The organism is Vreelandella jeotgali Hwa (genome assembly GCF_000334215.1).
In the GTDB taxonomy this organism is placed as follows: Bacteria; Pseudomonadota; Gammaproteobacteria; order Pseudomonadales; family Halomonadaceae; genus Vreelandella; species Vreelandella jeotgali.
Genome location: NZ_AMQY01000001.1, coordinates 1 through 115,026 on the forward strand (window position 1 = coordinate 1; position 115,026 = coordinate 115,026).

A 115,026-nucleotide genomic window follows, 5' to 3' on the forward strand; every position below is an offset into this window, starting at 1 on the left:
CCCCCACGACCGGGCAGATTCCCATGCGTTACTCACCCGTCCGCCGCTCGACGCCCACCCGAAGGTGTCGTTTCCGCTCGACTTGCATGTGTTAGGCCTGCCGCCAGCGTTCAATCTGAGCCATGATCAAACTCTTCAGTTTACAATCATATAGTGCATAAGCTGCACCAAACCTGGCTCAAGGTTTCAAACGTATCTCAAACGGATTCCATGCCTGCTGAAAACAGCAGCACACCGAATCCTGACGAGTCGCTTGCCTTGATATTGGGTGATTTGTCACCCACGCCGGCAAGCGCCCACATGAATTACCTGATCAACTTGTTAAAGAGCGTCTCGCGGGCCGTGTCGGCTGCGAGGAGGGCGTATTCTACACCCCTTGATGTTCCTGTCAACGACGATGCCGAAATAAAACCAAACCAAGACATCGCGTAACCGACTGACAGACAAGGCCTTTTCGGGCCCTGCACCGCCGGCAACGCGGGGCATCGCCGGCAGCGAAGGGTCATAGTAAAGCCTGAACGGGGATTTGGCAAGGGAAGACCTGCCTATTAACGGCCCGGCCTCAGCTTACGCCAAACAGCCTGGGCCGGCCCCGACACCACATAAGCACCGAAAAGCAGCAACAGCATGGCCGAAGGCTCAACGGATATCATCACGAAGCCCAGCACGACCGCCAGCAGGACAACAAAAGGCACGGGCTTTTTGAAATCAATATCCTTGAAGCTGTAGTAGCGGATATTGCTCACCATCAGAATACCGGAGGCCGCCACGACGCACAGCATCAGCAGCTTGAAACCGATTTCATTGGCATCAAAGCTGTTGAATGTCCAGACACTTGCGGCAATCAGGGCAGCGGCAGAAGGGCTGGGGAGACCGATGAACCACCTTTTGTCCACACTGCCAATCTGCACGTTGAAGCGCGCCAGGCGCAAGGCCGCACAGGCCACATACAGAAACGCCACAACCCAGCCGGTCTTGCCGATATCCTGCAGAATCCAGGTAAATGCGACCAGCGCCGGCGCCATGCCGAAGGAAAGCATATCGGCCAGGCTGTCGTACTCGGCGCCAAACTCGCTTTGCGTATTGGTCATGCGCGCGACGCGCCCATCCAAGCCATCAAGGACCATGGCAATGAAAATCGCAATGGCCGCTGCCGAAAAATCGCCGTTGATGCCTGCTACCACGGCAAAAAAGCCGGAGAAAAGCGCTGATGTGGTAAACAGGTTGGGCAGCAGGTAGATGCCTTTCCGGCGAACGGTTTCACCCCCTTCCATGGACTCCTCGATCACATCGGTTTCGCGCATGAAGGTAGCGGCCAGGTCTTCCTGGCGATGGCTATCTGCATCCGCACCCTGCGTCTCAGATGCCGAAGAGGGCGCGGCATCACGAGTATCCTGCGTCATAGCTCATATCCTGATGAATCGTGAAGGGCTTTCAGGTCGAAAGCGGTCTTCAACTGACATTAAACGGCCTGTTACTCCGCCTCATTTTACATGGTGGCAGCATGTCCTCCACCAGGCGCGTCTTACTGACGCTCATTACATACAAAAAAGGCGCGCCCGGCCAACAGCCGGGCGCGCCTCTGCTCAACGCGCCGAAGCGACGTTGTCTGTGGCAGGCGATGCCGCTCTGCCTAGTTTTTCTCTTTATCAACCAGCTGGTTAGCCGCAATCCAGGGCATCATGCCGCGCAGCCGGGCACCAACCTTTTCCATCTCGTGCTCGGCATTGAGACGACGACGCGCGGTCATGGACGGATAGTTGGTTTCACCTTCGTTAATAAACATTTTGGCATATTCACCGGTCTGAATATCCTTCAGCGCACTGCGCATGGCCGCCCGGGACTGCTCGTTGATAATCTTCGGGCCGGTCACGTATTCGCCATACTCCGCGTTATTGGAGATGGAGTAGTTCATGTTGGCCACGCCGCCTTCATACATCAGGTCAACGATCAGCTTGAGCTCGTGGAGGCATTCGAAATAAGCCATTTCCGGCGCGTAACCCGCTTCGGTCAGCGTCTCGAAACCGGCCCTTACCAGCTCAACGGTGCCGCCGCAAAGCACAGCCTGCTCGCCGAACAGATCCGTCTCGGTTTCATCCTGGAAGGTGGTTTCGATAATACCGCTACGACCACCGCCGATACCGGCGGCATAGGACAATGACAGCTCCTTGGCATTACCCGATGCGTCCTGATGGATAGCCACCAGATCAGGAATACCGCCGCCACGGACAAACTCACTGCGTACGGTATGGCCCGGTGCCTTGGGCGCAATCATGACCACGTCCAGATCCTTGCGCGCTTCGATCTGGTTATAGTGGACGTTGAAACCGTGGGCAAAGGCCAGCGTTGCGCCTTCCTTCAGATGGGGAGCCATCTCGTTTTCGTAGATGGCTTTCTGGTTTTCGTCGGGCGCCAGCATCATCACAACATCGGCCGTCTTGCACGCCTCGGCGACGGTGGCCACCTTGAGCCCGGCGGCTTCAGCCTTGGCAGCGGATGCAGAGCCTTCACGCAACGCGACGGTCACATCCACCCCGGACTCTTTCAGGTTGTTGGCGTGGGCATGGCCCTGAGACCCATAGCCGACGATAGCCACTTTCCTGGATTGAACAAGAGAAAGGTCACAGTCTTTATCGTAAAAAACGCGCATGATTGAGCACTCCAGCAGACATCAAGTAAGGCAATGGCTCCTTGAATAACAGACAGGACATTGCCGCCGTTACCAGCAGCCCCGGCATCCAGGCGCGGGGCATGAGATGGCCATGACTCTACGCCATCGTGACTATTGCGTAAAACGCTATATTTGCAATATAACATTGCAAATATTGCAACATGAGGCCGCCAATGGACTTCCGCCTGTTTCACTACTTTCTGACACTCGCCGATACGCTGCACTATGGTCGCGCCAGCGAACGCTGCCACGTCAGCTCTTCAACGCTGAGTCGCGCCATCCGACAACTGGAAGACACACTCGCTACCACGCTGTTCGAGCGCGATAATCGTCACGTCACCCTCACTCGGCAAGGCCTTCAGTTTCAGCGCTATGCCCGCGATGCGCTGGAGCAGTGGGATAGCATCAAACGCACTCTCGCCGATGACACGGCACGCCTGACCGGCTCCATCAGCATCTACTGCTCTGTTACCGCCAGCTATAGTTTCCTCTACACGCTGCTCAGTGACTTTCGCCTCTGCTATCCCGGCATCGAATTCAGGCTTCACACCGGCGACCCGGCCAACGCCATGACCCGTGTATTATCCGGTGACGATGACATGGCCATCACGCCCAGGCCGCGCACGCCCCCGCCGACGCTGGCCTTCAAGTCACTGACCCGCTCGCCGCTTCTTTTTATCGCTCCGGATGAGCCACCGGCGTGGCTTCCTGCGGCCCCCGAAAGCTCGACTGCCGATCAGTGGCGCGATGTGCCCATGATCCTGTCCGAGGCCGGCCTGTCGCGGGAATACGCGGATACCTGGTTCAAGGCGCTGGGCATATCGCCGCGGATTTATGCACAAGTCGCTGGCCACGAAGCCATTGTCAGCATGGTCGGGCTGGGGTTCGGTATTGGAGTAGTGCCAAGGATTGTGCTGGACAACAGCCCGCTGGCCGATCGCGTTCGGGTACTCCACGTCAAGCCTGAGCTGCCCCACTACGATGTCGGCCTCTGTGTTCTCAATCGGCGCCTGAAACGGCCGCGACTCCAGGCACTGTGGAATGCCGTCAGCGAACACCGACCGCGGAATACATGAAACACACATACAAAAACGGCAGGCGTATTGCCTGCCGATGCTCATGATGCGCTTGCGTGCATCCTGCTAACTGTCGGGGTTTTGGCCTGACGTGACTTCTTTTGCGTCAGCCTGCTGGCGGCGAGGGCGCACGTATAGCACCAGGGCGTGATCGACAAGCTCAAAGCCGTTTTCTTCTGCGATTTCCTGTTGCCGGCGTTCGATAACGTCATCGACAAATTCAATGATTTCGCCGCTGTCCAGACACACCATGTGGTCATGGTGTTCTTCCTGGGTCATCTCGAACACCGCGTGTCCACCGTCGAAATTATGACGGATGACAAGACCCGCCGACTCGAATTGAGTCAACACACGATAAACGGTGGCCAGGCCAACGTCTTCGCCGGCATCAATCAGCGTCTTGTAAACCTCTTCAGCGCTGAGATGATGCTGTCCCGAAGCATTTTCGAGAATCTGCAGGATTTTCACCCGCGGCAGGGTCACTTTCAGCCCGGCTTTACGCAATTCATGATTCTGATCGGCCATCGTCACTCTTCGCAGTAACAGGTTAGGTCGGGTATGATCGACCGAAACCACGATAGTGAAGAACAGGCGCAAATGCAAAAACTGACGAGAATCATCGCCCTCTCCGTAACCCTGACCGCCGTAGGCGGCTGCAGCACTTTGGGGGTATACAAACGCGACATTCCTCAGGGCAACCTGATCACCCAGGATATGGTCGAGCAGCTGCATCTCGGCATGGCCAAACAGCAGGTCAACCGGGTTATGGGCACCCCGTTGCTGGAAGCTCCCTTTGATGATCGCGAATGGGACTACGTCTTCCGGCTGGACAAGGCCTACGGCGGCGTTGAAACCCGACGGGTAACACTCACCTTCAACGATCGCGGGCAGCTGACCGATATCGAGAAAGAAGGCGATATCGACGAAGAGCTGCCGCTGGATGTCAACAATACGCCCGGCGCCAGCGAAGGCAACGATCCGATCCAGGCAGGTCCTGCACAGAACCCGCGGGCACCTACGCCCGATGCCGGCCCGGCGAGCACCCCCGGCAATCGACGGTGACTGCTCCCCGCCCTGAGCGCTGCTGCGCCACGGGCGGGGCTTCCCACGTCAACGGCTGCTACCGGCAATGTGCCGGCTTTACGCGAGCCTCAATGGGCAGAGACGGACAGCCCTGCCGTCTTTAACTGCACAATGCCCTGATGTTTGATATTCAGCGCTGCGTTGATGTCTCGATCATGGCGTGTATGACAGGCGGGGCACGCCCACGACCGGATGTTTAGCAGCATGGTGTCGCTTTTGTGTTGGCACACATGGCAGGTTTTGGAACCGGGGAACCATTGATCAAGTTTGACCAGGTGCTTGCCCTTTTCCTCGGCCTTGTATGCCAACTTTTCGATCAAGGCATGCCAGGACGCATCGCCAATGTGTCTGGCGAGCCTGGCATTTTTCATCATGTTCTTGACTTTCAGCGTCTCGACGATCACCGCTTGGTTATCGTCAACGATCTGTCGGGACAGTTTGTGCTGGAAGTCCTTGCGGGCATTAACGACCCGCTCGTGTGCCCTGGCCACAAGCAGGCGGGCTTTGGCCCGATTCGCACTGCCTTTCTGCTTGCGCGACAGCGCCTGTTGTTTGCGCTTGAGGTTCCGCTGCGCCTGCTTGAGGAAACGCGGATTGGCGATCTTGTGACCGTTCGAGTCGATGGCGAGGTGCGACAAGCCCATGTCGAGGCCGACAACGCCGGCTGCATCGACGGCCTTGAGCGGGGCCGGTGCTGCCTGTTCGGTTTCAAACAGCAGCGCGGCGTAATGCTTGCCGGTGACGGTGCGCGACAGCGTGATGCTCTTGAGCTTGCCGTCCATCGGGCGGTGAATACGCGCCTTGATGGCTTTAATCTTCGGCACCCTGATCCAGTTGTCGCCGCTGTTAACGCCGACGCAGTGGTAACTCGACTGCCGACCCCGCTTGCTTTTGAAACGCGGATAACCGGCTTTTTGTTTGGGGTCGAAAAAGCGCTGAAACGCCTGGTCGAGATGAAGGCACGCCTGCTGGAGCGCTATCGAATCCGACTCTGTCAGCCAGCCGTATTTACGCGATTTTTTGGCCACCGGCAGCAGCTTCTTGATGTCGTGCCTGGCGTTCAACGACTGGCCGTGACGCTTGTAGCGATGGGACATGATGCGAAGGCCGGCATTGTACACAAAGCGCACCGATCCGAACTGGCGATTGAGCCAATCGGCCTGCTCAGCGGTGGGGTAGATGCGTACTTTAACGGCTTTCAACATCACAACGCTCGGCATGACTGCATATACATTCAGTATAGATGGCACTACCGGGTAACGCAACCCCGTAGCAGTGCTGTTGCACTGCCCGCTTATATCCCCGCCCGCATTGGGCGAGGGTTTACGCGGCTTTTTGCTAACCGCCTCGTTGACGCCGAGCGCGGTGTCGCCTGGCATCCTTGGGATCAATGATGAGCGGCCGATAAACTTCCACCCGGTCGCCATCCTGCAGCCGGTAACCCTGCGGATGGCGCAGGACCTTGCCAAATATCCCCAGCTCCAGCTGCTGGAACAGGCTCGCGGGCAGCTCCGGAAACAGGCTCGGCAGATCGGCCTGGGCAACCGCTTGCGTTGCCGTGGTGTCGGACGCCACCTCCAGCCTGGCCAACTGCTGCTTGTTCGGCATCGCCATGGCCACTTCCACAATCAACGCATCACTCCTTGTTTGTGAATGACTCTCGCTGCGGTCTGTGCTGACCTTATGCGGTTAACGGCCGTAAAGCTCGTCGGCACGACGGGTGAAGGAGTCGACCAGCTGGCCCGCGATCTGCTGAAACAGCTTGCCAAACGCCATGCTCAACAGCCGGTTGGCAAACTCGAACTCCATCTCCAGACTGACCCGGCAGGTAGTGTCATCCACGGGAATGAACTGCCAGCGCCCCTTGAGGCGCTTGAACGGCCCCTTGACCAGCGACATTTCGATGCGCTCGGGCGTATAAAGGTCATTGTGCGTGGTAATCGTCTGCTCGACCCCGGCACGACCCAGTGTCATTTCGCCCACCAGGTGAACCTCATCGCGCTCGACCAGACGCGCCCGCCGACAGCCGGGTAAAAACTGCGGGTATTGCTCAAAGTCGTTCACCAGCTCGAACATTTGCTGGGGAGTATGCCGCACCAGGGCGGAACGATTCACGGTTGGCATTGACCTCTCCGCTGACTTCACAGTGCTCAAGGCGTATTATCGGGACAATTTCACCGAAATGGTATCACGCCTCTTCGCTCCGCGAAGAAGCCACCGACAGATCAATGACGAGGTGACATGGCCGCAAAGAAGGGAAAGACCAAAAAGGGGCCGGGCAACAACGTTATTGCCCAGAATAGAAAAGCGCGTTTTGAATATCACATCAACGAGACGTTCGAAGCCGGACTCGCGCTGGCCGGCTGGGAGATCAAAAGCCTGCGTGCCGGCAAGGCCCAACTCACCGACACCTATATTCTGGTGCGCCGTGGCGAAGCCTGGCTGCTGGGCAGCCACATCATGCCGCTCAACACCGCCAGCACCCATGAAATTGCCGACCCCACGCGCACCCGCAAGCTACTGCTACACCGTAAGGAAATCGCCAAGATATTTTCCAAAACCCAGGACAAGGGGCATACCTGTGTACCGTTAAAGCTGTACTGGAAACGCAATCTGGTCAAGTGTGAGCTGGCGCTGGTGACGGGCAAGAAACAGCACGACAAGCGCGCCACCGAAAAGGACCGCGACTGGCAGCGGCAAAAAGGCCGCATTATGCGGGAACAAAACAAGGGCTAGCTGGTCAATGAGGAGTGAGCACGTTACACTGCTCGAACGCTAAGGGGGCGACATGGTCTCGACGCCGGTGACAACCCCTGCGGTGCATGCCGAGAGCGTGATGTATCTCGTAAATCCAACATCACGAAAAATAGTCGCAAACGACGAAAACTACGCTCAGGGCGCGCTGGCAGCGTAAAAACTGCTAGCTTCTTGTCCGGCTCCAAAGCCATGTGCCTGTTCATGGCGGCGGAGATACGAGCTAAAAGTGACAGGACCGCAGTCGGCGGCGTCTTCACGTCGACTGTTAAATCGAAGAAGGCTCGCGTGACTGAATCCTGATCGTCGGAGTTAGCCGCGTTAAAACAAAAGACGTCATCTAAGCATGTAGAGCCAATGGGCGAGTGCTGGCGGACGCGGGTTCAATTCCCGCCGCCTCCACCAACATCAGGTTTCAGGAAGCACCAAAACGTTCCACAAACCGCATGAACAGGGGCCTCCGGGCCCCTTTCTTGTGTCTGGACGTCCCAAAATGATTCTTGACACCCCACCTGCCTGGGGGCATAAATGGGGGCATAACGTCGAGATCAATATGCTGATGCCCCCAAATGGAAGTAAAAGGCACAAAGCCCAGAACCACGGGCTTAACGCCCATGCGCTTTGTGCCAAGACCTGCTTTCCCTTGGGGGCATAAGCCAAAATTCGCCCCAAGGTGCCCCCAATGAGTCGCCAAATTAATAAGCTAACGGCTACGGCCATCAAGGCAGCCAAGCCCCAGGAAAAAATCTACAGGATGCCCGACGGTGGTGGCCTATACTTGGAGGTAGCTAAAACCGGCAGCAAGTACTGGCGCATGAAGTATCGCTACGGCGGTAAGGAAAAGCGTCTGTCTATCGGCGTATATCCAAACGTATCGCTGGCATCGGCACGCGAAGTCCGCGACGATGCAAAACGCCAGCTCGCTGAAGATATAGACCCCAGCACGGCCAAGCGCATTGCTCACCAGCAAGGTGTAGATGCATCAGCCAACACTTTTGGCGCTGTTGGCATGGAATGGCTTGAGCAGGTTCATCAGCACGATGTGGTGCCCGCACATTACATGCGCAACAAACGCCGGCTGGAACGTGACGCTTTTCCGATTATCGGCAAGCGCCCGCTGGCCAAGATCACGCCGCCCGAACTGCTGGATTGCCTGCGTCGCATCGAAGCACGCGGCCACATTGAGACTGCCCATCGCGTAAAAACATTGTGCGGCCAAATATTCCGATACGGCATTGCCACAGGACGAGCGGAGCGTGACCCAACTCCAGACTTGCGTGATGCTCTCCGATCAAGCAATACGCGGCATCATGCTGCGATTACTGATCCAGAAGAAGTCGCTGTCCTGTTACGCGCCATAGAAGGCTACGGTGGCCAACCTGCGACCATTGCCGCTCTCAAAATAGCGCCGCTGGTTTTCACTCGGCCGGGGGAATTACGGCAGGCGAAATGGGCTGACTTTGATCTGGAAAAAGAAACCTGGTCTTTCCATGTGAGCAAAACAGGGCAGCCTCTTATCGTGCCCCTCCCAACGCAGGCAGTAAAAATCCTACGAGACCTTCACGGCCTCACCGGGCGTTCAGAATTTGTTTTTCCCGGGGCACGTAGCGATCAGCGCCCAATGAGCAACGCTACGCTGAAAGCCGCATTAGATAGAATGGGGTTCAAGGGCGAGATGACCGCCCACGGCTTTCGCGCCATGGCACGTACTATCTTAGCCGAGCAGCTAAATTTTCCAGAGCACATTATTGAGCAGCAGCTGGCGCATACCGTGAAAGACGCTAACGGACGCGCCTACAACCGTACCAAATATCTCGATCAGCGGCGGGAGATGCTGCAGGCCTGGGCTGATTATTTGGAGAACTTAGTAGACCCATCATCGGCCTAAATTTTGAGGCCCGCATAATTATTTAGCACTTCAGAGTCCTTCCTCTGCATTCATGGCGCGGGGCATACCCAAGCCTCGACTCGCCTAGCTGCAGCTTCACGGCCGGCGCGCTCGGCTTTTTACGCCGGGGTCTCGCTACCCTTGTGGCCCAGCAGATCCTGGGCTTCCAACGTCTCACCAAATAGCACGCGGTTAACCAGCTCCGCATACTGCGTCTCGAAGAGTTTTTCCATGCGTAGCGTGCTTTGCGCCGCTGTGTGAGTGAGATCCCAACAGCCGACCGCCTGCCCTGCTAGCCGCACCGCTTCGTGGCTCCAGCGTTGCTCTGCCGACCGATGCGCGTTCTGCGTCGCCTCGCGCCATGTCGTGGCTACGTCAGCATGCCCGCATCCGCCGCCGTTGGCGCCAGCATGGCGACCAACACCAGGATCATAGGAGGCTATGTGCTGCCTTGGCGCTTGAGATTACTTATGGTGCGCTCCGGCGTCGTCTACGTCGGCAGCACTACCCAGCGCGCCAGCTCCCACCGGCTCAGCTTCAACAAATCCGCTGTCGGAAATGCGCTGCTGAATGTCCGCGGAAAAAGGCTTCCAGCCGGGTAAAAATCTGGCGAAAGTTTCTGTAGCCGCGTCAGCTGACATACAGCCATCGGGCCCCGACATGGCGCCGCCAGCTAATGACGCTGCGCCTGGTAGCACGGCCTCATCTGCTGAAGGTCTAATGGCAGGTTCCGGCTCATTGACGTTTGAAACCACTGCTCACGCGAGCCTATATGAAGCAGATTTGGCGTTTTCCCAAGCGTTTTTCGAGCCCTTCATAGCGTTGCGGTTCCAGTCAAATTGAAAAAATTTTTATGCAGTAGGGCAAAAAATCTCAGCGCGCCCCTTATTAACTGATGTATGCCGAGAAACATCCATCTATTAGGAGGTCACATGGCCCTACTGCGACAGCCCGAAGTTCTGCAAAAATGCGCGCTTAGCCGTTCGGGACTCTACCGGCTCATGGAGGCGGGGGATTTTCCTCCGCCTGTCAGCATCGGCACGCGTAGCAAAGCGTGGGTGGAGCAAGAAGTTGATGAATGGATCGATAGCCTGGTTCGTCAGCGGAATGCCGAGAGCTAAAAAGGTATGCCACAGGCGGTCCGCTCAGGATCAAGGACCGCCTGTGGCAGTTGTAAGATTCCGGTTGATCAGCTGGCCAAATTCACTATGCCACTACATATTGAGCATCATGGATCAGGCAAAATACGTTCACAAAAACCTAAGGAGCATCTGGAAGATCAGCAAATCCCTCAGCCACCACCTGCGCTAATTCAGATGCCAGGCCAGCCTCCACTATCACCGGAAACTCTTTCGTCAATTTTCCACTCACTCGGCCATGCTGGCGTATCGACCTGATTATTCGATCGATGTGATGATCAGGGCCTTCTACCCAATCCTTGACCGCCTCCCGCGTGCGATACCATGCCTGCTGCAAGGCTGCTTGATGGCGCATCTCGTGTTCCAGAGTGTGGCGAATGATTGCAAACAGGTATTCCGATTGCTCAGTCAGGTCCGGGTAGCGCCAGAACGGCGCCGCTTCGTCATAGGCATCAAAAACAAAGTCCGATTCAATACCATCTCCATACAACACACGCTCATGGCTGAAGTTGGCCGAATCACGGCAAGCCGACATCAATGACCTGGAGTAGCGCTCAAGTATTTGGTCATACTCGGCGCGCCTTACCGCTGAAGAAGTTATCGCCGCTGAGACCGGCAAAATGAAGGGTTCAGGCATCACCCCATCATGGCGAAGGGTGTCATTCACCAGAAAACGGGAGATTCGACCATTGCCATCGGCCAGCGGGTGAATAAATACAAATCCAAAACTTGCCACAGCAGCGCGCACCACTGCATCTTGCGCATCAGTGTGTGCCAGAAAATGCTGCAGCCCTTTCAGCATGCCTGGCAACCACTCCCAGTGGGGGCAAACGTAATGTACGATCGGGCCATACTCAATCGAGCTACTTCCGACGAAAACCGGAGACTGCCGCAAGCCCGTCCGAACCGTCGTAGTACCCAGAATCGCCGACTGAAACTCCTTAAGAGCACTTTCACTGAGGGGCGATTCCAAACGCCCACAATAACGCTCAATGGCAGAGGCGAACCGGCGTATGCGATCCTGGTGTTGCCCTTCGTGCTCAATCACAAAACTGGCACGACTCTCTTTAATGGTGAGCCACACAGCGCTGCGACGAATGATATCTGGCCCGAACTCAACCTCCATCGCTGCGAGTCTATCAGCGATGGCGTACTGGCCGGCTTCCAGCAATGGTGCTGTACGTCGAACAAGGGGGCAGTACTCAGGACTCCCCGGCAGGTTGTTATTAATCCGCCAACGACGGTTGCGATGCACACCGGTGACCGCAGTAACGTAAAACCCGGGATCCAGGGCATCACAATAGTTACCGTCAACACCCTCAACTAACAGGGTCTTACCGGTCAGCCACTCGTAAAAAAAACCAGCACGCCGGGCATACCGACCTGTAGGTTCAGAACATATCCATTCCGCAAGCACCTCTGGTGGTACAAGCGCAAACAATCTTGCCAGAAACTCCAGCGCTACTCCTTCATGCTTCAACGCAAACGTTAGGTGCGCGCTAAGCAAAGGTTGAGGGCGCATAGCTTCCGGATAAAATTCCTCGCGACGTCCAGCTTGTTGATGAGTCTGGCGCCTGCGCCCGATACAGCTTTCCACGGGGAGCGGCTGGATGGTTTGCACCTTGTAATGTGCCGCCAGCCAAGAATAACCGATTTCATTACCTGTTATAGTGCTCAAAATGATTATTGCGCCTTAGAAACGATTGGAACCCCGGCATATCTGACAAAAACGATTCTAGTAGATCCTGAAGAAAAAATCCCGGCACTCCACCACTTGTGTCATCGCAAGGCCCAACACTGCAAGTGAACAGCAGGGGATGTATCCAATAGCGCGTAATTAATCATGCGGCACCCAAAACCTGTGGGGTCCCTGATGATCAAGTGAGTGATAGAAGTTATCCTCTGCTGATAGCAAGAGAGCTTCTACAGCAGTTCATCCGGGAGCAGAGACATGGACATCAAGCTGCATAAACAAGCCACGACGACACCGAAGATCCGTGCCGAAATCCAGGCAGCGCCCGCCAGCATCAGTGATAGCGAGTTGGCGCGCCAGTACGGTGTTGGCGATTCGACGATACGCCGTTGGCGGTACCGAGATGATGTTCATGACCGGTCCCATACACGGCACAACCTCCTGACGACGCTAACGACCGAGCAGGAGGAAGTACTGATCGCTGCTCGTACCTTCCTGCGTCTCGGCCTCGATGACTTGCTGGTAGTGGCACGTGAGTTCCTCAATCCACGGCTGTCGCGCTCCGGTCTTCACCGCATGCTCAAGCGACGCGAGGTAGCCACGCTTACTGAGCTGGCACGGCAGGATACGGGGGAGGATGAGAAGCCTCGGCACAAGCCGTTCAAGGACTATGAGCCAGGCTATGTGCACATCGATATCAAGCACCTGCCCCAGATGCCTGACGAGCAGCAGAAGCGCTACTTGTACGTGGCTATCGACCGAGCTACGCGATGGGTGTATCTGGAGATCAGAAACAGCCAGTCTGCCGGAGATGCGCGAGCGTTCATGAAGCAAGTGGAAGACAAGGCCCCCTTCACCATACGGACGGTTCTGACGGACAATGGCAAATCGTTCACCGATCGTTTCACACGGGCCGGTGAGCGCAAGCCCAGCGGTCGCCATGCCTTCGATCAGGAGTGCCAGGCCCACGGTATCGAACACCGCTTGATCAAGCCGGGGCGCCCACAAACAAACGGTATGGTAGAACGCTTCAACGGTCGTATCAGCGATGTTCTGGCGACTCGACGTTATACCTCAGGCGAAGACCTGGAGCAGACGCTCAAACGCTATGCGTGGCTGTACAATCATCATATCTCGCAGAAAGCGCTGCACCATCAATCGCCGATTACCGCGATGAAGGAATGGCAGAGCCAGTGTCCTGAGTTATTTACCAAACGAGTCGTTAATCACACGGGACCTGACAGTTACACGACATAATTTGTCGCATCTGTAGCGTGTAATGGCGTTATCGGCACAGGTAAGCCGCAGGCCTAGCAATAAAAGTACTTCTGATATAAAGATGGATACCCCTCTTTCTTGCGTGGTCGAAAATCATCGTATAACACTTTTATATCAAGGATTTACCATGCCCATCCGCCCTACGCCATTTATCGTCTACTGCCCTCGCTGCCGCTGGCAGAAACGGGTGGCGCCGCGTAGCGATGTGATGCTGCCAGGTGATATGCCAGAGCGCTGCCCCAAGTGCGATAGCAACGCGCTGGAACACCAGCAGGCCAGCGGGCTGCTTGGCCGCCTGCTGGGGCGTTAATGTCACTATGCGACCTGATCTGTCGCATTAGCCATGCATGATGCAGCCATGTCACTCTTTTGGAGGCACTCGGACATGGCTGACACCGCTTTTTCACCGGATACGCTCTCTTTTGTCGAGCCCTGTCTATCTGAGAAAACTCAACAGGAACTATCGAAATGGCGCGAGGATCGCACGCTTTGGCACGATCACTTCCCGGTAATAGCAGAGCTTGCTGAGTGCTTAACGCTTACGCCACTGGAAAACGGCCAGGGATTTACCACGAGCACTGACGGCCGCCACTTGTTCTTTTGCCCAGTCTACAGCGCGACGCTAACCGATGAGGATCGCCGGTTTTTACAGTTGCATCTGCTTTGGCATTGCTTGGCCGGACACCTGACGGCACCGCTGGTTGATAATCCTCATTGCTGGCACCTGGCCTGCGACCATGAGGTCAATGCCATGTTACTGGCGCTTGATATGGAGCTGCCGCCCAGCGCGGTGCTGTTTCCCGTCTGCTATGGTCAAAGCGCCGCGCAAGTATACCGCTGGCTGGCCAACCACCCCATGCCCTACGCGGAAACACCATCGGATATCCATCCGGCGGGGCTCTGGGCCTACCTTGATGCTGTCAACATTGCCCCGGCGATAGTCAGTCTGTGGCAGCATCGAGCACATTTGCTGGCTCAAAACACATCGGCCATGCCAGCGATGATAACCCGCTTTTTTACTTCGCGGTAAAGTAAAATCATTCACTAATGTATGCCCACTTCCCGCCGCTAACCGATAGGGAGTATAGTGGCATAGTGAATTTGGCCAGCTGGTTTTGAGTGTATGATCACTCACAGAGAAAAAATCAGGTGGACAGAATGACCAGGAAAAGAAATTTTGACCCGGAGTTTCGTCTGGAAGCAGCGCAACAGGTGGTTGATCAGGACTACCGTTCAGGTAAATCATAGCGATGAAGTTGGCCTCATTCCGGTAGCCTTGTGCGCTTGATCGCCCCCCCCCTGTAACAAGCCATTCATATCTTCCAGCCGAGCGTTGTTGGTCAGGCCTGATCAATATGTCCCCGCCAGCCCAGTCGTGTCAGCGGACCTGATGGAGGAGGATGTGAGGGCTCCGTGATGGGTGCCATCACGGTGATTTAATGGTCAGTCAGAAAGCCCATGGCTAAAAGGGGCTAAAATCGCCCTCATACAAGCCCCGGAATCAGTCCAGGAAGCCGACAACGCCTTCATCGTCAATTGCTTCGTGCACTGCGTCCAGGGCAGCCTGGTCAGTGGGAAATCGGTCATCCCATACGTGCGAGGTGCCGTCCTCATTGATAACTTCCAAAACCCAGGCGACCTCTTCTTCGAGGCGGTATATATCCACCTGCAGGGTATGACCATCGCGTGTGATGGTTTGCCCCAAGGGGCTCTGAATCAGTTCAGGTTCGATACTCATGATCATGTCTCTTGATTAGCGGCGCCGAGAATAATATTGACGCAGCAGTGGATGTTGCAGTTGAGCCTTACCTGGTGAGGCTCGGCTACTCCACCCCCAGCGCCTTCACCACGGCGTCCACCGGCTCCGAGTAAAAGCTGGTCTGAAACTTGGTGAACAGCTCGGCCGGAATCGTGGCGATGTCTGCGGCGCTGGCCATGGGCAAAGTGACGCGCTTGCCGCCGGCGTCAAACGCGACCTGCAGGCATTCCGCCAGGTTGTCGACCTTCTTGAGGTTGCCGCCCAGGCTCATGTCGCCGAGAACGACCATCTGACTTTGCGTGGGCTTGCCCAGCAGCGCCGAAGAAAACGCCACCAGGCTTGCCAACGACAATTCGCGCAGCGTGCCGGTGTTTTGCAGATCGACCACGTGCAGGTGGAAGTCATGCTCCAGCACTTTGCGCGAGCCGCTGATGCGCCCGGCGTTGGCCTTGAAATAGTCGAACGCCAATTTGACCTGTTCCTTGGCCTCCATGGAGCTGCCCAGGCCTGACATGGCGAGCTTGCCGCTGCCGGCGGTGACCTGCATTTCGATGCGGTACACCCCGGGCATGCCTTTCTCGCTGAGCCCGATGGTATGTATCACGCCGGGGTTGCCCAACCCATCGGGAATCAGTCCGCCGCCGCCTTGCTCCTTAACCGAGACAAAGTGCTCTTCCAGGGTGTCCTTGTCGATGTAGCTAAAGTGAACGTCGTAAAACTCCATGCCGCCGATCTTTTTCAGCTGCTCCTTGATGCGGCGGCGTACCTGCAGGGCATACTCCAGGCAATCGCGCACATCGTCTTTTTGGTACTCACCGTGCGGAAACAGCAGCTTGAGCAGCCCGGATACCGTCTTGCGCACGGCAATCACGTCGCGCTGGTTGAGGTTGTCGCCCAGGCGGAAGTAGACATCAATGGCATCGGCAAAGCTGCGGCGGCGCATCTCGCGGAAGTATTCGGCCAGGTAGTCGACGATGAACCCGTAGCGCTGGGTGAAAAACGACGGCCGCATCTTGGGGATTTCCCAGCCGGGAATATAAGCATGAAAGCGGTCAAAGAACGCGGCGTCGATCATCGCCTCGGGGAACGGCGTCAGCAGGTGGCTGGTTTTGACCAGCGACTCCACGCTCTGGTTGATGTTGCCGACAAACACCATGGATGCCGACGCTTCCATCTGCTCTCGGCCCCGGGCGAAAGACCCTGACGCCATGTAATCTTTCATGATCTGCACGCCGTCGTTGTCCTTGAACGAGATACCCGCCACCTCGTCAAAGGCCACCAGATCCCACATGCCTACCAGGCCAATGCGCCGCGTGCTCATGTTATAGAACAGGTTGGCCACCGTGCTTTGGCCGCCGGAGACCAGAATGCTGTTGGGCGAACATTCCTTATAGATATGGCTCTTGCCGGTCCCGCGCGGACCCAGCTCGCAGACGTTGTAGTTGTTCTCGACAAACGGAATCATCCGCGCCAGCAGGTGCCACTGGACTTCGGCATCCAACTCCGCTGGCTCCATGCCGATAGCGCGCATCAGCCCCTCGCGCCACTGCTGAGTGGTAAAGGCGCGACGCCCGTCAAAAAGCTCATCCATGTTCATGTGCGGCATCTGGATGGGCTTGAGCTGGCTCACGCCAAACGGTGAGCCATTCTGCCCTTCTTCATGGTAATAGCTCAGGGTGGCTATCACCCAGATACCGCCGACCAGCAGCTTTTCGTGCTCCTTGACGATGCCCGCAGAAATCTCGGCGTCCTTGATGCCCAGGTTACCGAAGGCGGCCTCGTAGCGGTCCTTTTTATCGTTCAGGCGCACTGCGACCCGGTCGATGACTTTATAGCTGCCGCGCTCACGCACCAGCGACTTGATCTTCTCGGCTTCGTCAGGGCGCACGTAGTTATCGGCGAGGATTTGCTTGACGTTGTCCAGCCCCTGGTCAATCACCTCAGGATCGTCAGACGCGCAGTACATGCCAAGCAGATACTCCAGCACATATACCGGCACGTTGGCGCCTTCCTTGACCCGCTGGGTCAGATCCTTGCGCACCACCCGGCCGGCAAAATGGCTGTTGAGCAGCGCATCGAGGTCGCTCTCCTGATCGGCGGGTAAAGCTGCCTCCGCCTGCGGTTCATGGTCGGTACCCAACGTCACGCTACATTCTCCATCATACTGTCCATGCTCTACCTGTTCCCCGAGGTTGCCCTCCTGGATGCCTCCATACGCTCGCTACAGGGTATCAGCACCGGGCAATGGCTGCGCTTGGCCGTCGACTCAAAAGAAGTCATCGGTAAACGCCAAGTCAATCACCACACGGTAACGCTCCAGCTCGGTGCCCAGGTCCTTGTCACGCAGCACCAGAAAATAGTCGCGCTGGCGGTCAAAATCGGTGCCCGAAAGCGACAGACGCGCGGCTTTCATCCGCTCATTCATGTTGTCGCTGGTACTATCAAAGGTCAGCGTTTCCTCACTGGAGACCATTTCATTGTCCGCAAAAATCGCCACGGCCAGCGTGATGGGTTTCAGCTGCTCGTTGACGGCTTCGGTCTGCAACAGCTCAAAGCGCTGAATGTTGTTGACCATTTTCAGCGATGCCTTGGGCGAAATCACATCGACTTTGCGGCGGGTACGCTTCTCGACTTTTTCACCGCGTAGCTGCTTGACGGTCAGCACCGGCACGGCGATTTCCTGAGGCATGATGCCGCCGTGAACAAACCGCGCGCCGCCGACGAAGTGAAAACGATGCGCACCCTTGGGAATCCAGAATTCGGTCGCACAGGAAGTACCCGCTGTCTGTTGAGTGCGGCCATGCCATACGCTGGGGTTATCCGGTAAATTCGCGCCCAATACGTAGCGCTTTTTGCTCTTGAACGTGCCGCTGGGCTTTTCATTCAGGCAAGTCCGGTCGCTGTCGTCCAGCGTGCTGCGCTGAAACAGGAAACCGTGGTCGGCCGTGACCAGCACGGTGCTGGTATTGAAGTGCATCAGCACCTTGCGCGTCAGCGAGTCCAGCTCTTCAATGGCGTCCTCCACGGCGGCAAAGGTCTCGCTCTCGGTGCTGGCGGTGTCCCCCCGAGCATCGATGACGTTGTGGTAGACGTAGACCAGTTGAATCCCCTTGAGCGCTTCGCGGCCCTGATCCCGAGACCAGCCCTTGAGCTTCTCGGCGGTGACCGCGAGGGCCTGCCCACCCACGGCCTCATTCAAGCGTTGGCTGCGGTTGTCGGTGCCCTGGCTCGATTTGCCATCCACCAGCACGCTATCGCTACCCGGCTGATATTCAAGCTCACGGTGAGGCAGCAAGGAAGCCATCCCCAACGTAGTGTAGCTGGGCACCACGCCTAGCTGGGTGCTCAAGGTGGCTTTGCTATAGCGCTTGGCGTTGATACGCTCGCGCAGCTCTTCGGCAGCTTCATAGCGGAAGGCATCGCTGATGATCACCACCAGCCGCTTATTACGGTGGGCGTCCAAGTGCGGGCTGACGGTATCGCGGTAAAAGTGCTGCTGGTGGGGAATACGCGGCAGCTTCCAGTCGCGCAGCCGGTCTTCGGCGTCGATGCGCTCGCTCCAGTTACGAGTCAGCTGGCCCAAAAACCACGTCTCATAACAATGCTCCACGGCGTCATCAAGCGGCTTGAGCAGCTCTACGCCGGCGCTGTCAGACGCCACGGCGTAGTGGCGATAAGCGGTATCAAAGCGGTACAGCTCATCGCAATACGCCTGATACAGCGCCTCGACGCTTGAATAATGAAACCCATCAGCATGCTTTTGGCGCAGCGAAAACAGCTCAATAGCGGCGGTCAGTGCGGCGTACAGCTGACGATAGAACTGGCGGCGCTCGTCGTTTTTATGCCGCGATGCCCAATAGCCGTCCAGCCGCTTGGCGATAACGTCACGAAACGTCTCCAGCGCACGCCCGTCTGCGTTTGGGATCGCCTGGCAAAGCTCCACGATAAGCCGCTTTTCAACCGCCTCAAACGTGGCGACGTCGGCCAACTGCTCCAGCGGCACCTCACGGATCTTGTCTTCTATCCGTAGCGCCTCGGCCACCCAGCCGGAGATCACATCGAACGCCGGATAAAAGCGCGAGCTATCCCGCCAGCGCGAGAGTAGCGCCCGCGACGTCGCCCGAGCATTCACCGAGGCAATGGCATGGCGTTGTGCCCAGTCGGGAATATCCGCAATGCTCTCGCAGTAGCCGGTGGTCAGCAGGCGCAGCATCAGCGGGCCAAATGCCAACGTGGCCTCGCCGGAAAGCTCAGCGTCGCTTGCCGGGTAGCCCACCTCCAGCTGCAGCGCCCGCACCAGGCTCGGCACCAGTCCGTATTTGGCCATCGCGTCCAATGAAGACGGATTATTCTCAAGCCCGGCGTCTTCCTTCACCGCCTCGTCGGCCAGGTGAAACAGCAGCGTCGCCACGTCTGCCGTGGGCGCGCCCACGACCGCCGCACACATAACGAGATCCACCCCGTCCTCATCCAGCTCCGGTGTCACCAGCCGCTTGAGCGCGGCGAAGCGGCTTTTGGCATTCAAAAACACCTTGCGCTGCGCCAGATGCTCGCGCAGTGCGTGTCGCGCAAGGCCCAGCTCGTTGAACATCAGTGACGTAGGCTCAGCATCGAAGCGGCCGGCATACAGCTTGATATCAAGCAGCCAATCATTCTCCGGCGCCGGCTCGGCATAGGGGAAGTACAACAGCGTGGGCACATCCGGCTCGTCCAGCTCCAGGCGAAGCTTCACGCCGAAGGTAGACTGACCCTCCATATTGAGTACCTGCACCCCGTCCAGCGCGAGTTCGTCCAGAGCATCAACAAAGCTCTCGGCGGCGTCGTACCAGAAAACCAGGCGGTGGCCTTCCGAAAAAAAGACTTTTTGGAGCCCCTCCTGGAGTTGGTCAGGCTTCATATACGCCACCTTGTCGACAGATCATGATGGATGAAAGTAGTGATATATATATGGATCGCCATCACCATTCGCTCACAGCGCCTCATAGTAATCACGGATCATTTTTGCCATCAGCTCCCGTCGTGCCTCCAGAAAATCCTGATAGTTACTCGCGGTAACATCATGAATAAAATCAGGAATTGCGTTGTCCCGGAGGTTTTCTTCCAGGTCAGCCTGAACGGTAATTTCGCCTATTTTCAGCCCACCCGAGTCAATTTGCTCGGCCACCCAAGCCATATATTCCTGTGGAGGATGATCCTTGATAGCGATATTGATGGGCGTTTCCGTGAGAGCCAGGTTGGCAATCTGGTTGTAATCTCCCTGCTTGGGAAAGCCGTTCTTGATCAAGTAGTTCTTCGGCACAATATGGTGCATATCACCGTGCCCCTCGATCATCTGAGCGACGCTGACCGACTTGGACAAAAAGCCGCGCCCGCCGTTATTGACTCGTGCCGCAAGGTAAATCTGAAAAGCCGGGCTACGCTTGCTTGGCGATACCAGCTGCTGATGCAGTGCGACGTCCCAAAACCCGTCGCCCAACTCTGAGGATTCGATAACACGCAAATAGTCTGCTGCACCCTGTTCGCTGATACGGCGCAGGTCCATTTCCCAGGTGGACTCAAAACTGCCCACGGCACGGCCCGTCAACAGCGTCATCACGAACCAGCGCTTAACGATTTTCGCCCGTTCTCCCTCGTTCAGCTGATCATCATCGCGCAGGCGCAAATACAGTGCGTAGGCAAAGTTCAGCGCGTTTTTTGAGCCGATCATACTGGCATCGATAAAGCCTGCCGATTTGATCATCATCACAAAGCGCTCCAGGTGTGTCTTGCGTACCAGCTGATCCAGTGCGCTGGAAAACCGGGCATACGCATCAGGAATGCGGCTCTCATCGATCTTGCGGGTTTCCGGGTCAAGGCCGGATAGCTCACTGACAATCGCGCTCGCCTTGCCCCGACTGAAGCCTACCAGCCCGGCAATCCGGATAACGTCGGTATATTCGGGCTGAAAAAGCTCATCAGACTGATTCTTGAGCCACTGAATTTTGGCCAGATGCTCCGAATCGGCAAATTCCTTATCGTTGTCACTGATGTCATCAAAGGCATGGCCGGAAACGCTGAGATGGCAAAAGTAGTCGATCAGTTTACGAAGATTGCGCCCTTCATCGCCGTAAGTGGCAATCTTGCTCATCACAAAGTCAGCGCTGGAAAGCGGCACCCCCTTGGCGTTAATGCGCACAAAGATCTCGGCCACGGTCTCCACGTCCAGGTCATCATTCAGGGAAATAACCCCAACCTGGGCATGTTCAATATTCGCTAGCTTGCCGACCGCCGCTTCAACCTGCCCCTCGTCTGCGTCAGGGTTTTTCTCGAAATAACGGCGCAAAAACGTGAGCTGGCTCGTGCCGGCAAAAATCTCGCTGATATCGTGGATCCACTGACTGCTGTTTCTGATCGCGGGCGTCAGCGTGGCAAATTCTTCGGTTAACGGATTGAAGGAGACGACAATGCGCTTTTTCTGGTAGCGCTTTCCAACCACCGGCTGCCCGGCAATAGCGGCTCGCAAAGCGGTTACACGCTGCTGGCCATCGATCAAAATCTGCTGATGCGCGGCAACTTCACCCCCTTTCAGCTTGGCGCCCACTGACTGCCAGGTAATCAGATAACCAACCGGATAGCCTTTGTACAAAGAGTCCATCAGGTCACGCACCTGAGACGTCTTCCAGACAAAGGGGCGCTGCAGCTCCGGGATTGCAATTTTGTCGCTGCGGACATCGGCCAGCACCTGGCTGACGGCGGTTTGCTTTACTTCGTACTTTGCCATTTCATCACTGCTTATTTTTGAAACTCTAACTCCACCGCCGACTCATCGCCGCAGTGGATGAAAAACCGCCCCTTGGCGGTACCTGAAGCCGTCAGCTCAAACCAGCCGCGGCCGGATTTGATATCGCCGTCATCGTTGCTCGACCAGGAAAAGTCAACGCGCTGGCCATCGTCTGACAGGCGGTAGTCCAGCTGGCCTTCGACGGCCCCAAACATGAAAAAGCCCAGTCCATCTTTATCAAAAAGGAAGTGGCCAGGTTGGATCAGGTCGACAAAGTCCTGATCCCACTCCTCCATCCAGGTGATGCGCCAGTAACCAGTGCTAAAACTCATGGCTGATCCTTGATGCTGGTAGGCTCGGAAATGGACGATGCATATTGTTTGATCATGCCGGCTTTACCCCCGCCACCTGCTTCACTTCGGCCAGCAGGTCTCCAAACTTGCCGTAGTTGACCTTTACCCCGTCGTCGAGGTCGAGGGTGATGCGTTGGTCGGCGTAGTGGCGCAGCTTCTCGTCGAAGGTGGTGAGCTCGGCCTGCTGTTTATACAGCTTATTGAGCTCGCGTTCGATGCGTTTGGCGTCGGCGGCGGAGGCGCTGTCGTCCTTGTCCTGCTCCAGCTTTTGCACGTAGCCGGCGAGGCGGTCGGTGAGCGGGATGACGTAGTCGGTGCGCATCTGCGCCAGGGTGCTTTCGTCGTAGCGGTGCAGGTACACCAGGCACTCGAAGGCTTTTTGCTTGCCGGAGGAAAACAGCCAGTAAATCGGGCGCTTTTTGTAGGTGCGCATGTGGTCCTTGAAGAACTGGGCGCTTAGGTAGCGACGAATGGTTTCCAGCGCGGCCTCGCCCTTCTTGGGTTTGATCGCGTGCAGGCAGAGGCTCGCGGCGACGAAGTCGAGGTTCTCTTGAAGGTGTTCCTCGCCCCAGACGATGCGCACTAAGTCGCGGAAGCGGTTAGTGGCGTCGTCGGTAAACCATTCCTGATCGGTGAGCGGGATAATGGCGTTATCATCCGGCGCGAAGCGCGGCTCGGGAATCTGCTGCAGATAGTCGCGGACGGTCTCGCCCTGGCTGGCAAGAATTAGACCGGGCTTGTCCAGCGAGTAGCGGCCCATCATGCAGCCGATGGCGTAGCTCACCAGCTCCTTGAGCGTGTCGCACTGCTGCAGCGTCGCCAGCTCTTCTTCGCTGCGGTTGCCGCCGTAGCGGTAATATGGATTGCTTGTGAGGGTGATTTCTTCTAATGGAACTTTGGGTGTTATTTCATCTTGAAGATCATACTCCTTATTAAACAAGGAGTTGTTTTCTTCTTCAAGATCCATTGCCTTACGCACAGCACTTACTCGACCATACAGCATGGATTGATACGCACTTATCAAATGCTTATCTTTTTCAGCAAAGCCTATTAAACCAAACGACTCAAAACCCCAAGAAGTCTCGAAAGAATCCCAGTCTTTCTTTGCTATACACACAAGCTCTTTAACTGCATTAGATATTATATATGCGCCCTCCATCTTGCAAAAAGGCAGACACGAAATATTTCCTGATTGAACATGTAAGGTTGGGTTGAGAGCATTAAGAGACAAAGATACAACTTTAGAAGCAAGGAAGCCAAGACTCAACAATTCGTCATCTTCGTTTTGTGGAAAAAGGGCTGGGCCACTTGCATCAAAAATAAATCCCTCCGGGTATATTCTAACGCCAAGTTGACTAAAGCTAGTTACATCAGTCCATCCAATCATTTTTTTAAAATAAAAATCTTCTGATCGAACTGAAGCCTTCCTTGTTGACTTTATCGCGCTACCGCTATCTTTCCAAAAAACAACCCAATTGTGATTGCCATACCATTTTCTAAATTCTCCGCCTTTATTATATGGAACCCAAAACTCTTTTCCAATTTTTTTATAATCAACCTCTGTCCATAACCTAACAAACTTATCATTATTAGCTGTTGTCATCCCTCCGCGAACGGGCATTGCTTCTCCAAGAAGCTTAGATGTATTAAATTTCTCTACAATATTTTTATTTAACCAATACGCCACCGGACTCCCCGGAATCTTCTTAAAATCATCCGACTTAGCTTCGTAGAACCAGCCGCAGTCGCGGTTCTGGATGGTTTCCTGCAGCGCGCTAATCTTCTCGGCTTCGGACTTCCCTTCCACCAGACGCAGGTAGGCCCCCTGATAATCCGGCTTGGCGATTTTTTCCATGACAAACGCCGTGGCAGAGACCACTTCGCCGCTGATGCTGTCGAATGCCCTGCCGCCAAGGTGCGCCATAGTGATGATGGTGGTGTTGTCCAGCAGCCAGTCGCGCAGCTTTTCGTAGCTGGACAAAAACATCCACGACTGCATATTGATCTGGGCGTTATAGCCCTGCGGGGCCAGCAAACTGAAAGCATGCTCCATAAAAATAGCAAGCAGGTCTGACTTGCTGTTGGGGTAGGCTTTTTTGGCGTAATCCTTCAGCGCCTTGTTCATGCCTTTGCTGCCCATATACGGCGGATTGGCCACCACGGCGTCATAGCGCTGGGCCAGTACCCAGGCCTGATGAACGATAGGCAGTAGCCGGCCGGCGGCGGCTTTCTGCATAGTGTCGCCGCTGTCGATAAGCTCGGCCAGCTCCTGGCGCAGGGTGCTGAGCGGGGCTTCCAGCTCGCTCGGCACTTCAATCAGCGAGCCGAAGGTTTTGGCCTCATGAAAACGCTCGATCAGGTCGGCAATGGCCTTGTAGGTACCGTCGTTACTCGAAAGCTCTTGCTGCTCGCTCTCGAACAGGCTTTGGGACTGCCCTTGGTGCCAGTCGCCGGTGAGGTTGAGATCGCGCCATAGCTCGTTGGCGTTCAGGTACTGGGTGCTCTGCACCGCCATCACGTTTAGGCTGGCTTTCCCGCCCCCCATGCGGCTGAAGATGCGGCGGTCGTCTTCGCGGGCTTTCATCATCAGGGTAAAGCCGGCGAGCTGGGCGGCGCGGTCATCGATATCCAGCCCGAACAGGTTGTTCTGCAAAATCAGCCGGGGGATGTCTCGAGTGCGGTAGCCGCGCTCTTCGTAAATCGCCTTCAGCACGTTGTAGGCTTCGACCAGAATATGGCCGGAGCCCATGGCCGGGTCCAGCACCTTGAGCGCCTCGGGGTCGAGGTTGGCCGGGATGAGGGCATCGAGCTCGGCCTGCACCTCGGGCTCCTGCTCGGCGGGCTCGATGTAGTACGGCATCTGGCCCTTGAGGGACGAGCCGGGGTAGGTCTGCAGCCACTGGCGGCCCAGCGAGTTCTGCACCAGATACTGGACGATCCAGTCGGGGGTGAACAGCTGGGTCGCCGCGGGGATGTCTTCGCTTTTGACTACCTTGCCGATCACGTCGTCTTTCTTGTCGGCGATGTAGAACTGATACAGCCAGCCGATGACCTCGACGTCGGCCCAGTCTTCCTCGGGGATGGCGTCCACCAGTTCGCGCAGCAGCGAGTCGGTCTTGGTCAGGTTACGGGGTAGCAGCAGCTCGCTGGCGTCATCCAGCGGCTCAAACAGGAACGGCATGGCCGTGTGCAGTGCGCGGCACTGGGCCAACAGCAGCTCACGGTAGAGGGTTTCGTCCTGGGTGCCGTCGAGCTTGAGCTCGCGCACGCGGGCAGCGTCGAGCCCCGGCAGATCCACCTCCAGGCAGTCGTCCAGCAGCTGAAAGCCGCCCTCGCGATCAGGGTGCGACAGCACCCGCCGGCCGTGGTCGAGGTAGCCCTTCAGCTCCATAAAGCGGATGGCGCACAAGCGGTTGAACCAGCTGTAAGCGGCCTGCTCCATCGCCTGGGTAAAGCCCTGCTGCGCTACCCGGCGGGCCAGCGCATCGCGGGGGCCTTGTGCGGCTTTGGGCAGGCTTAGGGTCTGGCCGTCCGGCAGGGTGATAATCAGCACATCGCCGCGCACCTTGGCCTCGGCAATATGCCCCTCGCCCTGCGCGCCCGGGGTAATGCCGTAAAGCGCGGCCTGGCGGGTCATGGCGTTGATAAAATCGACCCGTGCCCGGGGCGCGTATTGTTTGATGTTGGCGGTGTTCATGGCTGAAATCCTGATGATGCAGACTGCCGGTTACCCGACAGAACCGACGAAATAGATGTACATCAAGCGCGGCGCGCTGCTTGCTTAAGCGACGATGTAGTGACTATAATTGCGGAAAATGGACTGGGAGAACCCGGTCGGCGTCTGGGCCTCGTTGAGTATCAACGGGGCCCTTCGCTTATCCGGGGGAAGCGTTTTAACCCCCACTGCTCATAGCCCACACCGGTATGGTGCCTGCCGCCTTGGCAGTAAAACTTCGGCTTGAGCGTTTCAAACGCGCGATTAGGCTGTTCTGGCCTCATGATGTGCAGCCCAACAGGGCGTGCCACCAGATCCGCCAACTGTAAACCTGCCGAGTTGGCCTTCTTGTCGGCGAAACGAATGTTGAAATTGAAGGTTTGATTCAGACGATTCTTTCCGTCGCAGATACGGCGAAACTCAAGCTCCAGCTCGTCATCTTCTTTTCTGCCACGCTTTTCTACGACGACGTGTGTCAGCCTATCTTCCTGCCCTTTCTCGACCAGAAGCTGGTAGAGGCTTTCCAGACAAAACCCGAGCGCAAGGTGGTAAGGATTTTCTGATTCCTTCTGCTGCTGGGTGAGGCGATTTTTTTCGATGACGCAGCTGGCCAAAATAAAGCGGCTGGTATCGATGATGCCGGTTAATTCACCCAGGAACGCCTGCTTTTGCTCGCGGTTGCGGAACAACGTGAAATCGCCTTTCTCCTTGCGAATCTCGTGCTCATGCAGAATGACGAGGTCGTGGCCAAAATGGCGGAATTTGAATTTCTGCAGCTCGGACACCACCACGTCGCTGTAGTAGCGCTTATGAAAAATACAAAATGCCAAAACAAATACGGGGTAATTGGGGTCCAGTGACTGCAAGCCGTGATCGCCGCTTTCATCCACATAAACGATGTAGTCACTGAACTGTTCCACAGGGTCTCTCCTGTCATGCTTTTCTGAGAATTTCCTGATATTACCGCAAACGAATGCGCTTATCCGCCCGAATGGCGTCGTCCAACTCTTTTCTCAGCGCTTCCAGAAAGGCATCCACTTCCTGCTGGCTTTCCAGATACACGCCTTCGTGGCTGTGACTTAACACGTCGCTGACGCTGACGCTGGTAACCGGCTTGGGTGCGGCAACGGCGGCAGGCTCGCGCACTTCACCAACACCTGTGGCTGGGCCGCTTCGTGCTCTCGCGGCGGTGCCATGCTTGTGCTGGCTTGTGCTGTCTGCCTGGGAGTTGGTATTGCCCGCTGCGCTGTTGTCGCTTTTGCTGCTGCCTGCCTGTTGGCTTGCCGTGCGCTGGCGTTCCGCCTCGGCCTGCTGCTCACGGTAGAGCTCACCAAGGCTTTCCTGCTCGCGGTCATCTGCGGTTTCACTTTGCAGCATGTAGATCTGCGCGATATTGGGCGTGGCGTCGATATCCTGCTTGAGCAGCTGCAGCGGGCGCAGCAGACGGTTGCTCAGATCCGGCGTACCGATGCCGCTTTTATCTATTTCGGCGCTCACGCGGGCAATGCGCTTGTCGATAAGCCCTGCGGCGTTCTCGCGCTTCTGCGCCAGCAGCTGCGTGTTGGTTTGATCAACGGTGTGAATCAGCCCGGCGACGTTCTGCAGCATGCCGTAGGGCGCGTCGGAGGTGTAGATGCGATCCAGCTCGGCCAGCGCTGCCTGGGCCTCGGACTCTTTCTCCAGCGCCGTACGGTTGGGCGCGAAGCGGTTCAGCGCCTGCTGTAGCTGGTTCCATATAGTGAGCTGTTTGGTAAAAAACTCGTGGAGGTCGCGATAGTCCTCTTCAAGGTCGAGCAGGTCATCCTTTTGCTTGTTCACCGCCTTGAAGAAATCGAAGCTGTCGTCGATGCGCAGCAGGCGTTCGACCTCCTTGAGGGTGCTGTCGATAACAGTACGCCCCGGAAAGTGGCTCACCTCTGTCTTGCTGCGGTAGGCCTCCAGATCCTTTTTCCAGGCGCTAAACTGTTCGATATAGAAGGCATACAGCTCGGCCTCGCCGGTGGGCCCGAGCCTGGCGAACAGATCCTTGGTGAGGTTGCGGACCTCGCGCAGTACAGCGTCATCGGTCCGGCGTTTCTTATGGATTCTGACGCCACTGCGCTGACGGCTGTTGTTGAGCAGCTCGAACGCTTCCTTGCCGCCAAGCGTTGAGCCCGAGGTATGAAACGTGAGCCGACCCGCAGCGTACAGTCGACCCAACACCAGCAGGGTTTCGTCTGTCGGCCAGCCAAAGGGCCGATTACTAAAACGCTCCAACAGCGGGTTGAGCGGTACCGGCTCGCTGCCGTGCAGGCCGATGTACTGCTCGACTTCACGCACCGCCTGGGGGTTACCCTCTTCGCCGTCCAGATCGATAGCCTGCACCCCGATATCGTCGGCGGTCATGATCGCCAGCAGCTCGCGCATGGGCTCCGGCGTCAGTACCGCCAGGTAGCCCAGCTTGCTGTAAGTATTTTCCAGCAGATACTCGCAGGCGTCGTCCAGGCGGCTGGCGAGATGGCTGCCTTTCAGTTCCAGCTTCTGGCCCAGGGCATAAACGTCAGCGTCCAGCAGCATGTCTTCCAGCCGTACCAGCAGATGCTTGCGACGCTCCTGATTTTCTCGCCCACGGTCAGCCAGAATGCGCTCAATGCTGTTGTCTCCCGAGGCAGTATTCAGGCGAATAAACTTCTCGGTCTTGATGTAGGTGCGCAGATCGTCAAAAAAGGCCTTGCTGTCGCCCAGTCGGATCAACACCTGGCCACCGTCTTCCCCGCTACGGTGGAGGCAACCGGTCTCACCGCTGTGTACCGAGTAGCGATGACCGTAGTCGATATCCAGCGGCGATACGACCTCAACGCGCAGCTGGCCTTGCAGGCGGCCGTCAATGGTATGACCGTCCAAATAGCGGCCAATGCTGTAGTCGGTCCTGTTCAGCGGATAGCGATACTTGTTGCGGTCACGCAGGCGATCCCGATAAATCATGTCCGCCAGCAGCTTGTTCTCGTCGCTGCCGGTAATCTCGGTGGCCTTGATCTGGCGCGTGATGTCGCGCTCTTCGTTGGTGAGGAACAGAAACTCCTCACCGTTGCGGGTCACCAGGCTTTCCTTTTCCAGCCGCGCCAGCGTCCCGTCCAGGCGTTCACGAATCGCCAGGCGATCGTCGTCAATGCGGGTGATGGAAAGCGTCACCAGGTTGTCGAGGGTGCCCTTGACCAGATCCACGTAGCGGATCATGAACAAGGTGCGCAGAATCTCCACGTCGCCTTCATCCAGCGCCACGTTATCGCTGGCCTGGTTGATGGTGCGCTTGACGGCGGTATCCAGAAAACCTTCCACGGCACGGTAGAAACTGTGCATGGGCACCAGCGTGCCGATGGGCCGGTCGCTGACGGCCTTGGCCGCCATCTGAAAGGCGTCCAGCATGGAGCGTTCGCCGTACGCCAGGTGCGCGCCGGTGGCCCCTACCTTGCGGATTTCTTCAAATACCTTCTGTACCAGCTGGAAGTGGTACGGCACGAACGGGTAATTGGCGATGAAGCTGTCTTCATCTTCCAAGTTTTTGAGCGTTGGGCCGGAGCGGTCGAAGGTGAGCTGATTGCGTAGAATGGTGCCCTGGTCATCGTATACCCGCGCCAGCTCGTCAGCGGCTTCGGGGGTCTTGGGCAGCAGGCGCTTGCGGATCACTTCGTCAGAGTTGGAGCTGGACAGTGACAGCCGCGTCTTGAAACGTCCGGCGATCTTGGAAAAATCGTTGGCCTTGGCCGCGGTCATATCACCCAGGACGGCGTCCATGTCGGCCTGAGAGGTCACCACGATCCAGGCACGACCGCCGCAGATGGTGCCGAGATTTTCGGTCAGGGTTTGCAGCGTCAACATCAGACGCGTATCGCTGCCGATGAACTGCCCGACCTCATCGACCATGAAGACCATTCGCCGTCCAGCGGGCTGGGCGTCCAGGTACTCCTTTACCCAGCGGCAAAAGCTCTCGACCGACACACTAAAGGCGTCTTCGGACTCCTCAAACCACTTGTGCGCGGCTTCCGGCGACATGTCGAGCGCCTGGCTTAGCGCCCATTCGGTATCGTCCTGGTTGAACTGATAGCCGTCACGCTCGGCTTCCCAGACCGATCCGCTGGCCGCCTGAAAGGCTTCACGGAAGCGCTCCAGGGCACCGCGCTGAGCGAGGTGACGCTCCATGTGGGCGATATGCGGGTGATCACCGCTGAACCCCTGGTACTCGTTGAAGACGCGCAGAAAGACGCCAAGAATCGGGTTGCCGTCGTCGTTGGAGCCGGCCTTGCTGTCAATGTTGAACAGGATGACGTCGGCCGGCTGCCGCACCGCTTTGGCCACATCAGCACGGATCGTCGCATCCTGGAGCTTGTGCTCATCAAAGAAATCGGCCGCGCGGCGTTGATTACCCACGTCGTCTTCGGCCTCGACGTTGGCCAGCAGATACGACAGCGCCTTGAGGAAGTGCGACTTGCCCGAACCGAAGAAGCCCGAGATCCACACGCCAACACGGTTGGCAATGGACGGATCGTCCAGCGGCGTGGCGTAGGATTCAAAAAACGCGCGGAAGTGGGTTTCCAGCTCGTTGGTGACGACGTACTCGTCAAGCTCCTGGTACACCGTTTCACGATCGTTCTGATCGGCCTTGACCACACCGTTGATGGAACGGTGCAGTGGCTTGAGAAAAAGATCCTGAATCTGCATGGACATGTCGGTTCCTTCCTGGAGGCAAGAAATCAGTGCAGCAATGCCAGGCTCCGTGCCTCTGCACAAGGCAAGGCGATACGGGAGCGATGTGGCCATACCTGCTGGAGATGAAAACGTCTGACGACCTTTCAGGACGTTTTCATGGCACCAACTGAAAGGCACGATAATAAGGGTTGCTGGTTACCCGGTTGAACAGGGTCAGCTGCTGACCGTCGTACCCGCCGGGATAAAAGATGACCAGCGGCTTGTGCCCGAGCCTGCTGTGCAGGGCGTTGAGCAGGCTGTGGGCACGCAGCATCGGCCAGACGTTGCCAACGCCGGATATCAGCACCATATCAGGATCATCCGACAGGGCATGTCGTATCAGGTAGGGAGCCAGCTTATCCATGTGCAGCGGGCCGCGCAGCGCCTTGAGCAGGGCGGCATCTCCCTTGGCCTGTTGCATGGCAATGGCCTTGTCCAGAAAGCCGCGCTCGCTCAGGTAATCACGCAGAAGCGCCAGCAGATTGACGTGATCCACCTGGAGCTCCGCATGCTGGCGCGTCAACAAGCCTTTGAGAAAGGTCAGATACTCGCGGACCTGAAGCTCTTGTTCCGGCTGATAATCGAAGATCCAGAAGCCGATTTCGTTGCCCAGACCCTGGCCAGACAGAAACGTATCGCTGGTGATCTTTTCCGGTATCCGGTTGAGCCGCTCCTGCAGCTGGGCATCTATCTGATACGGGGCGGTATGGTCTGATGAGGTCAATGGCTTCTTCCTGACATGGCGGGCATTGCTCTTTATTGCGAGCACACGACGGCCCTATCCCTGATACGACGCATCAACGCCTAGCGTGGGCGCAAGGCCAACAGACAGCGGCGGATTCTATCCAGGTGATGATGCTCAAGCAGCGTCAGCACATCATCGCGAACGATCAGCGGCTGTATTTGGCGATGATGATTGTCGGCGATCAAACCGACTTCGTATAGCATGCGAAACGCCACTTGCCTTATCTTTTTTCGCGTGGAGGCTGACCAACGAGCGATCGCCGGATCCCGCGAGCTCCGCTCCTCGAGAAACTCTTCCCACTGCCAGGGCTTAAGCGTTTCGGCTTGAACCACAAACGCATCGGCGACGACAACTTCCAGAAACTCCAACAGTAGCCGGTTGCGCACCAGCGCCGCACAAAAGGCCAGTTGGGTAGCGAATTGTTCGTCACCATCGCACAACGCCCGCCAAAATGGAGAAGGCAATCGCGCCAGGCGTTGACGGATGGCTTGCGCCACGCGCCTGGCCGTGGCCGGCCGCGTTTTTTGCAGGCAGTTATCGTCGATAATGGCCGCCTTCCAGGCGGCATCGTCAACGTCGGCCAGCAGCAGCTCTGCCACAATACGGCTTTCGCGCACCATCAGCGGACCGCCGGTGAGATCAGAGTCGTAGTCACACGTTGAAGAGTGTAAAGGCATAAGCTTGCCGATAATATCCGGTTATATAGAGCGCAGAATGATGTCAGCCGCCATTCAGGCGGCCTCATTTCAACCGCAATGCGACGCAGACTACCTGCTCAGGCAGACGGCACCAAACCAAGCCGGACAAAGATTCTCCTCGCCCGTATTCTGCCCTTAGTCATCATTACGCTGACGAATCAGATTATCGATCCATTCCTCGACTTCGTGTTTTACCCAGGCTTTGCTGCGCTTTCCGATGCTGACTGGTCGTGGGAAATCCCCCGCCTCCATGAGCCGGTAGAGCGCCGAACGGCTCAATGAACATTTTTTGAGCACCTCGGGCAGTCTCAGTAGGGCCATGTGACCTCCTAATAGATGGATGTTTCTCGGCATACATCAGTTAATAAGGGGCACGCTGAGATTTTTGCCCTATTGCATAAATTTTTTTCAGCACGCGTTATGCGACCGGGAGTAAAAAAGCCTTTAATCCGTCAGCCGCAGCGCCACCAGGCGCTCAAAAAAATCCCGGGAAAACGCCACGTCAGTCTGGTGGGTGCTCGCGGTGGAATGGCCGGAAAACGTCAATGACACGTCCGATGAATCAAGCGTGGTTCCCGGCCCTTCAGCAGATGATGTCGCGTTGTCAGGCGGTGTATCCGGCGACGCCATGCCGGGTGCCGATGTGTTCGTCCCCTGCTGTGAGTCGGACGGCGTGTCGGCGGTGACCCTGGCCAGATCCTCGGGCAGATCATCGCTCAACCGGCGCGCATGATGACGCAGCAACGGCTCATTGAGCCCGTACCAGTAGCAGGTCGTGTCGTGTTGATGGGTGCGTCGGATAATCCGCCCCAGCACCTGCCGAAAAAATGTTTCGGTGCGGATGTGGCTGAGATAGCAGCAGACATGCAGCCGCGGAATATCCACGCCCTCACTGACCATGCCGACCGAGACAATCCACGGTTTGGTGCCCTCACGAAAACGCTGCAGTTTTGCGTGAGCGTTCGGTTCACGGCTGGTGACCAGGCAAACGTCATGCCCCCGTTCCTCCAGTTGCTGGGCAATCCCTTCGGCGTGCTGGATGTCGGCCGCCACCACCAGGCCGGCGGCGTCCGGGTGCTGTTGGCGCACCGCGGCCAGGCGCTGGCATCCCAGCGTCAGCAACCTGTCGATCAGGGCATCATCATGCACCAGGCGCGCGTAGTGAACGGCCGGGTGTCTCAACAGGCCCGGGATATGGGAGAAGCGATGGGTTTCCGGCCGGCCGGTTTTCAGATGAACCCCCTTCAGCGTGATGGAGCGATTATCGACCAGCTCCACCTGGGGGTAGCGGCAGACGCCATCGGCGATGGCATCACGCAGTGTATAAACGAAGTCCGGCTGCAGCTCGTGTTGCTCTGGCGGGGTTGAGGATGTCGCGTTCTTTTTTTCGTGGCGGCTATCATCCACTTCCAGATAGCGCAACAACGGCATGCAACTCCCGTCGCTACGCCACGGGGTACCGGAAAGCGCTACGGTATAAAGCACATGCCGTTCCAGTGCCATCAGCGCCCTGCCCCACTCATTGCCGGCGGCCGGATTTCCCTCATGACCGGCAGCATGGTGGCTTTCATCCCAGATCAGAAGAATGCGTGCCTGCTGTCCCAGGCGCATGAGGTCGTTCAGGCGATTTTTCAGGGCATGGTAGGTAAAGCCGGCGCCCGAGGCGCCCAGCTGGCCATTCATGCTGAGATCGGTGACCTCTTCGAGCGATGCCACCGCGCTGCTGACGACAGCGCGGGTCGGTCCCAGGTAGAGGACATAATCAATCACATCCTGCTCCAGCAGAACGTTGGCCAGAGACGCGGCAAAATACATCTTGCCGGCGCCCGGCGTGGCCTGGCACAGAAAGTGCGGTGTTTGCGGCGACAGTGTTTGCAGTGCCTGCTGCAGGCACTCGGTCTGCCAGCGCCGAAGGGGCGGCAGGTCAAACGCTGTGGCCTGGTCAAGTTGCTGGCTCATGCTTCGCCCTCCTCACGGTCTTCATCCGCCAGGGTGCGACGCAGCTTGATATTCGCGTCCAGCTGGCCCTTCAACCGGCTGCCCTGGGCGATGGCCGCTTCCATCATCGGAGTAATCCAACCTGATGCCCGGGGAAACCGAGCCAATAGCTGCCGGTAATATTCGGACTCCCCCATGACGGTTTCCATCTCCGTTCGCAGGGTATGTCGCTCCCATTCCAGGTGAGCCTGCAGCTCGCCATCCGTTATGGCTGGCTGATCGGAAGACGCGCTCGGTGTTTCGGGGGACGCCTCGGGTACATCCGACACTGGCGATGGTTGCTGAGAGGCAGGCGGGTTGTCGTCGGCCTTGAGTGCAGGCACTGTCTCCTTGCCCGCGTGACCATCCTCGGTCGCAGGCGGGTCAGCCGGCCCGTTATCGATGTTCAGGCGAAAGACTTTCCGGCATTTTCCCAGCACATCGACCTGTTCGAGAAGGCCCTGTTTCTCCAGGGTCCTCAGGCGGTCACGTACGCGGTAGCGCAGCATATCCGGCTTGAACCCCTTGACCCCGGACTGCTGGAGCAGGAGATCACGCAGCGAAATAATGGTGAATGTCGTCCTTGAGCGAGCGTGATCCACCAGGAGATTGTCGAGTGCTTCAGCAATCATGCGGTCAGATGGATCGCTCATACGGCTTTTCTGAACGGGCAGGGTATTGGCGAGATCAACGCTCGGGCTCATGACGTCACCTCCTGATGCCGGGAGATGACGTTTGCCGTCCGGGACAGAGCGTTGGCCTTACGCATATGCGCGTTATAGCGGCGGAAGCGCACTTTCAGGCTGCTGTTGGATTGCAGCGCGGCGATGGCCATGGCGCGGTGGGCAGCGGCTCGTGCGCTGTTCTTGTTACGATGGTGGGGTGCGGTCAAATGGACCATGGGTAGGACTCCTTTTGCTTGGAGCCGTCCCCGCTGTCGCCAAACAGGCTGGGGGCGGCCGTACGCAGGTTGGCGAACCGGTGCAAAAGGTAACCGGCAGACCCGGAGGTCTCCCACGCACGACCGCCATAGACATGGCAGGCAGTAAAAAAGCGCCTACACATGGAAGCGGCGCTTGTGCGCCTTTTGCTTTCCGGGTCGCCAAACCCGATCGAGCAATTTGGCTCGATGACCTGACGCTAGCAAGGCTCCACACTTCTGTAAAGTCTTAGGCTGCAGGGCAATCGCATGAGTAGAATGATTATCAATTAATTCATGGTGAATGCAGACTCTGAGTGCAACACCTCATTGAATCGTTGAGGGACGCTTGTGACGCTTATCTATCAGTTCGCCCATCATTTCAATCGGACATTTGAAATCAAAGCGTTTGCGCGGACGCATGTTCAGCTCGAAGGCAATGGCATCAACGCCTGCGTAACGCCAAGGAAGGCCATTATTCTGCCCAAAAGCTCGCCGTGAAGACTCTACCTCTCACCACCGGGATAAGCGGCCTACAAGCCCCGAGAAAGGGGCTTTTCCGTGGATTTTGCCGTTATGTGATAAACTATTGGTCACTGCACAGGAGTCCGCATGGCCAGCCCGCATCACGATACCGGATACAAGGAGCTCTTCAGCCACCCCGAGTTGGTGGAGCAACTGATCGACGGCTTTGCGCCGAGCGAGATTGCCGCGCTGATGGATTTCTCCACGCTTGAGCAGCACAACGGCCACTACATCACGCCGCTCTACGAAGAGAAGATCGAGGATGTGGTCTGGTCGGTGGATGCGACGTGGGAAGGTGTCACCCAGCGGGTCTATCTGTATATCCTGCTGGAGTTTCAGTCCACGGTGGATCAGCGCATGCCGCTGCGGATGATGCACTACGTCGCCAGCTTCCATGATCACCTGATCAAAAACGGCGTCACCACGGCAAAAAAAGGGCTTCCGCCGGTATTCCCCGTCGTGCTCTATAACGGCAACCAGCCCTGGACGGCGGTGGAAGACGTCTATCAGATGGTACGCCCGAAGCCACCGGGCTTTTTACGCGTTTACCAGCCACATTTGCGCTATTATCTGGTAGAAGAACGTAGCTATAGCGACGAAGATTTGGCTGAACGCAACTCCCCGCTAAGTGGCGTATTCGGGGTGGAAAACGCCAAGTCAGGCTACGAGGCGCTACAAAGCGCCGTTGATCGGATGCTGGCGAGTATTCAGGCGCACCCGCACAAGGAACGCATGGACGAAATCATCACCCGCTGGTTCAAGCGACATTTGAAATGGCTGGGTACCGACGTCGGCGCGGATGAGCTGAGCAGTTTGATGGAGGATCGAGATATGTTGGCAGACAATCTGGAAAGCTGGGCCAAGCGAGAGCGTCAGGAAGGCGTTAATGAAGGCGTGCAGCAGGGTCGAATTGATAGCCTGCGAAGCTTGATTATCCTCAAGTTTAATGACGTGCCGGAATGGGCTGAGCAACGCATTACCGCCGCCAGTAATGATCAGCTCAAAAAATGGATAGAAAACACCCTGAAGGCGGAGAGTCTGGAAGCCGTGTTCAACGACTGATTGGCCCTCTTTAAGCGATCTATAACAAGCCATGTCCCTTGAGTGAACTGACCCCATAAAGTTGGACGGTTCATTTAGCTGGCACCCAAGGCCTGAGTCCTGTACTGCACAGGGCTCAGGCCTTTTAGCGTCAACTTAATGCGTTCGTGATTATAGTAGTGGATGTAGTGGTCGAGTCCTCGCTGCAGTTGCTCAAGCGTCTCGAAACCGATTCAGATAAAAGTACTCGGCCTTGAGGGTGCCAAAAAAGCTCTCCATCGCTGCATTGTCCAGGCAGTTGCCTTTACGTGACATGCTTTGAATCAGGGATCGCTCCTTCAGCAAGCGCCGGTAAGCCGGGTGCTGATAATGCCAGCCTTGATCGGAGTGCAGCTGCGGCTTGTCCGCTGGCTCCAACCGAGTCAACGCCTTGTGCATCATATCGATCACCAGGGAGAGCACGGGGCGCTTGCCGGTCTGGTAGGCCACGATTTCGCCGTTATAGAGATCCATGACCGGCGATAGATAGAGCTTCTGGCCGTTGACGCTGAACTCCGTGATATCGGTGACCCACTTCTGGTTCGGACGTTGTGCCTGGAACTGACGATCGAGCAGATTGGGCGCGATTCGTCCTGCGCTTCCTCGATAGGATCGGTATCGTTTTCGGCGTACCAGTGACCTCAGGCCCAGACTCTTCATCAGTCGCTGCACGGTCTTGTGGTTGACTGTCTCGCCCGCCTGTTTCAAGGCCGCGGTGATGCGACGGTAACCGTAACGCCCCGATGGTGGTCGTAGATTTGGCGTATACGCGTTTTCAGAGCCGCGTATTTGTCACCGGTGTTCTGGGCCTTGCGTTGATAGTAAAACGTGCTGCGCGAGAGACCGGCCGCTCGCAGCAGCAAGGCGAGGGTGTGCTCATGCCTTAATCCCTGGACGACTTGCGCTTTTTGCCTCGCGCCACGTCCTGCTCTGCCTGGATCAAGGCATCGAGCTTTTTAGATAGGCGTTCTCGGCACGCAGGTAGGCGAGTTCTTTCAGCAACGCCTCTTGAGAGCGCTCTTTATCAGGTAGGGGCGGTGAAGGAGGCTTCTTTGACATCGGGCGGCGTCCTTTGCGCTGAGGTTCCAGGGCAGTCAGACCCCCACTATGGTACTGACGCTCCCATCTGCCAATAGCGCTGCGCTCACGGATATCGAACAGGGCCGCAGCCTGGCGTTGTGACAAGCCATCCCGCCACATTCGCTCAAGCACCTCCCGCTTGAAGGCCGCACTGTGGTGACTGTACTTCTTGCGCAGGCCCGACACGCCATGCTGTCGATAGGTTGCCAGCCATTGCCGGATGGTGGACACATCCACGCCATACTGGCGAGCCACTTCCCCCTGGCTGATGTCCTCGCGTAAACACTGCTGAATAACCCGCAGCTTGAAGCTCTCGTCATATTTCGCCATCAAAAACACCCCGAAGGTTGGATGATGTCCAACTTTCGGGGTGCAGTTCAGAGTGGGGCATGGCTTTTTTATGCCAGTAGAGCTGGTTTGAAGCTCTTTTTCAATGTGGTTCCTATGTGTCGAGTCCCGTGTGATTGACCACCCGCTTGGTCAATAACTCAGGACATTTGACCTGCCATTCCTTCATCGCTGCGATGGACGACTGGTGGTGCAGCGCCTTCTGCGAGATATGGTGATTGTACAGCCAAGCGTAGCGCTTGAGTGTCTGTTCCAGATCCTCGCCTGAAACATAGCACCGGGTCGAAAGCACGTCGCTGATTCGGCCGTTGAAGCGCTCTACCATTAAGCCGCTATTCCAGAACACCTGGGCTGAGCGTTCGTTATCTGTTTTGAGGGGGTAATCGCCAAGCTGAAATTTTCATCGATGAGGCCCAGCTGTGGGAATGGAATAAAGTTGGTAACAAAAAGGCTCTTTAGCTCGCATTTTACGGCACCAGGCCACATATAAAAATAAATAAAGTTGGTAACTTTCACGGTAGCCTTCAGAAACCTGACCAATTTCCATCGCAATAAAGTTGGTAACTCTCCCCATAATGTCAGGACGTTAGCTGGCACAGGTCGGTCGACCAGAGGGCGCTAGTTCTCGCGGAGTTCTCCATCACGCGCCCAGCGCTGGTAGGTACGGACGGTAATGCCCAACTCACGGCAGACCGCTTCCAGGCGAACCCCCTGGGCGCGGGCTTCGTCAGCCAGCACTATGGCGCGGCGGCGATCTGGGGTGCTGATCATGTGTCCTTGTCTCCTCAGATCGCCTTCGCCTTTTTTCGCAGAGCCAACAGTGCAGTAATTTTGGCCAGGGCGTCGTTCTTGCGGCCAGCTCCTTCCTCAACGCCTTGATCCGCTTGCGCGGTAGCTTGCCGCCGCTCGAGCTGTTCGGGATAGAGGCCGCAATGTTGACAATATTCGGCCGATCCCCTGCACGTTCATCGCGGCGGTCTCGACCACAGCACTGAACTTGTCCCGAGAGGTCCAGCCATAGGCCCCCTTACCTAACGAGCGACCTTTGGCACGGACCTCCTTGCGCCAGGCGTAGAGATGCCCTGCGAGATGGCTTCCTTACGCTCTGCGGGATAACACATATTGATCACCTCTAAATTCGATCAGATGACAACTACGCTGACGAATAGAGAGCCTGACACAAAATCATTCCGAAGGGCCGGAAAGGCGCTTGGAACTCGACCAAGTGCTCGCCGTGGGGCAAAAGCCAAGCTACTAAATCTTTATTGAAAAATAAAATATAAATGATTATCATTAACTCTCAGATTGCGATATGGAAGACCATGTCTACACAACGGCTTTGAGACCACCCGACCTCCCCGGTTCAACACAAGAGGAACCTTCCAGAATGCTTTACTCCGATCACCCTGCGACCAAGCGGCTGCTGCCTGTCGCCCTTTGCTCTGTTTTGCCCGGCATGGCCGTCGCGCAATCTGCCTCGACAAACCAGACGCAGGCCACCGACGAACTGTCGCCGATGGTGGTGACCGCCACCCGCAACAAGAGCCAAGCCGGCGAGACGCCCCAGAAGGTCACCATCATCACCCGCGAGGAGATCGAGCAGCAGCTGGCCATCACCAACGATCCCGGCCAGGTGCTCAGCAACCTGATCCCGTCCTACTCGCCGAGCCGCCAGAAGCTCAATAATTCCGGCGAGACCCTGCGCGGCCGTTCGGCGCTGTTCATGGTCGACGGCGTGCCCCAGACCAACGCGTTGCGGGACGGCGGTCGCGACAGCTATACCATCGACCTCTCCATGGTCGAGCGCATCGAGGTGATCCACGGCGCCAGTGCCGAGCACGGTCTGGGCGCCACCGGCGGCATCATCAACTATGTCACCAAGCGCGCCGACGCCGGCACGGTCAACCAACACGCCGGGATCAGCCTGACCAGCGACGACGATTTCGAGTCCGAGGGCTTCGGCCACAAGCTGGACTACCGCATCAGCGGCCAGAGTGGCGATTGGGACTACCTGGCCGCCGCCAGCCGTCAGGATCGCGGGGTGTTCTTCGACGGCAACGACGAGGAAGTGGGCATCGCCTACCACGGCGAGATTCAGAACTCCGAGAGCTACGACCTCTTCGGCAAGCTCGGCTACTGGATCGACGAGAACCAGAACCTCGAGCTCTCCCTCAATCATTTCGACCTCGACGTCAACGACGACTATGTGCCGGTGGCCGGCGATCGCTCCGAGGGCATCGCCACCTCGGCCCGCAAGGGCAGCCTGCAGGGCGAGCCCGGCTATAACGAGGTGACCAAGGCCCAACTGGCCTACTCCCACGGTGACTGGTTCGGCAACGAGCTGGATGCCCAGCTCTACACCCAGCGCTTCCGCGCCCAGTTTGGTGCCACCGGCCTCGGCTCCTTCCCCTACCAGGACGAGAACGGCGAGACGCAGTTCGACCAGACCCGCAACGAATCCGACAAGGTCGGCGGCAAATTCACCCTGAGCCGCGACGGCCTGCTCGACGACCGTCTCAAGCTGACAACTGGTGTCGACCTGCTGCAGGACGAGACCCAGCAGGTGCTGGTGCAGACCGGCCGCAACTATGTGCCCGAGACCCAGTTCCGCAACGTTGCGGCCTTCCTCCAGGGCGATTACGACCTGACCGACTCGCTGAGCCTGCATGCCGGCGCTCGCCAGGAGCATGCCGAGCTGAACGTCGACGACTACTCAACCGTGGACCGCGGCACCAGCGTCGAGAACGACCTGGTATCCGTGAAGGGCGGCAACCCCGACTTCGACGAGACGTTGTTCAACGCCGGCCTGGTCTACCAGGCCACCGACTGGGCCCAGCTCTACGCCAACTACTCGGAAGGCTTCGGCATGCCGGACGTGGGCCGAGTGCTGCGCGGCGTAGGCACCCCCGGCCAGGACGTCGACACCCTGGTCGACCTCTCGCCCATCGTCACCGACAACCGCGAGGTCGGCGCCCGTTTCGACGGGGAGCGCTATAGCCTCGAGCTGAGCTACTACGAGTCCGACTCCGACCTCGGCCAGCGCATCCAGCCCGATGCCCAGGGCAACTACCGGGTCCAGCGGGAGAAGACCGAGATCCAGGGCTACGAGATCACCGGCGAGGCTCGCCCCAGCGATGCCCATCGCCTGCGGTTGACCTACACCCATGCCGAGGGCGAGTCCGATCAGGATGGCGACGGCGAGGTCGATACCAAGCTGACGGGGCGTGACATCGCACCGGACACCCTGAAGCTCGGCTGGAGCGCCGCCTGGACCGACAAGTTGTCCTCGCATCTGCAGTACAGCCGCTACTTCGACCGCAGCTTCGATGATCCGGCCCTGGAGTTCGACGGCTATGGCCTGGTGGATGCTTCCCTGGCCTATCGCCTGCCGGTGGGTCGCGCCAACCTCGGCATCGAGAACCTCACCGACGAGGACTACTTCACCTACTACTCGCAGTCGTTCCCCCAGTCGTCCGCGCTGGAAGACGATTTGTACTTCAAGGGCCGCGGTCGCACCCTCACCCTGGGTTACCAGGTCGACTTCTAGGACGACGTGAGTGTCCATGCCGAATGCTTCCGCACATGGCGGAAAGGTGCTCATCAGTGTGCTGCTGGGCACCTTTACCGTCAGCCTCAACAATAGCGCCCTGAACCTTGCCGTGGCCGAGCTGATGGCCGTCTTTGATGCCAGCGCCACGGACGTCAGCTGGGTGGTAACCCTCTTCATGATCACCATGGGCATGACCATGCCGCTGACCGGCTATCTGGCCGACCGCTTCGGTCGCCGGCGCATCTACCTGCTGGGCCTGTGGGGCTTTCTGGCCGGCTCCGCGCTCGGCGCCCTGGCCCAGAGCCTGGCCGGCATCATCCTCGCCCGCGGGCTGCAGGGCATGGCGGCGGGGCTGATGATGCCTCTGTCCCTGTCGCTGATCTTCTCCGCCTATCCCAGCGACCAGCGAGGCCGTGCCAGCGGGATCTGGGGCTTCGCCGTGATGATCGCCCCGGCCATCGGCCCCAGCGTCGGCGGGCTACTGCTCGAGATCAGCCACTGGCGGACGCTGTTTCTGATGAACATGCCGTTCGCGCTACTGGGGCTCGTCTGCGGCTACCGCTACCTGTCGGCGGAAACCCCCAATCGCCGGCGCCGCTTCGACCTGCCCGGCTTCGTGCTGATCACCCTGGGGATGGGCACGGTGCTGTTCTCGCTGAGCCGAGTGGAGACCCTGGCAGACCTGCTGCGCTTTCAGGCCCTGCTGCCGCTCCTGGTCGGCCTGCTGGCCCTCGCCGCCTTCGTCGGCGTCGAGCGGCGCGCCGAGACGCCGCTACTCGACCTGTCGCTGTTTTCTCACTCGGGGTACCGCCTCAGCGTCGTCCTGGCCTGCCTGCAGTCGATTATCCTGTTCGGCTGTGTCCTGCTGGTGCCGCTGTGGATGCAGGCCACGCTGGGCTTCGGCCCGCTGACCACCGGGCTTACCTTCCTGGCCACCGCCCTTGCCGCTTCCTGCTGCTCGCCGGTGGCGGGACGGCTCATCGATCGCTACCCGCCGCAGTGGTGCATCGGCGCCGGGCTGCTGGTCACGCTGGCCAGCCTACTGGGGCTCGCCACCCTGAGCGAGGCCACCCCGGTGTGGATGATCTCGGCCTGGATGGGCCTGCGCGGCCTCGGCCTCGGCGGCGCCTACCTGCCTTCCACCACCGTGGGCATGAAGGACCTGCCGGAACGCAGCGTGGCCCAGGCCTCGGCCATGAACAACATGGCCCGGCGCCTGGTCTCCTCCCTCGGCCTGGTCGCTCTCTCCCTCTACTACGACACGGCCGTGAAGGCCGCGCTGCAACGGGGGATGCCCTATACCGAGGCGAGCGCCGACGCCCTCCATCAGGCCTTCCTGGCCCTGGCGGTCATCGCCGCGCTCTGCCTGCCGCTGGCCTGGCGGCTGGGTCGCGCCGTGGCCCGGCAAGCGCCCGCCTCACTAGGCGAGGAAGGCGAGGCCGTCTCTTCCGGCCCGCACCCCCGAGCCCGCCCTGAACACCGCATCCCCCAGGAGGCCGCAATGACTGCCCGCGCCCGGCCCCGACGCCGCTGGTTGGCGGCGCTGCTGGTGTCCCTTATGCTGCTGGCATCCAGCGCGACCCTCGCCGCCGACGCTGCCCGCGACGGGCACAGCGTCGCCCATGCGTTCGGCGACACGTACCTCTCTGCGTCCCCGCAGCGCGTCGTCACCCTCTACCAGGGGGCGACGGACAGCGCGGTGGCGCTGGGCATCACCCCGGTCGGCGTCGTCGATTCCTGGCTGGAGAAGCCCATGTATCGCTACCTGCGCGACGCGCTCAAAGGCGTCGAGCACGTCGGCCTGGAGACCCAGCCCAACCTGGAGAAGGTCGCCTGGCTGGACCCCGACCTGATCATGGCCACGCGCTTTCGCCACGAGCGGGTCAGGCCGCTGCTGGAACAGGTCGCGCCGACGGTCGCCACCGGCACCGTCTTCGACTTCAAGGCCAGCCTGGCGCTGCTGGCCGAGGCCACCGGCCGAGAGGCCCGGGCCCGCGCCTTGCTGCAGCACTGGGACGCCCGCGTGGCCGACTTTCGCCGGCGCATCGAAGACACCCTGGGCGACGCCTGGCCACAGAAGGCCGCGGTGGTGCGCTTCAAGAGCGACCATGTGCGTCTCTATTCCACCGGGTTCGCCGGCTCGATCCTCGATGAGCTGGGCTTCGAGCAACCGGACGCCGTGCAGGACCAGGGCTGGGGCATGAAGCTGACCAGCGAGGAGAACATTCCCGTCCTGAACGCCAACGTGATCTTCGTGCTGCTGGAGCCGGACGACCCCGCCATCGCCCGCAACTACCGACACTGGCGTTCCCACCCCCTGTGGCAGCGGCTGGACGCCGTGGAAGGCGAGCGTGTCTACGAGGTGGATGCGGTGAACTGGATCATGGGCGGCGGCATCCTCGCCGCCAACGCCATGCTCGATGATCTCTACGCCCACTACGGGCTGGATAACCCCGACGAGCGCTCGACGCCTGCGCCGGCCAAGATGGCCGAAGTGGAGACCACGACTTGCTCCGCCGATGCCGCCGCCGCGTCCCGGCCCCGCGACGAGGAGTCCGCCGCATGCTGAGTGGCCGTTTTCCCCGAGGCCTGGGGCTGCTGCTGGGGCTGATGCTGGTCGCGGCGTCCTTCGTGGCCAGCGTCATGCTGGGCACCACCGAGATCGCCCCCACCACCTTCCTCGAGGCGCTGCTGCACTACGACCCCAGCCGGGTCGCGCATATCATCCTGTTCACGGAGCGCTTGCCGCGGGCGGTGATCGCCGCCCTGGTCGGCGCGAGCCTGGCCATCGCCGGCGCCCTGATGCAGACCCTGACCCGCAACCCGCTGGCCTCGCCGAGTATCCTCGGGATCAACGCCGGGGCCATGTTCTTCGTGGTGATCGCGGTCTCGCTGCTGCCCCTCCACGCTCCGGCCGAGGTGGTCTGGGCGGCGCTGCTGGGAGCCCTGGTGGCGGCCTGCCTGGTGGTGCTGCTGAGTCGCGGCCGTCATGGGGAACTGTCGCCGCTGCGGGTGGTACTGGCGGGGGTGGCCGTCACCGCCATGTTCGTCTCGTTCAGCCAGGGCCTGCTGATCATCGACCGCCAGAGCTTCGAGAGTGTGCTGTACTGGCTCGCCGGCTCCGTCTCCGGTCGCGAGCTTTCCCTGGTGGTGCCGCTGCTGCCGCTGTTCGGCGCCGCCCTGCTGCTGTGCGCCCTGCTCGTCCGCCACGCCAACGCCCTACTGCTGGGCGATGACATGGTCAAGGGGCTGGGCATGCGCGCCGGCACCATCAAGCTGTTGCTGGGCCTGGCGGTGATCCTGCTGGCCGGCAGTTCGGTGGCGCTGGCCGGCATGATCGGCTTCGTCGGACTGATCGTGCCGCACATAGCTCGGGGGCTATTCGGCGTCGACCACCGCTGGCTACTGCCGGCCTGTGCCCTACTGGGCGCGAGCCTGCTGCTGCTGGCCGATGTGGCATCGCGCTTTCTGATGCCCCCTCAGGATGTCCCGGTGGGGGTGATGACCGCCCTAATCGGCACGCCCTTCTTCATCCACCTGGCGCGCAGAAAGTTGGCCTGACCATGACCCATTCCCCTTCCCTAAACCACCGCCTGAACTCCGCGAGCGCCGCCACCGCCGATGTCGGCCGGGCACGCTATGCGAGCCAGTTGGGTCTGCTCGGGTTGGTGCTGCTGGCCAGCATGGGCCTGTCGCTCGGCCTCGGCAGCTTCCACACCTCGTTCAGGGAGATACTGCACGCCCTGGCCGCGCCCCAGGACAGCGATATCGCCTTTATCGTCTGGGAGCTGCGCCTGCCGCGCCTCCTGCTGGCCGTGCTGGTGGGCGCGGCCCTGGCCGTGGCCGGCGCCATCCTCCAGGGCATGGTGCGCAACCCGCTGGCCTCTCCAGACGTGATCGGCATCACCAGCGGCGCCGCCCTGGCCGCCGTGACCTTCCTGGCGTTGGCCGGCACCACCCTGAGCATCCACTGGCTGCCGGCCGCCGCGCTGATCGGTGCGCTGATCGCCGCCCTACTGGTGTTCCTGGTGGCCTGGAAGGGCAGCGTCAGCCCTTCGCGCCTGGTGCTGGTCGGCATCGGGCTCTCCGCCGCCATGGGGGCCCTGACCACGCTGTTGATCGTGATCAGCGACGATGCCGCCGCCATGACCGCCTATGTGTGGCTGACCGGCAGCCTCTACGCCACCCAGTGGCAGGACGTGCTGGGCATGCTGCCCTGGCTGCTGGTGGCCCTTCCCCTGTGCCTGGCCCATGCCCGGCACATGGACGCCATGGCGCTGGGCGACGCCGTGGCCCAGGGGCTGGGGGTGAACCTGTTGCGCAGCCGGCTGGTGTTGATGGCCTGCAGCGTGGCCCTGGCGGGCGCGGCTGTGGCCTTCGCCGGAGGGCTCAGCTTCGTGGGCCTGGTCGCGCCGCATATCGCCTCCCGCCTGGTGGGGCGGGGCTTCGCCCGGCTGGTGCCCGCCGCCGCCCTGGTGGGTGCCCTGATCGTGCTCTACGCCGACCTGCTGGGTCGGGTGGCCTTCCTGCCCAAGGACCTGCCCGCCGGCATTTTCGTCTCGGGGGTGGGCGCGCCCTTCTTCGTCTATCTGTTGCACCGGACCCGCGACCGCCGTTACTGAATCGCCGCTCTATTCGTCCATTGCTCTATCATTGAAAATGAGAATAGTTTTTCTTACTATTCTTCGGTTCAGAAACCATGCCAACGAGTCAACTTCATGCCCTCCACACCTGCCAAGCCATCTCGATTGACGGGCCAAGCCCTGCGCGCCGGATACGATTCCCGACGCGTGCTGGACGGCGTCGATCTGACGGTGACCGAGGGCCAGTTGACGGTGCTGCTCGGCCCCAACGGTAGCGGCAAATCAACATTGCTGAAGACTCTGGCGCGCACCCTGACGCCCAGCGCCGGGCGGGTTTTTCTCGATGGCCAGGACATCCATCGCCGCAATACACGCGAGGTGGCACAGCGCCTGGGCATCCTGCCCCAGGGCCCTTCCGCACCAGAGGGACTGACGGTCAGGCAACTGGTCGGGATGGGTCGCTTTCCTCACCAGCGGTTGTGGCGACAGGATGCCGATCAGGATGCGCGCGCCATCCGCGAGGCGATGGCCTATGCTGATGTCACGGACTTTGCCGAGCGCAGTGTCGACGCGCTCTCCGGTGGACAGCGCCAGCGCTGCTGGATCGCCATGGTGCTAGCCCAGGAGACCGATCTGATCCTACTCGACGAGCCGACGACCTTTCTCGACCTGAAGGTCCAGGTCGACCTGCTGGAGCTGCTGGTTCGGCTCGCCCACGACAAGGGACGCACGCTGCTGGTGGTACTGCACGACCTCAACCTGGCTGCGGCCTATGCAGACATTCTGGTAATGATGCGTCAGGGCCGTATTGAACATAGCGGGCCACCGGACACGGTCTTCACCAGCATCCACCTCAAGCAGGTCTTCGATCTCGATGCGCATGTCATTCGTGATCCGCACACCCAGCGCCTGCTCTGTGTGCCCAGCCTGACGGGCACCACGCCGGTTTCCCAGATCGCACCCGGAGTCGCGCATGGCTGACTCCAGACCTTCTCACGCATGATGAATCGACGATGACCGCTATTCCCAGACAGTTCTGTGCCATCGAAAGCGCCGAGATCGGCGACCCGCTGGTGGGCACTGCCGCGCATGCCACACGCAACCTGCTGGTCAGCTGGCCGCGCGCCAAGTGGTTGCGCAACCTGCGCCAGGCCAGCGATATGCCGGAAGCGGTACTCGACCTGCTCGGCGCCATCGCCGTCGACGGCCGCCGGGTCAACCTGATTCACCGCCAGGAGCAGCCCAGCCACCATCATCGGCTGGTGCTGATGCCGGAGTGTCGAGCGTACGACGTGGCGAGGGAAGAGCTGGCCGAGCTGCTGCACGCCTTCATCAAGGGAAGGTCGCTGGAACGCTGGCGGACCGGCAGCATCGACGGGTCGATGATCCTGTGCTGCACCCACGGCAAGAAGGACAAGTGCTGCGCCAAGTTCGGTTACCGCAGCTATAAGGCTCTTGCCTGTGCGGCGCAGCAGCATGCTCACCCGTTCGATGTTTGGGAGAGTTCTCACCTGGGCGGCTGTCGGCTCGCCGCCAGCGTCATGGTCTTCCCGGCGCTACGCAAGTACGGCCGTCTCGCCGCCGACGATGTCCCGCGCCTGTTGCAGGCCGAGGCCGAGGATCGTCCCTACCTGCCCTGCTACCGCGGCGACTCGACGCTGACACCGCCCGAGCAATGCGCACAGGTAGCGGCGCTTCAGTGGCTCGCGGCCCGCGGCAACAACGCTCGGGTTTGGGTCGAGGACGCACTGACCGATGACGATGGCAACGGCTCTCGCCTGCGGCTGCCGGCCCGCTGGCAGGCCGGCGATCAGCAAGGCCGATTGGTGGTGAACTGCCTTAAGAGCGAGCTGATCCGCCACGACACCTGTGCCGACTACCAGCGCGACGGCGCCCAGCCAAGCCGTGTCTGGCGCGCCATTCAAATCGACTGATGTTCGCGCTGATCTGCTTCCTCGCGCTGGTACTTTACCGCGTGCTGTGGATGCGGCTGAAGGCCAGTGATCACCCATTGTCGCCGACGCGGGCGCTCGAGATTGCCCGCAAGATCCAGTTCCACCAAGTCCTGCTTCACCGTTGCGAGACGGCGATTGGCCTACCGGCACCTACCGCATCCCGCTTGTAGTGCCAATTTTGAAGGTGACACCATGGCAAGGTACGCAACATCGATGCAGAAAACCCGTACCCGCTACTCCCAGGCTTACAAGGGTGAAGCTCTCGCACTTGCTGACCTAATTGGTATCAGCACTGCCGCTCGCAATCTTGGCCTGCATCCCAGCCAGCTTTACCAATGGCGCAGCAAAGATAAGCAAAAACAAAGCATCTCTGAACGGGAGCAAGCCCTGGCCGACGAAAATGTTCGGCTGAAGCGTCAGTTGGTTGAGAAGTCAGAGGAGCTTCACCAAATGATCGCTTAAGCTGGTGTCCACTAATGCTGGGTAAGATCGGTTCGCTGTTTTTGCACGGCTACGCAAGTGGCTGCCAGATAACGGCTCTTTTGATCCCGCTTAGCCCCTCGAACGATGCTATTCCCATCGAAATAGACCTTTCTACGTGTATGGTCCCGGGAAGTAGTGGACAGGATCATCATAAAATCTGTCAGGGACATCCTGCCACTGTTGCAGGATGAACCCAACGGGTGTTTTTCCCTTGAGCGAGCGTAAGGGACGGGCGCTATTGTAGGCCCATAAATAATCCTGCAAATGTTCGCTCAGCTCATGGCAAGTGGCGTAATGGAAGCTACGGACAGTGGCATCCTTGAGGGTGCGGTTCATACGCTCCACCTGTCCGTTGGTCCAGGGGTGAAACGGTCGAGTCAAGCGATGCTGAATGCCATGCCGGTAACACACAACATCGAACAAGTGGGGCTTATACGACTCGGTGCCTTGCCGCTTGGCGAACTGGGGCCCGCTATCCGTCAGCACGGTATGAACCCGATAAGGCAGCTGTTGCAGGGTGTCTTCAAGAAACTCGGCTGCCTGCTTTCGCTGCGCCTTGCGGTAGAGTCGGGCATGGACAAACTTGGCTGTTCTGTCGACAGCAACGAACAAATGGGCCTTACCTTCCCCGGTACGGATACTACAAATATCCATATGCAGGTAGCCGATTGGATACGGCTTGAAGGAGGCTTGGCTCTGCTGCTTGTTAGCCGATGTGCGCGGCAATTGGCTGATGCCATGACGTTGGTACAGCCGGTGCAGACTTGAACGCGTTAAGTGAGGGATAAAGCGCTGAAGGGCAAAACAGCAGTCATCCAACGGCAGCCAGGTCGTGCGCCGAAACGTAACAGCTGCCGCTTCCTCAAGCTCGGATAAGGCGGTAGAGCGGGGTTGCTTTGGCCCCATGCGCCTATCGCTGACATGTGTGCGCTTCCGCCATTTTCGTACGGTTTTGGGGTTGAGATTATAGCGTCGACTCAGTGTTGCGACCGAAGCTGTCGATCGCTGTATGTCTTCTCGGATAGCGTGCGTGGTCTTGGCGCGTTGATGAAGTACCTGAGCCATGGATCCTCCTCCGACAGCGGTTCATACCATAAACCACTACACTCCGGGACCATACACGTAGGCAACTATTGTTGTGAGCATCTGAATTCAACCAATAAGCGCAGCACCTGCGGTATCCAGGGCTCCTGAGTATTCCCCCAGGAACACCTGTGCCGGTGTCCGGTAGCCGAGTGTTTCCCGGACAGTCTGCATCGTGCACAGGAGTTCTGAACAATTTCGAGGATCGTGCAGAGGTCTGCTGACACGTTTCGTTAACAAATCCGCTGCACACCGGATGCCTCACCCGATGAGCTAGCGCAATCGTCTCCCGATAATGATCACTGGGCAAACTCGTCGTGCAAACGTTCCAGAGACTCCGGGACTCGCTTCCCATAGGTTGCCAGCGCAAGCAGAACGGCGCGCCCGTCCGAAGGACTGCCGGGATGGTTTCTGACAGGCAGGCAAGAAGTGCGAATCCCTCTCACCCGCCTATTAATGACCTGGATCATTTTTTTGCCGCCGGGAAGTACCTAGACTCCATAGGCACAACATATGGTGTTTTTGTTTATGCTTGATACCATATATAGAAATACGGTCAGTGAAGGTGTGCTCCATGGAAAGCCCGCAGCCTGGTACCGTCGGGGTGGCATCGACGATCAATGAATATCTGCAGCGCGCCGACTGGCGCGTCAATGCCAACGCCAATCAGGGCTATTCCCTGGGCGGGCTGATTCTCAACGCCTCGGGCAAGCTGATCGCCAACTACTGGCTGGACGAGGTCTACCCCACCGCGGTGGGCGACGCCCATCGCGAGGGCGACCTGCATATCCACGATCTGGATATGCTCAGCGGCTACTGCGCCGGCTGGTCGCTGCGCACCCTGCTGACCGAAGGCTTCAATGGCGTGCCGGGCCGGGCAGAGAGCGCGCCGCCCCGGCACCTTTCCAGTGCCCTGGGGCAGATGGTCAATTTCCTCGGCACCTTGCAGAATGAGTGGGCCGGCGCCCAGGCGTTCAGCTCTTTCGACACCTACCTGGCCCCTTTCGTGCGCCTCGACCGGCTCGACTACCCGGCAGTGAAGCAGGCGGTGCAGGAGTTCATCTACAACCTCAACGTGCCCTCGCGCTGGGGCAGCCAGACGCCGTTCACCAATCTGACCTTCGACTGGGTTTGCCCGGCGGACCTGCGCGACCAGGTGCCGGTCATCGGCGGCCAGGAGCAACCCTTCACCTACGGCGAGCTGCAGGCCGAGATGGACCTGCTCAACCGCGCCTATCTGGAGGTCATGGAGGCGGGCGACTGCCGCGGTCGGACGTTCACCTTTCCGATCCCCACCTACAACATCACGCACGACTTCGACTGGCACAGCGACAACGCCGAGCGGCTCTTTGCGCTAACCGCCAAGTACGGCCTGCCGTACTTCCAGAACTTCCTCAACTCGGACCTGGAGCCGCACATGGTGCGTTCCATGTGCTGCCGGCTGCAGCTGGATCTCAGCGAGCTGCTCAAGCGCGGCAACGGCCTGTTCGGCAGCGCCGAGCAGACCGGCTCGCTGGGCGTGGTGACGATCAACTGCGCACGCCTGGGCCACCGCTTTGCCGGTGACCGGGCGGGGCTCTATGCCGAGCTGGACCGGCTGCTCGAGCTGGGCCGTGACAGCCTGGAGATCAAGCGCGAATGCATCCAGCAGTGGATGGACGGCGGCCTTTATCCCTACAGCCAACGCTACCTGGGCACGCTGCACAATCATTTCTCGACCCTGGGGGTAAACGGCCTCAACGAGATGGCGCGCAATATCAGCGACGATTACTACGATATCGCCGACCCTGAGGGACAGCAGCTGGCGGTCGAGGTGTTGGAGCATGTGCGTGAGCGGATGCGTGAGTTCCAGGAGAGCACCGGTCACCTCTACAACCTGGAGGCAACCCCGGCCGAGGGGACCACCTACCGTTTCGCCAAGGAGGACGCCAAGCGCTTTCCCGGTATTCTGCAGGCCGGGACGGCCCAGGCGCCTTACTACACCAACTCCAGCCAGCTGCCGGTAGGCCATACCGACGATCCCTTCGAGGCGCTGATCCACCAGGATCCGCTGCAGACGCGCTATACCGGCGGCACCGTGCTGCATCTCTACATGCGCGAGCGGCTCTCTTCGGCCAGCGCCTGCAGGAAGCTGGTCCACACCGCTCTATCGAGCTTTCACCTCCCCTATCTCACCGTGACGCCGACCTTCTCGATCTGTCCGGTGCACGGCTATCTGGCCGGCGAACACGAGTTCTGCCCGAAGTGCGACGACGCCCTTCTGGCACAGCGCGCCTCCCAGGCCGATACCCCGGCCTGAGGCATTGCCGACCCGTGAACGGGTCATCATCGTAAAGAGGAGCTTTTCATGAACCACTCCACCGAAACCCTGCCCACCGAACAGCGTCAGCGCTGCGAAATCTGGACTCGGGTGATGGGCTATCACCGCCCGGTCAGCCAGTTCAACCACGGCAAGCAGTCCGAACACTACGAGCGCTGCCACTTCCGGGAGCACGCCACCACCCGTTAAACCCACCACCACGCCGGACGCCTGCGGGCGTCCGGTCGGAATTTGCCGCTATGTCCCCCATTGAATCCCGTCGGCCGCAGTTGCCTGTGGCCGGCCTGACACCCATGACCACCCTGGACTATCCCGACCACCTCGCCTGCGTGGTCTTCCTGCAGGGCTGCCCCTTGCGCTGCGGCTACTGTCATAACCCGCAGATGCTCGAACCGAGAAAGGCCAAGCCCGATGAGTGGGCGGAGATCGAGGCCTTCCTTGACAGGCGCCGTGGCTTGCTGGAAGGCGTCGTGTTCAGCGGCGGCGAGCCTATGCTGCATGCTGATTTGCCGCTGGCCGCCGCGCGGGTTCGCGCCCTGGGCTTCAGGGTCGGGTTGCACACTGCCGGCGTTTATCCCCGGCGCCTGAAGGCGCTGCTGCCCTGGCTCGACTGGGTGGGGCTGGACGTGAAGGGTAGCGCCGAAAACTTCGACGTCATTGTCGGCCGACGCGGTATGGCTGCTGCCCATCGGGAGAGTCTGGCCCAGCTACTGGCCAGCGATGTCGCCTTCGAGTGCCGCACGACCGTCCACTGGCGCGACTGGACCCTGGCATCGCTACGCGATTTGGCCCTATCGCTGTCGGCGCAGGGAGTGACGCATTATGCTATCCAGATGGCACGCCCTCAGCAGTGTCTGGAAGAAGCCTACACTCAACCGGTGACAACGGCCCCGACGACTGCCGAGCTGCACGATCTCGTGCATCGCCTGCAGCCTGCCTTTCAACACCTGGAGCTGCGCGAAAGAGTGGTTTAGTTCGGTTGCGGAGCCTCTTTCGACGCCTGCTCGCCGTTACTGTCATTTTCAGCAAGTGGCTGATCGTCTCCACCACGGATCGCTGGGACAGCAGCGCCGAGAAAATGCTGGAAAACCAGGCTCTGATCCTGGTCGTCCCTCATGTCAGGATTTTTTTGAGCTTCTGCAAGGCCCTGTTCCGCTGCGCCCGGAAGAACCACTTGATGGCTTGAGTGTAGTTCTGGGGAACGCCCCTGCCTTCGCCATATAACAAGCCGAGACCGAATTGCGCCTCGATAATGCCCTGTTCCGCGGCCTGGCGAGTCCATTCAGCGGCTTGAGTATCGTCCTGGGGAACACCCTCGCCTTTGAGGTACATGACGCCCAGATTGTGCTGCGCGGAGGCAAGGCCCTGTTCCGCGGCTTGGCGGAACCACTCAGCAGCTTTAGTGGTGTTCCGAGGAAAAACGCCCCTGCCGTTGAGGTACATGGCGCCAAAATTGTTCTGCGCTTGGGCATCGCCTTGTTCAGCGCGGTGTTTAGTATCGCTCTGACTGAGGTCGTCGAACCCGTTAACGCCAGTAAGCGAACGGGCGTAGATCACCAATACCACCCCTGCGATCACGGGGCTGACACACAGCAGGGCCCGTAACACGGTATCCAGCTCCATCATGCCTCCTTGCCCGCCTGGTGGAGTCTTCCCAGGAGAGCCATTTCCCCGGTGCTTTGTTTTCCTTGGCCGCTGCGTGTCAGGGGTCTGGGCGGCGTCGTTCGCTCTGGCAGTGTCTCCGTACGCTATTTACACCCCTTAGTCTGCTAAACCGTGGCGCAGGCGCACGGCAATGTGGAGTGGCCTTATGTGTCAACCTGAGTTCAGGGTTTAACACCCTCCTCCATTGCCACCACCTGCGCCACCACCACAACCACCTGCACCGCCGGCACCTGCGCTGCCGACACCCACACCTACGCCGCCAGCACCTGTGGTAACAGCACCCGTGCCTCCGCCATTTTTACTGCCACCACCTTTACTACTTTTATTGGGGAGGTGGTTTAGGTCGTAAAGGAAACAAGAAAAAACAATCAATAAGAATATTACTAATAAAATAATTTTCATGAACCCACCTCATCTCTATCTTATCTCTAAATTTATTCTCCTTGTCTGTCAGCGTAGTGATCACCTAGCCGGATTTGTAGTGATTCAATGAAATGTGTCATGCGTCATTTTCATGGCCAGTATTTTATGGTGCTGTTTCCGAGGGTAATGCCTCGGGATGACTTGGGGGGACAGTCTCCCTGCACGCCCGGCAAGGGGAAGTGCTAGCTGTGTAAACCCACCAGGTTGTTCACCGAGATCCGGTATGGCTGACGCCCACCGGGAGAGCCTGGCCCAGCTGCTGGCCAGCGATATAGCGTTCGAGTGCCGCACGACCGTCCAATGGCACGACTGGACCCTGGCATCGCTACGCGACTTGGCCCTGTCGCTGTCGGCGCTGAGTGTGGCGCACTATGCCATCCAGGTGGCACGTCCTCAGCAGTGCCTGGACGAAGTCTATACCCAAGCGGTGAGGACGGCTCCGACCGCTGCCGAGCTGAACGATGTCGTGGATTGCCTGAGGCCGGCCTTCCAGCGCCTGGAGCTGCGAGAAGTGAGTGGCGCACCTCTCCGGCTTCCAGGCATCCTCAGTAAATACTGAGTTCTACTCCTAGTAAAGCAAATATTATCAAAGAGTTGCAGAGTACAAACATTGCTCGCATCAGAGATGGTTCATGGGTGCTTGATTTTTTAGTAACCTCTGGACCGATGGCCGGCAGCCCCCGCGTTGGCCTAATCACAAAGACAAAAAAGGCCTGTTGATTGCTGACCTTGTCCAGCAGATTGCGAATAAGCCGCGATCTCCGACACGCCGCCTTGTCACACTATTGTCACAAGAAGATGCTGTCATCGTCACCGATCCGTCATTATCAGTATCCTTGACCTGGAGCCCAGGATGACCGCAAAGACCGTACTGATTGTCGATGATGAAGCACCGATCCGTGAAATGATCGCTTTGTCGCTGGAGATGGCCGACTACCGCGTACTGGAAGCGGGCAGCGCCCAGGCGGCTCACTCGTTGATCGTCGATCATCAACCCGATCTGGTACTGCTCGACTGGATGATGCCTGACACCAGCGGCCTCGAACTGGCGCGCCGCCTCAAGCGTGATCCGGTGACTGCCGAGCTGCCGATCATCATGCTGACCGCAAAAGGCGAGGAGGACAATAAGGTTCAAGGGCTGGAAGCCGGCGCAGACGACTATATCGCCAAACCCTTTTCGCCTCGTGAGCTGATGGCTCGCCTGAAAGCGGTATTGCGACGTACGACACCCTATGGCATCGATGAGGTGGTGGAGGTGAACGGCCTGCTGCTCGACCCCGTCAGCCATCGCGTCAGCAGCAATGGCAAGACGCTGGAGCTTGGCCCTACCGAATATCGCCTGCTGCAATTCTTCATGACGCATCAGGAGCGTGTCTACACCCGAGATCAGCTGATTGACCAGGTGTGGGGTGGCAACGTCTATATCGATGAGCGCACCGTGGACGTGCACATTCGCCGGCTGCGCAAGGCGCTTGGCGAATCCCATCAACAGCTAATCCAGACCGTCCGTGGCGCGGGCTATCGTTTCTCCACCAAATACTGAGCCAGGCACTGATATGACGCGACTTTGGCAGAGAGAGTTGTGGCGCCTGGGTATGCTGTGCGGTCTTGGCGTGCTGCTTGGTTGGCTATTTTCTGCCGTGGGCGCCGGCCTTGCTGCTGCCTTGGGCGTGTATCTTTTTTACCAGCTGCGCCAGCTCCACGCGCTGCACCAACAACTATCCCGGCTCTCCTCCAACCAACCCCTCGTAAGTGGTGGCGTATGGGATGACTTGTTCGATCGCCTCTATCGCTATCAGAAGGCTCAACAGACCATCCAACGGCGGCTGCGCGATACCCTGTCGCGTATCAAGGATTCTTCAGAGGCCATGCGCGACAGCGTGGTCATGCTCGATCGCCACGGTTACATAGAATGGCGGAATAGTGCCGCTGAACGCATGCTGGGTCTCAAACCTGCTAAAGGTCGGCATCAACACATAACCCACCTGCTGCGCGCTCCGCACTTCGTTGACTACTTCCATGCGCTGGACTATCGCGAGCCCTTAACCCTGATCTCACCTATCGATGAGCAATTGGTTCTTCAGTGCCAAATCACCCTTAACGGTAACGGTGAACGCCTGCTGATGGCGCGCGATATCACGCGCTTGCATCGACTAGAGCAAATACGACGCGATTTCGTGGCCAACGTCTCCCACGAGCTTCGCACGCCGCTGACCGTGCTGACCGGGTATCTGGAAATCTATCAGGATATAGCCGAGGTTCTACCGTCAAGGCTTGAGTGCAGCTTGCCGCAGATGCAAAAGCAGACTGCTCGCATGCAAAACCTGGTCGATGACCTGCTGCTGCTTTCGCGGCTCGAAAGCAATGATCGAAGCGGCGAAGATGCCCGCCGCCTCAACCTTGCCAGCATGCTGGAGACCATACGCCGTGACGCTGAGGCATTATCTGACAGCGGGCAGCGTATCACCCTGGAGATACATAGCACCCTTGACCTGATGGGCTGCGAACAAGAACTGCAGAGCGCAATATCCAACCTGGCGTTCAATGCCGTACGCTATTCAGGATCGGGCAGCCAGATCGTCTTGCGCTGGCGGGCGCTTGGCGACGGCGCTTGCGTAGAAGTGCAGGATGATGGCGAAGGAATCGCGGCGATCCATATACCACGCCTTACCGAGCGTTTTTATCGCGTTGATAAAGGCCGCAGCACCGCTACCGGCGGCACGGGGCTCGGGCTTGCCATCGTCAAGCACGTGCTGCTGCGTCACGAAGCGCGACTGGAGATCGATTCCCAGCTGGGCCAGGGGGCGACCTTTCGCTGTGTGTTTCCCCACCAGCTGGTAGTGGCATCGTCTTCCTGATGCTTCACCACGTGACGGCAATCCCCTTAGTCATAACGGCCGGTAATATAGTCCTCAGCCTCTTGGTATACGGTGCGAGAACATCGTCTTGGTATCGTTGTTCACCCAGGTGGGAAAGGCCGTCTGACCAACGTTTTTGCCCCACCCTTGAGATGGCAGCACTGTTACCACCCGCCTCCATCCCGACTCAGCCAGGAGTTGGGATGGAGGCGTGAAGGACTAGGGAATAAATCATAAGATCAAGGGGTTAGGCGATTACGGGCAGGGAGTATCGATCCGATCCATCAACCAACAGCCGGGGATTTCCCCGCAACACTGTACATAAGCACCTGCGCCAGGACGTGGCAGCCATCCAGATTGCCCAGACGCATCAAGAGCGCGTGAAGGCCCTCGATGCGCATCGCGCGCCATATCGCCTACCTGTCGGGTCCCGTGTGATTAACAACCCGCTTGGTAAATAACTCAGGTCGCTTGGCCTGCCACTCCTTCATCGCCGCAATCGGTGATTGATGATGCAGTGCCTTCTGCGAGATGTGGTGATTGTACAGCCAAGCGTAGCGTTTGAGCGTCTGCTCCAGATCCTCGCCTGAGGTATAGCGCCGGGTGGCCAGCACGTCGCTGATGCGGCCGTTGAACCGTTCTACCATACCGTTCGTCTGCGGCCTTCCCGGCTTGATCAGGCGATGGTCGATACCATGGGCCTGGCACTCCAGATCGAAGGGATGGCGGCCGCTGGGCCTGCGCTCACCTGCCCGCGTGAAGCGATCGGTGAACGACTTGCCGTTGTCAGTCAGCACCGTCTGGATCGTGAAGGGCGCCTTTTCCTCCACACACTTCATGAACGCCTTGGCATCCCTGGCGGACTGGCTGCGCCTGACTTCCAGATAGACCCAACGTGTGGCACGGTCGATGGCAACATATAGGTAGCGCTTTTGCTCCTCGTCGGGCATCTGGGGCAGGTGCTTGATATCGACATGCACATACCCAGGCTCGTAGTCCTTGAAGGGCTTGTGCCGAGGCTTGCCATCATCTCCGGCATCCTGACGGGCCAGTTCCGCGAGTGTCGGCACCTCACGGCGCTTAAGCATGCGATGCAAGCCGGAGCGTGACAACCGAGGATTCAGAAACTCACGTGCCACGACGAGCAAGTCATCCAGACCGAGGCGCAGGAACTCGCGAGCGGCGATCAGCACTTCCTCCTGCTCGGACGTGAGCGTAGCCAGCAGGTTATGGCGTGTATGGGACCGATCATGAACATCGTCGCGGTACCGCCAACGGCGTATCGTCGAATCACCAACACCGTACTGGCGCGCCAACTCGCTATCGCTGATGCTGGCGGGCGCTGCCTGGATGTCAGCACGGATCTTTGGTGTGGTGGTGGCCTGCTTATGCAGCTTGATGTCCATGTCTCTGCTCCCGGATGAACTGCTGTAGAAGCTCTCTTGCTATCAGCAGAGGGTAACTTCTATCACTCATTTGATCATCAGGGACCCTACACCTACCTGCTTGCGCACCTTACCGCGCCAGACCTCTACCGGCGCCGCCAGGTCGGCTTCCCCGGCGACAAGCGGCTGGAGCCGAGCAGACGATATTGCTAATCGGGTAACTCAATTTCGAGTCCATCCCAAGCCAGTGACACGTTCGCTGGCAATGATAAATAGGTAGTCAGCACCTCAGCATCGACGTCGTGGCTCAGGTGCGTCAACCAGCCTTGGGAAGGGTTCAGACGCTCGAGAATGTCGAGGGCCATAGTGATATTATTATGGTTACGCGGCATCGTATGACTGGCCGGATGGGTGGCATCAAGAATGACGATATCCGGCTGCCATTGGCGTAAAAAATGTTCGGTGCTGCCGGGCAGCCCAACAGTATCGGTCAGATAGGCAAGTCGGCTCATCGAGTCGGCAATACAGTAGCCCAGTGTGGGCCTGCTGTGATTGAGCGGCACAGGAATGACGTTCATGTCCCCTAATACCAAGGGCCGAAACGGCTCGAGTCCGGGTCTAAAATCGAGAATGCCGGGATGTTTGAAGAGATCCGCACAGCCCTCGGCATCTCTGGGACCGTAGATCGGTATCGATTCACCCACTCCCCAGCGTAGATGCAACAGCCCCTGCACATGATCCGCATGATAGTGCGTGAGCAGCACGCCGGCGGGGCGTTCGCGTTCGCAGCTATCGGCCAGGTCCATGCGCCCAGCGTCGAGCAGGTAGCTCTCACCGCTGCTATAGATCTTGGCACTGCAAGGGCCGCGTCGATAACGGCTCATCAGCCGGGCGCGTTCACAGGCCAGGCAATGGCAGCCGAAACAGGGCACCTGGACACTGTCGCCGGTACCGGTAAAGCGAAATTTCATGAGATGCACTCGGTATTGAGCAATCTCTGCAATGCCGCCACGCTGTGGTGCAGCGCCTTGTTATTGTTGAGGCGCTCGACATCTACTAGCTCCGCTTCCAGACGCTGATGCTGCGCCAGGCGTCGTTCGATCTCGAAGTGCGTCTCACGGCCACGCTGAATCAAACGCTGACGCAATACCTGTGGTTCCGCCGTAACCAATATCGGAAGCAACTGCTCACCGAAACGCTCACGCGCGCGAGCGAAGGCGCGTCGACTACCATTGACGATGACCGTATGATCACGCTTTAGCCAGTGCTCCACCTCGATCCCGATGCCATACTCAAGACCGTGTGCCTGCCAATCGAGACAGAACAGGCCGGCGTGACGGCGTTCGGTGAACTCTTGCGCGGATAGGCTCACGCAGTTTTCATGATGTCCGCTCCAGCGCGTAATATAGCGGTGCGCCACCAGCAGTTCGGGGTGGCATTGACGAATGGCGCTCAGCAGGCTGTCCTTGCCCACGCCACTGGCACCCATGAGGTAAACGAGACGCGCCATATCAATGCACCTGCCTTCCAGCGCACCACGCCCGTTTCAGGATCGGATGGTCGTCGACCGTCTGTACGCGCAATAGATCCGCGCGCAGTCCCTGAGCGAGACGACCGCGATCGGTCAGACCCACCGCTTGTGCCGGTTGTCGCGCGGCGCTGGCTACCGCCCTGGGCAGCGAATAGCCTTGTTCGATCTGCGCGGACTTGAACACGGCATCGAGTAGCGCGGCGGGATAATAATCCGATGAGAGAATATCCAGCACCCCGAGTCCAATCATCTCGGTGGCGGCGATGTTGCCGGAGTGCGAGCCGCCGCGGACCACGTTGGGAGCGCCCATCATCACCGCCATGCCGTTACGCTGCGAGGCCTCGGCGGCCTCCCGCGTGGTCGGGAACTCAGCGATGCGCATGCCGTACTCGTGGCTTTCGGCGACATGCTCGAGGGTGGCATCGTCGTGGCTGGCCAGAGCCAGGCCGAGAGTCCTGGCCTCCGCCGAAATGGTGCGGCGATACGTGTTGCTGTAGCGCGCACTGTTGGCCAGCTGGCGTTCGAGATAGATCTCCATATCCGCGTCGCTCAGCTCATACTTGCCCTGATAATAGGCGCGATACGCTTCGAGACTGACGAACTGGCGCTGCCCCGGGGCGTGATCCATCAGCGATACCAGGCCGAGCAGCGGCGAATCCGCCAGGGCGCGGAAGTTGCTCAGGGTATCTGGATGGCTGACCTCGCAGCGCAGGTGAATACGATGATCCACCCGTGCCAAACCTTCCTGCTGAATCCCGACGATGGCGTCGTGCATGGCCTTCAAGGAGTCGTGACGCATGCTCTGCTCATCCACATCGCCAATCGAGAGCGCATCGAATACCGTGGTGATGCCGCTGGCGGCCATCTGGCTATCGTGGGCCAGGGCGGCCTGGCGCCGAGGCCAGGCCACCTTGGGCCGGGGCTGGAAATACTTCTCCGCGTTGTCGGTGTGCAGCTCGACCAGCCCGGGCAGCAGATAGTCGCCTTCGCAGTCGATGGCGGTGGAGAGCCGACACGGCGCAAGATCGATCTCGCGGATCCTGCCGTTGCGTATCACCAGCGTGCCCCAGACCACCTCATCGTCGAGCACCAGCCTGGCCCGGGTAAGAATCTGTTCGTTCATCAAAATGTCTCCTGAGAAGAGGTGCGGGCCATCAGATGCTCGTCCAGCGGCAGCAAGCGATCCGCCACTCGGCTGCGTACATCCTCGTCGTGGCAGATGCCGAGCAGGGCGCAGCCTCGGGCCTTGGCCTCACTGATCATCTCAACCACGACGTCGCGGTTGGTGGCATCCAGAGAGGCAGTGGGTTCGTCGAGCAGCAGCAGCGGGTGCTCACCGATGAAGCCCTCGGCGATGTTCACGCGCTGCTGCTCGCCCCCGGAAAAGGTGCCCGGCGGCAGCGACCACAGGCGCTCGGGCAGATTGAGGCGGGCGAGCAGCGTTTCGGCGCGCTGGCGGGCGTCCTGGGCGTAGGCACCCCGGGCCAGCAGCGGCTCCATCACTACCTCCCGAGCGGAAACCCGCGGTACAACGCGAAGGAACTGGCTGACGTAGCCGACTACATCCCGGCGCACTCGGTGCCAGGCATGAGTCGGCAAATCGGTCAACTCCAGCAGGCCGTCGTCGAAGTGGATGCGGATACTGCCGCGCTCGGCGAGATAGTTGCCGTGGAGCATCTTGAGCAGGGTGCTCTTGCCGATGCCACTACGCCCCGCCAGTACCAGACATTCGCCGCGGTGCAGCTCAAGGGAAAGATCGTGCATCACCTTGATGGCAATACCGCCCTGACCGTGCAGGACGAAATCCTTGTGCAGCTTCTCGATGGTGAGTAATGCCTTCATCGCTTGGCTCCTTGAGTCGCTCATGGCGTCAGCACCGACGACACCAGCAGTTGGGAATAGGCGTGCTGTGGATCGTCGAGGATTTGATCGGTCAAACCGGCTTCCACCACGCGGCCCTGACGCATCACCAGCAAACGATGCGAGAGCAGCCGCGCCACGGCCAGGTCGTGAGTGACCAGCACCACGGAGAGCCCAAGCTGACGCACCAGGGTACGCAGCATGTCGAGCAGGCGCGCCTGCACGGAGACGTCCAGCCCCCCGGTGGGCTCGTCCATGAACACCAAGCGTGGCCGGGTGACCAGGGTGCGAGCGATCTGCAGGCGCTGCTGCATGCCGCCGGAGAAGGTCTGAGGCGCATCGTCAATGCGTTCGGCATCGAGCTCCACCTGACGCATCCAGTCGCAGCCGGCGGCGCGCAGCTGACCGTAGTGACGATCCCCTAGGGCCATCAGGCGTTCACCGATATTGGCACCGGCGGAGACGCCCATGCGCAGGCCATCCCGTGGGTTCTGATGCACCAGCCCCCACTCCAGGCGCAACAGGGCGCGGCGGCGAGCGTCGCCGATGCCATAGAGATCGAGTTCGCCTTCACGGCTATGATCACTGAGGCTTCGGTCGAGCGGATAGTAGGTCACCCGGCCGGCGTCCGGGGCTTCCAGGCCGGCGAGTATGCGCAGCAGGGTCGATTTGCCGGACCCGGACTCGCCGACGATGCCCAGCACCTCGCCGGCATGCAGACGAAAATCGATCGCCTCGCAGCCCTTGCCCGGACCATAAAGGCGGGTGATGCTCTCCACGTCCAGCAACGCAGGGCTATCCAGGTCGGGTCTCTCCAGTACGGGCTTATCCAACACAGGCTTCTCCCCGACGGGGCTTTCTAGAACGGAGCGCGTCATGCAACCTCCCCACGCCGCAACAGGCAGTAGTCGGTATCCGAGCAGACGAACATGCGGCTGCCCACGTCGTCGGTGATCACTTCATCGAGGAAGCTATGATCCGAGCCGCATAGCGCGCAGTGCTCGTCCCAGGCTTGGATCTCGAAGGGATGATCCTCGAAGTCGAGGCTCTCCACCCGGGTGTGCGGGGGGATGGCATACAGACGCTTCTCGCGACCGGCACCGAACAGCATCAGGGCATCACTCATGTGCAGCTTGGGGTTGTCGAACTTGGGGATGGGCGAGGGGTCGGTCACATAGCGACCGTCGACCTTGACCGGATAGGCGTAGGTGGTGGCGATATGTCCGTAGCGCGCGATGTCCTCATAGAGCTTGACGTGCATCACGCCGTACTCTTCCAGCGCGTGCATCAATCGCGTCTCCTGTTCGCTTGGCTCGATGAAGCGCAGCGGCTCCGGGATCGGCACCTGAAAGACCAGGATCTGTCCGGGCTCGAGGGGCGTTTCGGGAATACGATGGCGGGTCTGGATGACATCCGCCGCCGCGGTAGCGGTGGTCGTCTCGACCCCGGCGACGCGCTCGAAGAAGGCGCGGATGCTCACCGCGTTGGTGGTGTCGTCGGCGCCCTGGTCGATGACCTTGAGCACGTCGTCGGCGCCCAGGATGCTGGCGGTAAGCTGCATGCCGCCAGTACCCCAGCCGTAGGGCATCGGCATCTCGCGCCCGCCGAAGGGTACCTGATAGCCGGGGATCGCTACGGCCTTGAGTAGCGCGCGGCGGATCATGCGCTTGGTCTGTTCATCGAGATAGGCGAAGTTATAGCCGTTCATGGTGTACTCCTTTCGATGCGCGCTCGGTCGCTTTGGCTTCCTCGCTGACGTTTTCCCTTTTCTGCTGCGGATCGCCCGCGCGACTGCGTTGCGCCTCGTGCGCCTTGCGCAGGCGGCGCAGCAGTTCCAGCTCGGACTGGAAATCGACGTAGTGAGGCAGTTTGAGGTGCGAAACAAAGCCCGAGGATTCGACGTTGTCGGCGTGCGCCAGCACGAACTCAGCCTGCTGCGCCGGGCTTGTGACAGATTCGCCAAGCTCCTCGGCGCGCAGGGCGCGATCGACCAGCGCCATGGCCATGGTCTTGCGCTCGTTGTGGCCGAAGGCCAGGCCGTAACCCCTCGTGAACTGCGGCGCGGCCTCGCGACTGCCGCCGAACTGGTTGACCATCTGGCATTCGCTGAGCGCGATCTCGCCGATGCAGATGACCTCGTCCCACTCCTCGACATGGATTTCGATATCCACCTGGCCGAGGCGAATCTCGCCGGCAAAGGGGTGATTGCGCCCGTAGCCGCGCTGGGTGGAGTAGCCGAGTGCCAGCAGATAGCCCTCGTCACCGCGGGCCAGCATCTGTAGCCGGGTGGCGCGATCGACGGGAAAATCCGGCGGGTCCCGGGTGATGTCATAGGGTTCGCTGCCGTCGTCCCGTTCCTGCTCGATCAGTCCCTCATCATTGAGCAGGTCGAGGATTTGCGGGCAGGCCTCCAGCGCTTCTTCGGCCCTGGCCGGGGTGGGTACTTCCCCTTCGGCCAGCTGCAGAAAATCCAGCAGGCGATGGGTATAGTCGTAGGTCGGCCCCAGGATCTGACCGCCGGGAATGTCCTTGTAGGTGGCGCTGATACGGCGCTCGATACGCATGCTGCCGGTATCGAGCGGTTCGCTCACCGCCAGGCGCGGCAGGGTGGTGCGATAGGCGCGCAGCAGGAACACCGCCTCGATCAGATCGCCGCTCGCCTGTTTGAGGGCCAAGGCCGCCAGTTCCGGATCGTAGAGCGAGGCCTCGCTCATCACTCGATCCACCGAGAGTCGTAGCTGCCCCGCGATCTGCGCGACGTCAAGCTCGGCCTGATCGCGTTCGCCCCGACGGCGGTCGGCAAGCAAGCGATGCGCGTTGGCGATGGCCTGTTCGCCACCTTTCACGGCGACATACATGGACGAACCTCCTGATCAGTGCGCTCGACGCGGGTGCTGCGGGGAATGGCGACGAGCCGGTCATTGCAGGTGAGGATGGCGTCCATTCCGCGGGGGAAGCTCGCGCGATTGGCGCCAAGGCGTGCCATCAGACCATCCGCCTCACCGATATCCAGATGCCGCCGATCGGCAATACCGGGGCCGGAGAGCTGCCACGGGCCTGAAGCCTCGAGGTGTTCGAGGGCTATCAATAGCGTGATGCTACGGTTCGGGTAGGCGTCGCTGCCAATAGAAAAATCGATACCCTGCGCCAGGGAGTTGGAGGTGAGCAGGGCAAACTCCGCGGCGGCGCTATCCTCGGTGATAGGACAGCCGGTATGAAAACGCAGCGCTTCACGTAGCGCCGGGGAATCGAGCTCGCTGGCGATCCACAGCGGCGTATCGAGATCGCAGAGTGTCAGCAAGGCGCCCCATAATGCCGGGCCAATCGACGCCTCCCGGGGAGGCTCCGGCGCCCTTGGCATCTCGAGGGTGCCGGGCTCCGCCATGGCCTGGAGGAGCTGCCGAAACAGGCGTTGGCTGTCGTGAACGGGATCGTTGAAAGCGGGCCAGAGCATGGTCACTCTCCTCTTACCAGGGTGAAGAAATCGACCCGGGTGGCCGCGGCGGTGCGCGAGGCCTGTGCTTCCCGGGTGGTTAGCGCGTCCTGCAACGGGGCGATCAGTTCATCGTCGATGCGTCTAACAAGCCCGGCTTGCTGGGCGCAAGCATCGACCAGGGCGATCAATTCCGCGTGACGCCGATCGCGACCGCGCACCCAGCCATGGCCCAGAGTGCCGTCATCGAGGGCCACACTGGCGCGGGTCATGGTGATCTCGCCGAAGTTGAAGGCGTTGCCGGTACCGCCCATGCGGCCTCTGACCATGGCCATGCCGGTTTCCGGGCCGCGCACGCAGCGGTGCTGTTCGTGGATATCGAGCGCTGCCCAACGCGATTCGAGGTGGTGGCAGGGCGTCAGGGCAAGCACGCGCTGACGATAGGGTCGAGTCATGACAACCTCATTAGGATTTGCAGTGGTAAAGGCATCAGATGAAGCGCTTGCGCACCTGCTGGGAGACCATGTCGAGCAGCGTTACCGCGACGATGATGACCAGCATGATGGTGGCGGTTTCCGAATACTGGAAGCCACGCATGGTTTCCCACAGCGACACGCCGATACCGCCGGCGCCGACCATGCCCAGCACCGTCGCCGAGCGAATGTTCGACTCGAAGCGATACAGGCTGACCGAGATCCACAGGGGCAACACTTGGGGGATCAGGCCGAAGATGATCTCCTCGATGCGCCCGGCGCCGGTGACGCGAACGCCTTCCATGGGACCGGCTTCGGTGGCCTCTACGGCCTCCGAGAACAGCTTGGCCAGCACCCCGGTAGTATGGATAAACAGCGCCAGGGTGCCGGCGAAGGGGCCAAGGCCCACCGCGACGACGAAAAGCATGGCGAAGACCAGTTCGTTGATAGCACGGCAGGCGTCCATCAGCCGGCGCATGGGCTGATAGACCCACCAGGGCACCAGGTTTTCAGAAGATAAGAGGCTGCAAGGGATGGCGAAGACCACCGCCAGCAGCGTCCCCCAGATGGCGATCTGGACCGTTACCAGCATCTGGGCGATGTAGTGCTTGAGATTGCCGAAGCGCAGCGGAAAGAAGTCGCCGGCCAGCTGAACCATGTTGTCGGTATTCTTGACCAGAAGGCCGGGCTGCATCTCGGCCCCCTGCCAGGCCCAGGTCAGCGCCCCCAGAATCACCCCCCAGCCCAGCAGTTTGAGCCAACGGCGCTTATGTGAAGCGAGGGATAGCGATGAGCTCTGCATGTTCATCAACCTCTTTGAATAGGACCAGGGCTCACTGAGCGGCCACGCTGGAGGCATTCTGCTTCTCGATGCGCTGGCTCAGTTCTTCCAGGCGTTCATCCAGCTCTGCCAGGCGCTGCTTTTTTTGCTGTTCATCCTGCGAGTCATCGTTGGCGATCTGGGAGCGCTGTTTGAAAAGTTCGAGCTGACGAATGGGCAGCAGCTGATCGTTGTCCGAGGGCTTGAGCCCCGACCACTGCAACCCCGCCAGAATGGCCTTCTCTTCCTGGGTGTCGCCGTAGTTGAAGAAGAATTCCTTGAGCTTGGCCTTCGTCTCCTCCGGCAGCTCCTTGCGCCATACCAGGGGGTCGGAAGGGATCAGCGGCGATTTCCAGATGCTCTTGATCTGCTCGGCCTTGCCCGGATGGCTTTGTTCGAGGCGATCCATGCTTTCGGTGTTGTTGGTCGCCACATCCACCTGGCCATTGGCGACCGCCAGGGCATTGGTCTCGTGATTGGAATTGAGGGTGCGCTTGAAAGCCCTGGAAGGATCCACGCCGTTCTGGGCGAAGACGTAGTAGCCCGGCACCAGAAAGCCCGAGGTGGAGTTGGGATCACCGTTGCCGAAGATCAGGTCGGAAGCATTGGCGAGGACCTCATCGACGCTGTCATAAGGGCTATCCTGGCTGACCAGCAGCAGGCTGTAATAACCGGCCTTGCCATTGTCGGGAACCGTCTGGGCGAAGATCTCGCCGCCGGCGCGATCGACCGCTTCCATGGCTGACTTGTTGCCATACCAGGCCAGATCGATCTTGTCGAAACGCATCGCCTGGATAACCGCCGCGTAGTCGGTGGCGAAGAAAGGCTTGACCTCTACTCCCACCTCTTCGGACAGGTCCGCCAGGAATGGCTTCCACAGCGGCGCCATGTTCTGGCTGGACTCGGTGGAAATGATGCCGAACTTCAAGGGCTCCTCGGCGGCGGCCGGACCGCTTATGACGCCCAGGCCAATAATCAGTGATAGCGCCAGTCGACGCAGGGGAAGAGTCAGCATGTCGTACTCCTTGAATGTGAGGTGTGTGAATCCAGGGTTAGAGGGCCGCACCCGCGGCGGCGGGCTGGGTGATGGTGTCCGGCTGCTGTGGTCGACGATCGAAGAGTTCGCACAGTCCTTCGTCGTCGTAGAGCGCCTGCAGGCGTGCATCGGTGAGGTGCTGAATCGAGTCATCGTAGTAAAGCCGGCCCTGCTTCAAGGCGATGGCACGGCGGCAGAATTCTCGGGCGTATTCGACCTGATGCAGGGTGACGAGAACGGTGCGACCGTCTTCCTCGTTGATACGCTGGAGGATCTTCATCACCTCGCGGGCGCTGCGCGGATCCAGCGAGGCGATGGGTTCGTCGGCGAGGATAATGTCGGCGTCCTGTACCAGCGCGCGGGCAATGGCGACGCGCTGCATCTGGCCGCCGGAGAGGGTGTTGGCGCGTTGGCCGGCCAGGCTTTCCAGCCCGACCCGGGACAGTGCCTCGAGCGCCCGCAGGCGTTCCTGTCGATTGAAGCGTCCCAGCAGGGCGCGCCCGCGGGGCATACTACCGAGATGTCCGATCAGTACATTGGTCAGGACACTGAGTCGCCCGACCAGATTGTACTGCTGAAAGATATAGCCGACGCGACAGCGCTCGGCGCGCGAGCAGCGTGTCAGCTTGCCGCGCTGCTGAACGGCACGGTCCATGATGGTGACGCGGCTACGCTGTTCGCGATTGGCCCGGGTCAGACCTACCATCAATCGAAGCAGGGTAGATTTGCCGGAACCGGAGGGGCCGATCAGCGCCACCATGTCGCCGGCATCGATTTCGAAATCGACATCCTGCAACACGGTGGTGCGACCGAACGTCTTGCTGAGCTGTTCAACTGCGATGTTGGTGAGCGACATAACGCCTCCTTTGGTAGTGGGCGCTAGTGTCGCGTAGATATATTAAGCTTTGACGTCCAGCCAATGATGATTTGATGACATCGTGAAGGCTGTTTCGCCAATCCGAATGGGGCACTTCCAGGAAATTACCGCATCGGCCTTTATGCGCCAGACCATCTGGCACAGCCTGGCGATCTTGGTGGTCTCCAGCATTCCCGGGGCGGCTCAGAGTCTCGGTTGAATCAAGGTTTTTCGCCGTCTGCCAAACGCTGATCGATTGCCTGTAATACACCGGGAAGATCTGCGATGGTATCGATCACATAGTGGGCCGAGGCCGCTTTGAGCCTGGCTTCAACGCGTTGGCGAACACGCTGCTTCTCGTCTTCGGATGCGGCCAGGAAGCCGTCCAGAGTGAATCCCGCTTCGTTGCCGGACAGGGCCAGGCCGACGGTCCACATACCCGCATTGCGTCCCTCTTCGATACCCGGTGCCGAGTCATCCACTTTCACACAGCGGGCTACATCCATTACGCCCAGTTCAATCACATTCTGCAGCGCCATCCAGGGTCCGGGGCGGCTACCGGGCTTGAGGTCATCGCCAGCTACGATGCTCTGGGGTACAAACCCTTGGGCGGCGGCCAGAGGCGCTAGAGCCTCCATCACAGGACGCGGGTAGCCGGAACAGGAGCCGATGCGGATTTGCTGCTCTTTCAGCAAGGCCACGACATCGAGAGTGCCCGGTATCAGTGCCGCATGCTCCTTCACCTCGGCAATTTGCAATGGCATGAAGGCATCGTAGATGACGCTCACCTCCGTATCCGACATCGGTTGGCCAAACTGGTCTGCCCAGCGTTCGGCGATGGCCGGCGTATGGCCGAGCGTGCGGATGTGATCCCACTTGCCCATGCCCATGGGGCCGCGAGCCTCAGCCAGGGTGATATCGAAATCGAACGCCTGCTTGAAAGCCTCTACAAAGATAGTGGTGGGTGCGAAGGAGCCGAAATCGACGACGGTTCCGGCCCAGTCGAAAATAACCGCTTCAAGTTGTTTCATTGGATGTCACCTCAACTGTAGCGGGATAAAAGACGCGATATTCCCACAACATGATGCAGTGGGCTCGCTCAGCAGTCATATGGCGATAGCCACCTTAAGGGCGCAGCATGACGGAGAGATGTCGGATTCATGACAGTAAAATCGCATGGCCGCGCTGTGACAATACTCGAGAAGGTGCAGGCCGGCGCCGCAGAAGGCTCATGACCGAGACATCGGCAGGGATCGGCTGGGTGACATCGTAGTGAGACGGGACCGTCACGCGTCTGTCACTGCGGCCAGGTATCGTTTGTCGTCGTCAACGTTGTGACCGACACCGATACGAGGAAGAGTCCCATGGTTTTCAATCGTCGAGCCTATTTCGAAGAGGCCGAGAACATTCCCAGCAACCCCTCGGTGAGCGCCCCGATCGGCGAGATCATCGAACGCCGCTATTCGCGCCGCGGCTTTCTCAAGGACGCCGGCACCGCCGGGCTCGGGGTGGCCGCGATCGGCGCCATGAACCCGCTTGCCGCGGCCATCGCCGCCGAAAGCGGCAGCCTTGACCGTTTCGCCTTCGACGAGATCGCCCATGGCGTCGACACCACCCACCATGTAGCCGAGGGTTATGACGCCGAGGTGCTAATCCGCTGGGGCGACCCGCTGTTTGCCGATGCCCCTGAGTTGGACCCGTTGAACCAGAGCGCCGATGCCCAGGAGCGGCAGTTCGGCTACAACAACGACTATGTGGGCTTCGTGCCGCTCGACGGCAACCCGGATCACGGCCTGCTGGTGGTCAACCACGAATATACCAACGAAGAGCTGATGTTCCCGGGCCTGCCGGGGCCTCTCGATGAGCATGACTTCACCGGCCTGACCCGTGAGATGGTCGAGATCGAGCAGGCCGCCCATGGCCTGTCGGTGGTCGAGATCCAGCGCGAGGGTGGTAAGTGGCAATACCTCAAGGACAGCCGCTACAACCGTCGTATCACGCCGCGCTCCACCGAGATGGCGATCAGCGGCCCCGCCGCCGGGGATGCGCTGCTGAAGACCGGCGCCGACCCGTCCGGCAAGAAGGTCATCGGCACCCTCAACAACTGCGCCGGGGGCACCACCCCCTGGGGTACGGTGCTGTCCTGCGAAGAGAACATTCACTACTACTTCATGGGCGACCCCGCCGGCCACCCGAACGCGGGGCTGCTCGAGCGCTACGGCATCCCGGCCATGGGCTATGCCTGGGGCCGCTACGACGACCGCTTCGACATCGCCAAGGAGCCCTTTGAATCCAACCGTTTCGGCTGGGTGGTCGAGATCGACCCGCGGGACCCGACCTCAATGCCGATCAAGCGCACCGCCCTGGGCCGCTTCAAGCACGAAGCCGCAGCCAACGTGGTCTCCGGGGACGGCAGGCTGGTGGTCTACATGGGCGACGACCAGCGCTTCGACTACCTCTACAAGTTCGTCACCCGCGATCCGGTCGATACGGCCAGCCCCGCCAACAACCGTGATCTCCTGGATCACGGTACTCTCTACGTGGCACGCTTCAATGCCGATGGCGGCGTCGCCTGGCTGCCGCTGGTCCACGGCCAGGGGCCGCTGACCGCGGAGAACGGCTTCGCCAGCCAGGCCGAGGTGCTGATCAAGGCGCGGCTGGCTGGCGACGCCCTGGGCGCCACGCCAATGGATCGCCCGGAAGACGTCGAGGCCAACCCCGAGACCGGTCGCGTCTATGTGATGCTGACCAACAACACCGAGCGTACCGAGGACCAGGTGGATGCCGCCAACCCCCGCGCCGACAATACCTTCGGGCATATCGTCGAGGTCGTCACCGAGGGCGGCGATCACACTGCCAGCCGTGACCGCTGGGAGATCCTGGTCAAGTGCGGCGATCCATCCCGCGCCGAGGTGGGCGCCCTGTGGAACCCGGCCACCAGCGAGAACGGCTGGTTCGCCGCGCCGGACAACTGTGCCATCGACCATCGCGGTCGATTGTGGGTGGCCACCGATCAGGGCAGCAACTGGGCGAAGTCCGGCACCGCCGACGGCGTCTGGGCCCTGGAGACTCAGGGCGAGCGGCGCGGCACCGGCAAGATGTTCTTCCGCGTACCGCTGGGCGCCGAGATGTGCGGCCCCTGCTTCAGCCCGGACGACAGCGCGCTGTTCGTCGCCGTGCAGCACCCGGCCTCCGACGGTACCGAGGCCTATGCAGGCCGCGAGGGGCGCCCTTCCACCTTCGAGGACCCGGCAACCCGTTGGCCGGACTTCCAGGACGGCATGCCGCCGCGCCCGTCGCTGGTGGTCATCACCCGCCGAGGCGGTGGCGCCATCGGCTGATAGGCGAGCCAGCTACTCGCCGACTCCCGTGGTCCCGCGTCCCTGCGCAGGGCCTTTGTCTCGATCACGTTTTGCGAGAGCAGTTTCTCACGGCACCCGGCAAGGCTGAGTCGCCTTCTAGCCATAGCGGCCGGTAATATAGTCCTCGGCCTTCCTGGTATGCGGCGTCGAGAACATCGTCTTGGTATCGTTATATTCAATCATCTCACCCAGATGGAAAAAGGCAGTGTAATCGGCGATTCGCGCGGCCTGCTGCATGTTGTGGGTGACTGTGATGATGGTGTAGCGACGCTTGAGCCGGTCCATCAGATCCTCGATGGTCGCCGTGGAGATCGGGTCCAGCGACGAGGTTGGCTCGTCCATCAGGATCACTTCCGGCTGCACGGCAATGGCGCGGGCAATGCACAGGCGCTGCTGCTGGCCGCCAGAGAGCGAGGTGCCGGGCTGGTGCAGCTTGTCCTTGACCTCCTCCCACAGGCCCGCGTCGCGCAGTGAGCTTTCCACCAGCGCCTTCACATCGGCCTTGCGGCTGACGATATCGTGCATGCGCGGGGCATAGGCCACGTTGTCATGAATCGACTTGGGAAACGGGTTGGGCTTCTGGAACACCATGCCGACCCGGCGGCGCAGCGCCACCTCGTCCACCTTAGCGGCATTCACATCTCGCCCGCCCATCTCCACCAGGCCTTCGATGCGTACCCTGGGAATCAGGTCGTTCATGCGGTTCAGGCAGCGCAGAAAGGAAGATTTGCCACAGCCGGAAGGGCCAATCAGCGCGGTAATGTTGTTCTGGTAAATATCCAGGCTGATGGACTTGAGCGCCTGAAACTGTCCGTACCAGAGATCGAGATCGCGCACTCGCACGCTGAGCGCATGATTGGCGCTGTCATTGCGAGTCACCGGCTCACCGCTCGAAGGTCGATTCATGGACGGGATACTCTCGGGTGAAGCGTGGCTATTCATGCTCATACTCATGTTGGTTTGTCCTCTATGGCGCCTGCGCTACCAGCGGCGCTCGAAGCGCCTGCGCAGCACTACGGCGGTGGCATTCATGGTGATCAGCACCGCCAGTAGCACCAGGATGCCGCCCGAGGTTTTCTCGATGAAGGCCCGATCGGGCTCGCCCGCCCAGGTGAATATCTGAGCCGGCATCACCGTGGCGGCCTCGGTGATCGAGCCGCCGATATCGGGAATAAAGGCCACCATACCGATGATGATCAGCGGCGCGGTTTCGCCCATGGCCTGGGCCAGACCAATAATCGCGCCAGTCATGATGCCGGGCATCGCCAGCGGTAGCACATGGTCGCGTACCACCTGCCAGCGCGAGCAGCCAACGCCGAAGCCGGCATGACGAATGGAGTCCGGCACGCTGCGCAGCGCCGTGCGGGTCGAGATAATGATCACCGGCAGCGTCATTAGCGCCAGCGTCAGCCCGCCGACCAACGGCGAAGAGCGCGGCACGCCAAAGAAGTTGATGAAGATCGCCAGCCCCAGCAGGCCATATAGAATCGACGGGATCGCCGCCAGGTTGTTGATATTGATCTCGACCAGCTGAGTGATGCGGTTGTCCGGTGCAAACTCCTCCAGATAGATCGCCGTCATCACGCCAATCGGAAACGCCACCGCCAGGGTGACCATCAGGGTCAGCACGGTCCCCATGGCGGCCGAGGCGATACCGGCAAGTTCAGGCATCCTGGAGTCGCCGCTGGTGAAAAACCGCGTATTGAAACGTAGCTCCACCCGGCCCTCGGCCCGTAACCGATCCACTACCGCCCGGTGGCGATCGCTTAATTTGCTATGGTGACCCTTCAGATATTGGTCGACCTGGCCATCGGCCAGCACCCACTCGCTGCGCGTGGTGCCCTGAAGCGCCGGGTCGTCTCGCATGCGCGATGGAATCAGGCGCAGATAGCCGCGGCTGACCAGCGGACGCACGGCTTCGGATACGGCCGCCAGCGGCAGCTGGCTGGCCTGCTCGCTGTAGTCGACCTCGACCTGAATCTGTGCCTGCTTGAAGGCCGGCAACCCCTTGATCAGCATGTCAGTGAAAAACAGCACCAGAAACAGGCCGGCAAGGCCAAGCGCCCCCATGGACAACGCTTTCAGAAGTCGGGTCTTGCGATGCCGTCGCCGAAGCTGAGCCTCGATGTGATCGAACGCCTGTGTCATCCCAATGACTCCTCGACTTAGAGATTATTGACCCGGTACTTTTCCCGAAAACGGCGAATCATGATCACCGACACCAGATTCAGCATCAGGGTCACCACGAACAGCACCAGCCCCAGGGCAAAGGCCGATAGCGTTTCAGCGCTGGCAAACTCCTGATCCCCGGTCAGGGCGGCGACGATACGCACCGTCACGGTGGTCATGTTTTCCAGCGGATTGGCGGTCAGGTTGGGCAGCATGCCCGCCGCCATCACCACGATCATGGTTTCCCCCAGCGCCCGAGACACCGCCAGTAGCGAGGCCGAAACAATGCCGGGCAGCGCCGCCGGCACCACCACATCGCGAATCGTCTCGCCATGGGTCAGGCCGAGCGCCAGCGCGCCTTGGCGCATGCTGTCGGGCACCGAATGAATCACATCATCGGCCAGTGAGGAAATGAACGGAATGATCATGATGCCCATGACGATGCCGGGCGCCAGGGCATTGTTGAAGTCGGCCTTGAGGCCGAGCCACTGTGCTGCCACAACGATCAGCGGTGCCACGGTAATCGCTGCAAAGAAGCCGTAGACCACCGTGGGAATACCCGCCAGCACTTCAAGGATCGGCTTGGCGATGCTGCGTACGCGCGAGTTGGCGAATTCCGCCATGTAGATCGCCGACAGCAGACCCATTGGGATGGCCACCAGCATGGCGATCGCGGTGATCATGAAGGTGCCAGCAAACAGCGGCAGCGAGCCGAATTGAGCGGCACTGGCGCCTTCCTCGGCGCGCCCGGCGGCCGTCAGAAAGCTGGCGCCGGGGTTCCAGACGGTTCCGGTGATAAAGCCCCAGAAGCTCTGCATCTGGAAGAAGCGCACTGCCTCATTGATGATCGAGACCAGAATGCCCAGCGTTGTCAAAATGGAGATCAGCGTGGCTCCAGCCAGCATAAAGCGAACAAACGCCTCGACGGCGCGCCGTGCATGAAACCCGGGCCTGACCATGGCGATGCTGCCCACCAGGCCTAGGCAGGCCACGGCGACACTGACCACCAGCAACATGGCAGTGGAAATCTTCGCCCCGACCAGCAGCATGGCCACGCTACCGACCAGGCTCACCGCCAGTGCCGGTGCCGCGGTAGAGAGCACGCCAAACCAGCCGTACTGATCGGGCTGGGCGTGCATCGAGGTGCCGCTGGCGCGCGCCCTGGCCGCCTTGGCACGCGCCGCGAAGAAGGCGATCAGACCCAGCACCAGCAGAGTGCCACAGAACAGGGCGAGGAATTGGTTGGTCTGCATAGGTGTCTCTCGAAGAAATTCATCCGCGGGGTAGTCACCCAACCGGCCTCCCTGCCGGAACGCGCGCCGACCGGCAACGCTGGTTGCCGGTCGGTCGGGGCTGGACCCCAGTCTCGCTTACTTCAGGTCGGCCAGCTCGATCGACTCGTGGTCGGCCACTGCCTGACGGGCCTTCTCGCGCATCTCCTCGGGGGCCGGGATTAGGCCGATGCCCTTGAGGTAGCCCAGCTCACCAATCATCTGCTCGCTCATGAAGGTGTTGGCATACTCGTACATGGCCGGCACCTCGTCGGTGTGCTGATTCTTCACGTAGAAGAACAGCGAGCGGGACACCGGGTACTCGCCGCTGCCGATGGCGTCCGGGGTCGGCTCGACGCCGTCGATGCTGGAGCCGATCAGGGTATCGGCATTTTCCTCAAGGAAGGAGTAGCCGAAGATGCCGAAGGCATCAGTGTTCTCGGCCAGGCGCTGGACGATCAGGTTGTCGTTCTCACCGGCATCGATATAGGCGCCGTCGGTACGAATATCGGTGAAACCCTCACCGCCGTAGGCGTCCATTGCTTCGGACGCAGCTTCCATCACCAGCTCCTCGAAGGCATCCCGGGTGCCGGACGTGGTCGGCGGCCCGTAGACGGCGATCTCGCGATCCGGCAGGGAGGCGTCGATCTCGCTCCAGCGGCTGTAGGGGTTGTCGACCAATTCACCCTCCACCGGCACCTTGGCGGCTAGGGCCAGGAACAGCTGTTCGCGGGTCACCTCCATCGCCGGGTTCGCACCGGACTGGGCAAAGGCGATGCCGTCGTAGCCAATGAAAGCTTCGGTAATATCGGTGACGCCATTCTCGGCGCAGCGCTCGAACTCGGAGGGCTTCATGCGGCGGGAGGCGTTGCTGATATCCGGAGTGTCCTCGCCGACGCCGTTGCAGAACAGGCGCAGGCCGCCGCCGGAGCCGGTGGATTCAATGACCGGCGTCGGGTAGTCGGTGATCGCCCCGAACTCCTCGGCCACGTAACTTGCGAAGGGATACACCGTGCTGGAGCCCACGATGCGAACCTGGTCACGGGCCTGGGCAACACCGACAGCGCTGATGACGGCGGCGGCGAGGACGGTAGTCTTGAAAGCGCGATTCTTGAAGGTACGGCTCATGAAAAGTGCTCCTGGTGCGAGAAGTATTTGCCTTTTCGTGATGCCGAAGATGACCTACAAAGATGACAACCTCATGACAATCAGGAAAAAATCAATCCGTTGCCATGCTCTGTTGCAAACCTCCTTGAAGAACTGTCGTATCGTATCCATTCAGCGTGGCGCTTCATCTAACTGCAATATTGTTTCGCTAACCTTTGAGGTTGCGGCATGACCTGCTTATGTCGCTGTAAAGCACTGCTGGAGACATGCCCCGTCGCACCACTGCTGCTTTACCCATCCGCGCCTGAGGCGTATCGACGATGACATGATCGGGCATATGATTTTTTACCTGCGCCCGTGGAGGACCACCGATGAGCACAACAAGCGAACCCCACCGCCAGCATATTTCCCGCCAGTTCAACCAAGAGCTGGAGGCATTGAAAACGCACCTGATGACCATGGGCGGTCTGGTCGAAAAGCAAGTACAGGATGCAACCCGCTCGCTGCTCGAGGCGGACACGGCACTGGCTCAGCGGGTGGTAGCCAACGACCGTCGCGTCAATGACATGCAGGTCAAGATCGACGACGAGTGCACCCTGCTGCTGGTACGTCGCCAGCCGGCGGCCTCGGATCTGCGTCTTGTGCTAGCGGTGACTCGCGCTACGTCGGATCTCGAGCGCATCGGCGACGAGGCCGGCAAGATCGCCCGTAACGCGCTGGAGCTGGTCGAGAGCAACTCGGGAAGCCGCGGTTTCGTCGAGGTGCGGCTCATCAGCGAGCACGTGCGCAGGATGGTCAGCGATTCACTGAGCTCCTTCGCCCGCTTCGATACCGAGCTGGCACTAAAGGTGGTGCGTGAAGACGATCATGTCGACAGCGAATACAAGACCGCCATGCGCTCACTCATGACGCTCATGATGGAAGATGCGCGGGCGATCTCGCCGGTGCTGAGCATCATGTGGATGCTGCGCTCGCTGGAGCGCATTGGCGATCATGCCAGCAACTTGGCTGAATATGTGATCTACCTGGTCAAGGGGATGGATGTGCGCCATCAGAATCCTGACGAGGTAGCCTGTAGTATCAGGGCCGAGGATGGTTCCCCCCCAGTGTCGGGATGAGTGTCGCACCCTCTGAGACCCTGTTTCTATAAAACGTTACACTCCGGGACCATACACCTAGCGTCTCGGCCTGGACCATAAACGCATCGGCCACCACATCCTCCAGCAGCAGCAAGTTGCACGCTAGTGCGGCACAGAATGCCACTCGAGTGGCCATCTGCTCGTCACCGTCGCTCAATGAACTGGTCTAATTGTATCGGACACCCTGATAAGCCTTATAGTGAAGGCAATGAGAGGTGTTCATGACCAAGAAGACTCGACGTCGGTATTCCGACGAATTCAAGGCTGAGGCGGTCAACATGGTTCGGGGAGAGGGCTACGCCATCTCCGAGGCTGCCAGGCGGCTAGATATCGATCGCAGCCTGCTGGATCGCTGGTGTCGCCAGCAACGTGACCGGGAGGTCAAGGACATCCACGATCAGAAGCGTGGTAGCTACGGGAGCCGTCGAATGGCCAATGAACTCCATCGCAGAGGTCACGCAGTCGGTCGTTATCAGGGGCGTAGCCTGATGCAGGAAGCCGATATCGCCTGCCGACAGCGTCGCCGCTACCGGCATACGACGGACAGCGACCACGCCTTGCCAGTAGCTCCCAACCTGCTCAGACGGCAATTCACGGTGCCTGAGCCCAATCAGGCGTGGGTGGCCGACATCACCGCCATCTGGACCCTGGAAGGCTGGTTGTACTTGGCGGCCGTGCTGGACCTCTATGACCGGCAGGTTATCGGCTGGGCCATGGCCGACCACATGAAGGCGTCACCAACCCTGGACGCTCTGGAGATGGCCTTTGGCCGCCGGCGCCTTCTCGAGGAGGGCTCCATCACTCGGTTCGCGGCAGCCAGTACGCATCACATGCGTATCGCGAACGACTGGTTCAGCAAGGGTTCCTGGCCTCCATGAGCCGCAAGGGGAACTGCTGGGAAAATGCGGTCATGGAGCGCTTCTTCGGCTCTCTTATGAGCGAATGGTTGGATGGGCAACGGTACGGGACCCGCCAGTCAGCGAGACGCGACGTCGTGACCTATATCGAAATGGAGTACAACAGCTGCCGGCTGCACTCAACTCTTGGCTACCAAACGCCAAGGGAAATCGAAAAAATCGCCGAAGCAGCTTAATAAAAGTGTCCACTACGACTTGACCAGAACATCCTGTCCACTACTTCCCGGGACCATACAGATATTTAGTCCTGTGGTGTAGTGGTCCATGTTATGAACCATTGTCTGAGGGGGATCCATGGCTCAAGTGCGTGACCACCGCGGGCACCCAACGCCGACGTACAGCAGCGCAAGCGCCGCGTGCAGCAACTTTGCGAAGATAAGCTCGCCTGGCTGATGATGCAGTTCAACCTGGTGGCGGTGGTCGACAACCGCCTGCCCACGGCGGGCACCGACGGCGATGCGGCCTTTCTCAACGCGGACTTCATGGCCTCACGCAACGGCGACGATCGGCGCTTTATCCTCGCTCACGAGGTTTGGCACTGCGCGCTGGGCCACCATCGCCGCCAGTTGAGACGAGAGCCGGAGCGCTGGAACCACGCCTGCTACTACGAGGTCAACGCGCAGCTGAAGGGCATGCTGGGCCACTGCCCCAGGGAGGCGCTGTATAAAGCCGGCTTTGTGGGGCAACCCGCCGAGCAGATTTATCCCCGGCTGGCGGCTCGCACGCCGCCCCGACGGCGCACCCGCTCAGGATCACCCCGCCAACTACTGGACGTGCACGACCTAACCAGCGTGCTGAGCGACGGCGGCAGCGACATCCGCCCGGTGTTTGACGCCCTGAAAGCCACGCCACCCAGCGTGCTGGTGGCTTTCACCAACGGCTACATCGCCGCCCCGGAAAATTCACTGGGCTACCCGATGCTCTTGTGTTTGAGCGAGCGCGGCCGGTGAACTGGGGCACCGGGATAGCCGTTTTATATAATGGAATTCAACATGGTGTATGGCCCTCAGCCAGCGAGGGATTTTCGCGCTAACGCGGTTCAGGGGGTTGCGGTTGCGGCGCCAGCCGTTCCCGTGTCTGTTCCTGTGAACGTGACCGAGCGGCCAGGATGTTCTCGACAAAGCCGGAGTCTGACACGGCATCGGAGATTTGCCCGCCTATTCCCTCTCGGGATAATCCGATGCTGTTGAGTTTATCTTCCAGCATGGCGCCGGATTCCTCTACCACCAGAGTCAGCCACTGTTCTTCGCCCAGATGATCGGCGCGACTGCCCTGCTGAAAAGCCACGTTCAGGATAATAGGGAATAACAACTCCTGCAGCCACGGCGTAATATCCGGGGGTGCCGACGATGCCTGATTTTCTGCCGCTGACAGGCGCCCTTTCAATTCGGAGAGTTCCCCGGATAGCGCTTCCTGCTTTTCCCGTTCAGCCGCTGCCGCGCTTTCCTGTTCGTTTGGGTCAGGCAATACATTGGGGGCCATTCCCAGTGATTGAATAAGAGATTGCGCCTTGCTGGATAGGACTGTCTTTCGCATACCGAGATTATCGCCCGCTACCTTGTCCCCCAGTTGCTCTATTAAATCCGACACACTTTTAGCACTGGCAGGACGCACGTATTCTTTTTGAGGCTCCGGCTGCTGCATTTGTTCTTTGCGATGCTGCACGGCGATGTAGCGAGAAACACGAGGACTGCGTTCGGACATGGGCTTGGCGCGTTCATCGAAATACTTGTGGCCCACGTCATCGAAGAATCGCTGCTGTAGCTTATGGTAAAACAGCTTTCTCTGGCAGCACAGATTGGTGAGTGCCCAATTCCCCTCTCGTTCCCCGTTGGGTTTTGGGGTAAACCAGAAATGCAGGTGGGGGTATTTCTCGTCCAGATGCGTTAGTCGAAAATGCGGGATCATCTCAAAGTCGGACATGAGTTGACGAACCCATTTCGTCGTGTCCTCGATGAATTGATCCAACTCCTGCTGTGGGCAATCCGTTGTTTTTTTGGCGTGGCTCACTATTACCGTGCCAATCGCCAGTGCGTCTTTCCGCAGAGAGCGATAAACCGGCTTGCTGCCACGCAGATGGTAATTTTTGGCTTCCTCCATTTCCTTGACGATCCACTGCTGCAATTCTTTGGGCTTATCAACCGGCGAATCGAGTCTATCTACACGGATATTCGGGGATTGATCCAAATGGGAGATGTGCGTCGGCTCGCGCAAGCCCTCAGCCAGGATGGAGCCGAGGGTTCCACGTTTAACCTTCTGGCCTCGGGGGAAGCCCTGGATGCGCATGAACTGGTAGGTCGGCTTGGCCATGTGGTCGGCTCCTGGTGGGTGTTTGTCTCCCCAAAATTTGGGTATTGCTCAGAGTTGGAGATAGCCGGAGTTGGGATAAGCCCTGATACAGAATAGGTCTATAGATTTTTTAGCTACATCTATACCGTGCCAAAATTGATATATCCAACCAGCCAGTCCCTATTGTAGGCGGAAAAAGCCGCTGGCGGCCACTGGTTGCCGCACGGCAACCAAGCTGGGCAGCTGGGCATCCGTGCCGGGCTATGTGTCGCACGGGCGACACAGGCTGTTGGCAGGCACGTTTTGGCTGAGCGGCGCGTGTGCGCGGCGTGCGGTCGGGCTGATGCCCTGGGTGCCATGCGGGGCGATTAGAGTCTGCTGGCAGCGTAAAGCGGCGGCATGAGAGCGTCTGGCATGCAGAGTAGCCAGCGTTCAATAGGTGACTTCGGGATGGATGCGGGGTGGATGCGGGGTGGATGCGGGGTATATGCTGGGTGCCATAGTCAGATGCAGGGTATTTGCGGAGTGGATGCGGGATGGGTGCGGGGTATATGATGGGTGCCATAGTCAGATGCAGGGTATTTGCGGGGCAGGGCTATCGCAGATGGCGTAAGCGTGTCTGAATGTCCTGGTCAAACATTGCTAAGTACTTGATGTTTGGTTGACGCAAAAAACTCAGCAAGCTCTAATTTTTTAACTACGATAGCCCTGTTTGCGGGGTGCCATAGTCGATTTCCTTATTCTGATAGGTTAAAAGCAAGAGGGAATGATACTTTAATTGCATTTAGGGAGTTAAGGATGACGGGTGGAAAAAACAATATCACACTAGAAATATACAGAAATCGTAACGATATAGCTCATATTATAGAATCTGGGGAAGCTGTCACTGTTACTGATATTAAAAAATGGGTGAAAGATAATGGCTTCGCTGAAGCTAGAGATAGAAATCATTTTAGTGACATATTAAAATCTATTTTCCCGGAATATGTTGTAGGTGGCAGATGGAACCCAGTGAGATCTATTGTGGAGTCACAAGCCAATGCAGAAGAAACGCCCGATGATCCAGCTAAAAAACCTATGCTAAGTGCGAAAGCACCTCCTGATAAAAAACCAGCAAGGAAAGAGGAGAAAAAGGAGGATGACGACAAGGTTATTCGTGTATTGGAAGATGGCACAGAAATTGGCGAAAAGGCATTGGAGTTTTTTGATAGAAGAACGATAATGGAGAGTAGCGAATTGACTTTGCATGCCTTCTTTATGAGGAAGGTAAGAGCCAAAAAGTATATGAGAAAGAAAGCCGAAGAAAATGACCAGAGACAGGGCAATCGCACGTAAATAACGTTTCTCATTTAACTGAGCTTAAATAGCAAAATTGATCGATAGCTGACCAACTTACATGAGTTTAGCTATCGATTTTTCTATTCTATTCCGAAAACTGATTGGTCAGTGCAGGGTAAGGCGTTCAACCGCTGACCTAATTGATAACTGCTCTAGTTATTCGATAGCCCTACGAGCAAAGCGGAAACTCTTAAGGAGCATAATTGTCGGGTCCCGTGTGATCCCTGAATTCAACCAATAAGCGCAGCACCTGCGGTATCCAGGGCTCCTGAGTATTCCCCCAGGAACACCTGCGCCGGTGTCCGATAGCCGAGCCGTTTGCGAGAGCGATCATTCAGCTTCCTGACCACTTTGCGAAGCTCGGTATCGGTGACCTGTCGGAAGTCAGTTCCCTTGCAGGCCGTGTCAAAACACGGCTTAGGTGTATGGTCCCGGGAAGTAGTGGACAGGGTTTTCATGAAACCTCTCGGGTTCATCCTGCCAGCGTTCAAGAATAAAACCAACGGGCGTTTTGCCCTTTAGCGCTCGTAATGGACGAGCGCTGTTATAGGCCCAAAGGTAGTCTGCCAGGTGTGCGCTCAGCTCTTCCAGCGTTGCGTAATGAAGGCTTCGAATCGTTGCTTCCTTGACCGTGTGATTCATTCGCTCGACTTGCCCGTTGGTCAAGGGGTGAAACGGCTGTGTCAGACGATGTTCAATGCCATATCGATGGCATATCACATCGAACCTGTGGGGGTTGTAGGCTTCTGTTCCAGGGCGTTTGGCGAACTGTGCGCCATTATCCGTCAACACGGTATGAACCCGGTACGGCAGTTGCAGCACGGTATCTTCGAGGAATTTGGCTGCCTGCTCACGCTGTGCCTTACGATACAGCCGGGCATGAACAAACTTTGACGTGCGATCAACGGCTACGAACAGGTATGCCTTGCCTTCTCCGGTGCGTACTTCGCAGATGTCTATATGCAGGTAACCGATCGGATAGCGCTTGAAGGATGACGCTTTCGTTTTTTCCTCCCGAGAACGCGGTAGCTAGCTGATGCCGTGGCGTTGATACAGCCGATGCAGGCTTGAGCGCCTCAGGTGAGGCATAAAGCGCTGTAACGCAAAGAGGCAGTCATCAAGAGGAAGCAGAGTGGTTCGCCAAAAGGCAACAGCAGCTGCCTCCTCGATGCCTGATAGCGACGTGGATGCTGGCTCTTTGGGGCCCATGCACTCATCCTCGACAAACGCACGGCGCCGCCATTTGCGGACTGTTTTCGGGTTGAGGCTGTACGCCGACTCAGTTCCGCGACCGAAGCTGACGATCGCTGTATGTCTTCTCGGATGGCGTGCATGGTCTTGGCACGTTGATGACGTACTTGAGCCATAGATCCTCCTCGGACAATGGTTCATACCATGGACCACTACACCACGGGACTAACCACCAATGTCGGCACAAAAGATGTGCCTGCCAGAATGCTGCCGGGTTGGGCTGCATGTCCATGACTAACTGCGATAGCACTGATAATCCGAAGGTCATCGGTTCAAAACCGGTCTTATCTATAATACCTATCGCATCCAGAGCCGAGCCAACATTCTATCCATCACAACTTGAACCCCAATTTTGTAGCAAAAAGCTGCGGGGGCATATCAGGGGGCATAAACAAAAATATCCCCGCAAAAAATATTTAAAAACAAATATTTAAAGGCACAATTAGTTGGACGCCGCCACCTGCGTGGCGATGAGCCAGGCAACGGACCTGATGCTGGACTTGAAGACCGGCTACCTGGTCGGTGCGACCCCGCGCAAGCAGCAGCTGGGCCAGTTCATGGGCGCCTGGCTGGGCCCCATCATCGTGATCGTTCTGATTTTCATGCTGCACAAGGCCTTTGGCCTCGGGGGCACGGAGTTTCCCGCGCCCCAGGGCCAGGCGCTGGCTTCCATGGTAGAGGGCATCACCGGCGGCGACGTGCCGGCTGCCAAGTACATCGCCGGGGCGATGCTGGGCGGCCTGCTTTCATTGCTGCAGACGGGCCTGGGTATCACCGTTGGTCTGGGCTTTTATCTGCCCTTCAGCATTGTACTCACCTACTCGGTGGGCACGCTGATCCGCGAGATTGTGGACCGCACCAAAGGTCAGGCGTGGGCAGAAAATAAAGGTATTCCGATTGCCGCAGGTCTCATCGTCGGCGAAGCCCTGGTCGGCGTGGGCAACGCCGTTTACGTTATTGCATCAGCCTGAGAAGGAAGAGACAGATGAAACATGCAGCCTTTATGTTGGTGATTCTCGCCTTTCTGGGCGGTGCCTTCCTGGCCTCGCTGGACGAAAACGACGTCAACTGGTGGCTTTTCATACCCACCATGATCGTCGGCTTTGTCAGCGCCTTTGTATATATCAGGGAATCCAACCGGGACGCCATCCATAGCGACACGCTGACCAACAACCAGCAGATCATGAGCGCAGCGCTGCACAACATAGTGACCCATCTGGACGAACTGGAAGGACGGAAGGACAGGATCCCCACCTATGACATGCGTTTCGAGATTGATCGGCTGTTTCGGGAAGACCTGATGCAGTTTGCCGATGCGCGCAACAGCATGAAGCACCTTTTCGGCATTCAAGGCTTTGCCGACATCATGAGCTCCTTTGCCGCCGGCGAGCGCTATATCAACCGCATCTGGTCGGCCTCCACCGATGGCTATGTGGATGAAGTGCTGCTGTACGTATCCAGGGCCAACGATCAGTTCAAACACGCTCGGGACATATTCGACGCGGCGCAGGAACGGCACAGCCGTACGGCCTCGGCGACTTAAAGCTACTCGTAGCGGCGTCCCTGATGCTTCAGCCAGCCGCCCGGATGGTTGCCGCGCGGATCGCGGTGGGTCCAGTGCAGCACGCCGCCCTTCTCATTCCAGGCGTATTCGCCGTAAAACGATACGGTGTCCCCGGCTTCCAGCTCGCTGATTCGCGGGGCCAGGTCGATATTATGCGCCACCAGCAGGGTTTGTCCGCTGGCCAGGCGCAGAATAAACCGCTGGTGGCGGCTGCCCTCCAAATCATCTTCCAGTAGCGCTACCACCTCGCCGCTACCGCTAATCTGCTGCTGATGGTGGCGCCGCTGGTAAGCAGGGTGAGAATCGCCGGGATGGGCGTCATCGGCCCGCTGTTCGTCAGCGGCGGGCGCCGGCGCGGTATCGCTTTTGAGTCGCGACAGCAGCGACGGGCTGTATTGCGCCATGCCGGCGACAATAACCGCCAGCAGCAGCCCCCATACGCCCGCTCTTTTCATGCCGCCCGCTCGCTCACTGCGGGGCCGAAACCGTTGATCAACTTGCGATCCACAGGCAGGTCACCGTATCGCCCTCTTCCACCGCGGCGTTGGCGGGGACTTCCACCAGCACGTCGGCGGCGATGCACGACGACAGCACGCCGGAGTTCTGGTCGGCAAAGGCGGTGGCGACCGGGCCTTCGGGGGTAAACGCGAGGCTTGCGCGCATGTAGTGGCTACGCGGGCCGGTGCGGGTGGCAAAGTTGGCCCTGGCGGTGATGCGCGGCAGCGCGTCAAGCGCCGTGCAGCCTGTTAATGCTCCCATCAGCGGTCGCAGAAACAGCCAGGCGCCGACGAAGCTGGATACCGGATTGCCGGGCAAGCCCACAAAGCGCGCCTCGCCGCCGTTTTGGGATTCAGGTAAACGCCCCAGCGCCAGCGGCTTGCCGGGGCGGATGGCGAGCCGCCAGAGGTCCAGCTGACCGAGGCTTTCCAGCGCGTGCCTGACGTGATCCTCCTCACCGACGCTAACCCCGCCGGTGCTGATGACGACGTCGGCAACGTCGGCCGCATCGCGGATGATCGTCCGAGTCTGCTCCGGGTCGTCGGGTACGTTAACGCGGCGGATAACCTTAGCGCCGAAGTCCTCCAGCAGCCGCGTGAGCATGGGCCGATTGCTGTTATATAGCTGGCCCGCTGCCAGCGGCGTGCCGGGGTCGATTACCTCATCCCCGGTGGATAGCAGCACGACCCGGGGACAGCGCCGGACGGCCACGTCGACCACGCCCTGTCCGGCCAGATGCCCCAGGGCAGCAGCGTTCAGCCGGGTCCCGGCGGCGAGCAGCACCTGGCCCGAGGTCACGTCTCGTCCGCGCCGGCGGATGCTGTCGCCGGCGGTCAGCTCATCGGGGAATCGGGCGTGGTCGCCCTCCCGTTCGACGCGCTCCTGCATCACCACGCAGTCGGCCTCGGGCGGCAGCGGCGCGCCGGTAAACAGCCGCGCACAGCTGCCGGGGGCCAGCGGCTCGGGGGAGCTGCCGGCGGCGATGCGCTGGCTGACCGGCAGGCGCTTACCGGCGTCCGCCGCGCGCAGGGCATAGCCGTCCATGGCGCTGTTATCAAAGGCCGGCACGTTTATCCGGGCCACCTGATCATCGGCGAGCACCCGCCCCGCCGCGCTCTCCAACGGTACCGTCTCGGCTTCCAGCGGCATAACGTCTTTCAGCAGCGCCGCCAGCGCCTGGTCCACCGTACTCAGCGCATCCTGTGTCGGTTCAGCCATGCTGCCCCCGGCCCGGAATCACCAGGTTGGCGAAGTTGCACGGCTTGTGGCGGCTGTCGAGCTGCTCGGCGAGAATCCCGTCCCAGCCGGTACGGCAGGCGCCGGTCGAGCCGGGCAGACAAAAAATGACGCTGTTGTTGGCCAGCCCTCCGAGGCAACGGCTCTGCACCGTGGAGCTGCCGATTTCGTCGCCGCTGAGCTGGCGGAAGCGCTCGCCAAAGCCCTGAATCTCCTTGTCCAGCAGCACCGAGACCGCCTCGGGCGTGGAGTCACGGCCGGTAAAGCCGGTGCCGCCGGTGGTCAGCACCACCTGGACATCGGGGTCGGCAATCCAGCCGGCGACAACGGCCCGGACGCGATACACGTCATCGGCTATCAGCTGTCTGGCCACGATGCTGTGCCCCGCCTCCGTGGCGCGTTCTACCAGGGCTCGGCCGCTGCTGTCGGTCTCCTCAGTGCGGGTATCGGAGACCGTCAGCACGGCGATATTCAACGGGATCATCGGCTCGCTCATGGTGTTGCCCTCTGGGTGGGTTCAGCCCTGCTGCTGTGCCTGGCGCGCTTCAAAGGCGGCCAGCTGTTCCGGGGTGGCTTTTGCCTGGTAGTGAGCCTTCCACTCGCTGTAGGGCATACCGTAGACGTATTCCCGAGCGGCTTCGTAGTCCAGGGATTCGCCACGCTCCTCGGCTTCGGCCACCAGCCATTTGGACAGGCAGTTGCGACAGAAGTCGGCCAGATTCATCAGTTCGATGTTCTGGACTTCCTTGTGCGCATCAAGATGGCGCAGCAGCCGTCGAAAAGCAGCGGCTTCAAGCTCGGTACGGGTGGTATAATCGAGTGATTGCATGATAATTGCCTCCTGGCCGGGCCGCCTGGCAAGCAGCGTCTGTAATGGCAGCGTTTATAATGACAGTGTCTTGAAGGATAAAAGGGCGACCAGCGTAACAAAGTCCGCGCAAGCGGCCACGTCGGCGAGCTTATCAACGGCCGCTTCAGCCCCGGCCCCGGACGGATCGGACGGTCAACAACCGGGCTGGACAAAGCGGGAGCGCTGGCGCCATCATCAGCATACTCGACGTTTTTACTCAGGTATAATTGAGGTCGCTTGTTCCCCGGCGCGCTACAGGAGTTCCCCATGATACCCGCGCATGAGCTGACAGGGCTGATTCTCGCCGGCGGCGAAGGGCGGCGCATGGGCGGGCGCGACAAGGGCCTGGAACCGTTCGCCGGCTGCCCGCTGGTCGCCCATGTCGGCCAGCGCTTCAGCGGACAAGTGGCCGAGCTGCTGATCAGCGCCAACCGACACACCGACACCTACCGGCTTTACGCCGACCGCGTGATCGAGGACCATTGCGCCGGCTTCAACGGCCCGCTGATGGGGCTGTATGCCGGCCTTTGTGCCGCATCCACGCCCTGGCTGCTGGTTGCGCCCTGCGACACCCCGGCGCTGCCGATGGATCTGGCCGCCCGTTTGACGGCGGGTATCGGCGCGGCCGACGTCGCCGTGGCCCACGACGGCGAACGCGCCCATCCGGTTGTAGCGCTGCTGCATACGCGCCTGGCCCCGGCGCTGCGCCGCGCGCTGGATGCCGGCGAACGCTCGGTCGCGGGATTTTATGCCGGCCAGCGCGTCGCCACGATCAACATGGCCGACTGCCCCGCCGGGCTCACCAACGTCAACACGCCAGACGACAGGGCTCGCCTTGAAGCCACGCTGGCCAGGGAGGCCTCATGACTCAACCGCATGCGGCGGACACCGCGAATGACGCGCCATCGGCACCGCTCTCCTGTTTTGATCTGGCCGAGCGGATGTCCAGCGTGGACGAAGCGCGACGGACGCTGCTGACGCTGGTGGAAGCACCGCTGCCCAGCGAGCGCGTTGCCCTGCAGGAAGCCCGGGGCCGGCGCCTGGCGGAACAGCTGACCGCGCCGATCGATGTGCCGCAAAACACCAACGCGGCCATGGACGGCATCGCCCTGGCCTGGCAGACAGACCGGAACCACTGGGTACCGGCCGGGCAGGCACTGGCCGGCGAGCCGTTCACTGCGCGCCTGGCGCCCGGGGAGTGCGTGACCATTGCCACCGGCGCGCCGCTGCCCGACGGCGCCGATACGGTCATCATGCGCGAGCAGCTGACGACCCGGGGCGACCAGGTGATCGTCAACGACCCCGAGCGCGTCAGGGCCGGGCAGAACGTGCGCCAGGCCGGCGAGGATATCGCTCGGGGCAGCGTGGCGCTGGCCGCCGGCGAGCGGCTGGACGCGGCGCGGCTGGGATTTATCGCCTCGCTGGGCATTGCCGATGTGGCCGTATATCGCCGCCCGCGGGTGGCGGTATTTTCCACCGGCAGCGAGGTGACCGCGCCCGGCGAAACGCTGCCGACGGCGGGCATTTTTGACGCCAACCGCTTTACGCTGACCGGGCTGGCGCGCGAGAACGGCGCCGAGGTCATCGACCTGGGCATTCTGCCCGACGCCCCCGCCAGCATCCGCCGGGCGCTGGAAAGCGCCGCTGCCGAAGCCGACCTGGTGCTGACCAGCGGCGGCGTTTCCATGGGGCAGGCCGACTATACCCGCGAAGCCCTTGCCGAGCTGGGGCAGCTGGCGTTCTGGCGCGTGGCCATGCGCCCGGGCAAGCCGCTGGCCTGCGGCTGGCTGGGCGCGACGCGCACACCGTTTGTCGGTCTGCCGGGCAATCCGGTCGCGGCCATGGTGGCCTTTTTGCAGTTTGTGGTGCCGCTGCTGGCGCGGCTGGAAGACCAGCCATTGCGCCCGCCCGAACGCCTTTTCGCCCGGGCCGGAGAAGACCTGTCCGGGCGTACCGGACGCTGCGATTTCATTCGCGGCGTCTCCACCAGCGACCGCAACGGGCAGCTGTGGGTGCACAGCACCGGCGCCCAGGGCTCCGGCATTCTGGCGTCCATGGTCGACGCCAACTGCCTGATTGAACTACCCGATACCTGCGCGGCGGTCTCGCCGGGCGACACGGTCACGATTCAGCCGCTGAGGAGAGACGCATGACGCTATCCCCACAACCGTCATCTCAAGAGTCATCATCTCAAGAGCCAGCATCCCAACAGCCAACGCAGCAGCTCATCGACAACTTCGGTCGACGCGTCAACTATGTGCGGATGTCGGTCACCGACCGCTGCGACTTTCGCTGCGTGTACTGCATGAGCGAAGACATGACGTTTTTGCCCAAGGCGCAAATTCTCACGCTGGAAGAGCTGAACATGGTCGCCCGGGCGTTTACCCAGCTGGGGGTGGAAAAGATCCGCCTGACCGGCGGTGAACCCCTGGTGCGCAAGGGCATCACCCAGCTGGTCGACGACATCGGATCGCTGCCGGGGCTGGACGATTTCACCATGACCACCAACGGCGCGAGCCTGCCCAAACACGCCGAAGCGCTGTACAACGGCGGGCTACGCCGGCTCAATATCAGCCTGGACTCGCTGGACCCGGAGCGCTTCAAGCGCCTGACGCGTACCGGCAACCTCGACAAGGTCATCGAAGGCATCCGCGCCGCCAAAGCGGCAGGCTTCCAGCGCATCAAGCTCAACGCGGTGATTCTCAAGGGCCGCAACGAGGACGAAGTGCTGGATCTGGTGGAGTTTGCCCGCGACGAGGGGCTGGATATCAGCTTTATCGAGGAAATGCCGCTGGGCGACGTTTCCGATCACTCCCGGGCGGAGACCTATTGCTCCAGCGATGAAGTGCAGGAGCGCATCGAGGCGCGCTACCCGCTGATTCCCACCACCGAGGCTACGCCAGGGCCGTCACGGTATTTTCGCATGGCCGACAGCGATTCGCGCATCGGCTTTATCTCGCCGCACAGCCACAACTTCTGCTCCACCTGCAACCGCGTTCGCGTGACGGTAGAAGGACGGCTGCTGCTGTGCCTGGGCAACGAGCACTCGGTGGATCTGCGTGCCGTGCTGCGCCGCTATCCCGGCGACATGGACGCGCTGAAAAACGCCATCATCAACGCCATGCCGCTCAAGCCCGAACGCCACCACTTCACCACCGACGGCGATGTGCAGGTTGTGCGTTTCATGAACATGACCGGCGGCTGAGCCACCGCCGGCGCTGCTCCGGGCTATTCCCGCGTCCCGCGCCACCGGGCTTCCAGCTCGGCGGCGCGCACCGGCCGACCAAACAGATACCCCTGGAAGGCGTGGCACTGGCGTGCCGACAGCCATTCGCGCTGGGCCTCTTCTTCCACCCCTTCGGCAATAACCGCCAGCCCGAGGCTGCGGGCCAGTGCGATGGTACTTTCGACAATCGCGCCGTTGGCCGGGCTTTCAGGCAGGTGGCGGACAAATCCCTGGTCGATTTTCAGCTGATCCAGCGGCAGATAAGCCAGATAGGCCAGCGATGAATAGCCGGTACCGAAGTCGTCCAGCGAAAAGCGTACGCCCAGCTGTTGGAGGTGCTGCATCTTTTCCCGGGTTTCCGCCTGGGCCGCCACAAACAGGGTTTCGGTCACTTCCAACTTGAGGTTGGCCACCGGCACGCCGGTGCGCTGCAGAATCGCCTTGACCCGGGGGACAAAGTTATCGGCGGAAAACTGCACGGGGCTGATATTGACGGCCAGCTCCCAGGCGGCCGTTTCCGGGTCGTCCTGCCATGCCACCAGCTGTTGGCAGGCGGTTTCCAGCACCCAGGCGCCCACCTCGTTGATCATCCGGGTGCTTTCCAGCAGCGGAATGAACTCACCCGGCGAGACCAGCCCGCGCTCGGCATTTTCCCAGCGCAGTAGCGCCTCGGCACCGGTGAGCGCGCCGCTGTCATCGACCTGGGGCTGATAGAACAGCCGCCACTCGTCGTTGGGCAGCGCCTGCTTCAAATCGGCTTCGAGGCGCGTGCGCGTCATCAGCTCGGCCTGCATCCAGGGGTCAAAGAACGCCAGCGTATTGCGGCCGGCCTCCTTGGCCTGGAACAGCGCCATATCCGCCTGCTGCAGGCAGGCATCCACGCCGTCTTCGGCACCGCTGAGCATGGCAATGCCGATGCTGCCGGACACCAGCGCCGGCCCGTCGTCCAGGGTAATCGGACGACGAATGGCGGCCAGCAGCCGGTGGGCCATTTGCTCGGCGTGCTCGGCGGCCTGCTCCAGGTCGTCAGCGGGTATTTGGGTCAGGACCGCGAACTCGTCGCTGCCCTGGCGCGACAGGGTATCGGCTTCATCCAGCTCATGGCTGATCTCGCGCGCGATACGCTGCAACAGCTGGTCGCCGGCGTAATAGCCCAGGGTATCGTTGATCTGCTTGAAGTTGTCCAGATCGATAAACAGCAGCGCAGAGTAGCCGGCGTCTGCCTGCCGGCAACTGGCCAGCACATCGCCCAGACAATCCGTAAACAGGCGCCGATTGGCCAGCCCGGTCAGCGGGTCATAAAAGGCCAGCCGCTGGATTTCGCGTTCAGCAGCCTTGCGCTCGGTAATATCGGTCAGCGTGGCCACGTAGTGGGTGAGCTCGCCGCTATCGTTATGTACCGCGCTGAGTGTCAGCCATTCGGGATAGACCTCGCCGTTTTTGCGCCGGTTCCAGACTTCGCCTTCCCAGGTACCCTTGCGCACGACGTCGTGCCACATATCGCGGTAAAAGGCCTTTTCATGGCGCCCGGAGCTCAACATGCGCGGACTCTGCCCCAGCACTTCGCTTTCGCTATAGCCGGTAATGCGGGAAAAAGTGGCGTTGACCTTGAGAATGCGCTCCCGGGCATCGGTAATCATCATCCCCAGGTGGGTATGAAACGCCGTGGCGGCAATCTGCAGCTCGGCTTCCTGGGTCTTGGCCCGGGTCACGTCACGCACCGTGGCCAGCACCCCGTTGAAGCTGCCGTCACCTGCGGCCACCGGACTCAGAATGGCATGGAAGTAATGCACCCGACCGGCCAGCTGGATATCGTAGTTGAAGTCAACGGCCTCACCGCTTTGCTTGACGTGCTCGAAGGCCTGATAAAAATCGTGCGACACGGCCGCGGGCATGCATTCCGCGTACGTCGAGCCGAGCATCGACTGCGCCGGGTGCAGGGCCCACTGCCCTTCCAGCGCATGCACATAGGTAATGCGACCGTGCTCATCCAGAACAAAGATCATATCCTGGATCGAGCGCACCAGCGCTTCGAGTCGCGCTTCGCGCATCTGCGCCTGGGCACGCGCGGTTTCGCGTTCGCTGACACGCTGCGCCAGCTGATCGGCCAGCCGCAACCGGTTGGCGTAGTGGCGCACGATCCAGCCCCCCAGCACGGCAACGCAGATACCGATCAGCATCAACGACCAGAAGCGCTGCATCCAGCCGTCCAGCACCTTGTCCATGCGGTCGCCGACAACCACGGTATAGGGCAGACCGGGCAGCTTTTTCAGCTGATAGAGTCGCTCGACCCCGTCCAGCGGCGACGTCAATTGCAGGGACGCCGAGGTAGCCTCGCCGGCGATAAAATCGGCTAATATATCGCTGTCGCGCAGCGCGTTCAGCTGATCTTTCTGGCTCCCGACCCGAGGGCGACGGGCCAGCAGCTGCTGGCGGTCGTCCAGCAGGGTAATGGTCTCGCCTTCATGAATCCGCAGCCGGGCCAGGGTGGTATCAAAGACCCCGGGCGTCAGCCGCGCCGATACCAGTCCGGTGAAGTTGCCGTCGTCATCGCGCAGCCGCCGGGTATAGGCAATATAGTAATCGCGGATGAACGCCGACCAGTACATCGGGCTGACGTGCTGCTCGCGATCGGGGTCGTCGATAAAGGCCTGATAATACGTCATGCGACTGATATCAAAGCCCGGCGGATGATAAAGGCTGGAGCTGGCGCGGATGGTGCCCTGGGTATCGATGACGGCCAGCTCGTCGATCAGGGGGAGCATATCGCGGCGCGACGCCAGGGCGTCTTCCAGCCGGTGCCGCGGCTGTAGAGACTCCACCAGCGGCGGCTCCAGCATCTGGTCCACGCCGGTCAGCGCCTGATCGCTGAGAGTAAAGGTGGTGTTGACCCACTGAGCCACCAGCTCGGCCCGGGTGACGTTGCGTTCGTGCCCGGCCTGCATTTCGCGCTGGTACTGGTCGTGCAGCAGCCAGGCAAATATCGCCACCATGACAACCAGCGCCAGGCCATATATGGCGATGGCCCCCGTGCGTAGCCGCCGATTGGTACGTTCATGGCCGTGATCCACCAGGCCGGTGTCATCCGTCATGGCAAAAAGCACCCTTTGTGGTTGTGCACTTTTGTGACTGTGCACTTTGTGGTTACGTACTTGGTGATTATGTACTTTGTGATTGCGCATGGTCAGGGCCGTGTATAACGGCCGATTGCCGTGTCAGCTGTTGCGCACCGAGGGACGAACGAATAACTCGGCACCAGCACTCATCGTGCCATAATATCCGGTGCGGCTATGCCATGAATAAACGCAGTGGCCGCTGTGCCAATGGATACCGGTGCTTTTGTCACCTGAATTCATGGAGTCGCTCTTTTATACCCTGAATTCATAAAATAACTACAGCACCTTGATACCGGCCGGCAAGGCCACACGCCTTGCCGAAAAACGCGAGGGATCCCATGCGTCTACCATCCTGTCACCCTGGCCGCCTGAAACAGGCCGGCGCCGCCCTGCTGGCCCTGCTGCTGTCGGGCTGCGCGGCCTTTGCGCCTGCCCCGCCCGAGCGCCAGGAGAACCTGTGCGAGATTTTCCGCCAGCAGCCGGCATGGTACGACTATGCCCGCGACGCCGAGGAACAGTGGGGGACGCCCATCGCCACGCAGATGGCCTTCATTCAACAGGAATCCTCGTTCAAGAGCCACGTTCGCCCGCCGCGCAAGCGCATTCTGGGTTTTATCCCCGGCCCCCGGCCATCGTCGGCCAGGGGCTACGCCCAGGCACAGGACCCGGTATGGGGCGAATACAGCGACAGCGCCGGCAGCCTGTTTTCCCGCCGCACCCACATGCGCTACGCCACCGACTTTATCGGCTGGTACAACGCCCGAACGCATCGCCAAACGGGCATTTCGCTGAACAATCCCGAGCATCTCTACCTGGCCTATCACGAGGGCGCCAGCGGCTATCAGCGCGGTAGCTACCGGCAAAAACCCCGGGTGCGCCGCGCTGCCTCCCGGGTTGCCCGGCGTGCCGGACGCTACCGGTCCCAGCTGGCATCGTGCCGCGCCGAATTCCAGTGTCGGCATTTTTATCAGTTCTGGCCGTTCTGCCGCACCGACTGAGTAGCGCCCAGCGGTCACCCGGCCGGCAATCGCATCGCTGCCGTTGACAGACGCCCGGCGTGCCGCTAACTTTAATGCACGCTACGTTAAAATGAGAATCATTTATAAAGGCGATCCGGCATGAACAGCGACGTCCGCCAGCTGAATCACACCCTGGTCTTTCTACGCACCTCGTTTGAAGCCATCCAGCACTCTATTGCCGGCAGGCTGGACGATCCGCTGCCGTGCTGGCTGGATACCGGCCTGCTTTCCATGCTGTCACGCGAGCTTATCCGCAGCCACGGCCAGGCACAGGCTCTGTCACAGGAGGCGGCCGATCAGCTCCGGCTGGCCTCCGAGCGCTGCCATCAGCTGCTGCAACAGTGCCCCGGGGTACTCAGCAGCACAATCTGCCACCGCCAGCTGGCCGCCATTATTCTGCCGCTTGAGGCGGCGTCCCACCGCCTTGAATGGCCGGCAAAAAAGCGCCGCTGGTTCCGGCAGCGGCGCTAGCAACTCAGCAATTCACGGCGCTCGATGGCCGCCTAGAAGGTTTCCCAGTCGTCGTCATCGCTGGCCGATGCCGTATCACGGCGGGCCGGGGCTGACGAGGCCGGCGGTGCCGCAGCGGGCCGCGACTGCGCCAGTGCCGGCCGTCCGGTCTGCTGGTCCAGCTTGAAGAAGGCCACCGCACCGGCCAACTCGCCGGCCTGGGACTCCATCGACGCCGAAGCGTTGGCGGTTTGTTCCACCAGCGCGGCGTTTTGCTGGGTCACGTCATCCATCTGGTTGATCGCGGTGCTCATCTGGTCGATCGCGGAAGTCTGCTCGTCGGAAGCGCGGCTGACTTCTTCCATCAGGCTGGACACCTTGCCGATGTTGCCGACGATCTGCTGCATGGACTCGCCCACGGCTTCGACCAGGGTGCTGCCTTCCTTGACCACATCGCCGTTTTCCGCAATCAGCTGCTGAATTTCCTTGGCCGCCTCGGCCGAGCGCTGCGCCAGGCTGCGCACTTCCTGGGCGACCACGGAAAAGCCGCGTCCCTGCTCGCCGGCGCGGGCCGCTTCCACCGAGGCGTTCAACGCCAGAATGTTGGTCTGGAAGGCAATGCCGTCGATCAGCTCGACAATGCCGCTGATCTTGTCCGAGCTTTGCGTCAGCTCGTGCATTTTGCCCACAGCCTTGCCGACCTGTTCGCCGCCGTCGCTGGCCGACTGGCTCGCCGTGTGCGCCAGCTGGTTGGCCTCGCCGGTATGGCGGGTGTTGTTTTTCACCGTCGCGGCTACCTGCTCCATGCTGGCCGCGGTTTCCTGAAGGCTGGAAGCCTGCTCTTCGGTACGCTGCGACAGGTCCACGTTACCCGTGGAAATCTGCCCGGAGGCGGTGGAAATCGAGTCGGCGGAGACCTGGATGCTGCCGATCAACTCGTTGAGCTTGTGCTGCATGGCAGCCAGCTCCTGCATCATGTCGCCGATTTCATCGTGCGACCGGCTGACGATGGTATTGGTCAGATCGCCCTGCGCCATGGCATGGAAGTGGCCCTTGACCAGCGCCAGCGGGCGAATAATGCGGCGTACCAGCAGAGTGCCCAGTACAGCGCCAATGATCGCGGCCACGACCAGCGCGGCGATCATCAGGTTGCGCATGAACACCACCCGGTCTTCGGCGTCCTGATACGCGCCTTGGGCCTGGGTTTCTTCCTCGGTGATCAGCGCTTCCAGCGTCGCACTCATCTTGCGATACGCCGGGAGCGCGCGAGTGAAGGCGGCCTCATTCGCCTTGTCATACTGCCCTGCGGAATACAGGGGCATGGTCGGGGCAATCGCCGACAACAACGCCTTGTACTGCGTGCGGAACTGCTCCACCGTCGCCTCGCTGTCCAGACCCAGCCCGCCATCGCGCAGGTCCGCCCAGGCCTTGTCCAGCGCCGACAGGTCGAAAACGATGTTATCCATGTGCTGCTGCACTTCGTGGTCGTGCAGCTTGCTCACGGCCAGCGCCGGATCGTGCTGCCCGGCCAGCGCCAGTTCCAGCACCATGTCCTTGGCATAATCATTCAGCGAGGTAATCTGCTGCGTCGAGCGCAGACTATCCTGATAGAGCTTATCCACGGCACGGCTGGACGATGCCATGCCCACGAATCCCATGGCGCCGATAAACAGCATCAGCAACAGCATCAAGCTGATCATGGCAATGAGGCGAGCCTTGATGGTGAAACGCATTGTGTCTCCTTGTAGCGGCGCAGGTGCGGCGACAGACATTAATGTGCAAGCGTTATTGTACGCAAATCATTGTGCAAATTTGTATGTGTGTATTGATATATATCAAATAGTCTAGTAACTATTTAGCTCATGCCGCCTGATCCAGCTCGTCCTCTCGCATGAAGGCAGGCACCTCACCGGCAAACAGTTGCTCCAGCGCCGTGTGCGCCGCCAGGCCCTGTTTAACGGCCGTCGAGAGGAAACTGCGCATCCGACAGAAGATCTCCGCCCCCTCCCACGAGCGGAAACAGCCCGAGATCTTCTGCTGGACCTTTGTCATCCGCAGGTCGCGCTCTCCCTGGTTGTTGGTGAAGGGAACGGCAGGATCCTCGAGGAAGCGCAGCACGTCATCCTCATACGCCCGGAGGCGTTCGAGCAGGTTGCGCGCTTTGGTGCGCCTGGTGCGCCCACGGGTTCCGGGGGGTGGCCTGGCCGGTGGCGGACATTCGGCCTCACCCTCCGCCAGGCAGTCCCGGTAGCGAACTCGCCAGCGCTGCGCCTCGTCTGACGGGAGGCTGCCTCCCGCCTCATCAACGGCGCGATTCATGGCCAACAGCAGATCATGCAGCGACGTCGCCCAGGTTTGCTGGTCGTGGTCCCGGACGCCGGTCAGTTCGCGAAGGTGATGGGCATTGCACAGCGCGTGCCGGCAATCGTGGTAGCGGTAATAGGGCTTCCAATGATCATGCACCAGTACTCCCTGGACGTAAGGCAGGATGCCGATGGCGTCCATGGCCTCCTGGCCGCGCTTTGCATGAGGCGCCAGGTAGGTCAAGGCCTCATTCGAGGCGCAATGCAGCCAGTAGCGCTTGCCACCGACCTGCATCCCGGTTTCATCGGCATGCACGGTAGCCGCTTCACGTAGCGCCGGGATCACCCACTCGGCAAAGGGCTCGGCTCGCCGGCAGGCCTCCTGGTTGAAGGCAAACAGGGTGCCGGTGCTCAGTGACAGGCCATACTGCGACGTCAGCAGCTCCCGAATGCGCGCATAAGGCAGCAGCTGGTATTGGGAGAGATAGACGGCATGCGCCTTGAGACGCGGGCCATACTGGATCGGGCGGGTCACGCCGTCGGGAAACGGCGCTACATGGCGTTGGCCCCGATCATCTTCCAGCACCTCGGCCTGGTACTCGGTCACCACCGACTGGATCACGATGTCCCGGACCTGACGCTTCTCAACGCCGACCGAGTGATACGCTCGCCCCTTGTTGGGCAGGGTGCGGCGATCGACGCGCAACGACACGACCTCATCGGGGTCGGTAACCGGCTCCAGCGTCCTGCCTTCGTGACCCGGTTGCCCGCCGGGGCGACGCTCGCCCTTTGCCCGGGAGCGGCGTTGGCGGTTGAGGTCCTGTGACGGCGGCTTGCTGCTATTGCGGCTGCTGGTCGCCAGCCGGTCCGACATCAACTTGACCAGCAGCATCAGGACGTCGATCGCGGCGCGCAGCGAAGGAGAGACCGTGCGGTCTTCCTTGAGCTGCTGACGGACCTGCTCGAGGGCCTCGTCGACGTTGATATCGCTGATGGTCATGTTGCCTGCTGGGTGGGGGAGTCGAATGACGGTACTATGCCTGAAGGAACAGCGGGTTGGCGAGTCTCATCCGACGCCACCTGAATAGTTACATAGTCTAAATATAACCTCGACATAATGAATGTTGGCACAGATTAATCCGCCACATTTCAATCCGGCGCCGTTCCATCCAGCACATTGCGATCAAGTATGGCGCAGGTTGTCTCGACGTATGCCGGCGCAATCAGGGGCCACTCGCTTGCCGGGAAAGCGGACCCGCGGGCAAAATGCTCCCTTTATGTCATATACGGTTCCGGCGAGCGCTGTGCGACGATGCGGCGCTGATGTCTGAAACCGGGGAGGCGCCATTGTTACTGTCCATTGCAAGCCTGCTGGTGTCGCTCATGCTGGTGGGCGCAGCCGCATCAAGCGGCGCGCGGTTTCGCCCGGGTGACTGGTACCAGGCTCTCGATAAACCGGCGTGGACCCCGCCGGCCCTGGCCTTTCCCGTCGCCTGGGGTATTCTGTACCTGCTGATGGCGCTGGCCGCATGGCGAGTGTATATGGCCGAGCCGTCGACATGGCGCACCGCCGGCCTGGTGGTTTATGTGCTACAGCTGGGCGCCAACGCGGCCTGGTCGTGGCTGTTCTTCGGGCGTCACCGCATTTTCGGCGCGCTGCTGGATATCGTGCTGCTGCTGGGACTGATCGGCATCACGACGGTGCTGTTTGCCGGCGCCAGCGTGCTGGCTGCCTGGCTCATGGTGCCCTATATTCTCTGGGTCATGTTGGCGCTTGCCCTTAACACCAGCGTCTGGCGGCGTAACCGCTACCCCGGGACGTAAGCCGCGCCGGGTTCACACCACAGGAGACAATACGCATGAACACCACGCCATTGGCCACCACGCTTGCGCTGGGTTCACTGATTCTGGGGATGGCAGCAGCGGCACTGTTTGTCTATGTCGGCGTCAGCCGCTGGCGCAAAAAAGAAGCAGCGCGGCAGGTGGCCGATGATGACGCGCGTTCTTCCCGCCGGACGCAAAGCGCCGCCGAGACTCCGTCACCGGACTCGTCCGGCGGCTCACCGTCGCGCCGGAAAAAACCCCACCAGTATTCACTGTTCGTGATTTTCAACCAGCCCGGCCCGGATACCGACGAGCGCCTGACGCACTGGTTGAGTGACAAAAACGCAACCTTCGATCCGCTGACCCACGTCTTCCACATCGACGGCGAGCAGCCGTCCAGCCCGATCACCGTGGCCAATGCGTTCCCCCCGGGGGAAATGCCCGACCTGCTCCGCGGGGAAACCCACGCCCCGATCCGCGGCATCAGCCTGCTGGTCAAACCGCCGCTACGCCGGCGGCGCAACCAGCAGATGATCGTCTACGTCGATTTGGCCAAGGAAATGCGCGAACTGTTTGACGGCGAAATGCTCGACAGCGAGCGCGCCCCCGCTACCGACGACACCTACGAGGCGATCATCAACGGCTAGCCGGCCAGCGCCTGCTGTACGCGGGAGGCCAGGATGGCCACGATGTCGGGGTGCTCTCCCACCAGCCGGGTTGGCGTGATGTGCCGACCCGGCTCGCCGCTCGCCACCGCGCGGATATGCGCAATGTCACCGTCCTCGCCGGCGTGGCGACCGGGTGACAGAAACAGCATGGCCAGCACCACATGCCCCCGGGTGAGACGCTCACTCTCCAGCGCGCCGGCCAGCAGCGGCTCGTTGAAGCGATAAGCTTCGCCCTCGCGGCGCTCCATCGAAGCCGGCATCACGCCCAGGGCGTCATCGGCCAGCAGCACACTCAGCTGGCCGGCCAGCCGATTGCGCACGGCGGTAACCCCGGGCACCGGGCTCCCGTGGTCCACCAGCACGACGTTGTAGGGCTCGCCGTCGGGGGCAGCACGGCGTACGTTATCGGCCAGTATCCGTGCCAGGCGCAGGTCCACCGGCGCCTGCTCATCCACCAGCGGCGGCGTTATCACCACGCGCACCTCGGGAAAACGCTGCTGGAGCTCGGCCATGCGCGCGGGCACCTGGTCGGTCAGGGCTCGACTCGGGCCGAAAAAAAACGGCACCACGATGATCTCGGTCACGCCCCGAGCGGCGGCGCGCTCGGCGGCCGGGCCCAGCATCACGGCGGGCTCGCCGCCCAGGTCTTCGGCCGGCACCCTGTCGGAGTGACGCAACGAAGCCGCCTGCACGGTCTTCCCGCAGGTATCGCTCAAGCGCGCCGCCACGCGGCGCAGGTTATGCGTCGCCTGCGGACGCAGGGAGCCGTTATCGACCAGAAAAATGGCAGGCGTGGAATCGCTCACGCTTCGATCACCTCCGGATAAATCGCGTTATACTGCGCGGTCGTGCGCCATTCAAACGACAGCGTTACCCGACGACGCTATCATGGCGACCGCCACCACCGCACTGCCCAGGAGCCGCCATGCCCACCGGGACCCCCGCCGTACCGCTTTCCAGCCTGCTGCTTGCCGTCATCGGTGCCGTGGGCATGGGGACCATCGGCGTTATTTCGCGCATTACCGGACTCAACGCCGAGAGCATTACCTTCTACCGCCTGGGGCTGGGCGCCCTGTTTCTACTGCTGTACCTGATGGCGACACGACGAGGGCAGCACTTGCGCCATGCGCCCGGCTGGGGCGTGGTGATCAGCGGCTGTTTTCTTGCGGCGTTTATTCTCTGCTATGTCCAGGCCATGAACTACACCCGGATGGCCAACGCCATCCTGATGGTCTATCTGGCGCCGGTCTTTTCGGCGGTGGTCGCGCATTTTCTCTTTCGCGAACGGCTGGGGCGCCCGCAGTTACTCTGTATCGCCGCGGCGCTGTTCGGCTTTGCCATGATGCAGGAGTTTCACCTCCAGCTGAACGGCGGCCGCGATGCCGTGGGGCTGGGTTTCGGGCTGCTGGCGATGCTGGCCTACAGCGGCTTCATCCTCACCAACCGCGGCCTGCCGCCGCGTACCAACGATCGCACCGGGGCTTTCTGGCAGCTTTTTTTTGGCGCCCTGGCGATTCTGCCCTTTGCCCTGCTCCGGCCCGAAGGGCTGAGTGCAGCGGCCTGGCAGTGGCCCTGGCTGGTGGGAGCCGGCCTGGTACCCGGGTTTCTGGCGCTGCTGTGCGCCGTGCTGGCCATCAACCGCCTGCCTACCGCGCTGTATGGCACCCTGGCCTACTGCGAACCCCTGGCCGTGGTGCTGTTTGGCTGGAGCCTGTTTGGCGAGACGCTGACGCCGCTACAGCTGGGCGGCTGCGGGGTTATCGTGGCCAGCGGTATTACCCAGGCCCGCTTGAAAGCGCGCTAGACCAGCAGCCAGGACAGGACCAGCAAGCCGATGGCCACGCGCACCACGGCGCCGATCAGAGCGCCGCGCAACAGCGCGCGCAGGCCGCCAAACAGCAGCCAGAGCCCGACAATCAGCACCAGGATACTGAAAAGCGAGCCGCTGATACCCAGCGAACGCGTCAGGCCGTCGACAAACTCCTGGGCGGCGCTCAGGGTATTGTCGAACAGCGACAGCAGAAACGTGACAACGCCGTGGATGGCGTTGCCCAGGGTCTCACCGATATCGTCAAAAAAGCCGTTGGCCTGCATCTGGCATTCCCGTCCGTTGAACAAAGGCGGTCATGATCCCTTTATCTCACGCTCCGGTGCAACTGGCGTTACCCTGCCCGCCTCACGGGCATTGCGTTTCCGCTCCCGGCTTATGACGTTTTGAGCGCTTCGAGCGCGGCATCCAGCGACGCGCGCTCGCGCCGGGCGTAAAGGGCAATTTCGTCGATCACGTCACCGCCCAGCGCGGCCTCGAACGCCGCCTGGTCGCCGCTTTCCGCCGGCTCGGGGGCAGTCGCGCCGTCATCGCCGGGTGCCGAGCCGGACTCGGACCGGGTCGACAGGTTGGACTGAAAAATGCCCGCCGCGCTCACCGGCAGAAAATCCTCGTAGATCATGGGCGTTGCTTCAAGCGCGCCGCGTTCGATCAGGCTTTCCACGTTGGCCGCGCTGATATCATCCGCCGCAAGCCCCGCCCGGCGCTCTGCCGGCCAGTAATGGAAAAAGGCCAGCCCCTCGCGGCGCAGCGTGGCCTCGTCGTCGGGAAAGTCGGCAAATGCCGCCGCCAGCCGCTGCTGATGGGTGGCGTTGTCCTCGGCCGGTGTGCCCTCGCGGGCGTTGGCCAGCAAGCGGTCATACAGCGCTCGGCCGCTGGCTGTGAGCGCGACCCCACGCTGCTCGATTTCCCCGAAGCGCGCGGTATGCGAGCCGGGTTCATCGCCGGCAAAGCGCACCGGCTCGTTGAGCGCCTTGAAGCTGGTCTGGCGCAGTAAAAGCGGGCAGCGCCGACGCGGCGGACCTTCAATAATGGCTTTCGGGGTAATGCCGTAGTCGGGCATGCGCCGCTGGACGGTATCAATATCCAGGGTGCGCGGCGTCAGGTGGTTGATATGCGGGCCGCGGAAACACACCACATCGGCAATCAGCCGGTGCTCGGCGCTCAGCGATTCATGAGTGGCGCGATCCACGGTGGCGTCGCTGTGCCAGCGAAAGGTATCCAGCGCCTCGGTCACAAAGGTATCGGCGTCAGCGTCGCTCAGCCCGCCCTGCGCTTCGCTGCGCTGAATCAGCGTTTTGACCCCGGGAGTGAAAATATCCCGGGCCGCGAGAATCTCGCGGGCACGCTCGCGCAGGGCGTCCGAGGCAATCAGCTCGGGGCGCAGCAGCGACGTAAACACGCGGAACGGATTGGCGCGCAAGGCGTCGTCGTCCACCGGGCGGAACGCCGTGGCGTGTACCGGCACATTGGCCCGGGACAGATCATAATAGCCCACCGGCCACATACCCATCACGGCGAACAGGCGGCGCAGCATGGCTAGCTCTCCGGGCGTGCCCACGCGAATGGCGCCGTGTCGCTCTTCGTTCAGCCGCCGGCTTTCACCGGCGATATCCAGACGCCGTGCCAGATCGGGATCAGCGTTCAGGGTCTCGCGGTTGACCGCCTCGACCAGCTCCAGCAGCGTGCCGTATTGCGGCACCTCGTCGCGGTACATGGCCGACATGGCGCGGGAAAAACGCGCGCGAATACGGTCGGGGCTGATCCACTGGCTCATGGGAGGCTCCTCAATGGCGAATATCGGGACAAGACGAATCTCGGACAGGCGCGCCAGCCGGGTCCAACAGCACCCTCCGGCAATGCACGGCTCCAGCATAACCAACCCCGGCGCGCGTGTTTTGCGAAAATCGCCGGCGTTTCTACGAAAATGCGCCCGGACCGTTGGGTTCTTGCCCTACACCGAAAACCGGCTATATTGAGCATTTGCCACGCCCTTGGTCTACATGCAGGCATATTGATTTAGCGTATAATCGCGCCGGGTACGGCAACGTATGTCAACACGCTATTCCTGTCCGGTTCTCCCGCATGGAGTCCGGACCCGGGCCGCCTGACGTCAGGATCAGCACCGCCCGGACGCGCACGGAGAGCCCTCGATGGCCGATACATCGGAACATTCACCGGACGCCGCATCGGCCGTCTGCATGCAAAGCGGCGAGGCTGCCGACGTTGCGCTGCTGCGCCGCTATCGTGCGGCGTTCATGCAGTCCCGTGAGGCTATCGTCTTTGTCCAGCAGGACAGCATCATTGATTACAACCCGGCGGCGCTGGCGCTGCTCAAGATCGACAGCGAGGTCATCATGCCCCGGCTGGGTCTGCCGCATTTTTTCCCCGACCGCCAGCCCAACGGCAGAAACAGCCGCGCGCTGGGCAGCCTGTACGTCAAACAGGCCATGCGTCATGGCCAGGCGCTGTTCGAGTGGCAGCTGCAGGGGCTGGACGGCCAGGATTTTCCCGCCGAAGTCATGCTGAGCCGCATTGATATTCCCGGCGATACCATGCTGCAGGCCACCGTGCGCGATATCAGCCGGCAAAAACGCCTGGAGCGCGAGCTCTCTCGCACCGCCATGACCGATCATCTGACCGGCGCCTTCAACCGCCAGCGATTTGACGAGGAAATCCGCCGGGCGCTGGCGCGGCGACGGCGCAAGGCGGTCACCACGGCGCTGATCCTGCTGGATATCGACCATTTCAAGCCGGTCAACGATACCTGGGGCCACGCCGTGGGCGATGATGTGCTGGTGGAGTTGACCCGGCAGCTGAACGCCAACCTGCGGATTCCCGACATGCTGACGCGCTGGGGCGGCGAGGAATTTGTCATGATCCTCCCCGATACCGACCGAGTCGAGGCTCTGCAACTGGCCGAGCGCCTGCGCGAACTGATTGCCGAGCATGTCTTCAGCGTGGCGGGGCACATCACCGCCAGCCTGGGCGTCACGACGCTGCAAACCGACGACAGCGCCTACAGCTGCATCGAGCGGCTGGATAACGCCCTCTACCAGGCCAAGAACCTGGGCCGCAACAAGGTGATCGAAGCCGGTCAAACCGCTGCCGACCCCACGGGCGCGGCGATTTGACCCATTGGCGAGCCGCCAACGCCCCTTTAGGCTGGACGCTCCGATTCCTCAGGAGCCGTCATGCCCGCCCTCACCGCCCGACATCTGCTCAACGGGCTTGCCGCCACCCAGCGCCGTCGCCTTCAGCTGGCAGCCGCCTGCGGCGTGCTCGCCGGCAGCCTGACACTGGTGCAGGCAGGGCTGCTGGCCTGGATCACCAGCGCGCTGCTGGTTGACCGGCTACCGCTGGCGCGCACGACGCCGTTTTTTGCCGTCTGGCTGGCCATACTGCCGCTGCGCGGGATACTGAGCTATGCCCAGGAAGTGCTGGCCCAGCAGGCATCGCTGGCCGTTCGCCGGCAGCTGCGCCGGCGGCTGACCGAGCATCTGATGCGCCTGGGGCCGGTATGGCTCGCCGGCCGCCACAGCGCCTCGCTGTCTCACCAGGTGGTGGAACAGGTGGAAGCGCTGGACGGCTATTTCGCGCGCTTTTACGTCCAGCAGATACTCGCCGTGCTGCTGCCCCTGATGATTCTCGGCGTGACCCTGTATCTGGACTGGCTGGCGGCGCTGTTCCTGCTCCTTGCCGCGCCGCTGATCCCGCTGTTCATGGCGCTGGTGGGCATGGGCGCGGAGCGCTTGAACCAGGCGCAGTTTGCCGCCGTGTCGCGCCTGTCGGGCCACTTTATCGACCGCGTGCGCAGCCTCAATACGCTCCAGCTGTTCGGCCAGACCCGCCGCGCCACGGCCAGCGTGCATGACGCCGCCGACGGTTACCGCCAGCGCAGTATGCGCACCCTGCGCCTGGCGTTCATGTCCTCGGCGGTGCTGGAGTTTTTTGCCTCGGTCTCGATTGCCGTGGTGGCTATTTACGTGGGGTTTGGCTTGCTGGGCTATATCGGCTATGGCCCGGCGGATGAGCTGACGCTATTCAGCGGGCTGTTGATCCTGCTGCTCGCTCCCGAATTTTTTCAGCCGCTACGCAGCCTCGCCCAGCACTATCACGATCGCGCCAGAGCGCTGGGCGCTGCCGAGCACCTGGCCGAGCTGCTCAACCAGACACCTCCGGCGACCCGGGATGCCGCTGCAACGCCGGCGCCGGCCCCTGCCAGCGCCCGCAGCCTGATAGAGCTTGACGCGGCCAGCGTCAGCCACGACGCCCGCGGCGTCGTGCTGGGGCCGATTTCGCCGTGCCTGTACCGCGGCGATACCGTCGTGGTCACCGGCGCTTCCGGCAGCGGCAAGTCCACGCTTTTGCAGCTGCTCGCAGGATTTGTTGCGCCCGACGGCCAGGGTGAGCGTCGCTGCCCGGCCGATCTGCGCTTTGCCTGGATGGATCAGCGGCCGCTGCTGATTCACGGCACCCTGGCCGACAATCTGCGCCTGGCCGCCCCCGGCGCAAGCGATGCCGACCTGCGTCAGGCGCTGGACAACGCCTACCTGGGCGAGCTGTTGGCCCGGCTTCCCGAAGGCCTTGATACCTCGATCGGCGAACAGGGCGCAGGCCTCTCCGGCGGCCAGGCGCAGCGTCTGGCGCTGGCGCGGGTCTTTTTATCCGCCGCGCCGCTGGTGCTGCTGGACGAGCCCACCGCCAGCCTCGACGCGCACAGCGAAAACGCCATCATGGCAGCCTTTGCCCAACTGCAGCGCACCGGGCACACCCTGGTCATCGCCACCCACCATCCGGCGCTGATCGGGCTCGCCACCCGCCGCTGGCATATCGTCCAGGGGCAGCTGGAGGAGGTTGAGCATGATTGAACGGCCATCTCCCAAGCGGACACGCCAACCGCCAACATCGCTTTGGTGGACCCTGCGCCCCTGGCTGGGCATGCTCGCCCGCCGCCGTCGCCGGCTGTGGCTGGGTACCCTGCTCATGGCGCTGACGCTGTTTTCGGCGCTGGGCCTGCTGGCGGTGTCGGGCTGGTTCATTACCGCCACCGGGCTGACCGGCCTGCTGCTCGCTGCCGGCGCATCCGCCAGTCTCGACGTTTATGTGCCCGGCGGCGCCATTCGGCTCTTTGCCGTCACGCGCACAGCAAGCCGCTACCTGGAGCGGCTGCACAACCATGACACCGTGCTGCGCCTGCTGGCCGATTTGCGCACGCGTCTTTTTGCCCGCCTGGCGACCCTCGACGGCCGCGCCCGGGGCGGTCATCGCGCCAGCGACTGGCTCAACCGCCTGACCGCCGACATCGACACCCTGGACAGCCTTTATCTGCGCCTGCTCGCACCGCCCGCCGTGGCGCTGCTGGCCGGGGCCGTGCTGAGCAGCGTCGTGGCGCTCTTCGTGCCGCTGGCCGGCGGCGTGCTGGCCACTATACTGCTGGCTGGCTGGCTGTGGTTCACCCTGGGTCAGGCACGGCTGGGCATGGCCGATAGCCGACGCCACGTTGACGAGCTGGAAGCCCTGCGCGGTCGCGTCATGGAAACACTGCAGGGGCTCGCCGAGCTCGACGCCTACCGGGCGCTGGGCCATCAGCAGCAAACTCTGGAACGGCTGGAAGATCGCCTGTATCGCAGCCAGCGCCGGCTGGGCCGCTGGGTCGCGCTGGGCAACGCTCTTCAGGCGTGGCTGGTGAGCGTTGCCACCCTCGCCACGCTATGGCTGACCGCCGGGGCCTTTGCCGCCGAGCGAATCAGCGGCGCGATCATGGTCATGCTGCCCATGGCGGTTATGGCCATGAGCGAAGCCCTGGGCGCGCTACCGGCGGCCTTTACCTGGCTGGGCGCAACCCGAGGCGCCGCCGAACGGCTGAATGAAGTCGACGCGCCGCCCGCGGCAAACACTGCAACAACCGCCGCTCCGCACCCCGAAAGCGCCGGCCGCCTGACGCTTGACGCCGTTGGCGTGCACTATCCCGGCGCGTTTCAGGCGGCGCTGGACGATGTCTCGCTGGCCCTCGCGCCCGGAGAACGGCTGGCCGTGGAAGGCGCCTCGGGCTCGGGTAAATCCACGCTGACGGCGCTGCTGGGACGCCAGCTGGCGCCGACCCGGGGCCAAATACGACTCGATGGCATCGCACTCGATGCCTGGCCCGACGACGCGCTGCGCCGCCGGGTGGCCGTGCTCACCCAGCAGACCGAGCTGCTCGATGACAGCCTCGCAGCCAACCTGCGACTGGCGGACCCGGAGGCCGACGAATCCCGACTCTGGCAGGCGCTGGCGCAGGTTTCCCTGGCGGACTGGGCGCAGCTGCTGCCCCGGGGGCTGGCAACCCGGGTGGGCGAAGGCGGCCGGCAGATTTCCGGCGGCCAGGCCCGCCGGGTCGCGCTGGCGCGGCTTTTCCTGCGCGACCCGGCGCTGGTGGTGCTCGATGAGCCCTTTGCCGGCGTTGACCGCGCCACGGCACAGGCGCTGTGCACGGCACTGGATACCTGGCTGGGAACGCGAACACTCGTCTATCTTGTGCATGAGGCATCCGGCGAAAGTACTGTTGTGCCGCCCGGGATCACCCGCACGCTCACCTTGACGGACGCCGGGGCCACAGCGGCAAGCGAGGCGACCCCGCTGCGACAATAAACCGTGGCAAAAAACGGACATCGCATCTGGGGAATGAGCGACAACCGGCATACAATGAACAAATAGCATAAACATATTCCTTTATGCTCAGTGGCCGAGCGTGACGGACGCCCGGCCGGGGTTCTGCTTCTTTCTTTTCTGCCCCTTTCTGCCATACGTCCCGGAGGTCATCATGGAGCTCGACCCGCTTCTTCTCTCCAGGCTGCAGTTTGCGTTTGTGGTGTTGTTTCACGCCATCTTTCCGGTGTTTACCATCGGGTTGGCGTCCTACATCGCGCTGCTGCACGGCCTGTTCTATAAAACCGGCAACTCGGCCTGGGATCGCCTGGCGCTGTTGTGGACCCGGGTATTCGCCGTGGTCTTCGGCATGGGCGTGGTCTCGGGCATCGTCATGTCGTTTCAATTCGGCACCAACTGGAGCAACTTCTCTCAGGCCACGTCCAACTTTCTGGGACCGGTGCTGAGCTACGAGGTGCTCACGGCGTTTTTCCTCGAGGCCGGCTTTCTCGGCGTGCTGCTGTTCGGGCGCCACAAGGTGCCCGAAGGCGCGCACCTGTTTGCCGCGCTCATGGTGGCGCTGGGTACCTTTATCTCATCGTTCTGGATTCTTTCCGCCAACAGCTGGATGCAGACACCGGTCGGCTATGAGCTGATCGACGGCCAGTTCCATATCACTTCCTGGAGCGATGCCATCTTCAACCCGTCGTTCCGCTACCGCTTCGCGCATATGGTCATGGCCTCGTTTCTCACCGGCAGCTTTGTGGTCGCCGGGGTCAGCGCCTGGTTCCTGCTGCGCAAGCGCGACGTTGAAGCCAACAAAAAGGCGCTGTCCATGTGCCTCTGGCTGCTGCTGATTCTGGCACCGGCGCAGGCCGTTGTCGGCGATTTCCACGGCATCAACACCCTGGAACACCAGCCCACCAAGGTGGCGGCGATGGAAGGCAACTGGGAAACCGAGTCCGACGTGCCGCTGCTGCTTTTCGCCCTGCCGGACAAGGCCGCCCAGTCCAACAGCCTGGAGCTGCCGATTCCGCACCTGGCGAGCCTGATTCTCACCCACGACGTCAACGGCACCGTGCCGGGGTTGGAAAGCGTGCCCAGGGACGAGCAGCCGCCGGTGTTTATCGTCTTCTGGTCGTTCCGCATCATGGTGGGGCTGGGTCTGGCCATGATCGCCACGGCCGTTGCCGGCCTGGTGCTGCGCCGGGGCGGGCGCGTGTATCGCCAGCCGCTGTACCTGAAAACCCTGGTGGGCATGATCGGCGCGCCCTTTGTGGCCGTGCTCGCCGGCTGGGTGGTCACCGAATCCGGCCGCTCTCCCTGGCTGGTGTATGGCGTGATGACCCACGCCGAGGGGCTGACGCCGTCTCTCACCGGTGGCATGGCGCTGTTTACCCTGCTGGGTTACATGGCGGTCTATGCCGTGGTCTTTATCGTGGGGATTTACTACCTCACCCGGGTAATTCGTCACGGCATGTTGCCCGAGTCCGACGATATCCACGGCGAAGTGGAGCGCCCCAAGCGGCCGTTGTCCGCCGCCCATACACCGTTTGACGATAGCGATATGCAGGAGGCCAAGTCATGAATCTGGATATTACGCTGGTATGGGCCGCGATTATCGGCTTCGGCGTTATCATGTACGTGCTCATGGACGGCTTTGATCTGGGGCTGGGGATCCTCTATCCCTTCGCTCCCGACGAGGCCTCCCGGGACATCATGATGAACTCGGTCGCCCCGGTATGGGACGGCAACGAAACCTGGCTGGTGCTGGGCGGTGCCGGCCTGCTGGGGGCCTTTCCGCTGGTGTATTCGGTGTTTCTGCCGGCGCTCTACATCGGGGTTTTCCTGATGCTGGCCGGGCTGATATTCCGCGGGATTTCGTTCGAGTTTCGCTTCAAGTCGCAGAAAAACCGCCACTGGTGGAACCGCGCCTTCTTCGGCGGCTCGGTGGTTGCCACCTTCGCCCAGGGCGCCGTGGTCGGCGCCTATATTCAGGGCTTTCCGGTAGAGGACAAGGTCTTCGTCGGCGGGCCCTTTGACTGGCTGACGCCGTTCAGCGTGCTGACCGGGCTGGGGCTGATGGCCGGCTATGCGCTTTTGGGCGCGACCTGGCTGATTCTCAAGTCGGAAGGTCACGTTCAGGACTGGGCCTACTCGATTACGCCCCGGCTGCTGCTGGGCGTGCTCGCCGTGTTTGCCCTGGTCAGCCTCTGGACGCCGATGGTCAGCGTTGACGTGCGCGAACGCTGGCTCAGCCAGCTGCACCTGATCTGGATATTTCCCATCCTGGCGATGGCCTGTGCGGCGGCGCTGTACCGCGCCGTCAAGCAACGCGCCGAAGGCCGCCCCTTCATCATGGCGCTGGGCCTGTTTGCGTTCACCTACCTGGGCATGATTGCGAGCAAATGGCCGGTGATCGTACCGCCCGACTACACCATCTGGGACGCGGCCTCGGCGCCGGAATCCCAGGTGTTTTTGCTGATTGGTACGGTATTCGTGATTCCCGTGGTGCTGGCCTATACCACCTGGTCGTACTGGGTATTCCGCGGCAAGGTCAGGGTCGATGACGGCTATCACTGATAGTCACCGGTATCACTGACTTGACCGGCCGGCACGACGCATCGTGCCGGTCATCGCACAGCAAAAAGCCGCCCCGCTGAATCAGCGGGGCGGCTTTCTTCCGGCTGCCGGTAGAACGCCGTGGCGCTTTACTGCGGCTGTTTGGCCAGGCGCACGTAGGGCAGCGGCGCGTTAAAGTCGCCGAATTTTGCCATGGCATCGGCGTCGGACACGGTGGGCGGAATGATCACGTCCTCACCGCTGGTCCAGTCGGCGGGCGTGGCCACGCCCTGGCCGGCGGCAGTCTGCAGCGCATCCAGCGCACGAAGAATCTCGCCGAAGTTACGGCCGACATTCATCGGGTAGGTCATCGACAGCTTGAGCTGCTTGTCCGGGCCGATGATGAATACCGAGCGCACCGTGGCGCTATCGGCGGGCGTCCGGCCGTCCGGCATATAGGCTTCGGCCGGCAGCATGTTGAACAGCTTGGATACCTTGAGCTCTTCGTCGGCAATGATGGGAAAGCCAACGTCGCAGCCGGCGTAGGAGGCGATATCCTTGATCCAGCCCTGGTGGTCGTCCACGCCGTCGACGGAGACGCCGATAACCTTGGTGCCACGCTTCTGCCACTCGTCATTCAGCCGCGCAACGGCGCTGAACTCGGTGGTGCACACCGGGGTAAAATCCTTCGGGTGCGAAAACAGGATGGCCCAGCTATCGCCGATCCAGTCGTGAAAGTTGATAGTGCCCTGGCTGGTCGGGGCTTCGAAGTCCGGTACGGTCTCGTTAATACGTAGCGACATGCTTCACTCCTGAGGGTTGCTGGGAGACACCCTGTCCGGGCGCCGCCGAATCAATACGGAACCATCATAGACACAACAGCGATTTATGTTCAATTGGCATTAGATATGATTTTCTTATTACTCAATACCGTTATTTTGCCGCATTAGCCATCAGTCGATGCCCGCCCCGGGAACCAGAGCGTCATCCGCACGCCGCCGTCGGCGTTGACCGCCCAAACGCGGCCCTGATGGCGCTGCATGATCGAATCCACAATCGCCAGCCCCAGCCCGCCCGAATCGCCGGGCTCGCTGCGCGCGGCATCGGCGCGGAAAAACCGCTCGAAGACCCGCTCCAGGTGCTCGTCGGCGATGGCCGGCCCGCGGTTATGCACGGTTACGGCCAACCCGCCCGACTGCGGCGCCGTGGCCAGGGTGATGGCACTGCCGGGCTCGGCATGGCGCAAGGCGTTGGCGACCAGGTTGGCCAGCGCCGTACGCAGCAGCTCGGGGTTGGCCAGCACCTGCCCGCCGACGGGAGCCGCCAGGGTAACGCCGCGCTCCTCGGCCATGCCCTCGAAATACTCGCACAGCTGTTGCGCTGTCGCGGCGACGTCAACGGGCTCCCTGTGGAAGGTTGTGGCGTTTTCGGCCCGAGCGAGAAACAACATACTGTTGATCATCCGCGACAGGCGCTCGTATTCCTCCTGGTTGGACACCAGCAGCGCCTGATAGGCCTCCCGGCTACGCGGCTGGCTGAGCGCCTGCTGGGTCTGACCCATGAGGTTGTTCAATGGGGTACGGATTTCATGCGCCAAATCACCGGAGAACCGCGATAGATGGGTAAAACCGCGTTCAAGGCGTTCGAGCATCCGGTTGAAGGCCGCGGTCATGGCCGCCAGCTCGCGATACGACCCGCCGCCGGCCAGCCGACGTTCCAGGTGCTGGCTGTCGATGGTGGCCGCCTGCCGGGCCAGCCGGCGTACCGGACGCAGGCCGCGCCGACTGACCCAGCCGCCGAGCAGAAAGGCGACCAGGGTGCCGGCAACCAGCGCCGCCAGCAGCTGCATACGATAGCTGGCCAGCATGCGCTGCTTTTCCGCCAGCAGCCGTCCGGCGACCAGCGTCAGCCGGCGGCCGTCCTTTTCCAGGCGCATGGCCGCCAGCCGGTAAGGCGTGTCTTCGCCGCCGTTGCGCAACGTCATGCCCGCGCCGGTTTCCGGATCGGGCACCGGCAGGTCGGCCGGATTGACGGTAATCAGCGGGGTGCCGGCGCTGTCCAGCACCCAGAAGAAATGCTCGGTATTGCCCAGCATGTTGGCGTAGAGCTGGGGCTTTTCGCGCAGCGCATCGATGTCTTCGTAGCCCTGGATCAGCCCCGCCATGCGCTCGATGCGACCGCGTAGCGCCTGGTCATCGCGGAAGGCAATTTCCTTGTTCAGCGACAGATACAGATAAAAGCCGATGCCGCCCAGCAGCAGCGCGGTGACCAGGGCAAACATCAGCGCCAGACGCAGGCTCAGCGAGGGCCGGGAAGCGCGACTCATGGCGCCTCCGTCAGCTGGTAGCCCACGCCGCGCACGGTATGGATGAGTTTCGGCCGGTAGGGGTCATCGACCTTGGCCCTCAGGCGGCGAATGGCGACATCCACCACGTTGGTGTCGCTGTCAAAGTTCATCTGCCATACGTGGGACGCAATCAGCGTGCGTGAGAGCACCTCATCGGCATGGCTGAGCAGCAGGTGCAGCAGGGCAAACTCCTTGTTCGTCAGGGTGATGCGTTCACCGGCCCGGCTGACACGGCGCTGCAGCACGTCCAGCTCGAGATCGGCCAGACGAAAGTGCTGCGTTTCGCGCAAGGGGCCGCGGCGCAGCAGAGTACGCACCCGGGCCAGCAGCTCGGCGTACGAAAACGGCTTGACCAGGTAGTCATCGGCGCCCAGCTCCAGCCCTTTCACGCGGTCTTCCACGGCATCGCGCGCCGTAAGAAACAGCACCGGCGTCGCCGCCTGGCGGCGAATGATCTGCAGCAGCTGCCAGCCGTCCAGCGCCGGCAGCATCACATCCAGGATGATCAGGTCGAACACCACCGTGCTGAACTGGTGCTGGCCCTCCAGCCCGTCCTGCGCCACCGTTACCTGGTAGCCCGACTCGCTCAGCCCCTTGTGCAAATAATCCGCCGCCTTGGCTTCGTCTTCCACGACCAGTATGCGCATTGTCACCTCCTTCACCCGACAGAATAACGGCTAGGACGGCATGGCGGCATTACAACTTCGTCATCTCCGGGCAATGTCAACGCGCCGCTATAGCTATACAATACATGTACTTTACATCAAGGAGGTACCGATATGCGTTTTAATCCGGCCCAACTGCCCCTCTGCGCCGCCGCACTTTTCAGCAGCCTCGCCTTTGCCGGCCCGGGAGCCGTCGTTGAACACAAGGACGTCTCCCTTGAGCTGGCAAACCAGCTTACCGACGCCACCCTGGAAAGCTGTCACGCCGACGACCGCACCGCCGTAGTGGCCGTGGTCGACCGCGGCGGACGACTGGTGGCGCTGCAGCGCGACGACAACATCGGGCCGCACAATACCCGCGCCGCACAGCGCAAGGCGTTTACTTCGCTTTCGACCGGCACCGCATCGCGCGAGCTCTCGCGTATTGCCCGTAACGACCCGGAATCGCAAAACCTCAATACCGTGGATGACCTGCTGCTGCTCGGCGGCGGTGTACCCTTGAAGGTAGACGACGCGGTCATCGGCGCCGTTGGCGTCGCCGGCGCGGGCGGCTCGGCCATCGATGAAGGCTGCGCCCTTGACGCTGTCGACGAAGTGCTATAAAAATTGTTATAGATATTTACACGCAAGATAAAGACGTATAATTTCTGCACAATACGTTATTTTGCCCAGATCCCTGTTTCAGGAGACACACCATGACCGCGAAGCTCACTACAACGCTTGCCACCGCCGCTCTGATGGCCGCCACGGCGGGGACCGCCGCGGCCGCCGATAACCCCATGAGCGTGCACGTCCTCAACATCGAAAACGGCCTGCC

99 protein-coding genes, 1 rRNA gene, 1 other RNA gene and 8 pseudogenes (1 of these 109 only partly in view) are annotated in these 115,026 nt (G+C 60.6%); 46 read left to right on the forward strand and 63 right to left on the reverse strand.

The features are described from left to right. From C793_RS0100005 to ilvC, 3 genes are all read right to left on the reverse strand, one after another. Positions 1-142, reverse strand: a 16S ribosomal RNA gene (locus tag C793_RS0100005); the annotation flags it as partial. Positions 143-548: 406 nt separating this feature from the next. Beyond that, positions 549-1,403, reverse strand: coding sequence for a CDP-diacylglycerol--serine O-phosphatidyltransferase (pssA, locus tag C793_RS0100010; RefSeq protein WP_017428885.1), 855 nt, complete (start codon positions 1,401-1,403; stop codon positions 549-551). Between the two features lie 230 nt (positions 1,404-1,633). After that, complete coding sequence (gene ilvC, locus C793_RS0100015; protein ID WP_017428886.1) at positions 1,634-2,650, reverse strand: ketol-acid reductoisomerase; 1,017 nt, start codon at positions 2,648-2,650, stop codon at positions 1,634-1,636. 194 nt (positions 2,651-2,844) lie between these two features. Here ilvC and ilvY point away from each other — a divergent pair, with 194 nt between their 5' ends. Beyond that, positions 2,845-3,747, forward strand: a complete 903-nt coding sequence (ilvY, locus tag C793_RS0100020) for an HTH-type transcriptional activator IlvY (protein WP_017428887.1) — start codon at positions 2,845-2,847, stop codon at positions 3,745-3,747. Positions 3,748-3,813: 66 nt separating this feature from the next. Here the strand turns inward: ilvY and fur are convergent, their stop codons facing one another. Continuing rightward, positions 3,814-4,272, reverse strand: a complete 459-nt coding sequence (gene fur / locus C793_RS0100025) for a ferric iron uptake transcriptional regulator (RefSeq protein WP_017428888.1) — start codon at positions 4,270-4,272, stop codon at positions 3,814-3,816. 33 nt (positions 4,273-4,305) lie between these two features. Here fur and C793_RS0100030 point away from each other — a divergent pair, with 33 nt between their 5' ends. Continuing rightward, positions 4,306-4,809, forward strand: coding sequence for an outer membrane protein assembly factor BamE domain-containing protein (locus C793_RS0100030; protein ID WP_017428889.1), 504 nt, complete (start codon positions 4,306-4,308; stop codon positions 4,807-4,809). Between the two features lie 89 nt (positions 4,810-4,898). On the opposite strand, the gene C793_RS0100035 is transcribed toward C793_RS0100030, so the two are convergent. From C793_RS0100035 to C793_RS0100045, 3 genes are all read right to left on the reverse strand, one after another. Then, the gene (locus tag C793_RS0100035; RefSeq protein ID WP_245550171.1) at positions 4,899-6,209 is read right to left on the reverse strand and encodes an RNA-guided endonuclease InsQ/TnpB family protein; all 1,311 of its coding nucleotides are present in this window, start codon (positions 6,207-6,209) and stop codon (positions 4,899-4,901) included. Further along, positions 6,169-6,444 carry an RnfH family protein gene (locus C793_RS0100040; protein ID WP_040475165.1) on the reverse strand — a complete coding sequence of 92 codons (276 nt, stop codon included), beginning with the start codon at positions 6,442-6,444 and terminating at the stop codon, positions 6,169-6,171. Before C793_RS0100040 ends, C793_RS0100035 begins: the two co-directional genes overlap by 41 nt. Positions 6,445-6,519: 75 nt before the next feature. Further along, the gene (locus tag C793_RS0100045) at positions 6,520-6,954 is read right to left on the reverse strand and encodes a type II toxin-antitoxin system RatA family toxin (RefSeq protein ID WP_017428892.1); all 435 of its coding nucleotides are present in this window, start codon (positions 6,952-6,954) and stop codon (positions 6,520-6,522) included. Between the two features lie 117 nt (positions 6,955-7,071). Here C793_RS0100045 and smpB point away from each other — a divergent pair, with 117 nt between their 5' ends. The 4 genes from smpB to C793_RS0100065 all read left to right on the forward strand — a co-directional run bounded on the left by smpB (position 7,072) and on the right by C793_RS0100065 (position 10,593). Then, positions 7,072-7,566: an SsrA-binding protein SmpB gene (gene smpB, locus C793_RS0100050; protein WP_017428893.1), complete on the forward strand. Its 495-nt coding sequence runs from the start codon at positions 7,072-7,074 to the stop codon at positions 7,564-7,566. A 43-nt stretch (positions 7,567-7,609) separates the two neighbouring features. Further along, positions 7,610-7,989: a transfer-messenger RNA gene (gene ssrA / locus C793_RS14145) on the forward strand. 277 nt (positions 7,990-8,266) lie between these two features. Continuing rightward, positions 8,267-9,472, forward strand: a complete 1,206-nt coding sequence (locus C793_RS0100055; protein ID WP_017428894.1) for a tyrosine-type recombinase/integrase — start codon at positions 8,267-8,269, stop codon at positions 9,470-9,472. Positions 9,473-10,404: 932 nt separating this feature from the next. Then, complete coding sequence (locus C793_RS0100065; protein ID WP_017428896.1) at positions 10,405-10,593, forward strand: AlpA family transcriptional regulator; 189 nt, start codon at positions 10,405-10,407, stop codon at positions 10,591-10,593. Between the two features lie 139 nt (positions 10,594-10,732). Here the strand turns inward: C793_RS0100065 and C793_RS0100070 are convergent, their stop codons facing one another. Continuing rightward, a complete protein-coding gene (locus C793_RS0100070) occupies positions 10,733-12,289 on the reverse strand; it encodes a Fic family protein (RefSeq protein WP_083871859.1) in 1,557 nt (518 codons plus the stop codon). A gap of 273 nt (positions 12,290-12,562) precedes the next feature. On the opposite strand from C793_RS0100070, the gene C793_RS0100075 reads away from it, so the two are divergent. The 3 genes from C793_RS0100075 to C793_RS13180 all read left to right on the forward strand — a co-directional run bounded on the left by C793_RS0100075 (position 12,563) and on the right by C793_RS13180 (position 14,612). After that, a complete protein-coding gene (locus C793_RS0100075; RefSeq protein WP_017428898.1) occupies positions 12,563-13,561 on the forward strand; it encodes an IS481 family transposase in 999 nt (332 codons plus the stop codon). A 148-nt stretch (positions 13,562-13,709) separates the two neighbouring features. Continuing rightward, positions 13,710-13,892, forward strand: coding sequence for a hypothetical protein (locus tag C793_RS0100080; protein ID WP_017428899.1), 183 nt, complete (start codon positions 13,710-13,712; stop codon positions 13,890-13,892). A 75-nt stretch (positions 13,893-13,967) separates the two neighbouring features. Continuing rightward, positions 13,968-14,612: a DUF2201 family putative metallopeptidase gene (locus C793_RS13180; protein WP_051038312.1), complete on the forward strand. Its 645-nt coding sequence runs from the start codon at positions 13,968-13,970 to the stop codon at positions 14,610-14,612. Positions 14,613-15,083: 471 nt separating this feature from the next. Here C793_RS13180 and C793_RS0100090 read toward each other — a convergent pair whose 3' ends face one another. The 15 genes and pseudogenes from C793_RS0100090 to C793_RS14380 all read right to left on the reverse strand — a co-directional run. Beyond that, positions 15,084-15,320, reverse strand: coding sequence for a hypothetical protein (locus tag C793_RS0100090; protein WP_017428901.1), 237 nt, complete (start codon positions 15,318-15,320; stop codon positions 15,084-15,086). Between the two features lie 85 nt (positions 15,321-15,405). Beyond that, positions 15,406-17,487, reverse strand: coding sequence for a protease Lon-related BREX system protein BrxL (gene brxL / locus C793_RS0100095; protein WP_017428902.1), 2,082 nt, complete (start codon positions 17,485-17,487; stop codon positions 15,406-15,408). A gap of 120 nt (positions 17,488-17,607) precedes the next feature. Next, the gene (gene pglZ, locus C793_RS0100100) at positions 17,608-20,238 is read right to left on the reverse strand and encodes a BREX-1 system phosphatase PglZ type A (RefSeq protein ID WP_017428903.1); all 2,631 of its coding nucleotides are present in this window, start codon (positions 20,236-20,238) and stop codon (positions 17,608-17,610) included. A gap of 72 nt (positions 20,239-20,310) precedes the next feature. Next, complete coding sequence (locus C793_RS0100105) at positions 20,311-22,101, reverse strand: GmrSD restriction endonuclease domain-containing protein (RefSeq protein WP_017428904.1); 1,791 nt, start codon at positions 22,099-22,101, stop codon at positions 20,311-20,313. A gap of 11 nt (positions 22,102-22,112) precedes the next feature. After that, complete coding sequence (locus tag C793_RS0100110) at positions 22,113-22,433, reverse strand: hypothetical protein (protein ID WP_017428905.1); 321 nt, start codon at positions 22,431-22,433, stop codon at positions 22,113-22,115. A 52-nt stretch (positions 22,434-22,485) separates the two neighbouring features. After that, complete coding sequence (gene pglX / locus C793_RS0100115) at positions 22,486-26,151, reverse strand: BREX-1 system adenine-specific DNA-methyltransferase PglX (protein ID WP_017428906.1); 3,666 nt, start codon at positions 26,149-26,151, stop codon at positions 22,486-22,488. A 161-nt stretch (positions 26,152-26,312) separates the two neighbouring features. After that, positions 26,313-27,089, reverse strand: a complete 777-nt coding sequence (locus tag C793_RS0100120; RefSeq protein WP_017428907.1) for a DUF3800 domain-containing protein — start codon at positions 27,087-27,089, stop codon at positions 26,313-26,315. 40 nt (positions 27,090-27,129) lie between these two features. After that, the gene (gene brxC, locus C793_RS0100125) at positions 27,130-30,873 is read right to left on the reverse strand and encodes a BREX system P-loop protein BrxC (protein ID WP_017428908.1); all 3,744 of its coding nucleotides are present in this window, start codon (positions 30,871-30,873) and stop codon (positions 27,130-27,132) included. Between the two features lie 136 nt (positions 30,874-31,009). Continuing rightward, entirely contained in the window at positions 31,010-31,618 is a 609-nt protein-coding gene (locus C793_RS0100130) for a DUF1788 domain-containing protein (RefSeq protein WP_017428909.1), read from the reverse strand. Between the two features lie 80 nt (positions 31,619-31,698). Then, on the reverse strand, positions 31,699-32,316 hold the full coding sequence (locus C793_RS0100135) for a DUF1819 family protein (RefSeq protein WP_026106005.1): 618 nt from the start codon (positions 32,314-32,316) through the stop codon (positions 31,699-31,701). A gap of 156 nt (positions 32,317-32,472) precedes the next feature. After that, positions 32,473-32,658 carry a helix-turn-helix transcriptional regulator gene (locus tag C793_RS0100140; RefSeq protein ID WP_017428911.1) on the reverse strand — a complete coding sequence of 62 codons (186 nt, stop codon included), beginning with the start codon at positions 32,656-32,658 and terminating at the stop codon, positions 32,473-32,475. A gap of 123 nt (positions 32,659-32,781) precedes the next feature. After that, positions 32,782-34,296, reverse strand: a complete 1,515-nt coding sequence (locus tag C793_RS0100145; protein ID WP_017428912.1) for a DEAD/DEAH box helicase — start codon at positions 34,294-34,296, stop codon at positions 32,782-32,784. After that, positions 34,293-35,018: a VspR family transcription factor gene (locus C793_RS0100150; RefSeq protein WP_017428913.1), complete on the reverse strand. Its 726-nt coding sequence runs from the start codon at positions 35,016-35,018 to the stop codon at positions 34,293-34,295. The genes C793_RS0100145 and C793_RS0100150 overlap by 4 nt, the downstream gene beginning before the upstream one ends. Then, the gene (locus C793_RS0100155) at positions 35,015-35,215 is read right to left on the reverse strand and encodes a hypothetical protein (RefSeq protein ID WP_017428914.1); all 201 of its coding nucleotides are present in this window, start codon (positions 35,213-35,215) and stop codon (positions 35,015-35,017) included. Before C793_RS0100155 ends, C793_RS0100150 begins: the two co-directional genes overlap by 4 nt. A gap of 345 nt (positions 35,216-35,560) precedes the next feature. After that, positions 35,561-35,683 (reverse strand): annotated as a pseudogene (locus C793_RS14380) (IS30 family transposase); the annotation flags it as partial. A gap of 162 nt (positions 35,684-35,845) precedes the next feature. On the opposite strand from C793_RS14380, the gene C793_RS0100165 reads away from it, so the two are divergent. Beyond that, on the forward strand, positions 35,846-36,820 hold the full coding sequence (locus C793_RS0100165; RefSeq protein WP_017428916.1) for an Rpn family recombination-promoting nuclease/putative transposase: 975 nt from the start codon (positions 35,846-35,848) through the stop codon (positions 36,818-36,820). A gap of 74 nt (positions 36,821-36,894) precedes the next feature. On the opposite strand, the pseudogene C793_RS14385 reads toward C793_RS0100165, so the two are convergent. The 3 genes and pseudogenes from C793_RS14385 to C793_RS14150 form a co-directional block, all read right to left on the reverse strand. Beyond that, positions 36,895-38,248: pseudogene (locus C793_RS14385) on the reverse strand (IS3 family transposase). 112 nt (positions 38,249-38,360) lie between these two features. Continuing rightward, positions 38,361-38,591, reverse strand: a pseudogene (locus tag C793_RS0100180) (IS481 family transposase); the annotation flags it as partial. Positions 38,592-38,884: 293 nt separating this feature from the next. Further along, the gene (locus tag C793_RS14150) at positions 38,885-39,037 is read right to left on the reverse strand and encodes a helix-turn-helix domain-containing protein (RefSeq protein WP_017428920.1); all 153 of its coding nucleotides are present in this window, start codon (positions 39,035-39,037) and stop codon (positions 38,885-38,887) included. A gap of 616 nt (positions 39,038-39,653) precedes the next feature. On the opposite strand from C793_RS14150, the gene C793_RS0100190 reads away from it, so the two are divergent. From C793_RS0100190 to C793_RS0100230, 8 genes and pseudogenes are all read left to right on the forward strand, one after another. Beyond that, the gene (locus C793_RS0100190) at positions 39,654-41,813 is read left to right on the forward strand and encodes a TonB-dependent receptor (protein WP_017428921.1); all 2,160 of its coding nucleotides are present in this window, start codon (positions 39,654-39,656) and stop codon (positions 41,811-41,813) included. A 16-nt stretch (positions 41,814-41,829) separates the two neighbouring features. Continuing rightward, the gene (locus C793_RS14900; protein ID WP_083871860.1) at positions 41,830-44,385 is read left to right on the forward strand and encodes a DHA2 family efflux MFS transporter permease subunit; all 2,556 of its coding nucleotides are present in this window, start codon (positions 41,830-41,832) and stop codon (positions 44,383-44,385) included. After that, positions 44,379-45,377, forward strand: coding sequence for a FecCD family ABC transporter permease (locus tag C793_RS0100205; protein ID WP_017428923.1), 999 nt, complete (start codon positions 44,379-44,381; stop codon positions 45,375-45,377). Before C793_RS14900 ends, C793_RS0100205 begins: the two co-directional genes overlap by 7 nt. A 2-nt stretch (positions 45,378-45,379) precedes the next feature. Beyond that, positions 45,380-46,438 carry a FecCD family ABC transporter permease gene (locus C793_RS0100210; RefSeq protein WP_017428924.1) on the forward strand — a complete coding sequence of 353 codons (1,059 nt, stop codon included), beginning with the start codon at positions 45,380-45,382 and terminating at the stop codon, positions 46,436-46,438. Between the two features lie 96 nt (positions 46,439-46,534). Next, positions 46,535-47,380: an ABC transporter ATP-binding protein gene (locus tag C793_RS0100215; RefSeq protein WP_026106008.1), complete on the forward strand. Its 846-nt coding sequence runs from the start codon at positions 46,535-46,537 to the stop codon at positions 47,378-47,380. A gap of 32 nt (positions 47,381-47,412) precedes the next feature. Further along, on the forward strand, positions 47,413-48,333 hold the full coding sequence (locus C793_RS0100220; RefSeq protein WP_017428926.1) for a ferredoxin family protein: 921 nt from the start codon (positions 47,413-47,415) through the stop codon (positions 48,331-48,333). Between the two features lie 5 nt (positions 48,334-48,338). Then, a pseudogene (locus tag C793_RS14840) lies at positions 48,339-48,524 on the forward strand (IS1634 family transposase); the annotation flags it as partial. A gap of 22 nt (positions 48,525-48,546) precedes the next feature. Beyond that, a pseudogene (locus C793_RS0100230) lies at positions 48,547-48,798 on the forward strand (transposase); the annotation flags it as partial. A 150-nt stretch (positions 48,799-48,948) separates the two neighbouring features. Here C793_RS0100230 and C793_RS14160 read toward each other — a convergent pair. Beyond that, a complete protein-coding gene (locus C793_RS14160; protein WP_083871861.1) occupies positions 48,949-49,902 on the reverse strand; it encodes an IS481 family transposase in 954 nt (317 codons plus the stop codon). Positions 49,903-50,494: 592 nt separating this feature from the next. Here C793_RS14160 and C793_RS0100240 point away from each other — a divergent pair. From C793_RS0100240 to C793_RS0100250, 3 genes are read left to right on the forward strand one after another with little or no spacing between them, the layout of a single operon-like run. Further along, positions 50,495-52,219, forward strand: coding sequence for a ribonucleoside triphosphate reductase (locus C793_RS0100240; protein WP_017428930.1), 1,725 nt, complete (start codon positions 50,495-50,497; stop codon positions 52,217-52,219). Between the two features lie 48 nt (positions 52,220-52,267). Next, positions 52,268-52,429, forward strand: coding sequence for an anaerobic ribonucleoside-triphosphate reductase (nrdD, locus tag C793_RS0100245; protein ID WP_017428931.1), 162 nt, complete (start codon positions 52,268-52,270; stop codon positions 52,427-52,429). A gap of 50 nt (positions 52,430-52,479) precedes the next feature. Next, positions 52,480-53,214 (forward strand): anaerobic ribonucleoside-triphosphate reductase activating protein, encoded by a 735-nt coding sequence (locus C793_RS0100250; protein ID WP_017428932.1) that lies wholly within the window; start codon positions 52,480-52,482, stop codon positions 53,212-53,214. Positions 53,215-53,353: 139 nt separating this feature from the next. Here C793_RS0100250 and C793_RS13200 read toward each other — a convergent pair whose 3' ends face one another. Both C793_RS13200 and C793_RS14395 read right to left on the reverse strand, forming a co-directional pair. Then, positions 53,354-53,863 (reverse strand): tetratricopeptide repeat protein, encoded by a 510-nt coding sequence (locus tag C793_RS13200; protein ID WP_051038310.1) that lies wholly within the window; start codon positions 53,861-53,863, stop codon positions 53,354-53,356. Between the two features lie 210 nt (positions 53,864-54,073). Then, complete coding sequence (locus C793_RS14395; RefSeq protein WP_156804800.1) at positions 54,074-54,307, reverse strand: hypothetical protein; 234 nt, start codon at positions 54,305-54,307, stop codon at positions 54,074-54,076. A gap of 244 nt (positions 54,308-54,551) precedes the next feature. Here C793_RS14395 and C793_RS13205 point away from each other — a divergent pair, with 244 nt between their 5' ends. The 3 genes from C793_RS13205 to phoR all read left to right on the forward strand — a co-directional run bounded on the left by C793_RS13205 (position 54,552) and on the right by phoR (position 57,186). Then, on the forward strand, positions 54,552-54,887 hold the full coding sequence (locus tag C793_RS13205; protein WP_017428933.1) for a radical SAM protein: 336 nt from the start codon (positions 54,552-54,554) through the stop codon (positions 54,885-54,887). 294 nt (positions 54,888-55,181) lie between these two features. Continuing rightward, positions 55,182-55,871, forward strand: a complete 690-nt coding sequence (gene phoB, locus C793_RS0100265; protein ID WP_017428934.1) for a phosphate regulon transcriptional regulator PhoB — start codon at positions 55,182-55,184, stop codon at positions 55,869-55,871. A gap of 13 nt (positions 55,872-55,884) precedes the next feature. Next, a complete protein-coding gene (gene phoR / locus C793_RS0100270) occupies positions 55,885-57,186 on the forward strand; it encodes a phosphate regulon sensor histidine kinase PhoR (RefSeq protein ID WP_026106010.1) in 1,302 nt (433 codons plus the stop codon). Positions 57,187-57,602: 416 nt separating this feature from the next. Here phoR and C793_RS0100275 read toward each other — a convergent pair whose 3' ends face one another. From C793_RS0100275 to phnX, 14 genes are all read right to left on the reverse strand, one after another. Further along, entirely contained in the window at positions 57,603-58,592 is a 990-nt protein-coding gene (locus C793_RS0100275; RefSeq protein WP_017428936.1) for an IS481 family transposase, read from the reverse strand. A 188-nt stretch (positions 58,593-58,780) separates the two neighbouring features. After that, the gene (phnP, locus tag C793_RS0100280; protein WP_017428937.1) at positions 58,781-59,542 is read right to left on the reverse strand and encodes a phosphonate metabolism protein PhnP; all 762 of its coding nucleotides are present in this window, start codon (positions 59,540-59,542) and stop codon (positions 58,781-58,783) included. After that, entirely contained in the window at positions 59,539-60,081 is a 543-nt protein-coding gene (phnN, locus tag C793_RS0100285; protein WP_017428938.1) for a ribose 1,5-bisphosphokinase, read from the reverse strand. The genes phnP and phnN overlap by 4 nt, the downstream gene beginning before the upstream one ends. A 1-nt stretch (position 60,082) precedes the next feature. Further along, on the reverse strand, positions 60,083-61,225 hold the full coding sequence (locus C793_RS0100290) for an alpha-D-ribose 1-methylphosphonate 5-triphosphate diphosphatase (RefSeq protein WP_017428939.1): 1,143 nt from the start codon (positions 61,223-61,225) through the stop codon (positions 60,083-60,085). Beyond that, positions 61,225-61,944 (reverse strand): phosphonate C-P lyase system protein PhnL, encoded by a 720-nt coding sequence (gene phnL, locus C793_RS0100295; protein WP_017428940.1) that lies wholly within the window; start codon positions 61,942-61,944, stop codon positions 61,225-61,227. The genes C793_RS0100290 and phnL overlap by 1 nt, the downstream gene beginning before the upstream one ends. 20 nt (positions 61,945-61,964) lie before the next feature. After that, on the reverse strand, positions 61,965-62,798 hold the full coding sequence (gene phnK, locus C793_RS0100300) for a phosphonate C-P lyase system protein PhnK (RefSeq protein ID WP_245550172.1): 834 nt from the start codon (positions 62,796-62,798) through the stop codon (positions 61,965-61,967). A 38-nt stretch (positions 62,799-62,836) separates the two neighbouring features. Next, positions 62,837-63,670, reverse strand: coding sequence for an alpha-D-ribose 1-methylphosphonate 5-phosphate C-P-lyase PhnJ (locus tag C793_RS0100305; RefSeq protein ID WP_017428942.1), 834 nt, complete (start codon positions 63,668-63,670; stop codon positions 62,837-62,839). Beyond that, the gene (locus C793_RS0100310; RefSeq protein ID WP_017428943.1) at positions 63,657-64,820 is read right to left on the reverse strand and encodes a carbon-phosphorus lyase complex subunit; all 1,164 of its coding nucleotides are present in this window, start codon (positions 64,818-64,820) and stop codon (positions 63,657-63,659) included. The genes C793_RS0100305 and C793_RS0100310 overlap by 14 nt, the downstream gene beginning before the upstream one ends. After that, on the reverse strand, positions 64,805-65,416 hold the full coding sequence (gene phnH / locus C793_RS0100315; RefSeq protein WP_017428944.1) for a phosphonate C-P lyase system protein PhnH: 612 nt from the start codon (positions 65,414-65,416) through the stop codon (positions 64,805-64,807). Before phnH ends, C793_RS0100310 begins: the two co-directional genes overlap by 16 nt. A gap of 2 nt (positions 65,417-65,418) precedes the next feature. Further along, a complete protein-coding gene (gene phnG, locus C793_RS0100320) occupies positions 65,419-65,850 on the reverse strand; it encodes a phosphonate C-P lyase system protein PhnG (RefSeq protein ID WP_017428945.1) in 432 nt (143 codons plus the stop codon). Between the two features lie 34 nt (positions 65,851-65,884). Next, the gene (gene phnE, locus C793_RS0100325; protein ID WP_245550173.1) at positions 65,885-66,670 is read right to left on the reverse strand and encodes a phosphonate ABC transporter, permease protein PhnE; all 786 of its coding nucleotides are present in this window, start codon (positions 66,668-66,670) and stop codon (positions 65,885-65,887) included. Between the two features lie 31 nt (positions 66,671-66,701). Next, a complete protein-coding gene (gene phnD, locus C793_RS0100330; RefSeq protein ID WP_017428947.1) occupies positions 66,702-67,703 on the reverse strand; it encodes a phosphonate ABC transporter substrate-binding protein in 1,002 nt (333 codons plus the stop codon). A 37-nt stretch (positions 67,704-67,740) separates the two neighbouring features. After that, positions 67,741-68,580 carry a phosphonate ABC transporter ATP-binding protein gene (gene phnC / locus C793_RS0100335; protein WP_017428948.1) on the reverse strand — a complete coding sequence of 280 codons (840 nt, stop codon included), beginning with the start codon at positions 68,578-68,580 and terminating at the stop codon, positions 67,741-67,743. A gap of 221 nt (positions 68,581-68,801) precedes the next feature. Continuing rightward, positions 68,802-69,611, reverse strand: coding sequence for a phosphonoacetaldehyde hydrolase (gene phnX / locus C793_RS0100345; RefSeq protein WP_017428950.1), 810 nt, complete (start codon positions 69,609-69,611; stop codon positions 68,802-68,804). Between the two features lie 333 nt (positions 69,612-69,944). Here phnX and C793_RS0100350 point away from each other — a divergent pair, with 333 nt between their 5' ends. Next, positions 69,945-71,921, forward strand: coding sequence for a PhoX family protein (locus C793_RS0100350; RefSeq protein WP_017428951.1), 1,977 nt, complete (start codon positions 69,945-69,947; stop codon positions 71,919-71,921). A 117-nt stretch (positions 71,922-72,038) separates the two neighbouring features. Here the strand turns inward: C793_RS0100350 and pstB are convergent, their stop codons facing one another. From pstB to C793_RS0100370, 4 genes are all read right to left on the reverse strand, one after another. Further along, on the reverse strand, positions 72,039-72,848 hold the full coding sequence (pstB, locus tag C793_RS0100355) for a phosphate ABC transporter ATP-binding protein PstB (RefSeq protein ID WP_017428952.1): 810 nt from the start codon (positions 72,846-72,848) through the stop codon (positions 72,039-72,041). Between the two features lie 75 nt (positions 72,849-72,923). Beyond that, positions 72,924-74,090, reverse strand: a complete 1,167-nt coding sequence (gene pstA / locus C793_RS0100360; RefSeq protein ID WP_017428953.1) for a phosphate ABC transporter permease PstA — start codon at positions 74,088-74,090, stop codon at positions 72,924-72,926. Between the two features lie 17 nt (positions 74,091-74,107). Then, positions 74,108-75,364 carry a phosphate ABC transporter permease subunit PstC gene (gene pstC, locus C793_RS0100365; RefSeq protein WP_017428954.1) on the reverse strand — a complete coding sequence of 419 codons (1,257 nt, stop codon included), beginning with the start codon at positions 75,362-75,364 and terminating at the stop codon, positions 74,108-74,110. A 117-nt stretch (positions 75,365-75,481) separates the two neighbouring features. Further along, a complete protein-coding gene (locus C793_RS0100370; protein WP_017428955.1) occupies positions 75,482-76,510 on the reverse strand; it encodes a PstS family phosphate ABC transporter substrate-binding protein in 1,029 nt (342 codons plus the stop codon). A 350-nt stretch (positions 76,511-76,860) separates the two neighbouring features. On the opposite strand from C793_RS0100370, the gene phoU reads away from it, so the two are divergent. The 3 genes and pseudogenes from phoU to C793_RS0100385 all read left to right on the forward strand — a co-directional run bounded on the left by phoU (position 76,861) and on the right by C793_RS0100385 (position 79,495). After that, complete coding sequence (gene phoU / locus C793_RS0100375; RefSeq protein WP_017428956.1) at positions 76,861-77,607, forward strand: phosphate signaling complex protein PhoU; 747 nt, start codon at positions 76,861-76,863, stop codon at positions 77,605-77,607. A gap of 242 nt (positions 77,608-77,849) precedes the next feature. Continuing rightward, a pseudogene (locus tag C793_RS13210) lies at positions 77,850-78,721 on the forward strand (IS3 family transposase). A 180-nt stretch (positions 78,722-78,901) separates the two neighbouring features. After that, positions 78,902-79,495: a DUF2201 family putative metallopeptidase gene (locus C793_RS0100385; RefSeq protein ID WP_017428958.1), complete on the forward strand. Its 594-nt coding sequence runs from the start codon at positions 78,902-78,904 to the stop codon at positions 79,493-79,495. A gap of 79 nt (positions 79,496-79,574) precedes the next feature. On the opposite strand, the gene C793_RS0100390 is transcribed toward C793_RS0100385, so the two are convergent. Further along, complete coding sequence (locus C793_RS0100390) at positions 79,575-80,855, reverse strand: plasmid recombination protein (RefSeq protein WP_017428959.1); 1,281 nt, start codon at positions 80,853-80,855, stop codon at positions 79,575-79,577. 777 nt (positions 80,856-81,632) lie between these two features. On the opposite strand from C793_RS0100390, the gene C793_RS14400 reads away from it, so the two are divergent. Next, positions 81,633-82,169 carry a hypothetical protein gene (locus tag C793_RS14400; protein ID WP_156804804.1) on the forward strand — a complete coding sequence of 179 codons (537 nt, stop codon included), beginning with the start codon at positions 81,633-81,635 and terminating at the stop codon, positions 82,167-82,169. Between the two features lie 233 nt (positions 82,170-82,402). Here the strand turns inward: C793_RS14400 and C793_RS14905 are convergent. Continuing rightward, positions 82,403-82,567, reverse strand: a pseudogene (locus C793_RS14905) (IS30 family transposase); the annotation flags it as partial. Between the two features lie 22 nt (positions 82,568-82,589). Beyond that, positions 82,590-83,539: pseudogene (locus C793_RS14170) on the reverse strand (IS481 family transposase). Between the two features lie 348 nt (positions 83,540-83,887). Between C793_RS14170 and C793_RS0100405 the strand changes: the two are divergent. Together C793_RS0100405 and C793_RS0100410 are read left to right on the forward strand one after the other, a co-directional pair. Next, complete coding sequence (locus tag C793_RS0100405; protein ID WP_281103746.1) at positions 83,888-84,394, forward strand: OPT/YSL family transporter; 507 nt, start codon at positions 83,888-83,890, stop codon at positions 84,392-84,394. 14 nt (positions 84,395-84,408) lie between these two features. Next, positions 84,409-84,966 (forward strand): hypothetical protein, encoded by a 558-nt coding sequence (locus tag C793_RS0100410; protein ID WP_017428963.1) that lies wholly within the window; start codon positions 84,409-84,411, stop codon positions 84,964-84,966. A 2-nt stretch (positions 84,967-84,968) separates the two neighbouring features. On the opposite strand, the gene C793_RS0100415 is transcribed toward C793_RS0100410, so the two are convergent. From C793_RS0100415 to C793_RS0100430, 4 genes are read right to left on the reverse strand one after another with little or no spacing between them, the layout of a single operon-like run. Then, positions 84,969-85,442: a DUF3465 domain-containing protein gene (locus C793_RS0100415; protein ID WP_017428964.1), complete on the reverse strand. Its 474-nt coding sequence runs from the start codon at positions 85,440-85,442 to the stop codon at positions 84,969-84,971. Between the two features lie 37 nt (positions 85,443-85,479). After that, complete coding sequence (locus tag C793_RS0100420) at positions 85,480-86,703, reverse strand: molybdopterin molybdotransferase MoeA (RefSeq protein WP_017428965.1); 1,224 nt, start codon at positions 86,701-86,703, stop codon at positions 85,480-85,482. Next, positions 86,696-87,217 (reverse strand): molybdenum cofactor biosynthesis protein B, encoded by a 522-nt coding sequence (gene moaB, locus C793_RS0100425; RefSeq protein ID WP_026106015.1) that lies wholly within the window; start codon positions 87,215-87,217, stop codon positions 86,696-86,698. The genes C793_RS0100420 and moaB overlap by 8 nt, the downstream gene beginning before the upstream one ends. Before the next feature lie 21 nt (positions 87,218-87,238). Then, positions 87,239-87,550 carry a DUF1244 domain-containing protein gene (locus C793_RS0100430; protein WP_017428967.1) on the reverse strand — a complete coding sequence of 104 codons (312 nt, stop codon included), beginning with the start codon at positions 87,548-87,550 and terminating at the stop codon, positions 87,239-87,241. A 288-nt stretch (positions 87,551-87,838) separates the two neighbouring features. On the opposite strand from C793_RS0100430, the gene mobA reads away from it, so the two are divergent. The 3 genes from mobA to moaA are packed head-to-tail and all read left to right on the forward strand — an operon-like array spanning position 87,839 to position 90,776. Continuing rightward, on the forward strand, positions 87,839-88,438 hold the full coding sequence (gene mobA, locus C793_RS0100435; RefSeq protein WP_017428968.1) for a molybdenum cofactor guanylyltransferase MobA: 600 nt from the start codon (positions 87,839-87,841) through the stop codon (positions 88,436-88,438). Then, positions 88,435-89,724: a molybdopterin molybdotransferase MoeA gene (moeA, locus tag C793_RS0100440; RefSeq protein WP_017428969.1), complete on the forward strand. Its 1,290-nt coding sequence runs from the start codon at positions 88,435-88,437 to the stop codon at positions 89,722-89,724. The genes mobA and moeA overlap by 4 nt, the downstream gene beginning before the upstream one ends. Continuing rightward, positions 89,721-90,776, forward strand: coding sequence for a GTP 3',8-cyclase MoaA (gene moaA, locus C793_RS0100445; protein WP_083871864.1), 1,056 nt, complete (start codon positions 89,721-89,723; stop codon positions 90,774-90,776). Before moeA ends, moaA begins: the two co-directional genes overlap by 4 nt. Positions 90,777-90,799: 23 nt before the next feature. Here moaA and C793_RS0100450 read toward each other — a convergent pair whose 3' ends face one another. Beyond that, a complete protein-coding gene (locus C793_RS0100450; RefSeq protein WP_017428971.1) occupies positions 90,800-93,889 on the reverse strand; it encodes a bifunctional diguanylate cyclase/phosphodiesterase in 3,090 nt (1,029 codons plus the stop codon). 362 nt (positions 93,890-94,251) lie between these two features. Between C793_RS0100450 and C793_RS0100455 the strand changes: the two genes are divergently transcribed. Together C793_RS0100455 and C793_RS0100460 are read left to right on the forward strand one after the other, a co-directional pair. Then, a complete protein-coding gene (locus tag C793_RS0100455) occupies positions 94,252-94,911 on the forward strand; it encodes a transglycosylase SLT domain-containing protein (RefSeq protein ID WP_017428972.1) in 660 nt (219 codons plus the stop codon). A 120-nt stretch (positions 94,912-95,031) separates the two neighbouring features. Next, the gene (locus tag C793_RS0100460) at positions 95,032-95,403 is read left to right on the forward strand and encodes a hypothetical protein (RefSeq protein ID WP_017428973.1); all 372 of its coding nucleotides are present in this window, start codon (positions 95,032-95,034) and stop codon (positions 95,401-95,403) included. Positions 95,404-95,435: 32 nt separating this feature from the next. Here C793_RS0100460 and C793_RS0100465 read toward each other — a convergent pair whose 3' ends face one another. Continuing rightward, entirely contained in the window at positions 95,436-97,115 is a 1,680-nt protein-coding gene (locus C793_RS0100465; RefSeq protein ID WP_017428974.1) for a methyl-accepting chemotaxis protein, read from the reverse strand. 127 nt (positions 97,116-97,242) lie between these two features. Next, positions 97,243-98,685 carry an IS66 family transposase gene (tnpC, locus tag C793_RS13215; protein ID WP_017428975.1) on the reverse strand — a complete coding sequence of 481 codons (1,443 nt, stop codon included), beginning with the start codon at positions 98,683-98,685 and terminating at the stop codon, positions 97,243-97,245. 347 nt (positions 98,686-99,032) lie between these two features. Between tnpC and C793_RS0100475 the strand changes: the two genes are divergently transcribed. Beyond that, complete coding sequence (locus tag C793_RS0100475) at positions 99,033-99,509, forward strand: TspO/MBR family protein (RefSeq protein ID WP_017428976.1); 477 nt, start codon at positions 99,033-99,035, stop codon at positions 99,507-99,509. 35 nt (positions 99,510-99,544) lie between these two features. Next, entirely contained in the window at positions 99,545-100,156 is a 612-nt protein-coding gene (locus C793_RS0100480) for a cell division protein ZipA C-terminal FtsZ-binding domain-containing protein (RefSeq protein WP_017428977.1), read from the forward strand. On the opposite strand, the gene C793_RS0100485 is transcribed toward C793_RS0100480, so the two are convergent. Continuing rightward, entirely contained in the window at positions 100,153-100,983 is an 831-nt protein-coding gene (locus C793_RS0100485) for a sirohydrochlorin chelatase (RefSeq protein WP_017428978.1), read from the reverse strand. The two genes, C793_RS0100480 and C793_RS0100485, sit on opposite strands and share 4 nt — an antisense overlap. 119 nt (positions 100,984-101,102) lie before the next feature. On the opposite strand from C793_RS0100485, the gene C793_RS0100490 reads away from it, so the two are divergent. After that, entirely contained in the window at positions 101,103-101,981 is an 879-nt protein-coding gene (locus C793_RS0100490) for a DMT family transporter (RefSeq protein ID WP_017428979.1), read from the forward strand. Here the strand turns inward: C793_RS0100490 and C793_RS0100495 are convergent. Together C793_RS0100495 and hglS are read right to left on the reverse strand one after the other, a co-directional pair. Continuing rightward, the gene (locus C793_RS0100495) at positions 101,978-102,271 is read right to left on the reverse strand and encodes a hypothetical protein (RefSeq protein WP_017428980.1); all 294 of its coding nucleotides are present in this window, start codon (positions 102,269-102,271) and stop codon (positions 101,978-101,980) included. The genes C793_RS0100490 and C793_RS0100495 overlap by 4 nt on opposite strands. A 110-nt stretch (positions 102,272-102,381) precedes the next feature. After that, entirely contained in the window at positions 102,382-103,782 is a 1,401-nt protein-coding gene (gene hglS, locus C793_RS0100500; protein WP_017428981.1) for a 2-oxoadipate dioxygenase/decarboxylase HglS, read from the reverse strand. A gap of 376 nt (positions 103,783-104,158) precedes the next feature. Between hglS and C793_RS14010 the strand changes: the two genes are divergently transcribed. The 5 genes from C793_RS14010 to cydB all read left to right on the forward strand — a co-directional run bounded on the left by C793_RS14010 (position 104,159) and on the right by cydB (position 111,218). Next, positions 104,159-105,139 (forward strand): GGDEF domain-containing protein, encoded by a 981-nt coding sequence (locus C793_RS14010; RefSeq protein WP_017428982.1) that lies wholly within the window; start codon positions 104,159-104,161, stop codon positions 105,137-105,139. 60 nt (positions 105,140-105,199) lie between these two features. Beyond that, positions 105,200-106,876 (forward strand): thiol reductant ABC exporter subunit CydD, encoded by a 1,677-nt coding sequence (cydD, locus tag C793_RS0100510; RefSeq protein ID WP_017428983.1) that lies wholly within the window; start codon positions 105,200-105,202, stop codon positions 106,874-106,876. Further along, positions 106,869-108,638 (forward strand): thiol reductant ABC exporter subunit CydC, encoded by a 1,770-nt coding sequence (gene cydC, locus C793_RS13225; RefSeq protein WP_156804806.1) that lies wholly within the window; start codon positions 106,869-106,871, stop codon positions 108,636-108,638. The genes cydD and cydC overlap by 8 nt, the downstream gene beginning before the upstream one ends. 172 nt (positions 108,639-108,810) lie before the next feature. Beyond that, a complete protein-coding gene (locus C793_RS0100520; protein ID WP_017428985.1) occupies positions 108,811-110,223 on the forward strand; it encodes a cytochrome ubiquinol oxidase subunit I in 1,413 nt (470 codons plus the stop codon). After that, positions 110,220-111,218 carry a cytochrome d ubiquinol oxidase subunit II gene (cydB, locus tag C793_RS0100525; RefSeq protein ID WP_017428986.1) on the forward strand — a complete coding sequence of 333 codons (999 nt, stop codon included), beginning with the start codon at positions 110,220-110,222 and terminating at the stop codon, positions 111,216-111,218. Before C793_RS0100520 ends, cydB begins: the two co-directional genes overlap by 4 nt. Positions 111,219-111,346: 128 nt before the next feature. Here the strand turns inward: cydB and C793_RS0100530 are convergent, their stop codons facing one another. The 3 genes from C793_RS0100530 to C793_RS0100540 form a co-directional block, all read right to left on the reverse strand. Then, complete coding sequence (locus C793_RS0100530) at positions 111,347-112,000, reverse strand: peroxiredoxin (protein ID WP_017428987.1); 654 nt, start codon at positions 111,998-112,000, stop codon at positions 111,347-111,349. 143 nt (positions 112,001-112,143) lie between these two features. Continuing rightward, complete coding sequence (locus C793_RS0100535) at positions 112,144-113,523, reverse strand: heavy metal sensor histidine kinase (protein WP_017428988.1); 1,380 nt, start codon at positions 113,521-113,523, stop codon at positions 112,144-112,146. Further along, a complete protein-coding gene (locus tag C793_RS0100540; protein WP_017428989.1) occupies positions 113,520-114,191 on the reverse strand; it encodes a heavy metal response regulator transcription factor in 672 nt (223 codons plus the stop codon). The genes C793_RS0100535 and C793_RS0100540 overlap by 4 nt, the downstream gene beginning before the upstream one ends. 132 nt (positions 114,192-114,323) lie before the next feature. Between C793_RS0100540 and C793_RS0100545 the strand changes: the two genes are divergently transcribed. Next, positions 114,324-114,812, forward strand: coding sequence for a GlcG/HbpS family heme-binding protein (locus C793_RS0100545; RefSeq protein ID WP_017428990.1), 489 nt, complete (start codon positions 114,324-114,326; stop codon positions 114,810-114,812). 92 nt (positions 114,813-114,904) lie between these two features. Next, on the forward strand, positions 114,905-115,026 hold the start of the coding sequence (gene uraH / locus C793_RS0100550) for a hydroxyisourate hydrolase (protein ID WP_017428991.1). The gene runs 295 nt beyond the window's last position; only the first 122 of its 417 coding nucleotides appear in the window; its start codon is at positions 114,905-114,907; its stop codon lies beyond the right edge, outside the window.

Bases quoted from the DNA above. Each gene is read 5' to 3' on its own strand.
- C793_RS0100080 (WP_017428899.1), top strand. From the start codon at position 13,710: ATGCCCATCCGCCCTACGCCATTTATCGTCTACTGCCCTCGCTGCCGC.
- C793_RS14010 (WP_017428982.1), top strand. From the start codon at position 104,159: ATGGCCGATACATCGGAACATTCACCGGACGCCGCATCGGCCGTCTGC.
- cydC (WP_156804806.1), top strand. From the start codon at position 106,869: ATGATTGAACGGCCATCTCCCAAGCGGACACGCCAACCGCCAACATCG.
- phnG (WP_017428945.1), bottom strand. From the start codon at position 65,850: ATGACTCGACCCTATCGTCAGCGCGTGCTTGCCCTGACGCCCTGCCAC.
- C793_RS0100240 (WP_017428930.1), top strand. From the start codon at position 50,495: ATGGAAAGCCCGCAGCCTGGTACCGTCGGGGTGGCATCGACGATCAAT.
- C793_RS0100390 (WP_017428959.1), bottom strand. From the start codon at position 80,855: ATGGCCAAGCCGACCTACCAGTTCATGCGCATCCAGGGCTTCCCCCGA.
- C793_RS0100305 (WP_017428942.1), bottom strand. From the start codon at position 63,670: ATGAACGGCTATAACTTCGCCTATCTCGATGAACAGACCAAGCGCATG.
- phnL (WP_017428940.1), bottom strand. From the start codon at position 61,944: ATGAAGGCATTACTCACCATCGAGAAGCTGCACAAGGATTTCGTCCTG.
- phoU (WP_017428956.1), top strand. From the start codon at position 76,861: ATGAGCACAACAAGCGAACCCCACCGCCAGCATATTTCCCGCCAGTTC.
- C793_RS0100420 (WP_017428965.1), bottom strand. From the start codon at position 86,703: ATGGCTGAACCGACACAGGATGCGCTGAGTACGGTGGACCAGGCGCTG.
- C793_RS14400 (WP_156804804.1), top strand. From the start codon at position 81,633: ATGACGGGTGGAAAAAACAATATCACACTAGAAATATACAGAAATCGT.
- C793_RS0100035 (WP_245550171.1), bottom strand. From the start codon at position 6,209: ATGCCAGGCGACACCGCGCTCGGCGTCAACGAGGCGGTTAGCAAAAAG.
- C793_RS0100045 (WP_017428892.1), bottom strand. From the start codon at position 6,954: ATGCCAACCGTGAATCGTTCCGCCCTGGTGCGGCATACTCCCCAGCAA.
- C793_RS0100145 (WP_017428912.1), bottom strand. From the start codon at position 34,296: ATGAGCCAGCAACTTGACCAGGCCACAGCGTTTGACCTGCCGCCCCTT.
- cydB (WP_017428986.1), top strand. From the start codon at position 110,220: ATGAATCTGGATATTACGCTGGTATGGGCCGCGATTATCGGCTTCGGC.
- C793_RS0100140 (WP_017428911.1), bottom strand. From the start codon at position 32,658: ATGGCCCTACTGAGACTGCCCGAGGTGCTCAAAAAATGTTCATTGAGC.
- nrdD (WP_017428931.1), top strand. From the start codon at position 52,268: ATGAACCACTCCACCGAAACCCTGCCCACCGAACAGCGTCAGCGCTGC.
- smpB (WP_017428893.1), top strand. From the start codon at position 7,072: ATGGCCGCAAAGAAGGGAAAGACCAAAAAGGGGCCGGGCAACAACGTT.
- phnD (WP_017428947.1), bottom strand. From the start codon at position 67,703: ATGCTGACTCTTCCCCTGCGTCGACTGGCGCTATCACTGATTATTGGC.
- C793_RS0100465 (WP_017428974.1), bottom strand. From the start codon at position 97,115: ATGCGTTTCACCATCAAGGCTCGCCTCATTGCCATGATCAGCTTGATG.
- C793_RS0100040 (WP_040475165.1), bottom strand. From the start codon at position 6,444: ATGGCGATGCCGAACAAGCAGCAGTTGGCCAGGCTGGAGGTGGCGTCC.
- pssA (WP_017428885.1), bottom strand. From the start codon at position 1,403: ATGACGCAGGATACTCGTGATGCCGCGCCCTCTTCGGCATCTGAGACG.
- C793_RS0100030 (WP_017428889.1), top strand. From the start codon at position 4,306: ATGATCGACCGAAACCACGATAGTGAAGAACAGGCGCAAATGCAAAAA.
- C793_RS0100105 (WP_017428904.1), bottom strand. From the start codon at position 22,101: ATGGCAAAGTACGAAGTAAAGCAAACCGCCGTCAGCCAGGTGCTGGCC.
- phoR (WP_026106010.1), top strand. From the start codon at position 55,885: ATGACGCGACTTTGGCAGAGAGAGTTGTGGCGCCTGGGTATGCTGTGC.
- C793_RS0100480 (WP_017428977.1), top strand. From the start codon at position 99,545: ATGAACACCACGCCATTGGCCACCACGCTTGCGCTGGGTTCACTGATT.
- C793_RS14395 (WP_156804800.1), bottom strand. From the start codon at position 54,307: ATGAAAATTATTTTATTAGTAATATTCTTATTGATTGTTTTTTCTTGT.
- C793_RS0100535 (WP_017428988.1), bottom strand. From the start codon at position 113,523: ATGAGTCGCGCTTCCCGGCCCTCGCTGAGCCTGCGTCTGGCGCTGATG.
- pstC (WP_017428954.1), bottom strand. From the start codon at position 75,364: ATGCAGACCAACCAATTCCTCGCCCTGTTCTGTGGCACTCTGCTGGTG.
- C793_RS0100055 (WP_017428894.1), top strand. From the start codon at position 8,267: ATGAGTCGCCAAATTAATAAGCTAACGGCTACGGCCATCAAGGCAGCC.
- C793_RS0100290 (WP_017428939.1), bottom strand. From the start codon at position 61,225: ATGAACGAACAGATTCTTACCCGGGCCAGGCTGGTGCTCGACGATGAG.
- pstB (WP_017428952.1), bottom strand. From the start codon at position 72,848: ATGAATCGACCTTCGAGCGGTGAGCCGGTGACTCGCAATGACAGCGCC.
- tnpC (WP_017428975.1), bottom strand. From the start codon at position 98,685: ATGACCATCAGCGATATCAACGTCGACGAGGCCCTCGAGCAGGTCCGT.
- C793_RS0100415 (WP_017428964.1), bottom strand. From the start codon at position 85,442: ATGAAAAGAGCGGGCGTATGGGGGCTGCTGCTGGCGGTTATTGTCGCC.
- C793_RS0100075 (WP_017428898.1), top strand. From the start codon at position 12,563: ATGGACATCAAGCTGCATAAACAAGCCACGACGACACCGAAGATCCGT.
- hglS (WP_017428981.1), bottom strand. From the start codon at position 103,782: ATGAGCCAGTGGATCAGCCCCGACCGTATTCGCGCGCGTTTTTCCCGC.
- phnE (WP_245550173.1), bottom strand. From the start codon at position 66,670: ATGCAGAGCTCATCGCTATCCCTCGCTTCACATAAGCGCCGTTGGCTC.
- C793_RS14900 (WP_083871860.1), top strand. From the start codon at position 41,830: ATGCCGAATGCTTCCGCACATGGCGGAAAGGTGCTCATCAGTGTGCTG.
- phoB (WP_017428934.1), top strand. From the start codon at position 55,182: ATGACCGCAAAGACCGTACTGATTGTCGATGATGAAGCACCGATCCGT.
- C793_RS0100210 (WP_017428924.1), top strand. From the start codon at position 45,380: ATGACCCATTCCCCTTCCCTAAACCACCGCCTGAACTCCGCGAGCGCC.
- moaB (WP_026106015.1), bottom strand. From the start codon at position 87,217: ATGAGCGAGCCGATGATCCCGTTGAATATCGCCGTGCTGACGGTCTCC.
- C793_RS0100370 (WP_017428955.1), bottom strand. From the start codon at position 76,510: ATGAGCCGTACCTTCAAGAATCGCGCTTTCAAGACTACCGTCCTCGCC.
- C793_RS0100165 (WP_017428916.1), top strand. From the start codon at position 35,846: ATGGCCAGCCCGCATCACGATACCGGATACAAGGAGCTCTTCAGCCAC.
- C793_RS0100275 (WP_017428936.1), bottom strand. From the start codon at position 58,592: ATGGACATCAAGCTGCATAAGCAGGCCACCACCACACCAAAGATCCGT.
- brxC (WP_017428908.1), bottom strand. From the start codon at position 30,873: ATGTCCATGCAGATTCAGGATCTTTTTCTCAAGCCACTGCACCGTTCC.
- ilvC (WP_017428886.1), bottom strand. From the start codon at position 2,650: ATGCGCGTTTTTTACGATAAAGACTGTGACCTTTCTCTTGTTCAATCC.
- C793_RS0100490 (WP_017428979.1), top strand. From the start codon at position 101,103: ATGCCCACCGGGACCCCCGCCGTACCGCTTTCCAGCCTGCTGCTTGCC.
- cydD (WP_017428983.1), top strand. From the start codon at position 105,200: ATGCCCGCCCTCACCGCCCGACATCTGCTCAACGGGCTTGCCGCCACC.
- C793_RS0100430 (WP_017428967.1), bottom strand. From the start codon at position 87,550: ATGCAATCACTCGATTATACCACCCGTACCGAGCTTGAAGCCGCTGCT.
- C793_RS0100460 (WP_017428973.1), top strand. From the start codon at position 95,032: ATGAACAGCGACGTCCGCCAGCTGAATCACACCCTGGTCTTTCTACGC.
- C793_RS0100150 (WP_017428913.1), bottom strand. From the start codon at position 35,018: ATGAGCCCGAGCGTTGATCTCGCCAATACCCTGCCCGTTCAGAAAAGC.
- C793_RS0100090 (WP_017428901.1), bottom strand. From the start codon at position 15,320: ATGAGTATCGAACCTGAACTGATTCAGAGCCCCTTGGGGCAAACCATC.
- ilvY (WP_017428887.1), top strand. From the start codon at position 2,845: ATGGACTTCCGCCTGTTTCACTACTTTCTGACACTCGCCGATACGCTG.
- C793_RS13180 (WP_051038312.1), top strand. From the start codon at position 13,968: ATGGCTGACACCGCTTTTTCACCGGATACGCTCTCTTTTGTCGAGCCC.
- phnX (WP_017428950.1), bottom strand. From the start codon at position 69,611: ATGAAACAACTTGAAGCGGTTATTTTCGACTGGGCCGGAACCGTCGTC.
- C793_RS0100065 (WP_017428896.1), top strand. From the start codon at position 10,405: ATGGCCCTACTGCGACAGCCCGAAGTTCTGCAAAAATGCGCGCTTAGC.
- C793_RS0100220 (WP_017428926.1), top strand. From the start codon at position 47,413: ATGACCGCTATTCCCAGACAGTTCTGTGCCATCGAAAGCGCCGAGATC.
- C793_RS0100350 (WP_017428951.1), top strand. From the start codon at position 69,945: ATGGTTTTCAATCGTCGAGCCTATTTCGAAGAGGCCGAGAACATTCCC.
- pstA (WP_017428953.1), bottom strand. From the start codon at position 74,090: ATGACACAGGCGTTCGATCACATCGAGGCTCAGCTTCGGCGACGGCAT.
- pglZ (WP_017428903.1), bottom strand. From the start codon at position 20,238: ATGAAGCCTGACCAACTCCAGGAGGGGCTCCAAAAAGTCTTTTTTTCG.
- C793_RS0100530 (WP_017428987.1), bottom strand. From the start codon at position 112,000: ATGTCGCTACGTATTAACGAGACCGTACCGGACTTCGAAGCCCCGACC.
- mobA (WP_017428968.1), top strand. From the start codon at position 87,839: ATGATACCCGCGCATGAGCTGACAGGGCTGATTCTCGCCGGCGGCGAA.
- C793_RS0100215 (WP_026106008.1), top strand. From the start codon at position 46,535: ATGCCCTCCACACCTGCCAAGCCATCTCGATTGACGGGCCAAGCCCTG.
- C793_RS0100520 (WP_017428985.1), top strand. From the start codon at position 108,811: ATGGAGCTCGACCCGCTTCTTCTCTCCAGGCTGCAGTTTGCGTTTGTG.
- C793_RS0100410 (WP_017428963.1), top strand. From the start codon at position 84,409: ATGAAACATGCAGCCTTTATGTTGGTGATTCTCGCCTTTCTGGGCGGT.
- C793_RS0100540 (WP_017428989.1), bottom strand. From the start codon at position 114,191: ATGCGCATACTGGTCGTGGAAGACGAAGCCAAGGCGGCGGATTATTTG.
- C793_RS0100495 (WP_017428980.1), bottom strand. From the start codon at position 102,271: ATGCAGGCCAACGGCTTTTTTGACGATATCGGTGAGACCCTGGGCAAC.
- moeA (WP_017428969.1), top strand. From the start codon at position 88,435: ATGACTCAACCGCATGCGGCGGACACCGCGAATGACGCGCCATCGGCA.
- pglX (WP_017428906.1), bottom strand. From the start codon at position 26,151: ATGAACACCGCCAACATCAAACAATACGCGCCCCGGGCACGGGTCGAT.
- phnN (WP_017428938.1), bottom strand. From the start codon at position 60,081: ATGGCGCGTCTCGTTTACCTCATGGGTGCCAGTGGCGTGGGCAAGGAC.
- C793_RS0100450 (WP_017428971.1), bottom strand. From the start codon at position 93,889: ATGACGGATGACACCGGCCTGGTGGATCACGGCCATGAACGTACCAAT.
- C793_RS13200 (WP_051038310.1), bottom strand. From the start codon at position 53,863: ATGGAGCTGGATACCGTGTTACGGGCCCTGCTGTGTGTCAGCCCCGTG.
- moaA (WP_083871864.1), top strand. From the start codon at position 89,721: ATGACGCTATCCCCACAACCGTCATCTCAAGAGTCATCATCTCAAGAG.
- C793_RS14150 (WP_017428920.1), bottom strand. From the start codon at position 39,037: ATGATCAGCACCCCAGATCGCCGCCGCGCCATAGTGCTGGCTGACGAA.
- C793_RS0100545 (WP_017428990.1), top strand. From the start codon at position 114,324: ATGCGTTTTAATCCGGCCCAACTGCCCCTCTGCGCCGCCGCACTTTTC.
- fur (WP_017428888.1), bottom strand. From the start codon at position 4,272: ATGGCCGATCAGAATCATGAATTGCGTAAAGCCGGGCTGAAAGTGACC.
- C793_RS0100190 (WP_017428921.1), top strand. From the start codon at position 39,654: ATGCTTTACTCCGATCACCCTGCGACCAAGCGGCTGCTGCCTGTCGCC.
- C793_RS0100205 (WP_017428923.1), top strand. From the start codon at position 44,379: ATGCTGAGTGGCCGTTTTCCCCGAGGCCTGGGGCTGCTGCTGGGGCTG.
- C793_RS0100155 (WP_017428914.1), bottom strand. From the start codon at position 35,215: ATGGTCCATTTGACCGCACCCCACCATCGTAACAAGAACAGCGCACGA.
- C793_RS13205 (WP_017428933.1), top strand. From the start codon at position 54,552: ATGGCTGACGCCCACCGGGAGAGCCTGGCCCAGCTGCTGGCCAGCGAT.
- phnC (WP_017428948.1), bottom strand. From the start codon at position 68,580: ATGTCGCTCACCAACATCGCAGTTGAACAGCTCAGCAAGACGTTCGGT.
- C793_RS14160 (WP_083871861.1), bottom strand. From the start codon at position 49,902: ATGGCTCAGGTACTTCATCAACGCGCCAAGACCACGCACGCTATCCGA.
- phnH (WP_017428944.1), bottom strand. From the start codon at position 65,416: ATGCTCTGGCCCGCTTTCAACGATCCCGTTCACGACAGCCAACGCCTG.
- C793_RS0100135 (WP_026106005.1), bottom strand. From the start codon at position 32,316: ATGCCTTTACACTCTTCAACGTGTGACTACGACTCTGATCTCACCGGC.
- phnP (WP_017428937.1), bottom strand. From the start codon at position 59,542: ATGAAATTTCGCTTTACCGGTACCGGCGACAGTGTCCAGGTGCCCTGT.
- C793_RS0100250 (WP_017428932.1), top strand. From the start codon at position 52,480: ATGTCCCCCATTGAATCCCGTCGGCCGCAGTTGCCTGTGGCCGGCCTG.
- C793_RS0100455 (WP_017428972.1), top strand. From the start codon at position 94,252: ATGCGTCTACCATCCTGTCACCCTGGCCGCCTGAAACAGGCCGGCGCC.
- C793_RS0100310 (WP_017428943.1), bottom strand. From the start codon at position 64,820: ATGTATGTCGCCGTGAAAGGTGGCGAACAGGCCATCGCCAACGCGCAT.
- C793_RS0100110 (WP_017428905.1), bottom strand. From the start codon at position 22,433: ATGAGTTTTAGCACTGGTTACTGGCGCATCACCTGGATGGAGGAGTGG.